This is a genomic window from Klebsiella sp. K-Nf6 (assembly GCF_002806655.1).
Classification (GTDB): domain Bacteria; phylum Pseudomonadota; class Gammaproteobacteria; order Enterobacterales; family Enterobacteriaceae; genus Klebsiella; species Klebsiella variicola.
Genome location: NZ_PIBN01000006.1, coordinates 1 through 112988 on the forward strand (window position 1 = coordinate 1; position 112988 = coordinate 112988).

The following is a 112988-nucleotide window of genomic DNA, read 5'->3' on the forward strand; positions in this document are numbered from 1 at the left end:
GCATGACCACCTTCGGTGAGTCTGCGCCGGCTGAGCAGCTGTTCGAAGAGTTCGGCTTCACCGTCGACAACGTGGTTGCTAAAGCCAAAGCACTGCTGTAATGGCTGGTACGGTGCGGGCTGATGCCCTCACCCCAACCCTCTCCCACAGGAGGGGGTGCAAAAACCAAAAACGGTAACCCCTGGGTTACCGTTTTGCTTTTACCTCGCCACCCGGCTTTTTTGTATGCACTATTCTTCGAACATGTAACCGCACTGTGAATTATTCCAAAGAAAATGTGACATAAGTCATATAGCTGGTTTATTGCTCTGGACAAACATTCCTTTTATTCCTTGTTTCGCTTATTCTAGCTGAAGCGTTTCAGTCGTTTAAATGTTCGACAATTAATCAATCAGTCGCAGTTTGCAGCTGGTAAGGTTCCCCTCAGAGCGTTGCTGGATTACTCTGTCAGCCACCTCAAAACAGGGTTAGCCTTGCAGGAGATCTATGACCATTCGCATCGCGATTAATGGCTTCGGTCGCATAGGACGCAACGTGGTTCGCGCTTTGTATGAATCCGGGCGTCGTGCGGAAATCACCGTGGTGGCAATCAATGAGCTGGCTGATGCGGCGGGTATCGCGCATTTGTTGAAATATGATACCAGCCATGGCCGCTTCGCCTGGGATGTCCGCCAGGAGCGCGAGCAGCTGTTTGTTGGCGATGATGCCATCCGCCTGTTACACGAGCCGACCATTGCGGCGTTGCCCTGGCGCGAGCTGGCGGTTGACGTGGTGCTCGACTGCACCGGCGTATACGGTAGTCGTGAACACGGCGAAGCCCATCTGCAGGCTGGCGCGAAGAAAGTGCTCTTCTCCCATCCTGGCGGCAACGATCTCGACGCGACGGTGGTATACGGCGTTAATCAGGACGAGCTCCGCGCCGAGCACCGCATTGTCTCCAACGCCTCCTGTACTACCAACTGCATTATTCCGGTCATTAAATTGTTAGATGATGCCTATGGCATTGAGTCCGGCACCGTCACCACTATCCACTCGGCGATGCATGACCAGCAGGTGATTGACGCCTACCATCCGGATCTACGGCGTACCCGCGCGGCCAGCCAGTCGATCATTCCGGTGGATACCAAACTGGCGGCAGGGATCACCCGTATTTTCCCGCAGTTTAACGACCGTTTTGAAGCGATTGCCGTGCGAGTACCGACGATAAACGTGACGGCAATTGACCTGAGCGTGACGGTGAAAAAACCGGTAAAAGCATGTGAAGTCAACCAGTTGCTGCAAAAAGCAGCACAAGGTGCATTTCATGGTATAGTTGACTATACGGAATTACCGTTGGTCTCGACAGATTTTAACCACGATCCGCACAGTGCTATTGTTGATGGCACGCAAACCCGGGTCAGTGGCGCGCATCTGATCAAAACGCTGGTCTGGTGCGATAACGAATGGGGCTTTGCTAACCGAATGCTCGACACGACGTTAGCGATGGCGGCTATTGGTTTCAGGTTCGACGCGTAAACGTCGACAAAACTTTATGAATCAACGAGAGGATTCACCATGTCTGTAATTAAGATGACCGATCTGGATCTGGCTGGTAAACGCGTTTTTATCCGTGCGGATCTGAACGTACCAGTTAAAGACGGGAAAGTAACCAGCGACGCACGTATCCGTGCATCTCTGCCGACCATTGAACTGGCGCTGAAGCAGGGCGCGAAAGTCATGGTTACTTCTCACCTGGGTCGTCCGACCGAAGGCGAGTACAACGAAGAATTCTCTCTGCTGCCGGTTGTTAATTACCTGAAAGACAAACTGTCCAACCCGGTACGTCTGGTTAAAGACTACCTGGACGGCGTGGAAGTGGCTGCCGGTGAGCTGGTGGTTCTGGAAAACGTTCGCTTCAACAAAGGCGAGAAAAAAGACGACGAAGCGCTGTCCAAAAAATACGCCGCGCTGTGCGACGTGTTCGTCATGGACGCTTTCGGTACTGCGCACCGTGCGCAGGCTTCCACCCACGGCATCGGCAAATTTGCTGACGTGGCGTGCGCAGGCCCGCTGCTGGCTGCTGAACTGGACGCGCTGGGTAAAGCGCTGAAAGAGCCGGCTCGTCCGATGGTCGCTATCGTGGGTGGTTCTAAAGTGTCCACCAAACTGACCGTGCTGGATTCCCTGTCTAAAATCGCTGACCAGCTGATCGTTGGCGGCGGTATTGCTAACACCTTCGTTGCCGCGCAAGGCCATAACGTCGGTAAATCCCTGTACGAAGCAGACCTGGTTGATGAAGCTAAGCGCCTGCTGAGCACCTGTGATATCCCGGTTCCGACGGACGTTCGCGTGGCGACTGAGTTCTCCGAAACCGCGACTGCAACCCTGAAGTCTGTTAACGACATTAAAGATGAAGAGCAGATCCTCGACCTTGGCGACGTTTCCGCACAGAAACTGGCTGATATCCTGAAAAATGCCAAAACCATCCTGTGGAATGGCCCGGTCGGTGTATTCGAATTCCCGAACTTCCGTAAAGGGACTGAGATCGTGGCTAACGCTATCGCGGACAGCGAAGGTTTCTCCATCGCCGGCGGCGGTGACACCCTGGCAGCGATCGACCTGTTCGGCATCGCTGACAAAATCTCCTACATCTCCACTGGCGGCGGCGCGTTCCTTGAATTCGTCGAAGGCAAAGTCCTGCCGGCAGTAGCGATGCTCGAAGAGCGCGCTAAGCAGTAATTCAGTTCAGGCGGGGAAACCCGCCTGTTTTTCAGCGCGCTTAAGGGCTCGCGAACCTTCTTCAACGGTCGAAGATACAGATACAGGACTAAGTAACATGTCTAAAATTTTTGATTTCGTAAAACCGGGCGTCATCACTGGCGACGACGTTCAGAAAGTGTTCCAGGTAGCTAAAGAAAACAACTTCGCTCTGCCGGCGGTAAACTGCGTGGGTACTGACTCCATCAACGCCGTTCTGGAAGCTGCTGCGAAAGTTCGTTCTCCAGTTATCGTTCAGTTCTCTAACGGCGGCGCAGCGTTCATCGCGGGCAAAGGCGTGAAAACTGACGTTCCTCAGGGTGCTGCTATCCTCGGCGCTATCTCTGGCGCGCACCACGTGCACCAGATGGCTGAGCACTACGGCGTGCCGGTTATCCTGCACACTGACCACTGCGCGAAGAAACTGCTGCCGTGGATCGACGGTCTGCTGGACGCGGGTGAAAAACACTTCGCCGCTACCGGTAAACCGCTGTTCTCTTCTCACATGATCGACCTGTCTGAAGAGTCCCTGCACGAAAATATCGAAATCTGCTCTAAGTACCTGGCGCGCATGGCCAAAATGGACATGACCCTGGAAATCGAACTGGGTTGCACCGGTGGCGAAGAAGACGGCGTGGACAACAGCCACATGGACGCTTCTGCCCTGTACACCCAGCCGGAAGACGTGGATTACGCGTACACCGAGCTGAGCAAAATCAGCCCGCGCTTCACCATCGCCGCTTCCTTCGGTAACGTACACGGCGTGTATAAACCGGGTAACGTGGTTCTGACCCCGACCATCCTGCGCGACTCTCAGGAATATGTTTCCAAGAAACACAACCTGCCGCACAACAGCCTGAACTTCGTCTTCCACGGCGGTTCCGGTTCTTCCGCTCAGGAAATCAAAGACTCCGTCAGCTACGGCGTAGTGAAAATGAACATCGATACCGACACCCAATGGGCGACCTGGGACGGTATCCTGCAGTACTACAAAACGAACGAAGCTTACCTGCAGGGCCAGCTGGGCAACCCGAAAGGCGAAGACCAGCCGAACAAGAAATACTACGATCCGCGCGTATGGCTGCGTGCTGCACAGACTTCCATGGTGACCCGTCTGGAGCAGGCATTTAAAGAGCTGAACGCGATCGACGTTCTGTAAGAAAAATCTGTTTCTTACCCTGAAGCCCGCAGCAATGCGGGCTTTTTTATTACTTTAACAACAGGATAGCGAGCAGGAAAACTGTGATCCATTTGGCAAAACGTGCACTTATTGTTTACCCTATAACCTGACTGCCCTGTTGCAGGCTGAGTTATTTACTTCCCCGTTCGGGGATTCATAAGGAATGTTAAATGGAAGATTTGAACGTTGTCGATAGCATCAACAACGCCGGGACGTGGCTGGCACGCAACCAGGAGCTGCTGCTGAGCTATGCCGTCAACATCGTTGCCGCTATCGTTATCCTGATTATCGGGATGATCGTGGCGCGCATCGTCTCTAACACCGTCAACCGCCTGATGCTGGCGCGTAAGATTGATGCCACCGTTGCTGATTTTCTCTCGGCGCTGGTGCGTTACGCGGTTATCGCCTTCACCCTGATTGCCGCCCTGGGCCGGGTCGGTGTGCAGACCGCCTCGGTCATTGCTGTGCTGGGTGCCGCCGGTTTGGCGGTGGGTTTAGCGCTACAGGGATCGCTGTCGAACCTTGCCGCAGGCGTACTGCTGGTGATGTTCCGCCCGTTCCGTGCGGGTGAATATGTCGATCTCGGCGGCATCGCCGGCACCGTGCAGAACGTGCAGATTTTCTCCACCACCCTGCGTACCGCAGACGGCAAAATCGTGGTGGTGCCGAATGGCAAAATCATCGCCGGCAACATCATTAACTTCTCCCGCGAACCGGCGCGCCGCAATGAGTTTATCATTGGCGTATCCTACGATGCCGATATCGACAAGGTGAAGCAGCTGCTGACCTCGATTATCGAATCTGACGATCGTATTCTGCGCGATCGCGAAATGACTGTACGCCTGAACGAACTTGGCGCCTCATCGGTGAACTTCGTGGTTCGCGTGTGGAGCAAAAGCAGCGATCTGCAAAACGTCTATTGGGACGTGCTGGAGCGTATTAAGCGTGATTTCGATGCCAACGGCATCAGTTTCCCGTATCCGCAGATGGATGTGCATGTGGTCCGCCTGCCGGAAAAGGCAGAGTAAATCGCCACTGACAGAGTCAGGCCGGCCATGCCGGCCTTTTTTAATGGCGTGTTATTAGCTTATCTAATTAATGATTAATACTTTCAATTTCCGCTAATAATCCATTCGCGTTATAGTCAGCGCCACTCTCGAACACAGCGGAAAAATCCTTATGTTTACCTATTACTTTCAGGGCCTTGCCCTGGGAGCGGCAATGATTTTGCCGCTTGGCCCGCAAAATGCTTTTGTGATGAATCAGGGGATCCGTCGTCAGTATCACCTGATGATTGCCCTGCTGTGCGCGGTCAGCGACTTGCTGTTGATCTGCGCCGGTATTTTTGGCGGTAGCGCGCTGCTGATGCAATCCCCGTGGCTGCTGGCGATAGTGACCTGGGGCGGCGTGGCCTTTTTGCTGTGGTATGGCTTCGGCGCACTGAAAACGGCGTTCAGTCAGAATCTTGAACTCGCCAGCGCCGAGGTGATGCAGCAGGGGCGCTGGAAAATCATTATCACCATGCTGGCGGTCACCTGGCTAAACCCGCACGTTTACCTGGATACCTTTGTGGTGCTGGGCAGCCTGGGAGGTCAACTGGCGGTGGAGCCGAAGCGCTGGTTTGCGCTGGGGACCATTAGCGCCTCTTTCCTGTGGTTTTTTGGCCTGGCGCTGTTAGCCGCCTGGCTGGCGCCTCGGCTGCGTACCGCCAAAGCCCAGCGGATCATCAATATTGTGGTCGGTGCCGTCATGTGGTTTATTGCGTTTCAGCTGGCAAAAGAGGGCGTCGACCATATCCTGGCGTTGCTCAACTAAGCGTTGTCCGATGGACTTTCCTGCTGTACGCGCTAAGCTTGCTGGCATGCGTCCCGTAAGGGCGATTTAAGTAACATGGAGAAACGACAGTGAAGTTAAAAATCTTGGCCCTGGCGGCAGCACTCGGATTTAGCACAATGGCGGCACAGGCAAACGAATTGCCAGACGGTCCGCACATTGTGACTTCAGGCACAGCAAGCGTTGCCGCGGTTCCGGATATTGCTACCCTGGCGATCGAAGTGAATGTCGCGGCGAAAGATGCCGCATCGGCGAAAAAACAGGCAGACGACCGCGTCGCGCAGTATCTCTCTTTCCTTGAAAAGAGCGGTATCGCGAAAAAAGACATCAGCTCGGCGAATTTGCGTACCCAGCCTGATTATGACTATCAGAACGGGAAAAGCATTCTCAAAGGCTATCGCGCGGTGCGCACCGTGGAAGTGACGTTGCGCCAGCTGGATAAACTTAACGGCCTGCTGGACGGCGCGCTGAAGGCGGGGCTGAATGAAATTCGCTCCGTTTCGCTGGGTGTTGCGCAACCGGATGCCTACAAAGATAAGGCGCGTAAAGCGGCCATTGATGACGCGGTGCATCAGGCGCAGGAGCTGGCGGCTGGTTTCCACAGCAAGCTGGGGCCGGTCTACAGCGTGCGTTACCACGTCTCCAACTATCAGCCGAGCCCGATGGTTCGTATGATGAAGGCCGCTGACGCAGCGCCAGTCTCTGCCCAGGAAACCTACGAGCAGGCGACTATCCAGTTTGACGACCAGGTTGACGTGGTCTTTGAGCTGCAGCCAGCTCAGGCCGCCGCGCCAGCCGCGCCGGCGAAACCGGCGGAAGAGCCGAAACCAGCGCAGTAAGCGATAGAAACAAAAAAGCCACTTCCGGGAAGTGGCTTTTTTTATGCCGGCGATTTAATCCTGACGCAGCACTTTGTGGCCGTAATCAATAAGCGCATCGGTCACCCGGCGCATCATGCGGCTTTCCGGTGCAAAGCGGTGCCAGTACAGCATACGACGCTGGAACAGACCGGGCGTGAGGTCGATAAGCTCGCCGCTTTTCAGCTCTTTTTCGATTTGCAGATGCGGGATCATACAGCAGGTAGTGCCCTGGCGCGCCAGTTGTACGAAGGCTTCCGACGAGTTGACGATGTGGCAGGGAACGCTACCCGGCGGCAGGTCGAAGTTTTGCTGCAGGAACGCCTGATGCATATCGTCCAGATGATCAAAGGCGACGACCGGCGCTTTCAGCAGCGCAGAACGCGTCACGCCATTCGGGAAATAGCGTTGCGCAAACTCTTTTGAGGCGACAAACAGGTAATCGAGCGCGCCGAGCTGATCCACCAGGCAGCTTGGCAGCGCCTGCGGCTGGATACTCACTGCGCCTACCACTTCCCCACGGCGCAGGCGCTCCTGGGTGCGGGTTTCATCTTCCACCTGCAGGTTGAGACGAATAGGGGAGTCTGACAGAACATTGGCCAGCGCCGGCAGCAGCCAGGTTGCCAGACTGTCGGCGTTCACCGCCAGCGACAGCAGCAGCGGCGTGGAGCCAGTCTGCTCGTCGCCCAGCCACTCTTCTTCCAATAGTTCAACCTGGCGCAACAGAGCCAGCAGCTTTTGCCCCTGCTCGGTAGGGCGTGGCGGCACGGTGCGCACCAGCAGCGGCTGACCGAACATATTTTCCAGCTGCTTAATACGCTGTGAGACGGCGGACTGGGTAATACATAGCTTCTGCGCGGCGCGCTCAAATCCTCGTTCCCTAATCACCGCATCCAGCGCTTGTAGTGTTCTGTAGTCCGGTCGTTTCATTATTCTGGCGTGCCCCCATAACTAATCGTTATCTCGCACTATGACATAAATTTTTATTTGATACAGACGAAATTGGTCTGCTCAGTTGTGTGATCTGCATCGCAGGGACATTTCCACTGTCGATGTTCTATAATGCGCCACAGGCATTCACATCTCGGACCATAATTATGACGCAGGATGAACTGAAAAAAGCAGTAGGTTGGGCGGCGCTGCAATACGTACAGCCAGGGACCATTGTCGGCGTGGGTACCGGCTCGACGGCGGCCCATTTTATTGACGCGCTGGGCACGATGAAGGGGCAGATTGAAGGTGCGGTCTCCAGCTCCGATGCCTCTACCGAAAAGCTCAAAAGCCTCGGGATCACCGTCTTCGATCTCAACAGCGTCGATCGCCTGGGGATCTATGTTGATGGCGCAGATGAGATCAACGGCCATATGCAAATGATCAAAGGCGGTGGCGCGGCGCTGACCCGTGAGAAGATCATTGCCTCGGTCGCCGATAAATTTATCTGCATCGCCGATGCCTCCAAGCAGGTTGATATTCTCGGCGCATTTCCGCTGCCGGTTGAAGTCATTCCGATGGCGCGCAGCGCCGTCGCGCGTCAACTGGTCAAGCTGGGCGGTCGTCCGGAGTACCGTCAGGGCGTGGTTACCGATAACGGCAACGTGATCCTGGACGTGCATGGCCTGGAAATTCTTGATGCCGTCGCGCTGGAGAATGCCATCAACGGCATTCCTGGCGTCGTGACCGTGGGGCTGTTCGCCAACCGCGGGGCCGACGTGGCGCTGATCGGAACTGCCGATGGCGTGAAAACCATCGTAAAATAGTCTGTCCGCAGGGAGCCAACCGGCTCCCTCGCAAATATTTTTTCACCTGGTGCAATTTGGTGACTTCTGTCACATTTATGCAACCATCCTGATTAACAAACTACCATTAATCTTCTTTCTGGTGTTTTGTCCTGCCATTTGCTTCTGGATGACATTTCTTCAGGACGGCGACGCAAACGTTCATATTGCCGCGATAGTTTTTTTTGATATGTTGCTGAGACGAACTTTCGTTCAGCACGACATTAGTTAAGACAAAACAGGACGGGGAAATGGCTAAGGTATCACTGGAAAAAGACAAGATTAAATTTCTGCTGGTTGAAGGTGTGCATCAAAAGGCAATCGATAACCTTCGTGCAGCAGGTTACACCAACATCGAATTTCACAAAGGCGCGCTGGACTCCGAAGAGCTGAAAGCGTCGATCCGTGATGCCCATTTCATCGGCCTGCGTTCCCGTACTCATCTGACTGAAGAGATTTTCGCCGCGGCAGAAAAACTGGTAGCAGTTGGCTGCTTCTGTATCGGTACCAACCAGGTGGATCTGGACGCGGCAGCGAAGCGGGGTATCCCGGTATTTAACGCCCCGTTCTCCAACACCCGCTCGGTGGCGGAGCTGGTCATCGGCGAACTGCTGCTGATGCTGCGCGGCGTGCCGGAAGCCAACGCCAAAGCGCATCGTGGGGTATGGAATAAGCTGGCGGTGGGCAGCTTTGAAGCGCGCGGCAAGAAACTGGGGATTATCGGTTACGGCCATATCGGTACCCAGCTCGGCATTCTGGCGGAATCACTGGGGATGCATGTCTTCTTCTATGATATTGAAAACAAACTGCCGCTCGGCAACGCCACCCAGGTTCAGCATCTCTCCGACCTGCTGAACATGAGCGATGTGGTCAGCCTGCACGTGCCGGAAAACGCCTCCACCAAAAACATGATGGGCGCGGAAGAGCTGGCGCTGATGAAGCCGGGCGCGCTGCTGATCAACGCCTCCCGTGGTACCGTGGTGGATATTCCGGCGCTGTGCGATGCGCTGGCGAGTAAGCATCTGGCCGGGGCAGCTATCGACGTCTTCCCGACCGAACCCGCGACCAACAGTGATCCCTTCACTTCACCGCTGTGCGAGTTTGATAACGTGATCCTGACCCCGCATATCGGCGGTTCAACCCAGGAAGCGCAGGAGAACATCGGTCTGGAAGTGGCCGGCAAGCTGGCGAAGTACTCTGACAACGGGTCAACCCTGTCAGCGGTCAACTTCCCGGAAGTTTCTCTGCCGCTGCACGGCGGTCGCCGTCTGCTGCATATCCATGAGAACCGGCCGGGCGTCCTGACCGCTATCAACCAGATCTTCGCCGCGCAGAGCATCAACATTGCCGCGCAGTATCTGCAAACGTCGCCGCAGATGGGTTACGTGGTTATTGATATTGAAGCGGAAGAAGATGTTGCCCAGCAGGCGCTGCAGGCAATGAAAGCGATCCCGGGGACTATCCGCGCCCGTCTGTTGTTCTAATCATTTTTGCCTCTCGGGCAGGTCGAGTACCTGCCCGTTTTTTTGTTCATACTTTCCAGGCTGAAATTCTCGTCCCCGCGTACCTACCAACTCCAGGTTTTTCCCGGGGTGATCACCGCGGGTAGCGGGATATCCCACTGTTCGCTCGGCAGGCTATCCACCTGCTGGCAGTCATGCGCGTAGCCTACAGGCTGCAGGCGATACTGCTGCCAGTTTTGCAGCGTACGGTCGTAAAAACCGCCACCCATTCCCAGTCGCTGACCACTGACATCGAAGGCTACCAGCGGGGTCACCAGCACATCGAGTTCAGCGAGCGGCAGCACGTCCCGCACATCGAGCTTCGGTTCGCGGATTTTCAGGCGATTCACTATCAGTTGGCTCTGCGGATGGTAGTGTAAAAACAACAGGTTTCCGGGGCTAAACGGATGCAGCACCGGCAGATACACCCGTTTGCCGGCGCGCCATAGCTGGTCAATTAGCGGCTGGGTGTCCAGCTCGCCATCAAAGGAGAGGAACAGCGCCACGGTATGAGCGAGTACGACCGGCGGCCAGGCCATCATCCGCTCCGCGGCCTGTTGGGCAAACAGGCGCTGTTGCTCCGGGCTGAGCGCGCGGCGACGCTCGCGGATCTGCTGGCGAATATGCTGTCTGGAGAGCGGGATATCGGGCTGTAGGGTCATGCAGGTCTCATTACGAGCAAGCGAAACAATACGAGGAAGTGTAATACAGAGCGGCAGTAGCCGAAAACTAGAGCGTTGGGATAATGCGAACTAAAGAAGGGAATCTCCGAGATGCCGCCGCAGGCTGTAACCCTTGAACCCTTGGTTCAAGGTGAATGTGTCGTCACAGTTTTAAGGCTTCTCGGACGAACCGAGCATGCTCACCAACCGTGGAGCGCCACATTCTTGTGGTATGAAATATCGGCTCAGGGGACTGGCCCGCTTGCAAACATCTCAGAGAAATTTTGTTCCTGGAATTACTCTAACACAGTTAACTGCAAAGTGTTATTCAAACTTTGACCCTGGTCTTTCGCTTATGCGACCTTGCTCAAGCAATGCTTGTTCGATGGTCTGCTGAAGCATCCGAATGCGCTGCTCCATGCTCGAAGCGTAGTCGCGGGTCTTCGCTTTTTCCTGAGTCAACTCATAGCTGATGTTCAACGCGGCGATGAAGACCAGCTGCTCAGTATTTGTGACTCTAGTGCGTTCTTTTAAATCTTGCAACCGCTGATTAAGGTCTTCAGCTGCCTGATTCAGGGCATCCCTTTGTTCAGGCGGGCAATTCACTCGCAGTGAACGGCCGAAAATTTGGAGATCTACGGGTTGTGCAGACATGCCACCTTCCTGCTGATTGACTGCGCTGCCTTCACATCCGAGCCCGGGTCTGCGAAGGGGCGACACTATAGCTACCCTGGTGCGGGGATACAAGCCCTTTTCTGGTTCACCAGGGTCCAAAGTGGTAGCATATCATGAATATTCCTCCCAACGATGACGAATGCGCATGTCTATACAGAACGAAATGCCTGGTTACAACGATGTAGACCAGTTACTGAACCAACAAGGGGTAGGCCTCACCCCGGCCGAAATGCACGGTTTAATTAGCGGATTGCTGTGCGGCGGCAACACTGACAGCAGCTGGCTGCCGCTGGTGCACGACCTGACCAACGAAGGTCTCGCCTTTGGTCATGAACTGGCCCAGGCGCTGCGTAACATGCATTCCGCCATCAGCGATTCACTGGATGACGACGGTTTCCTCTTTCAACTGTATCTGCCGGAAGGCGATGCGGTAAGCGTCTTCGACCGCGCCGACGCTCTCGCCGGTTGGGTTAACCACTTCCTGCTCGGCCTTGGCGTCAGCCAGCCGAAGCTGGATAAAGTGAAAGACGAGACCGGGGAAGCGATTGACGATCTGCGTAATATCGCCCAGCTGGGCTACGATGAAGACGAAGATCAGGAAGAGCTGGAGATGTCTCTGGAGGAGATTATCGAGTATGTCCGCGTTGCCGCACTGCTGTGCCACGACACTTTTTCTCGTCAGCAGCCAACCGCACCGGAAGTCCGCAAACCGACATTACACTAACTAAAATTCGTTCAGGGGGCGTCATGACTCAGCAGGAATTTCTCTCGCGTCGCCAGGCGCTGCTGGCGCAGATGCAGCCAGGCAGCGCGGCGCTGATTTTCGCCGCACCGGAAGCGGTGCGTAGCGCAGATTCAGAGTATCCCTACCGGCAGAACAGCGATTTCTGGTACTTCACCGGCTTTAACGAACCGGAAGCGCTGCTGGTGTTGATTAAAAGCGATGAAACGCACAATCATAGCGTGCTGTTTAACCGGGTTCGCGATCTGACCGCTGAGATCTGGTTCGGTCGCCGTCTGGGCCAGGATGCCGCGCCGGCGAAGCTCGGTGTCGATCGCGCGCTGGCATTTAGTGAAATCAACCAGCAGTTGTATCAGCTGCTCAATGGTCTGGACGCTATCTATTTCGCCCAGGGCGAATATGCCTATGCCGATGAGATTGTGTTTAACGCCCTCGAAAAACTGCGCAAAGGCTCGCGCCAGAATCTGCAGGCGCCGAACTCCGTCATCGACTGGCGGCCTGCGGTTCATGAAATGCGTCTGTTTAAATCTGCCGAAGAGCTGGCAGTGATGCGCCGCGCCGGCGAAATTTCCGCCCTTGCCCATACCCGGGCGATGGAAAAGTGCCGCCCCGGCATGTTCGAATATCAGCTGGAAGGCGAAATTCTCCATGAATTCAACCGCCACGGCGCGCGTTTCCCGTCCTATAACACCATCGTTGGCGGCGGCGAAAACGGCTGCATTCTGCACTACACCGAAAACGAATCCGAACTGCGCGATGGCGATTTAGTGCTGATTGACGCCGGCTGCGAATATCGCGGCTACGCGGGAGACATTACCCGCACTTTCCCGGTAAACGGCAAATTCAGCAAACCGCAGCGTGAAATCTACGACATCGTGCTCGAATCGCTGGAGACCGCGCTGGAGCTCTACCGCCCGGGCACTTCGATCTATCAGGTTAATCAGGAAGTGGTGCGCATTATGATTACCGGCCTGGTGCGGCTGGGGATCCTGAAAGGCGAGATTGACGAGCTGATCGCCAATAACGCCCACCGTCCGTACTTTATGCACGGCCTGAGCCACTGGTTGGGTCTGGATGTGCACGATGTCGGTAACTACGATACCGACCGTTCGCGCATACTGGAGCCGGGGATGGTGCTGACCGTCGAGCCGGGGCTGTATATCGCCACCGATGCCGATGTCCCCGCGCAGTATCGCGGCATCGGCATTCGTATTGAAGATGACATCGTCATTACCGAAGACGGCAACGAAAATCTCACCGCCAGCGTGGTGAAGAAGGCGGATGAGATCGAGGCGCTGATGGCGGCGGCGCGCCAGTCATGAGCGTGCTGATCGTCGGTGGCGGGATGACCGGGGCGACGCTCGCGCTGGCCATCTCCCGTTTGACCGGCGGCGCTCTGCCGGTCCATCTGATTGAAGCGCAGGATCCGCATTCGTCACGCCACCCAGGCTTTGACGATCGGGCGATTGCCCTGGCTGTGGGCACCTGCCAGCAGCTGGCGCGCATCGGTATCTGGCAGAACCTTGCTAAACGAGCGACGCCTATCCAGCGGGTACACGTCAGCGACCGCGGCCATGCCGGTTTTGTAAACCTGGCGGCGGCCGATTACGGCCTGTCGGCGCTGGGGCAGGTGGTTGAACTCCACGATGTCGGCCAGCGGCTGTTTAGCCTGCTGCGCGAGGCGCCGGGCGTCACCCTGCACTGTCCGGCGAAAGTGGAAGCGGTCAACCGCAGCCAGGACAGCGTCAGCCTCACCCTCGATAGCGGCGAAACGATCAACGGTAAGCTGTTGGTGGCGGCAGATGGTTCGCGTTCGTCGCTGGGCGTCCGCTGCGGCATTAGCTGGCAGCAGCAGCCGTATGAGCAACTGGCGATTATCGCCAACGTTAGCACCGCCTTGCCGCACGAAGGCCGCGCCTTCGAGCGCTTTACCGAGCATGGTCCGCTGGCGATGCTGCCGATGTCGCAAGGGCGCTGTTCGCTGGTGTGGTGCCATCCGCAGTCGCGGCGCGACGAGGTGCTGAGCAGGTCCGACGAACGTTTTTGTCAGGCGTTACAGCAGGCATTCGGCTGGCGGCTGGGGCGTATTACCCATGCCGGTAAGCGCAGCGTCTATCCGTTAGCCTTAACGACCGCCACCCGTGCGGTGTCACACCGTCTGGCGCTGGTCGGCAACGCGGCGCAGACGCTGCATCCGATCGCCGGGCAGGGCTTTAATCTTGGCCTGCGCGATGTGATGAGCCTGGCGGAGATGCTTGCCGACGCGCACGTGGCCCGCGACGATGTGGGCGATTATTCCCTGCTGTGCCGCTACCAGGCACGGCGGGCAGGTGATAAAGCCGCCACTATCGGTGTCACCGATGGGCTGGTGCATCTGTTTGCCAACCGTTGGGCGCCGCTGGTGGCGGGGCGCAACGTCGGTCTGATGGCCATGGAATTATTTACCCCAGCGCGCGATGCGCTGGCGCAGCGTACCCTCGGTTGGGTTCCCCGTTAAGGAGTAAAACGTGCAAAGTGTTGATGTTGCCATTGTTGGCGGTGGAATGGTGGGACTGGCGGTAGCCTGCGGTTTACAGGGCAGTGGCCTGCGCGTCGCGGTGCTGGAGAAAGCAGCGCCGCAGCCTCTGGCCGCCGATGCGCCGCCGGCGCTGCGCGTTTCGGCGATCAATGCTGCCAGCGAAAAGCTACTGACTAAGCTGGATGTCTGGCATGAGATCGTCGCCCAGCGCGCCAGCTGCTATCACGGTATGGAAGTGTGGGACAAAGACAGCTTCGGCCGCATTAGCTTCGATGACCAGAGCATGGGCTTCAGCCATCTGGGCCATATTATTGAAAATGCCGTGGTGCATCACGCATTGTGGCAGAGAGCGCAGCGCTGCGCTGACGTCACCCTGCTGGCGCCTGCGGAGCTGCAGCAGGTAGCGTGGGGTGAAAACGAAGCCTTTCTCAGCCTGCAGGACGGCAGCATGTTGACCGCGAGGCTGGTGGTTGGCGCTGATGGCGCGAATTCATGGCTGCGTAATAAGGCCGATATTCCGCTGACCTTCTGGGATTACCACCATCATGCGCTGGTGGCGACGATACGCACCACTGAGCCGCATCAGGCGGTGGCACGCCAGGCGTTCCATGGCGAGGGTATTCTGGCCTTCCTGCCGCTGAGCGATCCGCACCTGTGCTCGATCGTTTGGTCGCTGTCGCCAGCGGAAGCGAAGCGGATGCAGGAGGCTGATGAAGCCACCTTCAACCAGGCGCTGAATATCGCCTTCGATAATTGCCTCGGCCTCTGCCAGCTGGCAAGCGAACGTGAAGTCTTCCCGCTGACCGGCCGCTATGCCCGTCAGTTTGCCGCCCACCGCCTGGCGCTGGTCGGCGATGCCGCGCATACCATCCACCCGCTGGCCGGGCAGGGGGTGAACCTTGGCTTTATGGATGCCGCCGAGCTTATCGACGAGCTGAAGCGCCTGCACGCGCAGGGGAAAGATATCGGCCAGCATTTATATCTGCGCCGCTACGAGCGCAGCCGCAAGCACAGCGCCGCGCTGATGCTGGCGGGTATGCAGGGCTTCCGCGAAATGTTCTCCGGTAGCCATCCGGCGAAGAAATTCCTCCGCGATATGGGACTCAAACTGGCCGATACGTTGCCAGGCGTGAAACCGCAGCTGATTCGCCAGGCGGTGGGTCTCAACGATCTCCCCGCCTGGTTACGTTAACCGCGTCACACTTCTTTTACCCGGCCTGCGCGCCGGGTTTTCTCCCTCATTTGAAATATTCTAATTTCACCTCTTTTTTCGCATTAGTTTTATTAATGCTCTCTTTTTTTTGTTAAAGAAATTAGGGCCGTAAAATCGCATAAAACACCATCATTGCCTTATCGATGAAAGCTTGATGTTAATTTTATGTGGCATAAATCGCTTTTTTCCAGTCAATAACTCTGTAGGCTTTTCGGCGGATTTTAGTCATAAGCTAATGTGATGCCCTGAATGAGCTTATGGTTTAGCGCCGGGTTCGGTGGTAAGTTCAGGCAAAAGAGAACGTTTGCGTCGGCGTCCGTCAGCGGTGCCGTCGCCGAATTTCGTGGCGCAAAATCGCCGACAATCTCGTGGCTGGTTCCGTTTTATTCGATGAGGAAAAGATGGCTCAACAGACTCCGTTGTATGAACAACACACGCTGTGCGGCGCTCGCATGGTGGATTTCCATGGCTGGATGATGCCGCTGCATTACGGATCCCAGATTGATGAGCACCACGCGGTGCGCGGCGATGCAGGGATGTTCGATGTGTCGCATATGACCATCGTCGATTTCCACGGCAGCCGGATCCGCGAGTTCTTGCGCTATTTGCTGGCCAACGATGTGGCGAAGCTGACCACCCCAGGCAAAGCGCTCTACACCGGCATGCTGACCGCCTCCGCCGGTGTCATCGATGACCTGATTGTTTATTTCCTTTCTGAAGATTATTTCCGCCTCGTTGTTAACTCCGCCACCCGCGAAAAAGACCTCGCCTGGATCTCCGAACAAGCTGAACCCTACGGCCTTGAAATTACCGTTCGCGACGATCTGTCGCTGATCGCGGTCCAGGGTCCGCAGGCGAAAGCGAAGGCGGCGACGCTGTTCACCGACGCTCAGCGTCAGGCTGTGGAAGGCATGAAGCCGTTCTTTGGCGTGCAGTCCGGCGACTTGTTTATCGCCACCACCGGTTATACCGGCGAAGCGGGTTATGAAATTGCGATGCCGAACGAGCAGGCGGCTGATTTCTGGCGCGGTCTGCTGGACGCTGGCGTTAAGCCGTGTGGTCTTGGCGCGCGCGATACCCTGCGCCTGGAAGCCGGGATGAACCTGTACGGCCAGGAAATGGACGAAGGCGTCTCGCCGCTGGCGGCGAACATGGGCTGGACTATCGCCTGGGAGCCCGCCGATCGTAACTTCATCGGCCGCGAAGCGCTGGAAATGCAGCGTGAAAAAGGCACCGAGCAGCTGGTGGGCCTGGTGATGACCGAGAAAGGCGTCCTGCGCGGCGGCCTGCCGGTACGTTTTACCGATAGCGACGGTAATCAAAAAGAAGGCATTATCACCAGCGGCACCTTCTCGCCGACGCTGGGCTACAGCATCGCGCTGGCTCGCGTGCCGGCCGGGATTGGCGACACCGCGGTGGTGCAAATTCGTAACCGTGAAATGCCGGTAAAAGTGACTAAACCTGGTTTTGTACGCAATGGCAAAGCCATTGTGTGATTTCCCTTTTTTGGAGATGAATTGATGAGCAACGTACCAGCAGAACTGAAATACAGTAAAGAACACGAATGGCTGCGTAAAGAAGCGGACGGCACCTATACCGTCGGGATCACCGAGCACGCGCAGGAGCTGCTTGGCGATATGGTTTTCGTTGACCTGCCGGAAGTGGGCGCCACCGTTGAAGCGGGCGCCGATTGCGCCGTTGCTGAATCCGTGAAAGCGGCTTCTGATATCTACGCGCCGATTAGCGGTGAAATCGTTGCCGTTAACGAAGAGCTGAACGACTCTCCGGAACTGGTCAACAGCGACCCGTATACCGACGGCTGGATCTTCAAAATCAAAGCCAGCGACGAAGCGCAGGTTGCCGCGCTGCTGGATGCGACCGCTTATGAAGCTTTATTAGAAGACGAATAAATACGCTTCATCCTTCACGCTGCAGAGGCGTTGGCTTCCTGGCTCCCCCCGGTCACTTACTGTTGTAAGCCCCCGGGGAGTCGCTGTGTCGCCGCCTTCCTGCAACGTGAATGATTTTGCGTATTCTGGCCCGGTAAGCATCAGCGCTTGCCGGGCAAACCAGTCAGACAATCACGATTCACCGCACGTTTCAGGAACCATCGCTCATGACTCAGACTTTAAGTCAGCTTGAAAACCGCGACGCCTTTATTGAACGTCACATTGGCCCGGACGCTCAGCAGCAGCAAGAGATGCTGAAGACCGTCGGCGCGGATTCGCTTAACGCCCTGATTGGCCAGATTGTGCCGCAGGATATCCAGCTGGCGACCCCACCGCAGGTGGGCGACGCGACTACCGAATTCGCCGCGCTGGCGGAGCTGAAGGCGATCGCCGGTCGCAACAAGCGCTTCAAGTCTTACATCGGCATGGGCTACACCGCCGTGCAGCTGCCGCCGGTTATTCAGCGCAACATGCTGGAAAACCCGGGCTGGTATACCGCCTATACCCCTTACCAGCCGGAAGTCTCCCAGGGCCGTCTGGAATCGCTGCTCAACTTCCAGCAGGTGACGCTGGATCTGACCGGGTTGGATATCGCTTCCGCTTCGCTGCTCGATGAAGCCACCGCCGCCGCCGAAGCGATGGCGATGGCCAAACGCGTCAGTAAACTGAAGAACGCCAACCGTTTCTTCGTTGCCGCCGATGTCCATCCGCAAACCCTGGACGTGGTGCGCACCCGCGCGGAAACTTTCGGCTTCGACGTGATTGTCGATGACGCCGACAAAGTGCTCGATCACCAGGATGTCTTCGGCGTGCTGCTGCAGCAGGTGGGCACCACCGGTGAAATCCACGATTACAGCAAACTGATCGCCGAGCTGAAAGCGCGCAAAGTGATTGTCAGCGTCGCCGCTGACTTTATGGCGCTGGTGCTGCTGACGGCGCCGGGCAAGCAGGGCGCGGATATCGTCTTCGGTTCCGCCCAACGCTTCGGCGTGCCGATGGGCTACGGCGGCCCGCACGCGGCCTTCTTCGCGGCGAAAGATGAATTCAAACGCTCCATGCCGGGCCGGATTATCGGCGTATCGAAAGATGCGGCGGGGAATACCGCGCTGCGCATGGCGATGCAGACTCGCGAGCAGCATATCCGCCGCGAGAAAGCGAACTCCAACATTTGTACCTCGCAGGTTCTGCTGGCCAACATCGCCAGCCTGTACGCGGTATTCCACGGCCCGGCGGGCCTGAAACGTATCGCTGGCCGCATTCATCGCCTGACCGACATTCTGGCCGACGGCCTGCAGAAGAAAGGGCTGAAGCTGCGCCATGCGCACTACTTCGACACCCTTTGCGTCGAAGTGGCGGATAAAGCCGCGGTGCTGGCGCGTGCCGAAGCGCTGCAGATTAACCTGCGTAGCGATATTCACGGCGCGGTGGGCATTACGCTCGATGAAGCGACCACCCGCGAAGATGTGCTGAACCTGTTCCGCGCCATCGTCGGCGACGATCACGGTCTGGATATCGATACTCTGGATAAAGACGTGGCGCTGGATAGCCGTTCGATCCCGGCGGCGATGCTGCGCGACGATGCGATCCTCACCCATCCGGTGTTTAACCGCTACCATAGCGAAACCGAGATGATGCGCTACATGCACGCCCTGGAGCGTAAAGATCTGGCGCTGAACCAGGCGATGATCCCGTTGGGCTCCTGCACCATGAAACTGAACGCCGCGGCGGAGATGATCCCGATCACCTGGCCGGAATTTGCCGAGCTGCACCCGTTCTGCCCGGTCGAGCAGGCGGAAGGTTATCATCAGATGATCGCCCAGCTTTCTGACTGGCTGGTTAAACTGACCGGCTATGACGCCGTCTGTATGCAGCCGAACTCCGGCGCGCAGGGCGAGTATGCTGGCCTGCTGGCGATTCGCCACTATCACGAGAGCCGCAACGAAGGCCATCGCGATATCTGCCTGATCCCAAGCTCCGCGCACGGCACCAACCCGGCTTCCGCGCAGATGGCGGGTATGCAGGTAGTGGTGGTTGCCTGCGACAAAAACGGCAACATCGATCTTGCCGATCTGCGTGAAAAAGCAGAGCAGGCAGGGACGAATCTCTCCTGCATCATGGTCACCTATCCGTCGACCCACGGCGTGTATGAAGAGACCATCCGTGAAGTGTGCGAGATAGTGCATCAGTTCGGCGGCCAGGTTTACCTCGACGGCGCCAACATGAACGCCCAGGTCGGGATCACTTCTCCGGGCTTTATCGGCGCTGACGTTTCGCACCTCAACCTGCATAAAACCTTCTGCATTCCGCACGGCGGCGGCGGCCCGGGTATGGGCCCAATCGGTGTGAAAGCGCACCTGGCGCCGTTTGTACCGGGCCACAGCGTGGTACAGATTGAAGGCATGCTGACCCGTCAGGGGGCGGTCTCCGCCGCGCCGTTCGGCAGCGCTTCCATCCTGCCGATCAGCTGGATGTATATCCGCATGATGGGCGCGGAAGGGCTGAAACAGGCGAGCCAGAACGCGATCCTTAACGCCAACTATATCGCTACCCGCCTGAAAGATGCCTACCCGGTGCTCTATACCGGCCGCGACGGTCGCGTGGCGCACGAATGTATTCTCGATATTCGCCCGCTGAAAGAAGAGACTGGCATCAGTGAACTGGATATCGCCAAGCGTCTGATCGACTTTGGTTTCCATGCGCCGACCATGTCCTTCCCGGTTGCCGGGACGCTGATGGTTGAGCCGACGGAATCGGAAAGCAAGGTCGAGCTGGACCGCTTTATTGACGCGATGCTGGCGATCCGCGCGGAAATCGATCGCGTTAAAGCTGGTGAATGGCCGCTGGAAGATAACCCGCTGGTGAACGCGCCGCACACCCAGGGCGAGCTGGTTGGCGAGTGGAACCATCCGTACAGCCGCGAGCTGGCGGTATTCCCGGCAGGGTTGCACAACAAGTACTGGCCGACGGTAAAACGCCTGGACGATGTCTACGGCGACCGTAACCTGTTCTGCTCCTGCGTCCCGATGAGCGAATACCAGTAAGTGGCGAATTAGCTAAACTTTTAAAGGCGCTGCGGCGCCTTTATTTTTTGGAGGGAAGGTATGGCGATAGCTCTGATTAGCGGCGCGAGCCGCGGCATAGGCCGGGCGACGGCGCTGCTGCTGGCGCAGGAAGGGTATACCGTCGCGGTCAATTACCATCACAACATTAAAGCCGCCACCGAAGTGGTCAATACCATTGTTGAATCTGGCGGCAAAGCCACGGCGCTGCGGGCGGATATCAGCGATGAAGCGCAGGTGATGGCGATGTTTGAGGCGATTGACCATATTGGCGAACCGCTGACGGCGTTGGTCAACAATGCCGGGATCCTGTTTACCCAATGTACGGTGGAGAGCCTGAACGCCGAGCGTATTAACCGCGTGCTGGCCACCAACGTCACCGGTTATTTCCTTTGCTGCCGTGAGGCGGTCAAGCGTATGTCGCATCGGCATGGCGGCAAGGGTGGGGCGATAGTTAACGTGTCGTCGGCGGCGTCGCGCCTTGGCGCGCCGGGGGAGTACGTTGACTATGCCGCTTCAAAGGGAGCGGTAGATACCCTGACCACCGGGCTGGCGCTGGAGGTGGCGGCGCAGGGGATCCGGGTGAACGGCGTGCGTCCGGGGCTGATTTATACCGAAATGCACGCCTCCGGCGGCGAACCAGGACGCGTGGATCGAGTGAAGCATTCGCTGCCGATGCAGCGCGGCGGCCAGCCGGAAGAGGTCGCTCAGGCCATTGCCTGGCTGCTGAGCGACAAAGCGTCGTATGTGACGGGCAGTTTCCTTGAACTGGCGGGCGGGAAATAATCCGTAGATGTCTATTGCCCGGCGGCGCTGCGCTTGCCGGGGAAACCTTTCCGGATAGCGGCTACGCCTTATCCGGGCTACCCAACAACGCAAGCCGGGGAAACCGACGATCTACCAGGAGGCCAGCCACAGTCTCAGACGCATTCCCCAACTGCTGGTCCAGCCGGTGGTAACCGACTTCACCTCGCCTTGAGAAATGAACACCAGCGTTGGCGTCACCTGCACGTCCCACTGCCGCGCCAGCTGGCCGCTTGGATCATTCACCGTCGGCAGCGCCATTTTCTTCCTTGTCAGCCACTTCTCCAGCGCGGCGTTATCGCCGGAACGCAGGGCTACCGTTAGCACATTGCCGCCGTCGGCGGCGAGCGATGCCACCGACGGCGTGGTATAGCGACAAACCCCGCACCAGGTCGCCCAGACGTACAGCAGTAGCGGCTTTTGCTGGCTCATGGCGTTCAGATCCAGCGTCCTGCCGTCGAGGGTTTGTAGCGGCGTGGCGCTGACGTTTTGCGGCAACGCGGGCTGGCGGAAGTAATCTACCGCCAGGCTAACCGCCGCGCCAATCAGCAGCCACACCGCCAGCTCGCGCAGCCAGCGCCTGATTTTACTGGCCACGGGCTTTCGCCAGCTGTTCTTTCACCAGCCCGTCCAGCTCATCAGCAGGGATCGCGCCGGCCACCATCTGATCGCCGATGATGGTTGCCGGGGTGCCCTGAATATTCAGCACCTGCGACAAAATTAGGTTCATCTTCAGCGAGTCCATGGTCTTGTCATCGACACTGACGCTATCGGTGGCGGTTTTCTTCTGCGCCGCGGCGATACTGGCGTCATCGTGATAGCCCTTTTTCGCCATCAGCCGCTGATGCAGCGCCCAGAACTTATCGGGCTGTTGACGCCAGGTGGAGAGCGCGGCTTTAGCGGCATTCACCGAACTCTGCCCTTTAAACGGCAGCAGCTTAATGATGAGCTGAATGTCCGGATTATCGTGGACGATTTTTTCCAGCATCGGATCAAACTGTTTGCAGTAAGGGCAGTTGTAATCGGTAAATGAGACGATCGTGAGCTTTGGTTCTTTCGCGCCGGTGCGCGGGCTGTTCGGATCGTTAAACAGCAGTTGGGCTAACTGGTCATTACCGTTTGCTTGCGGTTCTTCCGCCGGGGCGGCGAAGCTGAAGGCCGATACGCACAGCAGCAATAAGGCGGTGATAGCTCTCATGTTATTTTCCTTTAGCGGCGGACAGGGTGGCGAGAAGGTGTTCGCGGTCTAACAGCGCAGGCAGGATCTGTCCCTGCGGCAATCCCGGTCCGTAAATCTGGTTAAACGGCACCGCGGCGCTGCCGCGAGCGGTTAAAAACTGACTAATCGTGGCGGAGGGGCGGCTCCAGTCGCCGCGTAAGGCGACTACGTCTGGCGCTAACAGCGCCCGCTGGACGTCATCGCGCAGCAGCACTTTGTATTTATTGGCTTTACAGGTCACGCACCAGTCGGCGGTGACATCAATAAATACCCGTTTATGCTCCGCAAGGGCGTTAGCGATAGCCTGCTCGCTGAGCGGCTGCCAGTTAACCCGGTCGCGGCGCGGGCCCTGGCCGTCCTGTTGGGCGACAAAGGCGACGGCGCCCGCCACCACGATGGCCAGGGCGCTCGCGCGCAGCGCCGTACGCCAGCGGTAGCGCCAGGCGGTGGCCAATAGCAGGCCGATGGCCAGAATCACCAGCAGGGTAAGCACCGGCGTGCGGCCGATGTGGATCGTCAGCAGGCTGACCAGCCATAGTGCTGAACCAAGCATCATTAGCCCCAACACCACGCGCAGATGATTCATCCAGCGGCCTGGACGTGGAAGTCGTTGCGCCAGCCCCGGCCAGGCGACAATAAGCAGCCACGGCAGGCTCATGCCGATCCCCATGGCGAAGAAAATCCCCCACAGCAGCGGCAACGGCGCCACCAGCGCCACCGACACGGCGGTACCGAGGAACGGCGCGGTACAGGGCGTCGCCAGCAGGGTGGCGAAGGCGCCCTGCCAAAAATGGCCCATCAAGCCGTTGCCGCCGCGGGTGGCGAGGAAGGTACTGGCGCTGGAGGAGAGACGGATTTCGAACAGCCCCAACAAACTGGCACTGAACAGCACCATCACCAGCGCCATCGCGCCGATAAACCACGGGTTCTGGAACTGGATCCCCCAGCCGAGCGCCTGATTACCTAAACGCAATAGCGTCATCATCAAAGCCAGCGCCAGGAAGGAGACGACGATCCCGCACACCGAGGCAAGGAACTGTCGCCGCACCGCGCCGCGTTCGCGACGTTCGGTTTGCACCAGCGAGCCGAGCTTCATCGCCAGCACCGGCAGCACGCAGGGCATGACGTTGAGAATGAGCCCGCCGGTCAGCGCCATCAGCAGCACCCAGCCTAAGGCCAGCCCCGGCGCCGCACTGCCGGCGGCAATGGCAATATGGCTTTCCTGCGCCTGGCCGCTATCGGCCAGCACCAGCGACAGCGTTTCACCGCTCAGGTCCGGCGCCGCCTCGCCCCAGCTGTCGGTGACCGGTAAGGTGGCGGTCAACGTATCGCCGCGGCTGGTAAAGCTCGGCTTGCCGAAATCGACATCCTCCATGCTGTCGATAAACAGCGCTGGCTGCTGCCAGCCGGCATCGCGGCGGGCGGTCACCGTCAGTTTGCCGCTGACGTAGCTGGCGCTAAGCGCCGAGGTGAGACCGTCGCGCAGCGGCAGCGTGCCCATCGCGCGGGTGAAATCGTAATTAAATTGCTCTCCCGCCGGAGCCGTCATATCCAGCGAAAAGGGGTAGTCAGTGAGAATGCAGACATTGCTGCAGGTAGAGAGCGTCAGGACGCCGCTAAGCGTCGGCGGTATTTTCCCGCGCAGGGTTATCGGGAAGCTGACGTCGCCGTGATACCCCTGAGTGGAAATACCCGCGACGTCGAAGCGTTGCGGCGTCGGCCAGCGCCAGTTCACCTCCAGCGGCGTGCGCCAGGCGATAGCCGGCGCGATGCCGCCTTCGCCCGGCGAACGCCAGTAGGTTTTCCAGCCTTTTTCCAGCGCCACGTCTAAAAGCAGGCGGGTGTCGCCATTGCTCTCGGTTTGCGCCCGCAGGCGCACGCTGGCGTGTTGATTGTCGGCGATGCGCAGCCAGCCGCTATCGGCGGCCTGGCTGACGGGCAGCCATAGCCAAAGCAGGCAGACCAGCAGTCGCCTGAATACCATAAACATAAATTTTCTCCGTAAGTAATAAATTAACCTGAGCTGTCAGGAGAATTAATCACTCACGGAAGACGCATAATCGCAGATGCACCCGCAATCGGGGTGAGGAGATAACGCGGGGAGGCCACTGGCGTTCGATACGCAGCGGGATCGCCGCCAGCACCGCCAGCAGCAGAGTGATAGCCAACAGCGCCCCTTCAAACAGCATCGGCGGAACGGCCATCAGCGACTTGGCGCTGAGCTCGCACGGCGTGACCGGCGCCTCGGCCTTATCCTGGTTTTGCTGTAGCGACGGGCTGTCGGCGGTGAGGTTCATGACCAGCGCGTGCATCCCGGCCATCCGCTGGGCGGTGCAGGTCAGCACCACCAGACAGGCCAGGAGGACAAAAAGAATGGCTTTGCGTTGTCGCTTAATCATGATCGCCTCAAATATTCACGCGGCCTATCTTATCGGGCGAACGCGTTTTGGCAATGGTAAAGCTGTAAAGAAGTGTCTGGCGGATAAGTGATTTGCCCCCTCCCGGCCGGGAGAGGGCGGTCAGTTACAGATTCTCGCCGTTGCTGGCGATGACTTCTTTGTACCAGTTAAAGCTCTTCTTGCGCGAGCGGGACATATCGCCGGTGCCGTCGTCGTGTTTATTGACGTAGATGAAGCCGTAGCGTTTGCTGTACTGTCCGGTGGTGAAGGAGACGCAGTCGATGCAGCCCCATGGGGTATAGCCCATCAGATCGACGCCGTCATAAGTCACCGCTTTAATCATCTCTTCGACGTGAGCGCGCAGATAATCGATGCGGTAGTCATCGTTGATGCTGCCGTCGGCTTCGACTTTGTCGTAGGCGCCAAAGCCGTTTTCCACGATAAACAGCGGCTTCTGGTAGCGCTCATACAGTTCGCACAGGGCGTAGCGCAGGCCAACCGGGTCAATCTGCCAGCCCCAGTCGGAGGCTTTCACGTGCGGGTTCGGCACGCTGCCTTCGAAGCCGGAAATGGCGTCGCCGGTACCGCCTTCGGCTTTCACCGCGTTGGTCATGTAGTAGCTGAAGCCGAGATAGGCGCAGGTGCCTTCGCGCAGGATCTGCGCATCGCCGTCTTCCATTTTGATGTTGAAGCCACGGCGTTCCCATTCATTCAACACATAGCTCGGGTAGTAACCGCGCAACTGGACATCGGTAAAGACGTAGCGTTCGCGCATCGACTCCTGGGCGAACATGACATCTTCCGGTTTGCAGGAATAAGGGTAGAGGGCGACCATCGCCAGCATGCAGCCGACCTGCATATCCGGGTTGATACGACGGGCCGCTTTCACCGCCAGCGCGCTGGCGACAAACTGGTGATGCAGCACCTGGTACATGGTCTCTTCCGGATTTTCATGCTCGGTATAGACCACGCCGGAACAGCAGTAGCCGAACAGCGGCGCGCGCCAGTTGCGCTGGTTATTGATCTCGTTAAAGGTCATCCAGTATTTCACTTTGTGCTTATAGCGCTCGAAGACCACTTCGGCGAAGCGCACAAAGAAATTGACCACTTTGCGGTTGGTCCAGCCGCCGTACTGCTGTACCAGATGCAGCGGCATTTCAAAGTGGGAAAGGGTGATCACCGGTTCGATGTTGTACTTCAGCAGTTCATCGAACATGTCATCGTAGAATTGCAGCCCTTCTTCATTCGGCTGAGTTTCGTCGCCCTGCGGGAAGATGCGGGTCCAGGCAATAGAGGTGCGGAAGCACTTGAAGCCCATCTCGGCGAACAGCTTGATGTCTTCTTTGTAGTGGCCGTAGAAATCGACCGCTTCATGATTAGGGTAATATTTACCCGCTTCGACCTGGTGGGTGATTTCGCGCGGTACGCCGTGCGCCCCGCCGGTTAAAACGTCGCAGATGCTCGGGCCTTTGCCGCCTTTATTCCAGCCGCCTTCAACCTGATGCGCGGCGACCGCGCCGCCCCATAAAAAGTCTTTTGGAAGAGTCAATTTTTTCATCTTTGCTAATCTCTCTGAATCACTATTGCGATTGAGTCTAGCAAAGCGAAATTGAATGTCACGATATAACAAATCCCGCCAAACGTAATATGTTACATCGAAAAAACAGGCTGTTATTTTTAGCTGATTTTGCGCGCTAATTTACGTCCCAGCGATTCAAGGATATAGATCACCGGAATTTGCGTCGTAATATCGTAGACGCCGCCAATACGCGTCTGCGGCACGTGCCACGAGAGATTGAAATCAGCCAGTTTCGCCAGCCGCGAATGCTCGTGGCTGGTAATCGACATCACCTTGCAGCGGTGCAGGCTGAACTGGCTGGCGAAGCGCAGGATCTCTTCGGTTTCGCCGGAGACGGAAAGCACGATCGCCAGCGCGTTACGGGCCATATCATTGGTTACCGGGAAATAGGGGTCGTCAATATGGTTGCTGAATTTACCGACGTTGGAAAAGAAGCGTGCGCCATATTTCGCCAGCGCGCCGGAGGTGCCGGCACCGACGAAAATAATACGTTCGGAGGCGAGAATAATATCGACCGCCTGTTCGAGTAACGCATCGAACTCGTCATTATTGACGCTTTTAAAAAAGCTCATTATTTCGCTGGCGCCGATATTTGCCTGTTGAGGCTCATTCTGCTCAAGATATAATTTAAAGCGTACGCGAAATTCAGAGTAGCCCTCGCACTGCAGTTTGCGGCAGAAGCGCAACACGGTGGTGGTGGAGACCCCGGCGGCTTCGGCCAGTTCGCGGATGGTCATGTACATCACTTTGTCACGATTCTTAATGACGTAGTGGTAGACCATCATCTCAAGATTATTGAGACTGGCGACAGCGGCGTGGGAGAACATACTCACAGTGGCGAACTCACAATTCATAATGACCAGGACGGAATTATATCATGCAGGCCAATGACATTACCTTTTTTCAGCGCTTTCAGGACGACATCCTCGCCGGGCGCAAAACGATTACCATCCGCGATGCGGCGGAATCGCATTTTAAACCGGGTGACGTCCTGCGCGTTGGGCGCTATGAAGATGACGGCTATTTTTGCACCATCGCCGTGACCGCCACCTCGACGGTGACGCTCGATACGCTAACTGAACAGCATGCCCGGCAGGAGAATATGACCCTCGAACAACTGCGGCAGGTGATTAGGGAAATCTATCCTACGGAAGAACGGTTTTATGTTATTGAATTCAAACGCCTTTAAATAAAAGCAGCACAGCTGTTAGTTGAAATAATATTGTAACATTATGATTTTAATGTATTTACAAATATACATCGTTTTATTTTAGCTAACAGGTGTTCACTGGAATCATTCTCAGTTACCCTAAGTGGGCAATGAAAGCGTTCTTGTTTTCACGGAGTCAAATATGGTGCGCAAACCATTAATCACTCAGGGATATTCTCTGGCAGAGGAAGTTGCCAACAGTATCAGTCACGGGATCGGGCTGGTGTTCGGTATTGTCGGCCTCGTGTTGCTGCTGGTGCAGGCGGTAGACACGAACGCCAGCGCAACGGCGATCACCAGCTACAGCCTGTACGGCGGCAGCATGATTATGCTGTTCCTCGCCTCCACGCTCTATCACGCTATCCCGCATCAGCGGGCGAAACAGTGGCTGAAAAAGTTCGACCACTGCGCTATCTACCTGTTGATTGCCGGGACCTACACGCCGTTCTTGCTGGTGGGGTTGAATTCACCGCTGGCGAAGGGGCTGATGATCGTCATCTGGAGCCTGGCGCTGCTGGGGATCCTGTTTAAGCTGACCATCGCGCACCGCTTTAAAATTCTGTCGCTGGTGACTTATCTGACCATGGGCTGGCTGTCGCTTATCGTGGTCTATCAGCTGGCAGTGAAGCTGGCGGTGGGCGGCGTAACGCTGCTGGCGGTCGGCGGGGTGGTGTACTCGCTTGGGGTCATCTTCTACGTCTGCAAACGCATTCCCTATAACCACGCTATCTGGCACGGCTTCGTGCTCGGCGGAAGCGTGTGTCACTTCCTGGCGATCTATCTTTACATCGGTCAACACTGACAAAAAGCCCCAACAGGGGCTTTTGGGTGACTCGTTCTGACTACTTCCACGGTGGCGCTACGCTTACCGTGGCTACGATACTCTGCGACCTGGAAATCCCACGGTGGCGCTGACATTCTGCGGCCTGGTAGCCTGGCTAAGGCGCAAGCGCCGCAAGCCGGGAATCATGACGCCTTACTACTCTTCTTCCAGCGAATAGGGCAACGGTTCGATGCGCAGGCTGCCGGCATCGTCGCGCACGCGGAACACGCTGTCCGGCTCCATATCGTTATTCATCACCACCTGCACCAGCAGACGGCCATCATCCAGCTGAACCGCCGCCAGCACCGTCCCGGTGCGGCGCCAGTTGTCGCCCATTTTCAGCTCCAGATCTTCCCCGGCTTCCGGCACCCGGCTGGCGGTCCCTGACAGCGTCCACAGCGCGCGCTTATTGGCGCCGCGGAATTTCGCCCGCGCGACCATTTCCTGGCCGGTGTAGCAGCCTTTCCTGAAGCTGATACCGCCCAGCGCCTGCAGGTTGGTCGCCTGCGGAATGAACTGCGCGCTGTTGGCGCTGTCGATAACCGGCAGACCGGCTTCAATATTCAGCGCCAGCCACTGCTGGCTGTTGTTGAGCTGTGCTTCGCCGCGCAGCGCGTCGGTAACACGGTTAGCGGTGTCGACATCAGTCACCAGCAGGAAGCGTTCGCCCGGATGGTCAAACCACAGCAGGCTGGTGGCGCCTTCGCTGACCACCGGGGTGGCCGCGTCGGGCAGGGCGGCGAACAACGGCGCCAGCGCGGCGCGCGCCTGGAAGCCGGCCACCCCCAGCAGGACCAGATCGTCGTTGGCGGCGATGGTGACTTTAGAGAAGACGGCATATTTTTTCAGTTCGGTCAGCTGCACGTCGCGCAGGCTGCGGCGCTCGATCCATGCGAAGCCGCCGTCGCGGCGGAACACGCGCAGGTTGCTCCACATCTTGCCTTTGGCGTCACAGTGGGCGGCAAGCAGATGCTGAGCATCGGTGAGACTGCTCACATCGGCGGTAATCTGGCCCTGCAGATATTTTTCGCTATCCGGCCCGCTAATCGTCGCCAGCGCCCAGTCATCCAGGGTCATCAGCGTTAACGGCAGACGAGCGGAAGAGGAAGGCTGACGCGGAGGAAAAGGTGTAAAAGCCATAGTCATATCCTGAATCGCTTAACGCAGTGTGTGTGACCAATGGTAAAAGAGCTATAGTGCATTGCAAGTGCTTTCAACAGGCCATTTGTGCGCTGGCGTGAGACAGCCGCCTGACGCAGGGAATCAATAAGCCCATCATTATTTTATGGTTTTTATGGAATGATGCTCGCATTCAGCGATATTCCTGTAAAGTTACGGCATAAAACGGGTTAAACTAACCTATATTTTGCTGCTGGAAGGTCAACATGGACATTAACAATAAAGCACGTATCCACTGGGCATGCCGCCGCGGGATGCGCGAACTCGACATCTCCATCATGCCGTTCTTTGAGTATGAGTACGATACGCTCAGCGATACTGACAAACAGCTGTTCATTCGCCTGCTGGAAAATGACGATCCGGATCTGTTCAACTGGCTGATGAACCACGGCAAACCGGCCGATGCGGAGCTGCAGCGGATGGTAACCTTAATTCAGACACGGAATCGGGAACGTGGTCCTGTGGCAATCTGATCTCCGTATCTCCTGGCGCGCGCAGTGGTTTTCCCTGCTGCTCCACGGCGTTGTGGCGGCGCTGGTGCTGCTGGTCCCCTGGCCGCTGAGCTACACCCCGATCTGGCTGCTGCTGTTGTCGCTGGTGGTGTTTGACTGCGTGCGCAGCCAGCGGCGGATCCATGCCCGTCGCGGAGAGATAAAACTGCTCACCGATTCCCGTCTTCGCTGGCAAAACGCCGAATGGGAGATCCTCGGGACCCCGTGGGTCATCAATAGCGGTATGCTGCTGCGGTTACGCCATGTCGATACCCGGCGCGGGCAGCATTTGTGGCTGGCGGCGGATAGCATGGATGCCGGAGAATGGCGAGATTTGCGCCGGCTGGTGCTGCAAAAACCGGCGCAGGAGTAAGCGGCGTCAGGAGAAGTGTTCGGCCATTTCGCCGAGGATCTGCTCGCACCAGCTCTGGATGCGCTCGTCGCTCAGGTCGTACTGATTGGTTTCATCCAGCGCCAGGCCAACGAACAGTTGGCCATCGGCGATAACCGGTTTTGGACTGGTGAACTCATAGCCTTCGGTTGGCCAGTAGCCGACAAATTTCACGCCTTTGGTCGCCAGCTTGTCGTGCAGCATGCCCAGTGCGTCAAGGAACCATTCACCATAGCCCAGCTGATCGCCCATGCCGTACAGCGCGACGATTTTGCCTTCCAGGTCCAGGGTATCCAGTTGCTCCCAGACCGCCTCCCAGTCTTCCTGAATTTCGCCGAAATCCCAGGTCGGGATGCCGAGGATCAGTACGTCGTACTGGCTCATCAGCGCGGGGGAATCGTCTTTCAGATTGTGCAGCGTCACCAGCTCGGGGCCGATGATATCGCGGATTTTCTCCGCAGCCATTTCGGTGTAGCAGGTACTGGAGCCGTAAAAAAGACCTATATTCATCGCGTAAACGTCTCAATTCTTGCCGTGAATTGCGCCCAGTGTACCAGAAAGGCGGCCTCTTAAGGCATAATGAGACCGTATAACGAACAAAGAGGCCGATGTGAAACAGGATCTGGCACAAATCGAACAGTTTCTCGATGCCCTTTGGCTGGAGCGGAATCTGGCGGAGAATACGCTCAGCGCCTACCGTCGCGATCTGACGATGTTAGTCGAGTGGCTGCACCATCGCGGCCTGTCGCTGGTAAGCGTCGGCAGCGACGATCTGCAGGCGCTGCTGGCCGAGCGGCAGTCCGGCGGCTACAAAGCCACCAGCACCGCGCGGTTGCTCAGCGCCGTGCGCCGGTTCTTCCAGCATCTGTATCGGGAGAAAATTCGCCCGGACGATCCCAGCGCGCTGCTGGCTTCGCCGAAGCTGCCGCAGCGGTTGCCGAAAGATCTCAGCGAGGCGCAGGTTGAACGCTTGCTGCAGGCGCCGCTGGTGGAGCAACCGCTGGAATTACGCGATAAGGCGATGCTGGAGGTACTGTATGCCACCGGCCTGCGCGTCTCGGAGCTGGTTGGCCTGACGATGAGCGATATCAGCCTGCGTCAGGGCGTGTTGCGGGTCATTGGTAAAGGCAACAAAGAACGGCTGGTGCCGCTGGGCGAAGAGGCGGTAATGTGGGTGGAAAATTACCTCGAATACGGTCGCCCGTGGCTGCTGAACGGCGTGGCGTCGGATGTATTATTTCCCAGCCAGCGCGCGCAGCAGATGACGCGCCAGACCTTTTGGCACCGCATTAAACACTATGCCGTCCTGGCGGGGATCGACAGCGCGAAGCTCTCCCCGCACGTATTACGCCATGCCTTCGCCACGCATTTGCTCAATCACGGCGCCGACCTGCGCGTGGTGCAGATGCTGTTAGGACACAGCGATCTCTCCACCACGCAGATCTACACCCACGTGGCGACCGAGCGTCTGCGACAACTTCATCAACAGCACCACCCGCGGGCGTGAGTGCTGAACAAAAGGACTGAGTATGAAAAAAGGTTTATTGATGTTCACTCTGCTGGCGGCCTCGCTTTCCGGCGCGGCGCATGCCGATAGCGCGGCGATCAAACAGTCGCTGGCGAAGCTGGGTGTGCAGAGTACCGATATCCAACCGTCGCCGGTTTCCGGGATGAGCACGGTGTTGACCGACAGCGGCGTCCTGTACGTCACTGACGATGGCAAACACATCATCCAGGGGCCGATGTACGATGTGAGCGGCGCGCAGCCGGTCAACGTCACCAACCAGTTGCTGGTCGGTAAGCTGAACGCGCTGAGCAACGAGATGATTGTCTATAAAGCGCCGAAGGAGCAGCACGTCATTACCGTCTTTACCGATATCACCTGCGGCTACTGCCATAAACTGCACGAGCAGATGAGCGACTACAACGCGCTGGGCATTACCGTGCGCTATCTGGCCTTCCCGCGCCAGGGGCTGCAAAGCCAGGCCGAGCAGGACATGAAAGCCATCTGGTGCGCGAAAGATCGCAACAAAGCGCTGGATGACGCTATGAACGGCAAAGGCGTACAGCCGGCAAGCTGCAGCGTGGATATCGCCAAACATTACACACTCGGCGTGCAGATGGGCGTCAACGGTACCCCGGCGATGGTCCTCAGCAACGGTATGGTGTTGCCGGGCTATCAGGGGCCGAAAGCGCTGAAAGCGTTCCTCGACGAGCATAAAAAACAGACAAGCGGTAACTGATTCGCGTGAAACAACAGATACAACTACGCCGCCGTGAGGCGGTTGACGGCGTCGATCTCCCCGCCGACCTGCCGCCGCTGCTGCAGCGGCTGTACGCCAGCCGCGGGGTGCGCAGTGCGCAGGAGCTGGAGCGCAGCGTCAAAGGCATGCTGCCGTGGACGCAGCTCACCGGTGTTGAAAAAGCGGTTGAGATGCTGCACGACGCTTTCGAGAATGGGTTGCACATTGTCGTGGTCGGCGATTTTGACGCCGACGGCGCCACCAGCACCGCGCTCAGCGTGCTCGCCTTACGTGCGCTGGGCTACGGCAACGTCTCCTATCTGGTGCCGAACCGTTTTGAAGACGGCTACGGCTTAAGCCCGGAAGTGGTCGATCAGGCGCACGCCCGTGGCGCGCAGATGATCATGACCGTCGACAACGGCATTTCGTCACATGCCGGCGTCGACCATGCCCATGCGCTGGGCATTCCGGTGCTGGTGACCGATCACCATCTTCCGGGCGAGACGCTACCGGCGGCCGAGGCCATCGTTAACCCTAACCTGCGCGAGTGTGATTTCCCCTCGAAATCACTGGCCGGGGTCGGGGTGGCGTTCTATCTGATGCTGGCGCTGCGTACCTTCCTGCGCGATAAAGGCTGGTTCGACGCCCGCGGTATCGCCGCGCCAAACCTGGCTGAGCTACTGGATCTGGTGGCGCTTGGCACCGTCGCGGACGTCGTGCCGCTGGATGCCAATAACCGCATTCTGACCTGGCAGGGATTAAGCCGTATTCGCGCCGGTAAATGTCGCCCAGGCATTAAAGCGCTGCTGGAAATTTCCAACCGCGATCCGCAAAAACTGGCCGCCAGCGACCTCGGTTTCGCCCTCGGGCCGCGCCTGAACGCGGCGGGGCGGCTGGACGATATGTCCGTCGGCGTGGCGCTGCTGCTGTGCGATAACATCGGCGAAGCGCGCGTGTTAGCCAACGAGCTCGATGCGCTTAATCAGACGCGCAAAGAGATTGAGCAGGGAATGCAGGCCGAGGCGTTGACCTTGTGTCAGCAACTGGAGCGCAGCAGCGACACCCTGCCCGGCGGGCTGGCGATGTATCATCCGCAGTGGCATCAGGGGGTAGTCGGCATTCTCGCCTCGCGGATTAAGGAGCGCTTCCATCGCCCGGTTATCGCTTTTGCGCCTACCGGCGACGGCACGCTCAAAGGCTCCGGACGCTCCATTCAGGGGCTGCACATGCGCGATGCGCTGGAGCGCCTGGATACGCTCTATCCGGGGCTGATCCTGAAGTTCGGTGGCCACGCGATGGCGGCGGGCTTATCGCTGGAAGAGGCGCGCTTTGAGGAGTTTCAGCAGCGCTTCGGCGAGCTGGTGACCGAATGGCTGGATCCGGCATTATTGCAGGGCGAGGTGGTCTCCGACGGCCCGCTGGCAGCGGCGGAGATGAGCATGGAAGTGGCGCAGATGCTGCGCGATGCCGGACCATGGGGGCAGATGTTCCCGGAACCGCTGTTTGATGGCCGTTTTCGCCTGCTGCAGCAGCGGCTGGTAGGCGAGCGTCACCTGAAAGTGATGGTCGAACCGGTTGGCGGCGGCCCGCTGCTGGACGGTATTGCTTTCAACGTTGATACTTCCATTTGGCCGGACAACGGCGTGCGCGAAGTGCAGTTAGCCTACAAGCTCGACATCAACGAGTTCCGCGGCAACCGCAGCCTGCAGCTGATCATCGATCACCTCTGGCCAAATTGACAACAGTGTATGAATAAGGGCGCGAATCCGGTAGAATTCCGCTCTTATCACCGCATTTTGACAAATCCATTAAAAGAAACCGACCATGTTTGAAATAAATCCGGTAAAAAACCGCATTCAGGACCTCACGGAGCGCTCCGACGTTCTTAGGGGGTATCTTTGACTACGATGCCAAGAAAGAGCGTCTCGAAGAAGTAAACGCCGAGCTGGAACAGCCGGACGTCTGGAACGAACCGGAACGCGCCCAGGCGCTGGGTAAAGAGCGTTCTTCCCTGGAAGCCATCGTGGATACCCTGGATCAGATGTCCCAGGGGCTGGAAGACGTGGCTGGTCTGCTGGAGCTGGCGGTTGAAGCCGAAGACGAAGAGACCTTCAACGAAGCGGTTGCTGAGCTGGACGGGCTGGAAGAGAAGCTGGCGCAGCTTGAGTTCCGCCGCATGTTCTCCGGCGAATACGACAGCGCCGATTGCTACCTCGACATTCAGGCCGGTTCTGGCGGCACCGAAGCCCAGGACTGGGCCAGCATGCTGACGCGCATGTACCTGCGCTGGGCGGAAGCACGCGGCTTTAAGACCGAAATCATCGAAGAATCCGAAGGTGAAGTCGCGGGCATTAAATCCGTGACCATCAAAATCATTGGCGATTACGCCTATGGCTGGCTGCGTACGGAAACCGGTGTTCACCGCCTGGTGCGTAAAAGCCCGTTCGATTCCGGCGGCCGTCGTCATACCTCCTTTAGCTCGGCGTTCGTTTATCCGGAAGTGGATGACGATATTGATATCGAAATCAACCCGGCGGATCTGCGCATTGACGTTTATCGCGCATCCGGCGCGGGCGGTCAGCACGTTAACCGTACGGAATCCGCGGTGCGTATCACCCACATTCCGACCGGCTTAGTGACGCAGTGCCAGAACGACCGTTCACAGCACAAGAACAAAGACCAGGCCATGAAGCAGATGAAAGCGAAGCTTTATGAGCTGGAAATGCAGAAGAAAAATGCCGAGAAGCAGGCGATGGAAGACAACAAGTCCGACATCGGCTGGGGCAGCCAGATCCGCTCTTACGTGCTGGACGACTCGCGTATTAAAGATCTGCGTACCGGGGTGGAAACCCGCAACACTCAGGCGGTGCTCGACGGCAGCCTGGACCAATTTATCGAAGCAAGTTTGAAAGCAGGGTTATGAGGAACCAACATGTCTGAACAACAAGCACAGGGCGCTGACGCGGCAATTGACCTTAATAATGAACTGAAAACCCGCCGTGAGAAGCTGGCTGCGCTGCGTGAGCAGGGCGTCGCTTTCCCGAACGATTTCCGTCGTGACCATACCTCTGACCAACTGCACGCTGACTTCGATGCGAAAGAAAACGAAGAGCTGGAAGCGCTGAACGTTGAAGTGGCCGTTGCTGGCCGCATGATGACCCGTCGTATCATGGGTAAAGCGTCTTTCGTTACCCTGCAGGACGTTGGCGGCCGCATTCAGCTGTACGTCGCGCGTGATGACCTGGCGGAAGGCGTTTATAACGACCAGTTCAAAAAATGGGATCTCGGCGACATCATCGCCGCCCGCGGTAAGCTGTTCAAGACTAAAACCGGCGAGCTGTCTATTCACTGTACCGAGCTGCGTCTGCTGACCAAAGCCCTGCGCCCGCTGCCGGACAAATTCCACGGCCTGCAGGATCAGGAAGCGCGCTATCGTCAGCGTTACCTCGATCTGATCTCCAACGATGAATCCCGCAATACTTTCAAAGTGCGTTCGCAGATCCTGGCGGGTATCCGTCAGTTCATGGTTGGCCGCGGCTTTATGGAAGTGGAAACCCCGATGATGCAGGTGATCCCGGGCGGCGCTTCCGCGCGTCCGTTCATCACCCATCACAATGCGCTGGATCTGGACATGTATCTGCGTATCGCGCCGGAACTGTACCTCAAGCGTCTGGTGGTTGGCGGCTTCGAACGCGTCTTCGAGATCAACCGTAACTTCCGTAACGAAGGGATTTCCGTTCGTCATAACCCAGAGTTCACCATGATGGAACTCTATATGGCGTACGCGGATTACAAAGATCTGATCGAGCTGACCGAATCCCTGTTCCGCACCCTGGCGCAGGATATCCTCGGTAACACCGCCGTGCCTTACGGTGACCAGGTGTTCGACTTCGGCAAGCCGTTCGAAAAACTGACCATGCGTGAAGCGATCAAGAAATACCGTCCGGAAACCGAGATGGCGGATCTGGATAACTTCGATTCCGCGAAAGCGATCGCTGAGTCCATCGGCATTAAAGTTGAGAAGAGCTGGGGTCTGGGCCGTATCGTGACCGAGATCTTCGAAGAAGTGGCGGAAGCGCATCTGATTCAGCCGACCTTCATCACCGAATATCCGGCAGAAGTTTCTCCGCTGGCGCGCCGTAACGATGAGAACCCGGAAATCACCGACCGCTTTGAATTCTTCATCGGCGGTCGTGAGATCGGTAACGGCTTTAGCGAGCTGAACGACGCCGAAGACCAGGCGCAGCGCTTCCAGGATCAGGTTGATGCGAAAGCTGCTGGCGACGACGAAGCGATGTTCTACGACGAAGACTACGTCACCGCGCTGGAACACGGCCTGCCGCCGACCGCTGGTCTGGGTATCGGTATCGACCGTATGGTCATGCTGTTCACCAACAGCCACACCATCCGCGACGTGATCCTGTTCCCGGCGATGCGTCCGCAGAAATAATCGCGTCTCGCGAAAGACAAAAAACCCGGCTTGCCGGGTTTTTTTATGTCTGATGTGAGGTCCGAAGCCTGGCGTAGCCCGGCTCAGCGCAGCGCAAGCCGGGGGATCCCGGATAGCGGCGTAAACGCCTTATCCGGGCTACGTAACGGCGCAGAACCGTAGGCCTGTGCATGCGTAGCGCCGCCAGGCAATGATGACAGGTAGGGGGGCAGCTGCGAGAATAGTCAGCTTACGCGCGCAGATGCGCAACGAAATCGATCAGCGCCTGGCGGGCGTCCTGGTTTTCGGCTTCCAGCACCATCCACGGGCTAAACGCCCACGGCGTAGCGGCCAGCGCGCTTAACATGGTTGGCAGGTCAACCCACTGATAGTCCATGACTTCATCATCGTTAGGCTGCACTTCGCTCACTACGCGCGCGGCATACACCGGGCATACTTCGTTCTCAACGATACCGTTCGGGGCGACCGCCCGGTAGCGGAAGGCCGGGTGAATCGGCGCGATATCGGCGATCTCCACGCCGAGCTCGAAACGACAGCGGCGTGTGACGGCCTGCTCGAAGGTCTCGCCCTGCTGGGGGTGTCCGCAGACTGAGTTGGTCCACACACCGGGCCAGGCTTTTTTGCCCAGCGAACGACGGGTGACCAGAAACTGACCCTGCTGATTAAACAACCAGCAGGAAAACGCGAGATGCAAAGGGGTATCAAGCGTGTGGGCGGCATACTTCTCCAGCATACCGGCAGGTTGATCCTGCTCATCCAGTAAAATGACGTGTTCCCCGGCCATGACGACTCCTGAAAATAAAAAATGACCCGGCACAAACCCGCCGGGTCATGTACTCAGGCCACTAGGGTAGCCCATAAATGGGAGAAAGGCATTACCAAAACAAGCCCTGGAGGCTGGGCTCACGACGCGTGGTACGGGCGTGAATCTTTCCGTCGCTGGCCGCATGCGATGCCTGAGGGGCATCTGTTAGCCATCAGGGATGACGCCTTGCGCCGCGGACTGGTATGATAATCGCCCTGGTTGCGAGGTAAGTGGTTGTGTTAAGTGCAGGATGCCTGATGATGAAACGCTTTTATATGACACTGATGCTGGTGGCAAGCCTGGTGCTGGTCGGTTGCTCCAGCACCTCCGATTCCGGTGCGACCTACACCGTCAAGCGTGGCGATACCCTGTATGGCATCTCCCGCACCACCGGCACCAGCGTTCGCGATCTGGCTCGCCTGAATAACATCTCTCCGCCTTACACCATTGAGGTGGGGCAGAAGCTGAAGCTTAACGGTAGCGGCGCGTCAAAGACGACGAAGAAAAAGTCTTCCTCTACGCGTACTGCGGCGGTCACCCCTTCTTCTGCGGTACCTCAATCCTCCTGGCCGCCGGTGGGACAGCGCTGCTGGCGCTGGCCGACCAGTGGCAAAGTGGTCCTGCCTTATTCCACCGCCGATGGCGGCAATAAGGGCATTGATATTGCCGGGACACGCGGGCAGCCGGTGTATGCCGCCGGGGCGGGCAAGGTGGTGTACGTCGGCAACCAGCTGCGCGGCTATGGCAACCTGATCATGATTAAGCACAGTGAGGATTACATCACCGCCTACGCCCACAACGATAAGCTGATGGTGAATAATGGCCAGAGCGTGAAGGCCGGCCAGCAAATTGCCACCATGGGCAGTACGGATGCTGATTCAGTGCGCCTGCATTTCCAGATCCGCTATCGGGCGACGGCCATCGATCCGCTGCGCTATCTGCCGCCGCAGGGCAGTAAACCTAAGTGCTAAAAGGTTATTTTATCGCCAGTCAGCATCCGGCGGGCTTGTCACAGGGTGCGTAAGGGCTATAATGCTTCTCGCACCTCTTCGCGGGCGTAGTTCAATGGTAGAACGAGAGCTTCCCAAGCTCTATACGAGGGTTCGATTCCCTTCGCCCGCTCCAAACTCAAGTCTCCTGAAGTCTACCCAACTCAATTTTCCCTAGATAAATCAGCGGTTATAGCTTTCTGTTAGTCTATTGAACTCCGACGGAGGACTCCACTTTGGTTGCGGGATCAGCGTCTTGCGCTGTTGGCGCTGGAGTAGCGTTTAGTGATATTTTCGCATTTATCCTGTTTCCGCAGGATGAGTGATTTTACGCAACCGGCTCGCGCTGACGACGACCGATACCGCAGAGGCCGCGGCGGCGATCCACAGCGCAACATGAATTAACCTTTCATCTGCTGCCAGCAGAACGCCTACGGCGGCGGCACCCAGGCACTGTCCGAAAGTGCGCATAATGGATAAAACACCGGACGCATAACTCGCGTGCTCACGAATAACGTTTGAGAGCATTTCCCGGTTATTGGGACTCTGAAAGCAGCCAAACCCTATTCCGCACACCAGACTTCGCAGGCAGATATCCCACATTGAAGGGCCGGCGGGTAACGTCGCCAGCAGGATCAAACCGACGACAAAAATCACCAGCCCCAGGGTGGATATCGCCGGGGCTGATATCGTGTCCGCCCAACGGCCTGCATGCGGCGCAATCAGCACGATCCCTAATGGCCACGGCGTAAACAGCAGGGCAGACATCACCGGACTGTAGCCGTATTCGCTCTGAAACAGGAAGGGCAGCGCAATAAAGGTGATCCCCTGGCTGACAAAAGCAATCATCGACGTGAAGGCCGCGAGGGTAAAACGTTCATTTTTAAACATGGTCGGCGGTAGTATGGGATGACCCGTGCGGCGGATTTGCCAGATAAAAGCCATGCCGCTCAGCGCAGCGAGAACCATCCAGCAAAGGCTGCCGAATTGATAAGTAGCGTCCTGGAGGCTGTTCGCCGCCATGATCGTCGAACCCAACAGCAGTGCCGACAATATGGCGCCCAGGGTGTCGAAGGGCGCCTGCATACGGATCGCATCCCGCGGCAGCGCTCTGACCGCCAGCAGTAAGGCGAGGGTGCCGGGAAGAACGTTTATCGCAAACAGCCATTGCCAGCTCAGGGTGTGAAGGATCGTACCGCCCAATACCGGGCCGATAGCGGAGCTGGAGGCAATGAGCAGGGCATGGAACCCCAGAATGCGGCCAAGTAATCGTCCGGGAAATACGGACCTGAGTATTGCGGGGGCAATACTCAGCGTCGCCGCGCCGCCGATCCCCTGAAGCACGCGCATACCGATAAGCACTTCGGGCTTATTCGCCAGCGCGCAACCCAGTGATGTCAGGGTAAAGGTCGTCAGACCCGCCAGAAATACGGGGCGATAACCCAGGCGGGCCGCAAGCGCCGCGAATATCGCCAGCGTCATCGCAGCCGCCAGCAGATATCCGTTGGCGAACCAGACGGCAATACTGGCAGGTACCTGCATCTCCTGAGCCATTGAGGGCAGGGCAATGTTGATCATGGTGCCATCAAACACGCCCATTAAGGTGGTGGTCATTATTGCGGCCATCACCCGTGCGCGCGCCGGGCCAGGCAGTCCTTCGTCGCCGGGTTGACTGGAAAAGAGCGTCATCATTTGTCCTCTGAGAAGAGTGTATGGATGACAAAACTATAAAGATGGCTTTTACTGGGCGGAAGACGCACTATTTTCACTTTATTGTTGCATCAAACGCCTTATCTTAATGTGCCGGGAGGAAGGGTGATGTCTGATCCCGATTTTAATTTGCTGGTAGCACTCGACATATTGCTGAGTGAAGCGAGTGTCGCAGGTGCGGCACGTCGTCTGAACCTCAGCACCTCGGCCATGAGCCGGACATTAAGCAGGTTACGCGATGTCACAGGAGACCCGATCCTGGTGCGCGCCGGGCGTAACATGGTACTGACTCCGTGGGCCGAAGCGACCCGGGATCGCGCCAGGCGTGCAGTGCACGAGGCCAGGGCGGTATTGCAGCCCTCAACGGAAACGTTCTGCGCGAGAAGTCTGGCGCGTCTTTTTACCATCAGGGCAAACGATGGTTTTGTGGTGGCGTTTGGGCCTGCGCTCATAGCCGCGGTTGCCGACGCCGCGCCGGACGTCTGTATACGCTTCGCGCCAAAGCCGGAAAAAACGTCGCGCTATCTTCGGGAAGGGCTGGTTGATCTGGAGATTGGCGTTCAGAGTAATATGGGGCCAGAAATACGGCTGCAACGACTGTTTGAGGATCGGTTTGTTGGCGTCGTGCGTAAAGGGCACCCGCTGGCTAGGCAGGCAGAAATAGGCGTGGGTGATTATGTCGCCTGGGGCCATGTGGTAGCGTCACCCGAGGGCGCGTTGCACGGATCCGTTGACGATGCGCTGGCCGAACTGGGGACAAAACGTAAAATTGCGAGCGTCGTACCGGGATTTCCGACGGCACTGTCCGTGGCGCTGGAATCGGATCTTATCGCCATGATACCCGCACTCTATTTACTCAATCAGCAGGTAACGGACCAGGTACATGTTTTCGAGCTGCCGTTCAAAAGCCGTCGTATTACGGTATCGCAGATGTGGCACCCAAGAATGGAACGCGACCCCGGTCACCGCTGGCTGAGAGAGCAAATTCTTGCGATATGCGGTGTGGGGAGGTCAGTCATGACTAAGGAGCCTGTATAGCGATTGCTATAACATCAACTTATGTTAAGTTAATAATACAATTCATTGATATTTAAGATAAAATGCATTGAGCGAAGTAGCGGTGTAGTAGCTAAATTGAGATGTCCATCTCTGACCAAATAGACATGTCCGCGCTACCGTCTCACCACAGCGATCGCTGCTTTCAAAGGATGAGACTCATGACGGCATACGGAACGGAAATTTTCTCAATGAGTGATGTGAACAGACTCACGATCGAAGTCTCCACGCGTCGATAGACCGTTTATGTCCTTTCCGCGAGATTTAATCGAAAGCCCTCGTTCTACCTTTAAATTAACAATTAACGATAAATAAAGGACAGCTTTCCTGTCCTTTATTCTTTTTTATTCAGCTTTGCTCTCGCGCGCTCGCAATACCTCGCCGACCACCGGGGCGGCGGTAAACGCATTTGGCCATCCCGCGTAGAACGCCGCCTGGGTGACCACTTCTCCGGCCTCTTCAGCCGAAAGCCCATTATCCATGGCTCTGTTTAGGTGGTAGCCAATCTGCGCGCTCTGTCCGGCGGCGATTAACGCGCTGACCGTCACCAGACTTCTGTCGCGGGGCGTAAGCGCGGGCCGTTGCCAGAGGTCGAGAAACAGCGGGTCGGCGGTAAATTTAACCAGGCCAGGCGAAATGGGGCCGACATTTTTCTCCACGGTCTCTGCACGCTGTTTCTCTACCTGTTCATTGAGTGGCAGCAGTGTCGGCGAGGCGGCGGGCAGGGCCTCTGTCGTGATGTCGCGGGCTGCAAAGATCGCTTTGGTCACGCTGACGGCTGACATCGCATTGGGCCAACCTGAGTAGAACGCCAGATGGGTAATGATCTCTGATACTTCCGCTGGCGTTACGCCGCTATCGAGAGCGACTTCAATATAGTGCTTAAGCTCGCCTGGCTGGTTGCGGGCAATCAGCATGGCCACAGTCACGATGCTGCGGTCGCGGGCAGACAGGGCGTCACGTTGCCAGAGGTCGTTGGTCATCGCTTCACGGCCAAAGCGTGCCAGCGCCGGGGAGACCGCGTGAATGTCAGCGTCCGAAAGAGTGGAAGGGGGTATTTTCATCATCATTTGATCTCTTTTTCGTTGGCATAAGCAAAATCAGACAGCACAAGCGACATGGCCGCCGAGGCAATCGCCCTTTTCATGTTTTATTCTCCCTGCTCAAAGAACGAAAAACGACTGCACCCATGCCTTTGCTTTGCAGAAGATTTAGCGCCATCAACGGCATCTTCATTTGCTGCTTTAGTTTATTCGGCCAGGGATTTAAGCTGCGCGATCAGTCTGGCCGCGTGTTCCTGGGCACGCGCCTTTTGCTGGGCGATTTTGTCGGCATCCCGGTCGGCGTAGCTGATGCCGCAGGTATAAACCGGTGCCAGCAGCTCAAGATTGCACAGCCTGGCCGTGGTCTCGAAAGGAAGGAGGTACTCTTCAATGGCGTGGCCAAAGAAACCGTCAGTGGTGTAGAGCGCCTGCGGTGCCCCGGTAGTGAAAGAGAGAAGGAGCTTTTTACCGCCCAGTTTCGCCGTTGAGCCGTGAGCAAAGCCGTGAACAAAGACCTCGTCCAGCCACTGTTTCATTAACCCGGGCAGCCCATACCAGGAAAAAGGAAACTGCCAGACAATCACATCGGCCCTGAGCAGGCTTTCCTGCTCTGCGGTGATGTTGATGTTGCCGTGCGGATAGAGCCAGTCCAGACGGCGGATTTCCGCGTCGGGCAGGGCGGTCGCCACTTCGTCGAGGATGGTGGCGTTAGCGATGGAAAGATTGAGATCCGGATGCCCGGAAATGACAAGGATATGAGGCGTTCCCATCGTTACTCCTGTTGTTTAAATTCGGCTGAGAAGAGATTTTCCCAGCTCATAAACGAGCCGAGTGGAATACACTCGAAGGTTAATAAACCCGCTTTTGCCAGCGGAAATTCGGCCATGACGTTATTCGCCTCTTCCACGGTGTCGCATTCGAGGAAAATAGCGACGCCGGGTCTGTCCTGACGGAAATAAATGTCACGGATAAAGCCAGACTTATACAGTCCCCAGGCATGCAGGGCTTCCGCGGTAAGATGCGGCGCATAGTGTTCCAGCGTCGCGCCGGTCGCGGGAATATCCAGACATAAAATTCGCATGATGGTCTCCAGAATTCAGTTATCAGCGGGAAGAGCCAAAAGTATACGAGCCACAGCTGGCGAAGATTAGGCGGTCATTGACTTAAGAATATTTAGCCTGTACTTAATAATCAGGCGAGGTTGGCTTAAGGAGATGCTATGAATAACGCCCTTTATAATCAGATACGCATCTTTCAGAGCATTGCGCGCGAAGGCAATATCTCGGCCGCCGCGAGGAAATTAGAAATCACGCCGCCGTCAGTCAGCAATGCGCTCAAGCTGTTGGAGGAGCACATTGGCCACCCCCTTTTTGTGCGCACCACCCGGCGAATTGAGCTGACGGAAACCGGACAGCAGCTGCTGGAGCAAACCGCTGCGGCGGTGGAGGTCCTGGAAACATCGCTGGAGAGCCTCCGCGACCAGAATCAGGAACCCTCCGGGGCGGTGAGAATTACCCTCTCGCGCTTTGCCTACCTGCTCATTCTGAAACCGGCGATGGCGGCATTCTGTCAGCAATATCCGGGGATCCAGCTGGAAATATCGGTCTATGACGGTACCGTTAATATCATTGAAGAACGTTTCGACCTTGGGATCCGCTTTGGCGATATTCTTGAAGGCGGAGTGGTTGCCCGCCCATTAATGAAACCGTTTCGAGAAGGGTTGTATGCCTCCTCAGCCTATCTTGCCGAATATGGCGTGCCCGAGGTGCCCGCCGACCTCAACCCTCACCGGCTGATTGGCTATCGCTTTATTACCAACAACCGCATCCTGCCGCTGATCCTCAATGACCACGGCGAGCAACTGACCGTCGAGATGCCCGGACAGTTAATCAGCAATGACATTGACGTCATGGCAGATGGTATCCGCCATGGACTGGGGATTGGCCGCTTATTTGAACCCATCTGGCGGCTTCAGCCCGATCGAGAACAGTTTATACCGGTGATGGAAGACTACTGGAAAACCTACCCGCCAGTTTATCTCTATTACCCGAAAAACGCGGGCAGAACGAAAAGAGTGAAAGCCCTGATTGATTTTCTGATAGCGCATACCGCGGAATAGAGGCTATTTTGCGTGCGAAATGTCTGAAGGCACCGGCCCTGTCTTTCTCTCAGTCTTAACCCTATACTCCCTGCGGATAACGCGTTTTTATCGCGGTGCATTTTGCCGTGCAACGGCTCATCCCATCGTCAACGCGATGGACGGGGAATATCAATAAGGGAGAGGCAGCAATGGGCAGACGCTTCATGGTCTGTATGTTCGCGCTGGTGGCGTTTTCGGCCAGTGCAGCGCAGGGCGTTCACGGTGGCCATAACGGGCAGTCGGTAATAGCTGGCGCCGACGGCGGCAACGGTTCGAACGGCGGCGATAGCGATAATTCCTCGGGTCGGGCAGGGTGCCCGGGTGGCACCGATCCTGATAAGCACGGCCATTTTTACCTGCCTGGCACCAGCGAACCCTGCAATCCTGGCACCCAGGATGCAGAGAAAGTCAGGTCCTCCCGCTAGCGCCGCTCAGCTCAGATCGTGCAGCGTTTTGTCTGATGGCGGGGAAAGCTGAATATCCTGAAACTCAACCGCCAGTCCGCCACGCTCCGGTGAGCAGCACATGACGCCCGCTTTCACCGGGCCTGGCGGAAAGTAGCCCAGACGCAGCAGCGGCCAGCGCTCGCCGTCAGTCGAATATTGCAGCCTTAACGCATCGCCTTTGCGGGTCAGCCGCAGCCAGAAGGTGCGTGGGTCGCCGGGAAAAAGCCCGGTGGCCCAGTCGGAGTGATTCAGCGTCAGTACGCTGCCGATGGCCGGGGCATCGTCATTGAATTCAATTCCCGCCTTCAGCCAGGTCTGCTCGTCCGCCATCATCATCAGCCCGGCCTGGTCGTAAAGCGTGGTGAAATCCGCACATATTTTTGCCTGCAGGGTAAAATCGCCTTCCACCTCAGCAGCGTAAAGATGGCCAGAGAAGCGCTCGAAGCCATACCAGGTATGGCGCCAGAAGTCGGTATGCTTATCGGTGACCACCGTCAGACCGCCGGAAGTGCAGCGCCATTCGGCAGGTTCATTGATCCAGTGAAATGACGGCTGCATTTATCCTCCGGAACCGTTCAGACGACCTATAACAGTGACTGCAGCGCGGGTGACGCCATGCTGGCCTCAAAGGGAATAATTTCTGTACGGGCGAGACCCAGCTGCTGGAAGGGGTCCTGACTCAGACGCGATTCCAGAATTTCCCGGCTGTCACATTTCGCCAGAATCACCCCGCCGGTGCGGGGAAGGCGGCGGCCAGAGGCGAGAAAGAGGCCGTCAGCATAGCCTTTTTTGAGCCATTCGACGTGCGCGGGAATGGCATCATCCACCTCTTCGAGCGGTTTTATATACGTTAAAACAACCACATAAATCGTACTCATCCTGAAAACCCTGTCAATCCGATGGGATCTCCAGCCTGACACATTTCGATGAGGGATAAAAGAAAGCGCGGCATTATTCCGTGCTATTGCGCAAGGGATGGCGTGTAGCCACTTAATAGAGGCTTATCGCAGGCGTGAAATAACACATATGTTTTTACGAATGTATATTGATCTTTATTGGTGGTTCCGTATGCTGTCCGTCACGCTTGAGGAGAAATCATGTCTTTATTGCCCCTGCAACTGTTCAAAAACCTCGCCGATGAAACCCGGCTGGGGATCGTATTGCTGCTCAAGGCGCGTGGAGAGCTGTGTGTTTGCGATCTCTGTACGGCGCTCGCCCAGTCCCAGCCCAAGATCTCTCGCCATCTGGCGATGCTGCGGGAGAGCGGATTGCTGCTGGATCGTAAACAGGGTAAATGGGTCTATTACCGCCTCTCTCCGCAGATGCCAGCCTGGGCGGCGCAGGTGATAGAGCAGGCCTGGCTCAGTCAGCAAGACGATGTGCGGCTGATGGTCAGCAGACTGGCTGGCGGGGCGGGTTGTCAGTAAAAATTTTATCTAAACATATCTGTTTTTTCGAATGTGATTGGCGGGAGGAAGAATGTTGCTGGCAGGTGCGATTTTTGTCCTGACCCTGGTGCTGGTGATCTGGCAGCCGCGGGGTTTAGGGATCGGCTGGAGCGCGGCCTTTGGTGCGGCGCTGGCGCTGGCCACCGGTGGAGTACAACTAGCCGATATCCCGGTGGTGTGGCATATCGTCTGGAATGCGACCGCCACCTTTATCGCCGTTATCATTATCAGCCTGCTGCTTGATGAGTCTGGCTTTTTTGAATGGGCCGCGCTGCACGTTTCCCGCTGGGGAAGAGGGCGGGGTCGTCTGCTGTTTACCTGGATTATCCTGCTCGGCGCCGCGGTGGCGGCGCTGTTTGCCAACGACGGCGCGGCGCTGATCCTCACCCCTATCGTGATTGCCATGCTGCGAGCGCTGGGATTCAGCAAGGGAACGATGCTGGCCTTTGTCATGGCCGCCGGATTTATTGCCGATACCGCCAGCCTGCCGCTGGTGGTGTCGAATCTGGTGAATATCGTTTCGGCAGATTTCTTCGCCATCGGCTTCAGGGAGTACGCTTCGGTGATGGTGCCGGTCGATCTCGCGGCGATCCTCACCACCCTGGCGATGCTGCACCTGTTCTTCCGCAAGGATGTCCCGCCAGCCTGGGATATGGCGTTACTGAAAGCGCCGGTCACGGCGATAAAAGATCCGGCGACCTTCCGCACCGGCTGGGGCGTGCTGCTGCTGTTGCTGGTCGGTTTTTTCGTTCTTGACCCGCTGGGGATCCCGGTCAGCGCCATCGCGGCGCCGGGAGCGGGGATCCTGTTTGCTATCGCGAAGCGCGGACGGGTGATTAACACCAGCAAGGTGCTACGCGGCGCCCCCTGGCAGATCGTGATCTTCTCGCTGGGAATGTATCTGGTGGTGTATGGCCTGCGAAACGCCGGGTTAACGGATTATCTGACCACGGTGCTGAACATGCTGGCGGAGCGCGGGCTCTGGGCCGCGACGCTGGGCACCGGTATCCTGTCGGCCTTCCTCTCTTCAATAATGAATAATATGCCCAGCGTGCTGGTCGGCGCCCTGTCGATTGATGGCAGCGCGGCCACAGGGACGATCAAAGAGGCCATGATTTATGCCAACGTCATCGGCTGCGATCTGGGGCCCAAGATCACGCCGATTGGTAGCCTGGCCACGCTGCTCTGGCTGCATGTGCTGGCGCAAAAGCACATCACCATCGGTTGGGGGTATTATTTTCGCTGCGGCATCACCATGACCCTGCCGGTGCTGCTTGTGACGCTGGCTGCGCTGGCGCTGCGTCTCTCCTTCAACCTGCCATGAGAACGTGCTATGAGCATCACCATTTACCATAACCCGGAGTGCGGGACCTCGCGTAATACGCTGGCGCTGATCCGCAACAGCGGCGCCGAGCCCACCATTATCTATTATCTGGAGACGCCGCCGTCGCGTGATGTGCTGCGCCAGCTGATTGCCGCGATGGGCATTCCGGTACGTGCGCTGCTACGGCAAAACGTTGAACCCTACGACGCGCTGGGGCTGGCGGACGATCGGTTTACTGACGATCAGTTAATCGACTTTATGCTTCTGCATCCGATCCTGATTAACCGTCCGATCGTGGTGACGCCGCGGGGCACTCGACTCTGCCGCCCGTCAGAGGTGGTGCTGGAGATCCTGGCCGCGCCGCAAAAAGGCGCGTTCGTTAAGGAAGACGGTGAGCAAGTCATTGATGCCACGGGGCAGCGTGTGAAATAGCGCCGGCTTTAGCCGCTGGCCTCCATCATCCTCTGCATGTCGTTTTTGTCCCGGCCTGGCGGAATGTTCCCCGGGCAAAGCCCGGACCTCTCCCGAGGGAGAGGTCCGCATTGCTAAGCAATATTGGCGCTTAACGCCATTTCTTCATCATTACGCTCATTTCCCTTACTCTTCCTGCCGTTATCTTCCCCGTCTTAACCGGCTGTCTGTGTCCTTTGATAATCAGTTAACATATTGTTTTTAATTAATAATTTTCGTTTTTGGCCTGAAAATATAAAGTCAACGTCGTTTGCGTTTTTGCGAGCGTTAAATCTGTAAAACTAGATGTTTGTCGAGTTTTCATCTAAAAAGAGAGGGTGTGGGGCTGGACAAAACCATTGCGTGGTTATCAAATGGTTAAAAATTCTTGTAGTTGATGTTAAGGCAAACAAATTATAAATCGTCAGCCCGCTTTGTACGGTTAACTTGCGCTGCGGTGCACCTTACCTGGAGAATTTATGCATTCCTCTGTTAATAAAAACGAAAGCCGAACCTTTTTCGGTCATCCTTACCCCCTCGGCTCCCTGTTTTTCACGGAAATGTGGGAGCGTTTCTCGTTTTACGGCATCCGTCCCTTACTGATCCTGTTTATGGCGGCGACGGTTTACGACGGCGGGATGGGACTGGCGCGGGAGAACGCCTCGGCGATCGTCGGAATTTTTGCCGGCAGTATGTATCTGGCTGCGCTACCGGGCGGCTGGCTGGCGGATAACTGGCTTGGTCAGCAGCGGGCCGTCTGGTACGGCTCTATCCTGATTGCGCTGGGGCACCTGTCGATCGCCCTGTCGGCATGGCTGGGCAACGACCTGTTCTTTATCGGCCTAATGTTTATCGTCCTCGGTTCCGGGTTGTTTAAAACCTGTATCTCGGTGATGGTCGGCACCCTGTATAAAAAAGGCGACGCGCGTCGCGACGGCGGTTTTTCTCTGTTCTACATGGGGATCAACATTGGCTCGTTTATTGCGCCGCTGATCTCCGGCTGGCTGATCAAATCGCATGGCTGGCACTGGGGCTTCGGCATCGGGGGGATCGGGATGCTGGTGGCGCTGGTCATTTTCCGCCTGTTTGCCGTGCCGTCGATGAAGCGCTATGACGCGGAGGTCGGCCTCGATTCCACCTGGAACAGCCCGGTGGCGAAAAAGAATGGCGTTGGTGCGTGGCTGCTGGCGCTGACTCTGGGAGTGGCGGTGCTGGTCACACTCATTAGCCTGGGCACGATCGTGATTAACCCGGTGGCGGTGGCCAGCGTGCTGGTCTATGTGATTGCCGCCTCCGTAGCGCTCTATTTCATCTGGCTGTTCGTCTTCGCCGGGCTGAATCGTAAAGAGCGGGCGCGCCTGCTGGTGTGCTTTATTTTGCTGGTCTCGGCGGCCTTTTTCTGGTCGGCGTTTGAACAGAAACCGACCTCCTTTAACCTGTTTGCCAACGACTACACCAACCGGATGATCGGTGATTTTGAGATCCCTGCGGTCTGGTTCCAGTCGATTAACGCCTTATTTATCATTCTGCTCGCGCCGGTATTCAGCTGGGCGTGGCCTGCGCTGGCGCGCAAAAACGTGCGTCCGGGCAGTATGACCAAATTCGTCATTGGTATCCTGTGCGCGGCGGCGGGCTTTGGCCTGATGATGCTGGCGGCGCAGAACGTCCTGAGTAACGGCGGGGCCGGTGTGTCGCCGCTGTGGCTGGTGGGCAGCATCCTGATGCTGACGCTCGGTGAGCTGTGCCTGAGTCCGATTGGTTTGGCGACCATGACCCTGCTGGCGCCGGAGAGAATGCGCGGCCAGATGATGGGGCTGTGGTTCTGCGCCAGCGCGCTGGGTAACCTGGCGGCGGGCCTGATTGGCGGTCATGTGAAGGCCGATCAGCTGTCGCTGCTGCCGGACCTCTTCGCCCGCTGCTCCATCGCATTGCTGATCTGCGCCGCCGTGCTGGCTGTGCTGATTGTCCCGGTCCGCCGGATGCTGGAGAACAGTCGGTCCAGCGCCGGGCAAAAATCCGTCAGCAACGCCTGACGCGCTCCTCAGGCCGGCCCTACGGGGCCGGCTTATTTTTTGCACGAAACCCGCCTCAGCAGTACAAAATCCGTTTTTCAGAATGCGCGATGTCCCATAACGTGAGCGTGTTCTTTGAAATTACGTCGCTTTCCGGTCCATAGTGTAGTCAGGTTTACTATGTGGTTAATATAAGGACACACCTATGCCAGCAGTCATTGATAAAGCATTGGATTTTATTGGTGGTATGAATACGTCTGAGCCAGTACCACAGTCTATGGATGAAAGTACCGCGAAGGGAATTCTCAAATATTTGAAAGAACTGGGCGTGCCCGCCACCCCGGCCGACGTCGCTGAACGCGGTCAGCAGCAGGGCTGGAGCGCCGGGTTTACCGACAAAGTGGCGGAATGGGCTGAACGGGTCGCCGCCGGCGAGCGGATGGTCATCAAGCATCCGGAATTCTTTTCCACCTATATGCAGGAGGAGCTGCGCGCGCTGGTGTAATCGCCGCGCATCCACCCCGCCTCTTCTGCTTAATGCCTTCCCCTCGGGGAAGGCATTTTTGTTACTGCCCGCGATAGCCGCCGCCCAGGGCTTTGATCAAGGTAATGTCGGTGCTCAGTCGCTGCGCTTCAATATCCAGTAGCAATAGCTGCTGGGCGAGGACCGCCCGGCGGGCTTCTTCGGCGGCGTAGCGGCTGAGCAGGCCGCGCTGATAATGGGCGCGAGCGCTGTCGGTGGTGGTCTGCGCCGCGGTGACTTTTAGCTGCTGCAGCGCACGCTGTTGGTTCAGATCGTTAAGCTGGCTGGAGCTGATGGCGACATCGCGAACTGCGTCCAGCACCGCCTGGTTGTACTGCTTGATCAGGATATTGCTGGCGGTGCGCACCGACTGCAGATTAGCGTTCAGACGACCGCCGTCGAAGATCGGCAGATACAGCCCGGGCAGCAGGTTGATCTGCTGGAAAGAGGACTTAAACAGATCCCCGACGCTCAGGGCGTTATATCCCCAGAACGCTTTGATATCAAAATGAGGATAGAAGGCCGCTTTCGCCGCATCGACCTGGCTCAGGGAGGCGGTGACGTAGCCGCGCAGCGCCTGCAGGTCCGGGCGGCGGGCCAGCAGCTCGAATGAGAGCGATGGCGGCAGCGTCTCCTGGAGCGCCGGCAGCGCCACCGGATGGATGGCCGGCATGCTCTGCGCATCGGCGCCGATCAGCGCCCGCAGGGTTTCACGATACAGGGTCAGCGTTCCCTCGGCGCTAATGATCTGCTGGCGAGCGGCGAGCTGCTCGGCCCTGGCATTGGCCACATCCACACTGTCTTCCACGCCGCGTTGGGTCCGGTGCTCGTGGGCCGCTACCGAGAATTGGGCAATACCCTCCAGCTCCTGCAGCAGCGCGATTTTCTGGAACGTCGCCTGCATGGCGAAATAGAGCTGCGCCACACTGCTGGCGATGTCGAGCTCAATGCCGGCGGTTTCCGCCAGCCGGGCATTTTTCTCGCCAATGGCGGCGGCGACCCGGGCGCGATCGGCTCCCCAGAGATCGATATTCAGCTGCGCCCCGACGCCAACGGTATTCAGCGTATACCAGGGACCGTTCTTATCCACCGGCAGGGAGTACGAGTAGGGCCAGCTAAAGGATTTGTCGGTGATCCGCAGGCGGTTTTGCGCCGCGACGGCGGTGGCCTGCAGGCCCATTGCCGACTGGGCGAGTTCCACCGTGGACTGCGACTGGGAGATGCGCAACCGGGCGGCCTGCATGGTCGGCGAGTTCTGCAGCGCCCGGTTGATCAGCAGGTTGAGCTGAGGATCATCATAGGCCTCCCACCAGCGGGCTGCCGGCCAGTCGCTGTTCGCCAGGTGGATCACCTGGGCCAACTGGGCCTGCTGCGGATTGACGATGGCGACCTGGGAAGGCTCATCCTGGATCAGCGCGCAGCCGCTGAGCAGCGTCAGCGTCAGGGTAAAGAGAGTGACCCGCAGTCGCGCGGGGAAAGGAAGCATCATCATGACGTTTTAGCCTGTTGCTCAGTCGCTATCGGTGTCGGGCCCCAGTCGGGCAGGGTGGCCAGCGCGGCAGCCAGTGCCGGGCCAAAGGGGTTGCGGAGATCGGCGGCCAGCGTCCCGTCAGGCGCTGCCGCCTCCTGTTCGATATGTTCGGCGTAGCGCCGCAGCTGTTCGGCGCAGCGGGTCAGGGTCGGGTCTCCCGGCGCGGCGTTGAGCCGATAGCCTTCGCTGAGGCGGGCGATCTCCTCGGCCTGGGCGAGGGTGGCGCGCATCGGCCAGCCTTTCGCCTGGGGCCAGGGATGGGCCCAGGTGCCCAGCGGTTCAGCGCGAACCCGATGGAGCAGCGCTTCGCTGTCGGTGAAGGCGACAAACAGGGGAGCCAGCGGCACCGCCTCCTTCGGGGCGGCGAGACAGTCCGCCAGCCGGCGATAAAGTGCCGCAAGGCGGGATTTCAGCTGTGGTGCTTCGCTGTCCGGCCAGAGATACAAATGAACAATGGAGGAGACCAGCACCCCGAGCAGGATGCCGAGCACCCGATCCCGCAGCTCTGTGAGGTTGGTCAGCGGGCCAAACCAGCTGAGGAAGGCCAGCGCAAAGGTGAAACCAATCTGGATCCCGGCGTAGGCGATACGCTCCGAGCCGGCGGCAATCCACGCCGCCAGCGCCAGCACCGGCAGGGACATCGCCAGCAGTCCCGACAGCGAATCGGTCCAGGGCTGGACAAAAACGATTAACAGCAGCGCCAGCAGGGTGGCGAGCAGCGCCCCGCCGATGCGCAACCATGTCTTTTGCATCGTGGCGCCCAGCCCGGGCTGGGCGACGATGACGCAACTCAGCATGATGGTGTGCAGCCCCTGCCAGTCGGCAGCGGTATAGAAGACATAGCAGATTAGCGTCGCCAGCAGGGTCTTGAGCGCAAAATGGAGATAAGCCGGGTTGCGCCAGGCGTCCGGCGCCAGCAGGGGCGCCTTCTCCACCTCACCCTGCGGCAGGGCGACGGGCTCACCCTGCGCCAGCTGCTGCAGGAGGGTAGCCATCTCCTGCAGAACCGCGCGATTAATGCCGCGGCCGCTGAGCGTCAGGGGAGGAATGGCGCCGTCAAACTGTTCCTCGCTGAGGGCACTCTTCAGCTTCAGTACCGCCTGCGACAGCTGCTGGCGATCTTCGCTATCTGCCTCGTCCGCTTGCAGCAGCGCCGCCAGCTGATAGCAGCGCAGGGTGGCGGCCAGCCGCGAGCGCCAGGCCTGCGGTTCGGCGGCTATCTCCGGCGTGGCCCGGCTGGCCTGGGCGAACAGCGACTGCAGCTGGTTGAACTGCGCGGCGGTCTCGCCGAAGGTCGGTGGCGCTTCATCGCCAGGAGCCGTCAGCCGCCGGGCGACCTCGTGCAGCATCCCTGCCAGGCGCGCCTTAAACTGGTTGCCGGGAAAGGCCTGCTGAAAACAGGCGTTGACCAGCAAAGTGACGAGGATCGCGGTGTTAATCGCCACCCACAGCCAGAGCAGCAGCCGCACCAGGATCTCGCTCTGACTGGTCATTGACGGGAAGGTCTGAGCGTAAATCACCGCCAGCGCCACCACGAAAAAAGCCAGTCCCAGCTTACCCAGCACCCGCATCAGGTAGATGGCGCAGAAAAAGAGCGCCACGGAGGCCGTCAGGCGGATCAGCGGGTAGTCATAGGTCCACTTGATGATCAGCAGCACGCCGCCGAGCGCCACGGTGACGGTGACAAAAAAGACCACGCTGACCAGCTTGATCATCAGCACGTTAGGCTGACTGACGTAGAACACGACGATCAGCGCAACGGCCAGGAAGGGGATCTGCAGGGTCATAAACAGGGTGATGAGCACCGCGCAGCTCAGCGTCAGGCGCAGCGTGTAGCTGGCGCGTCCCGGCGCATCGCGCAGCTCCTGGCGTAAAAAATGGGCGAGAGGAAACATCGCGTCCCCCGGCTACGGCTGCAGCACGGCGCTGGCCGAGGCGCCCATGCGGAACAGCGCCGGATCGGGATCGCTGACGGCGATTTTCACCGGGAAGCGCTGCGAGACGTGAACCCAGTTAATGCTTTTCTGGATCAGCGGCAGCCCTTCGATGACGCTCCCACCTTCGGGCAGGACCCCGGAGCCGACCGAATCCACCACGCCGTTAAAGGTCCGGTTGTGGTTGGTCATCACGGTGATCCGCGCCGCCACGCCGGGGCGCACGTTGTTTAGATCGGTCTCGCGGAAGTTAGCGATCACATACCAGCGATCGTCATCCAGCAGGGTAAAGACTGGCTTCAGCGCCGAGGCGTACTGGCCGACGGTGGTTTTCAGCGCCACCACCACGCCGTTGAACGGCGCGCGCACTTCGGTAAATTCCAGATGCAGTTCAGCGAGGGCGATTTGCGCCAGGATCCCGGCGCGTTGCGCTACCATGGCATCCACGCCGGTCACGGCAGCCGAGGCCTGTCTGGCCTGCAGCAGCGTGGCCTCCAGCTCCGCCCGTGCCGCTTTCTCAGCGGTGCGCGCCTGATCGAGATCTTCCTGGGAGGCAAACCCCTGCGGCACCAGCGGCTCAAGGCGGGTGCGCGTGGAGGTGGTCTGCTTGACCAGCGCTCTGGCGCGCTCGACGGCGGCCGCCACCGACTGGGCGTTATACTCCTGCGCTTTGATGGTGCGCTGGGTCAGCATGATCTGTGCGTCGAGGGTCGTCAGCCGCGCTTTCGCGTCATCGAGCATCGCCTGATAGGGGCGGGGGTCGATGCGGAACAGCAGATCACCTTTTTTCACCCGCTGGTTATCGCGAATGGGCATCTCCACGATGCGTCCGCTGACCTCGGGCACCACATCGATGGTATCGGCATAGACATAGGCGTCATTGGTCTCCGGCGAGGTTTGCAACTGCCAGATAACCAGGATCAGCGCCAGGATAGCGGCAAGGACCAGCGCCAGCAGAGGCCACTTTTTGCGTAACAGGGGAGTGCGGGAAGTTGTCATAAGCGATCAGTGAACAAAAAACAGAAACCACAGCAGCGTGGCGAACAGGAACATCAGCGCGACATAGCTGAAGACCAGGGGAGAAAAGCGTGGCTGCCAGCCTTTACGGGTAATCAGGATATGGCAGGGGATCAGTAAAAACGCCCCGCCCAATAAGCAGAAAAACCAGCCAGGGAACGCGGCGCCCAATACCGGGATCGCGGGCGAAAGTGAGCAGCCGGAAAGCGGTAAGACGAGCAGTAACCGCGCCGGGCGGGCGATGGTGGCAATATGATTCAATAGAGCATCCATGAGTGATCATACCAGTGTGTGATGAGTGTAATCGCCTCGTTGCGGGAATGAAAGTCAATGGATCGCCGACTGCGGGATCCTTACCCGATGGGAAAGCATGATGTGAGGCGCTAATTCCCACGCTTACGCGTAGTCAGCCTCGACGTGTAGGACTATGCTTAGCCTGAAACATAAAAAAAGAACGAGGCAATGTCATGGATAAGGAATTACTGGAAGCGGGCTACCGGGTCTACACCGGAGAGAAAATCGACGTCTACTTTAATACGGCGATCTGTCAGCATTCGGGGAACTGCGTGCGCGGCAGCGCGAAGCTTTTTAACCTGAAGCGTAAACCGTGGATTATCCCGGATGAAGTGGATGTGGCGACGGTGGTAAAAGTGATCGATACCTGCCCGAGCGGCGCCCTGCACTATCGTCATAAATAAGCGAGGAGAAGATGGAAATACTGGAAGGGCACAACAAGTTTTATGTTAACGACGCGCAGGGAAACCAGGTGGCGGAAATTGTTTTTGTTCCCACCGGCGAACACCTCAGTATTATCGAACATACCGATGTTGATCCCAGCCTGAAAGGCCAGGGCGTGGGGAAACAGCTGGTGGCGAAGGTGGTGGAAAAAATGCGCCAGGAGCAGCGGAAGATCATCCCTCTCTGCCCGTTTGCCAAACATGAATTCGATAACACCCGCGAATACGACGATATTCGCGCCTGACGTACCGGCACCGGTGCCAGCCGGTGCGCTTTTCTCGCGCCATCAACGATCCGCCGGATCGCGCTGATGGGAAAAGCGGCGGATCAGATCCGGGAGATGCTCGCGCCGCATCGGCGGTGAAAACAGATAGCCCTGGAAACGGTCAATACCCAACGATTTTAACTGCGTAAACTTCGCCAGCGAATCCACCCCTTCCGCCACACAGCGGCTGTCGCTTAACTGGCAGTAGTAGGCCAGGCTTTTTATCAGCGCAAGCGCTTTTGGATCGTGCTGGGCGTCGTTGACGATGCTCATATCCAGTTTATAAGCATTGAAGTGCAGTCGACGCGCCGGAAAGATGACGCTCCCCTGAGAAAAGCAGTCGTCCAGCATCACCCGCACGCCAGCTCGTTGCAGTTCCTCCACCTGGGCGGTGGAGCGGCTCTGACGGCGAAAATCGATGGTTTCAGCATATTCCAGCACCAGCCTTTCCACGCCCTCTGGCTGCCGGAGCTGCTGGCGAGCGGCTTCCACCATCCGCAGCAGGCTATCGCTGGCGGCGAGCGAGGAAGGAATATTGACCGAAAAATAGAAAGTACCCGGATGCTCATTAATATTCTGCACGGCCTCCTGCAGGACAAAAGCCGTGAGCAGCAGCCAGGCGTAGTCGGCGCGAAACTGCGGCAAAAAAGCCTGCGGATGGAGAACCTGGCCGCGGTGGCGCCAGCGGATCAGGATCTCCACCCCCTGTAGCTGTGAGCGACTATCGACGATAGGTTGAAAAACCGGGAAGACCTGACGATCGTGGATCGCTTGTACCCATTCCTGTTCAAACGCCGACAGTGAGCTGGCGGATGAGCGCGGTAGCAGCGTGCGCGGAAAGCGGGGGGCCAGATGCGGGTGATATTCCACCAGCTTTTTCACCCCGGCTAGCCGCTGGGTGTAGAGCGTTTTCTGGCTCAATCGGAGACGCTGGGCCTGCTCGCCTATCGTCTGCCCTTGCAGCAGGGCGAGGATCACTTTGAACTCGGCATGGCTCAACCCGGCGGCTCGTTTGTCGTGGAGCAGGGCGGCTTCACTGGCAAGCCGCTCAAGTCGCGGTGCGTTCTCCAGCCGATCGGCCAGCTCCGTGCAGGACAGATCGGCGGGGGCGGTATGGACGTTGCGCAGACGATCCGGATGACTCACCTGATAAAGCAGCGTTTGCCACAGCCAGATGGCCGGGCTGCGGCTCAGAATCAACATCGGTAACGGCTGCAAGGTCTGGTCGAGCAGCCTGGCCGCCTGGCGCAGCGTGGTGAGCATCCACAGGGGATCGTCAGGGAGAAACACCACGATCCGCTTCACGGCGGTCAGCTCCCGGAGGGACACGCCCTCGACTGGCAGCTCAACGGGCCGCTTCGCGGCGTTCAGCATCAGCTGGCTCAACCCGCGGGCGGCCAGCGAGCAGGGTGAGAGGATATAGTCGGTCATCATTGATAGACAAAGGTGATGCCGATGATCGACTGCACGTTGCCGGCGGTGACCTGGCCTGTGGTCCGGGCATAGGTTGCCGTCAGACCGAGATTAACTGGCGAGGTACTGACGGTGCCCAGCGAGACCGTGCTGTTCGCCGGCACGGCGCTGCCGTTGCGGGTCAGCTGAACGCCTATCCCCTGCGCCGGCGAGGCGGAGGCGGTATTGGTGAAGATCGCGTTGGCGCTATCCGCGGTGGTGCCGGAGAGGTAATACCCCAGCTGCTGGCTTTGCGCGCAGTGCACGGTGAGCGGCACGGCCATCGATCCCGGGTAGTCGGGGAGGGTGACGGTGACATCGCGGGCGGAGACATCGCAGCCGCCGGTGGGGACCACCACGTCGTTGTTGGCGTAAATGTTCCAGATGAACTGGAAGGAGTCGCTATTGTAGTTGTTGGTCTGATGCAGGATCAGCACCGCGATTAACGATCCTGCGGTGATCGCCACCCCACCGGCGGTGCTGACCGGCGTCAGATACAGGACGGTGGGCCAGGGCTTATCGGTCCGTGAATCGTAAACCACCCGCGCCGTTTCCGTGGTGGTCGGGAAGGGGTAAGAGGTGCCGTTATATTTCACGGTGCCGGAGAAACTCGACAGCACGCCGCCGTAGGCGGATCCGCGCTGCAGGGTGACGTAGTCAGTGATCGTTTCCGGATAGTCGTTATGGCAAAAAATCTGCGTGGAGAGGTCGACCACCAGGTTTTGCCCGACATTAACCGCCGGTGTCAGATTAACGTAGACGTTGGCTGACCCGCCGCCGATGGGGATCGTTGCCCCGGTGGCTGTTTTGCAGGCAAAGGACCAGGCGTTCATCGACCAGCCCAGCAGCAGCAGGGTGGTGAACAGGGGGATAATTTTTTTCATCATGATGCTCTCCTGGCTCAGGCATAGGTATAGGTGACGTTAATCACCGCCTGAATGGTGCCTTGCGTGGCGCCGCCGTTGACGGACAGGGCTCTAACCTGCAGCGGGAAGCGAGCGGACTGGCTGGCCTCATCCACCTGTACCGACTGGCTGCTGCCATTGTTCAGCGTGGTGCCATCCTCGCTCTGCAGTTCGAGCTGAATATTGCCCGCCGTTCCCTGGTTTTTGTAATAGCCGGTACTGTCCGCCGTCCCGCTGAAGGTGGCCTTCACCCGTGAAGTACCCACGGGGCAGTTACTGAGATCCAGCGCCACGCTGTGCCAGGCCGATGCCGAGCCCGCGCCGATCAGGCTAAAGGTATAGAGATCGCCCAGCTCGACGGTGGCATTGACGGTGGAGACCGTGCAGGGTCTGGCCACCACCTTCCCGTTGACGGTGAGGGTGACGTCGGCCGCCCGCAGGGAAGCGCTCGCGGTTAACAGGCCGGCCAGCAGCCAGCCCACGTGGGTCCATTTCATTTCAGCCTCCGCTTACTGAAATTCCAGCGTGAATGTCGCTGTCGCATTGACATGCCCGGCGGTGACGGGCACCTGAGTGGCCATCAGACGGGCGTAAAAGTTGAGAATGTTGGTCTGGCCCGGCGTCAGCGTGGTCCAGGACATGGCTGACGACGGCGCATTGACCGGCAGCCGGGACTGCTGCTGATCGAGAATTTCCACCCCCATTCCCGCCGCCGCCGAGGCGCCGGCATCGAGTTTTAACAGGCTGGTGTTGACGCTGTCCGCCACGCCGGTGAAACCGACCTTCACCGCGGTGACGGAAGTGCCGCAGGGCGACAGCACGATGCGGAACGGCACCGGCGGCGTCGTCGCCCCGACGGCATAAAACTGCTTCGCGGCGTTGTCCTGAAAATCGACGGTGAAGTCCTTCGACTCGCCGGCCACTGCGCAGGCGTTGTCGCGCACATAGCCGCTGATGGTGATCGTGCTATCGGCAGCGAAGGCAAACGGCGTCACCAGGGTGAGCAGGGCGCCCAGCAGATACTGCAGTGTTTTCATCATGATCTCCTTAGCGGCACGCGGCCGACAGCTGGCTGAGCGCCTGCTGCTGACTCTCCGGCGGCAGACGATAATCGGCCACGCACTGAGCGTCCGGGCCATCGCCCCATTTCACCCGCACCTTGCCCGCCAGCGGCATCCCGCTCAGGTAGACCTGGCCGTTATCCGCGACGATGCTGCCGCTCTGGTTGCTGTCGCCGGTGGCGAGGGCGCCAAACGGCACCGGTTTGCCGCGATGGGTCAGCGTCATCAGGATCTTCATCCCCACCTGCGCGTTAAAGTTGGCGCGGACGATCGCCCCATGGGTGGGCACCACGCTGACCACTGCATCATCAAGGTCGACATTGTCCGCCAGGGTGTTGGTGTCCAGCGCGATCCGGTTTTCGCGATACTCGGTGGCATAGGGCAGGACGGCATACCCACGCCAGTCGGTGCGTACCCCGGTCTGGTTTTCCACTTTCACGCCGCCAGCGCCGGGGGCTTTCACCAGCACCACGGTATCGTTCAACGGCTGGCTCAGGGTAATGCCGTTGGCGTGCGCCAGCACGCCGCCGCTGACCCCGTAGTAGAGCTGTTTAAAGCCGTCGCTGCGGCTGTAGCCGACGTTGGCGTTGCCGTAGCCGCCGCGGTAGTTGAGCGCGGTATAGCCTGTGCTCCCGCTGTCGCCGTTGCCGCCGCCGGCATAGCCGGTCTGTACGCTATAGCTGAGGTTGTTGTCTTCCAGCAGGGTGCCGTACAGGCCCGCCAGATTGGTCATGCGGCCATTAAGATCGTGCGACAGGCTGTAGCTGGCGCTGGCGTGCCGCCAGACCGAGCGGCTATCGGAACGCAGCCAGTGGCTGAAGGGGATATTGACGTTGACCGCCAGCATCTGATCGCGCCCTTGCTGCCAGGCGTTTTTGGTCAGACTGTAGCTTAGCGACCAGTTGATATCGTTTACGGCGGCGTTGAGGCCGGCCTGCAGTTGCTCATCGGCATCGTCGGTACCCCAGTAGGTCTGGTGGCTGCCGCTGAGATAGAGGGTGGCGGTGCGCCCCAGCTGCTGGGTCACGCTCAGCTGCACCTTGCCGCGCTTGCTGTAAGCCAGATTGTAGTAGTCGGTAAATTTGGGTTTCACCTGGATAACGCCGTCCTGGGTTTCCACACTGTAGCCGCTCATCCGGCGGTAGGTGGTATCGGCAAAGTTATAGTAGCCGCGGGTGGAGTAGCGGTAGCCCACCAGCTGCAGGTTAGTCCCGGTTTCATCCAGGGATTTGTTATAGAGAAAACGCACCGACTGCCCCTGATGCTCGCTGTCGTCCGCCAGCGTGGCGTTGGCCTGGGTGATATCCAGCGACAGGGCGCCGAAATAGCCCATGTTTTTCCCCACCCCAAGGTTAAAGGCGCGATAGCGGTCCGCCAGCTGAGTGCCGCCGTACAGGGTCCAGCCCGCCGGCAGGCCATGCATGGCCGTGCTCTGGAAAAAATCGGGCGTTTCCTGCTGGCTGTTGCCGCTGCGGTACTCCCCGGCGGTGAGGGCGAAGCGGGTATGGCCTTCACGCTGCAGCACCGGCACCGTTGACCAGGGCACGCTGAAGACCTGGCGGGAGCCATCCGCTTCTTTAATCGTGACCTGCAGATCGCCGCCATTGCCCGCGGCGTAGAGATCGTCGATGGTAAACGGCCCCGGCGGCACCGTGCTCTGATAGATTTCATAGCCGTTTTGCCTGATTGACACCTGCGCCGTGCCGCGGGCGATCCCGTGGATCACCGGCGCGAAGCCTTTCTGGCTGTCCGGTAGCATATTGTCGTCCGAGGCCAGCTGGGCGCCGCGGAAGTTGATCCCGTCGAAGACATCGCCGTTGGTATAGCTGTCTCCGAGGGTGAGTCGCGAACGCAGAGGCGTGATGTCCCGCTCAAGCCAGCTGTTAACGTGCTGCCAGCGGTTTTCACTGGAGGAAGCGCTGCCGCTGCCGCTACTGTAGCTCCACGTGCTGTTATCGCGCAGACGCCAGGCGCCAACGTTCAGGCCGCTCTGCAGATTCAGATAGGCGTAACGGCTGCTGCCACCCGTGGTGTTATGGACGTTATTGCCCGTGAAGTTATAGTTAATCAGCCCGGCGGTGATACCGTCATCCCACAGCTCCGGCGGAATATAGCCGCGCGCGCGGGTGCCCATAAATGCCTGGGGCACGGTGAGATACAGACGCTGTTGGCCAACGTCAAAGCGCGTAGTGGCTTCGCTGATAAGCGTCGTTAGCGGCACGCAGGCTGCGCTGTCCAGCGTCGCCATGCCCGGCACCCGCCCGGTATCCACACCCATGCTCGCCAGCTGGCCGCGCGTCAGACAGGGTGACAAGCCATGGCCCTGCGCGTCGGCCTGGAAAGTGACGTCCCGGGTAGTCATAAAACCATTGTTGAGATAAATATCGACGCGATAGGTGCCTGGAGGCACCTCCTGGCCTTTTTCAAATCCCGACAGGTCAGCCACCGCCGCCGGATCGTCAGCTAAAAAGCGGGGGTTAAAATAGAGGTCCGCCCGCGCGGCAAACGGTAGTGAGCTGAGCCACAGCGTCAGCGCCGGCGTAATCAGGCGCCGGGCGCTTCGGCAACCCCAATGGTCCAGTCCATATTTTCGATGTGACATAATCCCTCCGGTCCGACGTTGCCCGGCTGTCAGTGCTTCTGGTCATGCGCAGCGTGGCCCGCGCGGCGGGGTACTCTGGGTTAACGCAGTACGCCATTCATTTTCGGCGTCAGCGCGCCGTAATCGTTAATCGTGCGATAGGTGATGGTGTTCCCGGCATCTGCGGGCAGCTTGACGCTGGTCTTGCCCATCGGCGGCACGAGGGCGTTTTCCAGAATGCGCGTCCCGGCGTTCAGTTCGGTCACCGTCAGGTAATAAGGGGTTGGGTTTGTCAGCGTCAGCGACGATCCGCTGCGGCTAAAGGTCAGCTTTTCCGCTGCCTGATCCGGGGGCAGGGCCAGTTTTCCCGGACGGTAGTAGAGCTTGATGCGGCTGATAATCGCCAGCTGCAGGGTATTGTCGCTGAGCTTGGATTTATCCATCGAGGGGATCGCCTTCACGTTCATCCAGAACAGGCTTTCCCGATCCTGCGGCAGCTGGTTATTGGTGGCGTCGATAATGCGCAGGGTGTTCTCTTTTTTGCCCTGCATGGCAAACAGCGGGGGAGTGATGACAAACCGGCCGTCTCGCTGACCATCGGCATTTTCCACCCATGACTGAATAAGCCAGGTGCTGTTGTCATCATTATTGGTCACCGCGAGCTGGACTTGTTTCTGTCCCGCCGGGTAGATAACCCGGGTCGCGCCCAGCGCGACGCCCGCCTGCGCGCTGGCGCTCAACGCACCGGCGACGAAAAGTAAACATCCCGCCAGTATGCCGCGTGTCGTCGTTGCCATTTTTCTCACGTTATCTCCTTGTCTGCTCACCGTGTTGTCCTGTTTGTCTGCGGATTAATTACTGATAGGTCAATGAGAACCAGGCCTGGGCGTTGGCCGCGCCGCCGGTGACCTGGCGTCCGGTCGCCCGATATTTGGCGACAAAATTGAGCGTCGTTGGTCCGCGGTAGAGCGGTACCCAGCGGTCAGGCGGACGATTGAGCGGCAATTGCTGGCCCTGACTGTCGAACAGCGCAATGCCAATCCCGCTGGCGATCCCCGGGCCTTCGCCCACCGAGAGCACATCGGGATTTTTACCATCAGCCACACCGTGAAATGCCACGCCCACATGCTGGCTGACTGCGGTACTGCAATCCTGTAAATGAATCGCGAAAGGGATCGGGTTACTGTCTTCCCCGACATCATGAAATCGGTTACTGCTGATCTGCCCCAGATTGACTGTCATCTGCCGATCGCCCGCTTCGACGCGGCAGGAACTCGCCATAATCAGGCCCTGAAAACGCATGCTGCCCCCAGGCAGCGTGACGTTCCACTGATTACCGGCCAGGGCCAGCGGGGGTAGTAGCAGCAGACCTGATTTCATTCCCTGCATCGTTTCACTCCAGTTGGAAATAGAGAGCGGGCCCTCCTGGCCCTGATTGCCTCCCTGCGTGGATCGGGCCTTACTCGTACTGCACTTTGAACGTGGCATCCGCGTTCGCCGTACCGGCGGTCGCTGCGCCGGTCGCGTAGTAACGCGCCTGGAACGGGATAATGTTGGTGCCGTCATTCAGCGTGGTCGCGGCACTGAAGGTGGCGCCGTCCAGCGCCAGTGGCGTGCCGGTGTTGTCGAGGATCTGCACGCCAACGTTGGTTGCGCCGCCAGCGGCTGAGTTTTGCAGTGCCAGAACGGTGGTGTTGCTGCTGTCAATGGCGGTACCGGAGAAAGCGACGGAAGCTTTGGTCGCCACTGTGGTGTCGCAGTCATCCAGCTGGATGTTGAAACCGACGGAGGAGCTGGTGCTACCCGCGGTGGCAAGTTTCGCGGAACGCACCTGACCTAACTGGACGGTTTGATCGATAGAGCCGGCATCTACCGCACAGGCCGCATTGACGACTTCCCCTTTAAAATGCACTGTCCCGCCGTTGACCGTGGTGGTATCGGCCAGCGCCGCCGCGGAGCTCAGAGACAGGGCTGACACAACAACCATTGCCAGTGTTTTGATTTTCATACTGTTTTCCTTTGAACGATGTCGAAATAACGAACCGGATTGGCAGCCGATGTGCCTTCCAGGCATTTCAGATTTCAGCCGAGTAGTCAGGCTGCCGGCTCTGCACAGTTTTCACCCAACTGATGAGACAATTGGGGCCATTTTGACTCGTCGGGATAAGTGACCTGTTTTTGGTTTTACTCTGGCGTTTTTGTGGTTTTAAATTCTGCGTGATTGGCTTTTTATGGGTATATTATCTGGATGAGTAGGAGGGAGTGCGAAAGGTATAGCGATGGTGCTGGCGAAGGATCGCCGGTGCAGCTGGAATCTGATGAGAGAAAAGTGAGTGATTTCGGGATTAAAAACACATAATAATCAATACAATATGATTTTTTCTGCAGAAATATGGCGCAGTGAGTTGCAAAACATTACAAAACATTTTTATGATATAAACAGTTTGGCCCCAATTGACCTGTTCGCAATTAATTATATTGCATTAAATCAATCAGTTAAATCGTTTTTCTGTTGCAAGCCTTTTTCCTCTAAAAGATTATTTCTTTCCCAAATTCCGGCAAAACGTGCCGCATTACTGGCGGTGTAGCGTACCGTGTGACGAATATTACGATGTCCCAGATAATCCTGTATCAAACGGGTATCTGTACCTCTTTCCGCCAGTTCATAGCCGCAGGCGTGACGCAGCATATGGGGGTGCGTGTGCGTGACGGTGCCCGCATTTTCGCCGGCGGAGCGAATAATACGATACGCTTGCTGGCGTGAGAGTGGCGTTCCGCGACGAGAGATAAACAGCGCGTCGGTTTTTGCCGCCGCTTTCCAGCCGGCGCGGACCAGACTCCAGCGTTCGATCGCCTCGCGCTCATCAAAGCGCAGCGGATGAATAGTCGAAAAACCATTCTTTAGCCGCCGTACATTGACCCGTCCTTCATGCAGATCCAGATCGTGATAGTGCAGATCCAGCAGTTCGCTGATGCGCATGCCGTGACGAAAGGCAAGCAGGATGAGACAGTAGTCCCGTTCGCCGGTAGGTCCCTGACGAGCGGCCTGCATCATTGCCTGAACTTCTTTGGCGGTAAGAAAACGACGTCGGTTCACAATATTGGCTCCTGAAAAAGGGGATGAATGACCGTCACGGCGAAACCTTACGCCATGACGAAAAGAATACGTAATGCTAAAACGTTGTAGGGTGAAGTTGATTAACCACGAATAGATAGCACATTATATTGACTGATACTAAAAATATCGCCGGGCGATAATTCTTAATTTTAAAGATTTTAATCGTTGTCTCAATAGCATCTATAGATGTTATCGCCAGGTGCATAAATTAAAAGGACTTTTTTCTGATACGTGCTGCAATCGAAAAAAAACGGTGCAGAAATTTTGTTCGAGTAATAAATAATTTGGTCAAATCCAGAATGAACGCAGGGTTAAATTGGCGTGGAGCTGGAGGGAATAAATAAGAACTTGCGGGAACAGTAAGCATAATTAACACAGGGTTAATGATAATACATATTTTAATTTTCGGGCAGGTTGCGGGACAACGCCATCCGTGGCGTCAAGGTTATTAGATCAAAGACGATCGCTGTTTGTCGCGCGTATTGTCCCAAATGCCATAGAAGCGTCCCGCGTTGCTGGCGGTATACCAGACGGTATGGCGGATATTGCGATGTCCGAGGTAATCCTGGATCAAACGGGTATCGATTCCCATATTGGCCAGCGCAAAGCCACAGGAGTGGCGTAGCATGTGCGGGTGGATCTCCAGCGGTAATCCCGCGAGATCCCCTGATGAGGCGATAATCTGATAAAACTGCTGGCGAGAAAGGGGATTACCTTTGCGGGAGAGAAACAGCCATTCGCTGGCTGCCTGCGGCCAGCTGCTGCGAATGGCCAGCCATCGCTTTAGGGCGTGGATCTCTTTCTCCAGCAATGGATGGGTGGTCGAAAACCCCTTTTTGAGCCGATGGATATAAACACATCGGGCAGCAAGGTCGATATCCGATATTCGTAGACGGCAGATCTCGCTGGCTCGCAGACCATGGATGAAGCACAGTAATGTCAGGCAATAATTCCGTGCGGCATAGAGGCCGGTATCGGCGGCTTTAAGTAAAGACTCGATTTCATTCTGAGTCAGGAAGTTCCTTTTTTTTATATCGGCGTTATTCGTCATGGTTTTCCCTTTTATTGCAGACATATTTCTCTCTGTCCAGGCCTGCGTCAGGTCATTGTTAAATTCGACAGCCTTTTTATTTTGAAGCAGCGTGCTGATAACGTTTTAATCTCATGCGAAAGCGTTTCACCGGGTGAAGGCAAAATCTGAACGTTATCGCTGAGTGAGCGTGCGGTATCATAGGTTATCTCCATCACCAACGATAAGACGCCGCAAGCAGAAGGGTAAAGAAAGGGCTAGCGGGTTGAAGTGGCGTCGCTTTCCTGGTGGTTTCCACGTCCTGTACATCCCTGATCCTCTTGATGATGCCCGCATGATGATGAAGGCACGGGCTTCCGGCCACGGCAAGACGGCCATCAATGCCGTCATGATTTATTGCCTGCATGCTGGGCAACATCGCGCCAGCAAAACACTCTCCCGCGCCGACAACGCCCGGGAATAGCGTGAGAAACTTCTCAGACAGAATACAACTCTGAATCGTCTGGATAGCATTCACTGCAAAACTACAACAGCGATTAAACCATACTGCAAAAAGCCTGGGGATAATAGCCATTGTCTGTACGAGGGCACTTTACGCTGTATTTCAGAAAATAAGCTTAATCTAAAGGGGAGTAAAGTTGATAGGAATCAGGCACGGTAAGCGCCGGTAGCGGCGATATCAGTGGGCTGGAAGAAAGGGGACATCATGAGTATCGGGATATTGTCTGACGATTAGGTGGGAATATTCTGCTCTATGCTAAGAATAAGGTGCAGGCAAAAAACGTCAGCCAGACAACTGAAGTATGAGGGGGGCGTTAAAGGCTCCGGCGGCGGGAGGGCTTACGTCCTTAAGACGCCGAAGCCTGCAGGTTCACCATTTTTCGTCACGTGCTTCCTGACGACCTTCACGGCGGTTTTCCCGTTTATCGTGACGGCAGCTGGCGTTGCTTTGATTGTTATTGCGGACGCATTCCTGCTTGGTATCACGACCTTGCTCGCGACTATCCTGACGGATATCGCGGGCGTCCTGACGCTTTTCGCCGCGCCAGGTCGCCTGCGCCGAAAGAGAGGGTACCAGCAGCGCGATGCAAAGCAGGGTAAATAAGCCTCTTTTCATTAGGATTGATCCTGTCGTAGAGTACAATAAAAAAATAGCAGTTAAAGAATATTCTTGCCGGAAGCGCAGCATAATAAATGACAAAAAAATGCCCGAACAGAAATAAGTTATTTATTTTTGTCTGTAATTTTTCGAGTCACTATTCCTTTTAAAGGGTATTCGTAAACGATAAGCAATAACTCATAAAAAGATATGTCTATGGTATGCTGAAGATATTGAGGCATTTTGCGCTAATATGGTGTAGAGAAGGCAGCGATCGGTAGATAATGCTGAGCTCTGTGACTACGAACATTCACGTGAACAGCGACGACAAATTCCTCGCCCTTCAGGGCTGACACTCTCGCTCGTCTGTCGTGAAGTTGCTGTCAGGCGGTTTACGTTTACTACAATGGCATAATGATGAATACTCCGATTGCGCAGCGCGACTGGCGCCTGCTGGCGGCCGGGAGCGGCGGGCTCCTTTTGCTGGTGGCCGGCACCATGTTGCATAGCCACTGGGGCGATTTTCTCCAGTGGTGCCTCGCCACCCAAATAACCTTACATCGCTATCTGGTGATGTATCTTTTGCTGCTGAATAACCACCAGTACAGCGGCGGCGTCTGGCTGTTAGTGGGCGCCTTTCTCTACGGCGTGCTGCACGCCATCGGGCCGGGTCACGGCAAGTTTATCGTCACGACTTACCTGAGCACCAACCCGGAGAGCCTGACGGCGGCGCGGGTGGTGCCCTTTCTCGGCAGCCTGTTGCAGGGCGTCAGCGCCATCCTCTTTGTCTTTATTCTCGCGGTAGGACTGAATCTGGCCGCCGGCGATCTCAGCGCCAGCCGCTGGTACGTTGAGAAGATCAGCGCCCTGACCATCGGCGCCTTTGGAATTTACATTATCTTTCGCGCGCTGCAGAGCCTGGGGCCAGGCAAGAGCGTGATTCGCGCCATAACACCGGCGCATCAGCATGATGCCTCGTGCGGCTGCGGCCACCACGGCGTGGGGCACGATCTGCACGGCGCCGACTGGAAGACACGCCTTGGCGTGGTGCTGGCCATCGGCGCCCGCCCCTGCAGCGGGGCAATCATGATCTTGCTGTTCGCCAACGCGCTGGGGATTGTCAGCTGGGGCATCGCCGCGGTGATGACCATGGCGTTGGGCACCGGACTTTCGATCCTCGCGCTGTCACTGACGGTGCACTATGCCCGTCACCGGGCGGTCAACAGGCTGACGGAGGGGAGTCGTCCGCGGCCCTGGCTGGTGCCGCTGGTGAAGATCCTCGGCGGGCTGGCGCTGATCCTCTTTGCCGCCGGGTTGTTTTTCACCGTGGTGCCGATCAGCGCCAACGGCGACTTTATCGCCGCCGGCTGTTAACGACTTTCCAGCAGTCGCATCAATACCCGCAGCGCCTGATCCAGTTGCAGGCGTTCGCTGTCACTGAGTCCTGCCAGCAGCTGACGTTCATTATCGACATGGGTCTCCACCGCCTGATCGATCCGCTCACGCCCGACAGGCGTCAGGGCGACCAGCATACTGCGGGCATCCTCCGGGTTCGGCAGGCGGGTAATAAATCCGCGTTTCTCCAGCGCCTTCAGGCGATGAGTCATGGTGCCGGAGGTGATCATCAGCGTGGAGAAGAGCTGGGTCGGCGAAAGAGTGAAAGGGGGGCCGGCGCGGCGCAGCGTCGCCAGCATATCAAACTCCCAGCGCACCAGATCGTGGCGCGCAAAGGCCACTTCCACCTGCGGCTCCAACAGCATGGCGCATCGTTTCAGGCGGCCTATCGGCCCCATTGGGCTGCAGTCCAGATCCGGTCGCTCCCGCTGCCACTGGGCGAGAATGCGATCCACGGCGTCGATCGCGGGTGATTTGTCCATCAGTGCTCACTTGTCTTGATGTCAAGATACTTGTCGGTACATACTTCAGTCACCAATTTAGCTTGAAGTGAAGATAAAATCATGGCTTTTCTCTCACGTAGTCTGATGATCGACTTACTGCTCACCGCGCTGGCGCCCGCTATCTGGGGGACGAGCTATATCGTCACCTCCCAGTTCCTTCCTCCCGATCGGCCATTTATCGCTGCGCTGCTGAGGGTGTTACCGGCAGGCATCGCCCTGCTGATCTGGAGCCGTCGCTTCCCGCAGCGCGGCGAGTGGGCGAAGCTTATCGTTACCGGCATTTTAAATATCGGCGCTTTCCAGGCGCTGCTGTTTATCGCGGCCTATCGCTTACCCGGCGGTTTAGCGGCGGTGATTGGCGCAATCCAGCCGCTGCTGGTGATGCTCCTCGCCTGGTGCGTTGACCGGCAGCGCTCGCCCTGGCTGGCGGTGTTCTCCGCCATCGCCGGCATACTCGGTATGGCCATGCTGCTGCTGTCGCCGCACACCGTCCTCGACCCACTGGGGATCGGCGCGGCGTTTCTCGGCGCGATCAGTATGGCGCTGGGCACCTGGCTCTCCCGCCGTTGGGCGCTCTCCTTGCCGATTGTCGCGTTGACCGGCTGGCAGCTGGCGATTGGGGGAGTGGTGCTGGCCCCGGTGGCGCTGATCGTTGACCCCCCTCTGCATCAGGTGACAGCGCTGCAGGTCGCAGGCTATCTGTGGCTGTGCGTCGCGGGCGCCATGCTGGCCTATGGCCTGTGGTTCCGGGGGATTGGCCGCCTCTCGCCGGTGGCGGTGTCGGCGATGAGTCTGCTGAGCCCGGTGACCGCTGTGGTGCTGGGATGGATTTTCCTTGGACAAAAGATCCAGGGGATGGCGCTGGTGGGGTTGATCGTGGTGCTGGCGAGCGTGCTGTCTATCCAGCGTGCGCTGGCGCGCCAGGCGGCGGGAGCAAAAACGAAAAAAGCCCCATAACGGGGCTCGACATTGCTGCGTGCGGGGTGGGTGGCGGGAGCCAGACCAGCCACCCGCAGGCGGCCTGTCCGGCAGCTCCCTCTGCAACCATTCGCTTATTTAGACAGCTCGGCGGTCATATGGACCTGGTTGCCGGTGTACGCTTCGGTGATGTGGTAGGAAGCGCCTTGTTCTTTCGCAATGGTCGCGATTTTCGCTTCTGCGCTGTCCAGGGTATCTGCTGTCACGCTCACCGGATGAGCGAAGCTAGCGAAAGAAACCAGGGAGAGCATACCGGCAGCGGCGAGTAATTTTACGTTTTTCATGGTGTTTGTCCTTTTAACTTTTATGGTGGAAAGCGTGTTTGCTTTCGATGGACTTATAATAAGTCTGCTAACTATAACGCGCGTTGCAAAAAGTGCGATTTAGATCACATTTTTATGGCGGTGAGATGATGAAAAGATGACAAAGAGATGAATGAGTTTATTTTTTTTACTTTAAAAACAATGGATTAAATATTTCCCTCTGGAAGGGGATATCGGACGAACTGCTCACGTTCAGGGGAAGGAATGCGCCTCATTCACGCTGAGGTCATTCAGTGCGTGAATGGATTGGTGCTATTTTCACCACTTTCAGGACGGATTCAGACTTATCGCGATGGCTTCCCGACGGCTTTTTCGGCATGCTATTACGGTCATTTCTCTTATGGTCTTGCGTTAGACTTCCTGCGCTGTAAACAACCACCGCTTCGTTTTCACCTATCAATAACCATTTATTAATAGCTGATTGATATCTGTTATATAACTTAATGAAACGTGAACAAATGTATATTTGTCGGCGAATAAATAGCATTCTTTGACGCCGATAGCACCAGCGAACTTATATTTTTAAGTTCGTCACCTGACGCCTTAAATATTGCGGCTCCCGGTCAGTCGAAGATTCTATTAGCAGTGGCATAAATCAGCATCGCCTGATGTTTCTGGTTCTATGCGAATTCACAGTGTGCTCATTGATTCGTAATTCACTCTGACAAGGAAATGGCAATGAAAAAGGTTCTTCTCTCTGCAGCAATGGCAACCGCGTTTTTTGGCATGACTGCTGCCCATGCAGCTGATACCAATGTTGGCGGCGGCCAGGTTAATTTCTTCGGTAAAGTTACCGATGTATCCTGTACTGTTTCTGTTAACGGCCAGGGCAGCGATGCGAACGTTTACCTGTCTCCGGTAACCCTGACTGAAGTTAAAGCGGCAGCAGCGGATACTTACCTGAAACCGAAATCTTTCACCATTGACGTCTCTAACTGCCAGGCTGCTGACGGCACCAAACAGGATGACGTAACCAAACTGGGCGTGAACTGGACCGGCGGTAACCTGCTGGCTGGCGCAACCAGCAAACAGCAGGGTTACCTGGCGAACACCGAAGCTTCCGGTGCCCAGAACATCCAGCTGGTGCTGTCTACCGACAACGCCACCGCGCTGACCAACAAAATCATCCCGGGTGACAGCACTCAGCCGAAAGCGAAAGGCGATGCTGCTGCTGTAGCCGATGGCGCGCGTTTCACCTACTACGTTGGTTATGCGACCAGCGCACCGACCACGGTAACCACCGGTGTGGTCAACAGCTACGCGACTTACGAAATTACCTATCAGTAATTCCGCCAGAAAATAAAACTGCCCCGGTATGGGGCAGTTAATAACAATAATAAAGCGGCGATGTCCGCCGCTTGTATTTTTATTCTGAGGTCAGCATGAAGCGTATTGCCCTTTTTTTCTGTTTCATTTTTAGTTTTGCGGCCCATGCCAACAACATTATTGTTAACGGTACCCGCTTTATTTATCCAGGAAATGAAAAAGAAATAACGGTACAGCTTTCAAATAACGCCGACCGTCCGGCACTGGCGCAGGCCTGGCTGGATAATGGCGATGCCGATGCCACACCGGATACCATTACCACCCCGTTTATTATCACCCCGCCGATCTCGCGCGTTGACGCCAAAAGCGGCCAGACGCTGCGTATTAAGCTCGGCAGCAGCGCCGGTCTGGCAAAAGATAAAGAGACATTGTGGTGGCTGAATTTGCTGGAAATTCCGCCAGTGGTGGCCGATCAGAAAAATGAAGGCCAGAACGTGCTGCAGCTGGCGATCCGTTCCCGCTTTAAATTTATTTACCGTCCTGCCGGACTGGGCAACCGCGATGCGGCGGCCGAGAAGCTGGTGCTCACCGCCAGCGGCAGCAGTCTCGCCATCAACAACCCGACGCCGTTCTACATTACCGTCAGCCGTATTTCCCGCGACGGCGGTAAAGCCCTGAACAGCAAAACCGTGATGCTGGCGCCGCAGTCCAGCCAGACGGTAGCACTCTCCTCCGCCGTCAACCGCGGCGAAACCCTGACCGTTAACAACATTAATGACTATGGCGCCGATGTCGCAGTGAAAGTGGCCGTTAAATAAGGGAAAAGCTAATGAAGCAGAGGTCATTCTGCCCGGGAAGATTAAGCACCGCGATCGCCCTCGCGCTGTGCTGCTTTCCGCCATTTTCCAGCGGACAGGAAAACCCGGGAACGGTATATCAATTTAACGACGGCTTTATTGTCGGCAGTCGCGAAAAGGTCGACCTGTCACGCTTCTCGACCAGCGCGATCACCGAAGGCACTTATTCCCTTGATGTCTACACCAACGACGAGTGGAAAGGGCGCTACGATCTGCGCATCGCGCGCGACAAAGACGGTAACCTTGGCGTTTGCTACACCAAAGCGATGCTGACGCAGTACGGTATCGCTGCGGAAAAGCTGAACCCACAGCTCAGCGAAAAGGAAGGCTATTGCGGTAGCCTCAAATCCTGGCGTAACGAAGAAAACGTCAAAGACAACCTGGTCCAGTCCTCCCTGCGGTTGAACATTTCGGTGCCGCAGATCTATGAAGATCAACGTCTGAAAAACTATGTCAGCCCGGAGTTCTGGGACAAAGGCATTACTGCGCTCAATCTTGGCTGGATGGCCAACGCCTGGAACAGTCACACCTCTTCGGTCGGCGGTTCGGATAACAGCAGCGCCTATCTTGGCGTCAACGCCGGTCTGTCGTGGGACGGCTGGCTGCTGAAGCACATCGGTAACCTGAACTGGCAGCAGCAGCAGGGCAAAGCGCACTGGAACAGCAACCAGACCTATCTCCAGCGTCCCATCCCGCAGCTCAACTCCATCGTCAGCGGCGGGCAGATTTTTACCAATGGTGAATTTTTCGACACCATCGGTCTGCGTGGGGTCAACCTTTCTACTGATGACAATATGTTCCCGGACGGCATGCGCTCGTATGCCCCGGAAATTCGCGGCGTGGCGCAGAGCAACGCCCTCGTCACCGTGCGCCAGGGCAGCAACATTATCTATCAGACCACCGTTCCGCCCGGGCCGTTTACCCTGCAGGATGTCTATCCTTCCGGCTATGGCAGTGACCTTGAGGTCTCGGTGAAAGAGGCGGATGGTTCGGTGGAAGTGTTTAGCGTGCCTTACGCTTCCGTCGCCCAGCTGTTGCGCCCGGGAATGACCCGCTACGCCCTTTCCGCCGGTAAAGTGGATGACAGTTCTCTGCGTAACAAGCCGATGCTCTATCAGGCCACCTGGCAGCACGGTATCAACAACCTGCTGACCGGCTACACCGGGGTTACCGGTTTCGACGACTATCAGGCCTTCCTGGTGGGGACCGGGATGAACACCGGCATCGGCGCGCTCTCCTTTGACGTGACCCATTCGCGGCTGAAGAGTGATACCCATGATGATTCGGGGCAGAGCTATCGCGCCACCTTTAACCGCATGTTTACCGATACCCAGACCAGCATCGTGCTGGCGGCGTACCGCTATTCGACAAAAGGCTATTACAACCTCAACGACGCGCTGTATGCCGTCGATCAGGAAAAAAACAGCCGCAGCAACTACACCCTGTGGCGGCAGAAAAACGGCATGACCTTCACCGTGAACCAGAACCTGCCGGACGGCTGGGGCGGGTTTTATCTGAGCGGTCGCGTCTCCGACTACTGGAACCGCTCCGGGACCGAGAAGCAGTATCAGGTCAGCTACAACAACTCATTTGGTCGTCTCTCCTGGTCGGCGAGCGCGCAGCGCGTTTACACGCCAGACAGCTCCGGTCATCGCCGCGACGATCGTATTTCACTTAACTTCAGCTACCCGCTGTGGTTTGGCGATAACCGCACCGCCAACCTGACGTCGAACACCTCGTTCAACAACTCGCGCTTTGCCAGCTCGCAGATTGGTATCAACGGTTCGCTGGACAGTGAAAACAACCTTAACTACGGCGTGTCGACCACCACGGCCACCGGTGGCCAGCACGATGTGGCGCTCAACGGCAGCTACCGTACGCCATGGACCACGCTCAACGGCAGCTACAGCCAGGGCGAAGGCTATCGCCAGAGCGGCCTGGGCGCCAGCGGGACGATGATCGCCCACAGCGGCGGCGTGGTGCTCTCGCCGGAAAGCGGCTCGACGATGGCGCTGATTGAAGCCAAAGACGCTGCCGGCGCCATGCTCCCGGGGTCGCCGGGCACCCGTGTGGACAGCAATGGTTACGCCATCCTGCCGTATCTGCGCCCGTACCGGATTAACGCCGTCGAGATCGACCCGAAAGGTAGCCTTGACGATGTCGCCTTCGATCGCACCGTGGCGCAGGTTGTGCCGTGGGAAGGCAGCGTGGTTAAGGTGGCGTTCGGCACCACGGTGCAGAACAACCTCACGCTGCAGGTGCGCCAGGCGAACCATGAGCCGCTGCCGTTTGCGGCGAGTATTTTCTCTCCTGATGGTAAGGAGATCGGCGTTGTCGGCCAGGGCAGCATGATGTTTATCAGCGATGCGAATGCCAAACGCGCGATTGTGAAGTGGAGCGGCGGGCAGTGTTCGGTGGATCTGGGACCGCAAACAACAAAGGATAGCGTATGTCGCTGAGGAAATTACTAACGCTTTTTATCGTCTTAATGGCGCTGGGAACCACCTCGTCCTGGGCCGTCTGTACGCGCCTTTCTTCGCCAACGGTAATGCTGGACATGGTGGTGGGCAGGGTGGTGGTGCCTCCGGATCTGCCGGTGGGGTCGGTGATCCTCACCCGCGACTGGACGATGAGCGCCCCCGGCGGCGCGAGCTATCGCTGTACCTCCGGCACCAACCGCTTCGCGGCGAAGATTGTTGCGCCAGGGGCCACTGACCTCGGGAATAAAATCTATTCCACCAACGTGCCGGGTATCGGCATGCGTTTCAGCCGCGGCGGCGCGACGGTCAATATCGTCTATCCCGACGTCTTTTCGTCGCGGGTATCAGGTACCACCAACTATTCGCTGGAGGGGTCGCGCTTTACGCTGGAGATTATTAAAACCGCAGCGACCACCGGCAGCGGCACCCTGGCAACAGGGAAATACACCTCCTATGACTGGGAGAGCGGCGGCAACCCGATCCTCGAAACGTATCTGAGCGCCAACGCCATCACCGTGGTCTCGCCCTCCTGTACGGTGATGAGCGGGAAGAATATGAATGTCGATGTCGGTTCCATCAGACGCAGTGACCTGAAAGGGGTGGGGACTACCGCGGGCGGGAAAGATTTTAATATCGACCTGCAGTGCAGCGGCGGCCTGAGTGAAACCGGGTATGCCAATATCAGCACCTCGTTCTCCGGAACGCTGGCTACCAGCACGACGGCGACCATGGGCGCGTTGCTCAATGAAAAGGCCGGCAGCGGCATGGCGAAAGGCGTCGGTATTCAGGTGCTGAAGGATGGATCGCCGCTGCAGTTTAATAAGAAATACACCGTTGGTCGCTTGAACAATCAGGAGACTCGCTACATCACCATACCGCTGCACGCGCGCTTTTATCAGTATGGGCCGACGACCAGCACCGGCGAGGTGGAGTCGCATATGATCTTTAACCTGACGTACGATTAATACGGGAGGGGGAATGAAGGGATTGCCGAAACACACTATCGCGTGGCTGCTATTCTGCGGCAGCCTCGCCGCCCCCTCGGCGTGGGGTTTCGAGACTAATTATGACCGCGGACGGGTCGAATTTGCCGGGCGGGTGACGGATATCTCCTGTAGCGTCGCGCTGAATGGCGGTCAGCATGCCGGCAATGGCAACGTCTGGCTGGCGCCGGTCAGTCTGGCGGAAGTACACGATCGCGGGGCCGGGGCGTTTATGAAGCCGCAATCTTTTACCCTGGCGCTGTCAAACTGCCAGTTGCGCCATGATGGCGGGGCCGCCTCGCAGGACGAAGTGCGACGGGTCAGCGTTCGCTGGATCGACGGGTTTTTACTGACGGCGGTTGGGAATGAGAATGCGGGCTATCTGGCCAATACCTTGCCAGATGGGGCGCAGAATATTTATCTGGCACTGTCGACCAATGATAATAATACGCTGGATAAAAGTAATAAAATTGTCCCGACGGACCCGCAGCAAAATCAGGTGCATTTGCAGGAAAGCGCGGTCAGCGGTGGCTTGTTTACCTATTACGTAGGCTACGTTTCCCCAACGCCAAAAAGCGCCACTAGCGGACCGATTACCAGCTGGGCAACGTGGGAATTAGTTTATAATTAAGCAATGTTAAAAAGCCGGGAAATCCCCGGCTTTTTTATCTGCGAATATCGTCAGCGACCAGTTGTTCAATACTGACTTCCTGCCAGTAATGCCCCTGAATGGCAAACCACTCCATTCCCTGCAGCCATTTTTTATGGGCTTCGCTTTCCACACCTTCAATTATCACATTGTGATGATTGCGGGATAAAAAGGTCACCAGTGCATCCATCAACTGGCGGCCGGACTCTTTGCGCATCAGATGCCAGAAAAAATCTTTATCAATTTTGACATAGTCAAAATGATAACCTCTGATGGCGTTAATCCCCGCATAGCCTGAGCCGAAGTCGTCGAGCCACAGCGAGGTATCTTGCGGGCTTTGCCAGGCGGCCAGGGAATTATTGAGAAGATTCTCGGCGTTTTCGGTCACTTCAAAATGGACGCAGGTGAGTGCGGTAATTTTATCTTTTATTTCCTTCTGGCGCAGCAGATTCAGGATATGGTCATCGACGTTAATCGTGGCGGAAATGTTGTTGCGTAAAAACCATTCTTTATGTTTTTCAATCAATGCCAGTTGCTCGAGAAAAATACGCTCACGAACCGCCGCGGTAGCATGACGAAAAAAGTATTCAGGAGAGACGGGAAGATTATCGAAGCGGCTCAGGCATTCGACCGCGACTAAGGTACCTTGTGGGGAAAACATTTTCTGAAAGACGTAGCGTACAGCGATATCATTACGAGATAAAATGTTGTCTTCGGTTATTTTAGTGTTCATTATCCCTCATCACGAGGTTAGTCAGACAATAGGCAGAGGATACACTAATTATAGGCTACCTGATGATTAATGGGAATGGCAGGAAATGTAAATCAACAGCGAATAAGTACGCTTTATCCGCTATTGATTTACTGGAGCATAATTTAACATTGATGGAGTGCGGCAATACGCTGGTTCATGGCGCGGGAATTATCAATGCCCAGCTTTTGCATGATATGGATACGATGGCTGTGAACCGTTTTATGGGCAATGCCGAGCAGGGCGGCAATACGCTTGTTATTATTGTTGGCAATCAGCAGTTCGAGGATCTGGCACTCCCGCGGCGACAGCTGTTTGCGCAACCTTCGTGGTGGCAGCTCGCTGGCGCCCTCTGCGCGCTTGACGATAGAAGAAAAAAAAGATAACGGACATTTTTCGCTAATAATCATAGCATTATCAACAGTTATCAACTCTCTGCACAGCCCGGCAATGTCGCTTTTTACTACCAGCACCGGCTGCTGGCAGCGCTGCAGGGAAAGGCGGAGCGCGTTCAGCAGGTCGACGATTCTGATGGCAGAAATATCCTTATTAATTAAATTGAAAATAACCGTCTGGGCCAGAGGTAGATGTTTCCCATGGATAACATCGCCATAACCCAGACGCGTGGTATTTTCATGGCTATCAATAAGGTAGTGATAGATTGAGTGACCAATGAGATTATCATTGGAGTACAGCAATATACTGTCCAAGGGTATCAGATTCTCTTTTTGCGCTTGGCTTCTAAGATCAGGTCCAGCAGTATCTTCTCTATTCTGCGCTGGTCGTCGAGATGGCGGAACTTAAACTGACAGGATATCTGGTAGTAGCTTTCACTCTCTTCATTGGCGTCATCAAGGGTGATAACAATGACATTCTTTACCACCAGGTCGATGGTGATCTCACCATATTCCGCAAGCATCAGCACAGCATTTTTCAGCAAGGCGTTATGGTTGAGAAATTTCAGATTCGGCGTCCTGGTGATCAATGCGCAACCGCCATCTGAAATGTCTTTGATGTCGAAAAGATAGTTTTCGCCATTTTTATGGCGACCGCGGCAATAAAAGTCATGTTCGTGGCGTAAACGAAAGCGGGGATCGCGGCGGCGCTGTACGACCTGCAGACATTCAGGCAAAGAAAAGGCGTAGCGGATACCTTTATCCACACCGCTATTGTCATGTTTTGTCAGGGGGGCATTAAACTCAATTTTCCCTGAATCGCTATGCAGGAGAAAGCGAATTTTATGCCCCGGCGGGATTTTGCGATGGGTCTGAATATGGAACTCGGCAAAATCCACACGTGTCAGTTGGGTTACGATACTCGTGTTGTTAAAAAATATTTCAATTTCAGTACGTTTGCGCAACTCCTCTCTGAAAATAGCAATAATTTCATACTTACTGGTCTTTATCGTTCCCTCTGTCATGTGCTTCCCTTGTAAATAGTTGTCGTGAGGCGTTTGATTTTTCTTATAGCAATAGCAACATTCTGATTGGGTTAATCAGATGTTTTTATGAGCGTTTGATGTTATTGACTATCTTTGCAGCCAGATTGATATGTATAAACTTGGAATTCGATATTGTGTTTCCTGTAATCAAGAGTTTCAAATTTTGGTCATGACAAAAACGACAACGGCCTCCATGCTGGAGACCGGTCGAAGGATAAAAACATAAGTTTGATTAACGGGGATAATGAGAAAACGATCGTCGATCACACCCCATTTGTAAGATCTATAGTGCCAGCAGTGTTGAGGTTTTTCCAGGCAAATATTAAGGATAGATGTCGTTCCCCCCTTTCTCCCCACGGGTCAGGGGCGTGCGCGGGTGGCGATATTATCGAGGATGCGCAGGGCGTCTGCCGGCAGGACCAGCTGCGCGGCGGCAATATTTTCCGCCAGATGCGTGCGGGATGACGTGCCGGGGATCAGCAGAATATTCGGTGAACGCTGAAGCAGCCAGGCCAGGGCGACCTGCATCGGCGTCGCCTCAAGCGAGGCAGCGACCTCGTTCAGCTCCTGCGCCTGCAGCGGCGTAAAACCGCCCAGCGGGAAGAAGGGCACCCACGCGATGTGCTGCGCGGCCAGCGCATCGACCAGCGCGTCGTCGGCGCGATGGGCAATGTTATAGAGGTTTTGCACGCAGACGATGGGCGTCATTTTCTGCGCATCCGCGACCTGTTTTGCCGTCACGTTGCTGAGGCCGATATGGCGGATCAATCCCCGCGCTTTGAGCTCCAGCAGGGTAGTGAGCGGCGCCTCCAGCGAGCCTTCTACCGGGCCGTGGGGGCTGAACATACTGCGCAGGTTCACCACCTCCAGCACGTCGAGCCCCAGGTTACGCAAATTATCCTCGACGGCCTGGGTCAGCTCGGCAGGCGACATGGCCGGCAGCCAGTTGCCCTTCTCGTCGCGGCGGGCGCTAACCTTGGTGACAATACACAGGTCGTCAGGATAGGGATGGAGCGCTTTGCGGATCAGTTGATTGGTCACATGCGGACCGTAAAAATCAGAGGTATCGATATGGTTTACCCCGGCCTCGACGGCAGCCTGCAGGACGCGCACCGCCTCCTCGGGATCTTTCGGCGGGCCGAAGACGCCGGGGCCGGCCAGCTGCATCGCGCCATAACCCAACCGATAAACCTGGCGATCGCCGAGCGTGCCGCGACCGGATAAGGTGACACTGGACATACGAACACTCCTTACGGTGGCTAAGCCGTAAGTGTAATCCGCTCAGGGGAAAGGGAAGGGCGAGAATGTTGTCAGAATGTGCGGCAGCGGCTCAGGAAAGCCGCTGCCGCCAGAGGCGATTAGCCGAAGAACATCACTGAAACGCAGAGCAGGCCGACCACCAGCGTAATGGCGTTACCCACCGAGCGGTACGGTTTAAGCGCCGGAATAAGCCAGGTGGACAGCGTGGGCATGATAAACAGGATCATGGCGATAAGCGGCCCGCTGATGGCGTAGATCATCGAAATGGCATTCGGGTTGATAAAGCACACCGCAAAGGTGAAGGCGGAGACCAGCAGGATCGACATCGCCCGATTGAAGGCGCGGCTCTTGCGCACGCCGACCAGCGCCAGCGAACTCTTGACGATTTCGCTGGCGCCTTCAATCACCCCGAAGTAGGTGCCAAGGAAGGATTTCGACATGGCAACCACGGCGACGATGATGCCGGTCACCGCCAGCCAGCCGGGCGCGCCTGGCACCATCGACAGGGCGGAGAGGATGGTCACCCCCTGATCGCGGGCGCTTTCAATATAGGTCGCCGGGATCGCCAGCAGACAGCTGAAGACGAAAAACAGCACGCTGGCGCAGATGATTGTGTAGGCCACTTTCATGATTTTTTTGCATTTACCCATGGCCAGGTCGCCATGTTTCTCCTGCTGGTCGATAGCAAAAGTAGAAATGATCGGCGTATGGCTAAAAGCGAAAACCATCACGGGAATGGAGATCCAGATCTGGTGGAGCGTGTGGGTGCTGAACTGCATCTGGCTGGTGAGGTGCTCGGGATGCCAGTCGCGGATTAAATAGAGGGAGAGAAACAGGAAGCAGGCGATAAGCGGGAAGACCAGAAAGCCCATTACCCTGATGGTGACCTGCCGTCCCATGAGAAAGATCAGGTTGAGGACCAGCACGACGCCCAGGCTTAGCAGCGCGCGCAGCGCGGGGGTCACCGGCGTACGGTGTGCCACCTGCTCGGCCAGCGAGTTGGTGATGGCCACGGCATAGATGAGCACCACGACGAAGAAGGCGAGGAAATAGAGGCCGGTGATCAGGTTGCCAATTTTCTTACCATAGTAGTGATTGACTGCGCCGGTGATCCCGGTTCCCGGCGCGATATTGGCCGAGAGAATAAACTGGCTCAGCGCTTTGTGAGGCCAGTAGGTGAGCGGCCAGGCGACCAGCGCGGTGATGAAAAGGACAATGGCGCCAGCCGAACCCAGCTGGATCGGTAGAAATAGCGTCCCAGCGCCTACTGCAGTGCCATATAAGGCAAAACTCCATAGAGTTTCTTCTTTAGACCAAATTTTAGACATTATGCGACTTTATCAACCGGTAAACCAAAAAAAAGGAGTGCAATTTACCATATTTATGGTTCGTCTGTTGCGATAGTTTTTGGTGATAAAGTCGCGGCGGATCGTGGAGGATCCGCCCGGGGCGCTACCCGCGCGCCGGCTGGCGTGGGCGGCGGCGGCGGATAACGCGCTCGCGTAGGGTGTCCCATACCCAGTTAAACGCCATGGTGTAGGGCAGGAAGAAGAGCATGAAGCCGATCTCCAGCATAAACGCCTGCAGCAGCGATACGCCCAGCACGATGGCCACCATGGTGACGCCAATGATGACGAAGCCGGTCTCAAAGCCCAGCGCGTGCAGCGCACGTACTTTTAGCTGGCGGGGAAAGCGGGAGACCGGCCACAGGCGATCGAACGCCGCGTTATAGATGATATTCCATACCATCGCCAGGGTGGCGAGCAGAATGCTCAGCCCGCCCATCTCGACGACCGAGCGCTGCATCAGCCAGGCGGCGGTAGGGGCGAGGATCAGCGTCGCCAGTCCTTCGAAGGTGATGGCGTGGATAACGCGTTCCGTGAGCGTCTTGCGCTGATGAGGGATCTGTTGCATGGCGAGCGACCTCCAGTTATAGCCTGAACAGGAAATTACCCGGCATTTTATGGAAAAATATGATAAACAAAAGATAGAACCCATCGATAAAGTAGATAGATTATGCGTTATTCCCCGGAAGCGTTAACCGCCTTTGTGGAGGCGGTCGACAGCGGATCGTTTTCCGCCGCCGCCCGTCGCCTGCGTAAAAGCCAGTCGACGATCAGTACCGCTATCGCCAACCTGGAGGCCGATCTCGGCGTGACCCTCTTTGACAGGGCAACGCGGCAGCCGACGCTGACGCCGCAGGGGGAGCAGGTGCTGAGCTATGTCAAAGCGATCCTCGCCGCCAGCGAGCGGTTGGATGAGCTGGCGGTGTCGCTCTCCGGTGAGACGGAACCGCGGCTGACCTTCGTGCTCTCGGACACCCTGCACCCGGACGTGCTGGAAGATCTGCTGGTGCAGTTTGACCGCCGCTTCCCCCACACCGAGTTTGAGTGTTTGATTGGCGAAGACGAGGATGTGATCGATCTCCTGCAAAAAGCCCGCGCCCAGGTGGGGCTGATTGAGGCCAGAGATCGCTACCCGACCGACATCGGCAGCACCCGCCTGCCGCTGCAGACGGCGATGGGCATTTACGTGGCGCCTGACCATCCGCTGGCGACGCAGGGCAAGGTCGTCTGGGATGAGCTGCGCAGCTGGCGTGAGCTGCGGTTGAGCACCTTTCTGGCCAGCACCATCGAACCTGCCGCAGGTCAGGTCTGGTCGGCGCCAAACTACCTGCTGCTGCTCAGCATGGCAGTGCAGGGATTCGGCTGGTGCATTCTGCCCTGTGCGCTGGTGGCGGAGTTTGCCCCACAGGGCGGGCTGGTGGCGCTTGATATTCCCGGCTGGCCGCGGGCGATTTCGGTCGATCTGCTGTGGAATAAGAAAACGCCGCCGGGGGCGGCTGGCAGCTGGCTGCGTGAGCATCTGCAGCGGCGTGAACGTTAATAAAAAGCGGTTTCTTTGTGATTGGCTTCACTTTTTTTAAACAATTACAAAGTTTTTTGATAACAATTATCTAGTATATCGCTGTTTCTTTGCGCAAAAGCACGGGCAGGGGTAGAGGATGAAGGATGTCGTGATCGTCGGGGCGCTGCGAACGCCGATTGGCTGCTTTCAGGGCGCCTTATCGCGCCATTCAGCCGTCGAGCTGGGGAGCGTGGTGTTGAAAGCGCTGGTTGAGAAGACAGGGATCGATCCGCAGAGTGTGGATGAGGTGATCCTCGGCCAGGTGCTGACCGCCGGTACCGGGCAAAACCCCGCGCGGCAGTCCGCAATTCGCGGCGGGCTGCCTAACACCGTATCGGCCATTACCATCAACGACGTCTGCGGTTCCGGCCTGAAGGCTTTGCACCTCGCCACCCAGGCGATCCAGTGTGGGGAAGCGGATGTGGTGATCGCCGGCGGCCAGGAGAATATGAGCCGCGCCCCGCATGTACTCACCGACAGCCGCACCGGCGCCCAGTTGGGCAATAGTCAGCTGATTGACAGCCTGGTGCATGACGGCCTGTGGGATGCCTTCAACGATTATCATATGGGCGTCACGGCGGAAAACCTCGCCCGGGAATACGGCATCAGCCGCGAACTGCAGGACGCCTGGGCGCTCAGCTCGCAGCACAAGGCACGCAAGGCGATTGATTCCGGCCGCTTTCGCGACGAGATTGTCCCGGTTATCACCGAGCATAACGGCGCCGCGCGCACTGTGGATACCGATGAACAACCGCGGGTGGATGCCAGCGCGGAAGGGCTGGCCAGCCTGCAGCCTACCTTCGACCGCCTCGGGTCGGTGACCGCCGGCAACGCCTCCAGCATCAACGACGGCGCGGCGGCGGTCATGATGATGAGTGAAGCCAAAGCCCTTGAACTGGGGCTGCCGATCCTCGCGCGGATCCGCGCCTTCGCCAGCGTCGGGGTCGATCCGGCGCTGATGGGCATTGCCCCGGTGCACGCCACCCGTCGCTGTCTGGAGCGGGCCGGCTGGCGGCTGGACGACGTCGATCTGATCGAAGCCAATGAGGCCTTTGCCGCTCAGGCGATCTCGGTTGGCCGGGTACTGGAGTGGGATGAACGGCGGGTCAACGTCAACGGCGGCGCTATCGCCCTCGGCCACCCCATCGGCGCCTCCGGCTGCCGGATTCTGGTGTCGCTGGTGCATGAAATGATCAAGCGTGATGCCCGTAAAGGGCTGGCGACGCTGTGCATCGGCGGCGGTCAGGGCGTGGCGCTGGCGGTAGAGCGCGCCTGACGCGCCGACAGTAACACCTCACTGACCATGGCCTCCTGCGGGAGGCTTTTTTATGCGCCGCGCTTTGCCGAACCCTGCTTTTTTCTCCTGTATTTCACTTTCCCCCCAACGAATTTATTGAGCTCCGTCACGTCTTGTTGTGCCACATTTTTTGAAACAAATAACTACGATCCTGGTCACTAAAACTAAGTTGCTTAAAAAATAAAATAACGTTTCATAAAAACGAAATGACATTTTATTTATTATAAGGGGTACCCTATGTTAAAACGATCTCTGGTTCTGGCCGCCCTCTGTGGTATGTCTTTTGCGGCGACTGCGGTAACGATAGATTTACGTCATGAATTTATTGATGGCGGCAAGAGCGATAAAAGTAATGCCGACCGCGTCTCCGTTTCCCACCGTTTTGCCAACGGGCTAGGCTTTACCGTCGAGGCCAAATGGCGTTCGGGTGGCGACAACGGTTCGCAGCCCTATTCAGACGTGGTGGGTAATGGTCATGAAGACACCATCAGCTGGCGCTGGAAAGCAACGTCGAACTTTTTCCTCACCCCCGGGTTTACCATTGAGAGCAACGACAGCCGCTCCATCTACAAGCCGCACCTCCACGTGCAATACAGCTTCGACAACGGCTTCTATGTCGCCGCTCGCTATCGCTATGAATACACCCGCTATCCGAACAACGCCGGCAAAGATGATGACAAAGTTAACCGCGGCGACGCGTGGGCCGGGTTTGCGCTCGGCGACTGGCGTACAGAGCTGAACTATGTCTATGCCCGCAGTTCCGAAGGGGTCAGCCGCAACGACAACAAACCCTACTCGCAGGAATATAACGTGAAGGTGGCTTATAAGCTGGATAACAACTGGTCACCGTATGGTGAAATTGGCAACGTCGGGGTGAACGACCGCAGCGATCGTCAGACCCGCTTCCGCGTTGGGGTGGCCTACTCGTTCTGACAGACCATTCAGCCCTCATCGTTTGTTTTCCCCGGCGCCGTCAGCCGGGGTTTTTTATGGGTGAAAGAGAAGGACCAAAAAAAGCCCTCCGCGAAGGAGGGCAAGGCCAGTGACAGAAAGAAGTGTGGCGTGGATCAGGCGCTCAGCATTGGCGGATGCTCGGGTAATTTCGCGATATAGATGGCCGGTTTACCGTCTTTATCGGAGCTGAACAGAATGGCGCTGTCGTCCGGGGTAAACGAGGGGTGTGGGTGAGTCACCTGACGGCTGTTGGCCACCGTCGCCCACGAGGTATCATGACGCGCGACGCGGAAGTAGCGTTTTTGCGCCACGTTAAAGACATACAGATAAGGATCGTTATCAATGGAGTAGCCGCCGGTATCTTTGACATCCACCGGGGTCCCTGAGCCATCGCCCACCAGCAGCGTGCCGTCGAAATTGCTCATCAGATGCGAGCAGGCCGGCATCGTCATCAGGGCCTCGTTGACGCCGCTTTCGGGATCAAAGCGATAGATAGTCCGCCCCTGCTGACCTTTCAGATAGGAGACGTAGATCAGCGCCGAACCGTCCGGTACCCAGAATTCATGGGTGCAGCTTTCGCCCGGGGCATGCGTTTTCACTTTGCGGACGTGGCTGCCATCTTCATTGACCAGCCACATGCGGGCATCCACCAGATCGTGCGGCCCTTCATGGCAGAAGGCGACGGTGTGGTCGTCGAAGGGACGATAGATCGGGTGTCCCAGCCAGATTTTTTCCTCATGGATCACCTGGCTCTCTCCGCTGTGCAGGTCGACGCGCAGCAGGCGGCAGTGCGGTCCTTTGTGGAAGAAGTCATGGAAAATCTGCCAGTCGTTGAGCGGCGTCCAGTCGCTTTTCGCAATCTCAATGCCCACCAGTTTGCTGCAATCGCTGTTTGCCACCCAGGTGCCGTAGCCGACCCAGTCATCACTGACGCGATAAACTTCGCGCTCGGCGAGGGTGGTCAGGTTCACCTCCAGCAGGGTGCGGTCATTTTTCACATAGTAAAGCGACTTATCGTCCGGGGAGAGGAAGCCGCCGAAGGTGTTATCCCCGGCGCCTTCCGTCAGCTGGATGGCCTCGGCGCTGGCGATATTCAGCAGATAGTAGTTCCAGTGGCCGTCAAACTCGCCGGCGAACAGTAAATGGCTGCCATCGTTAAAAAAACACTTCTGATAGAAGTAGTTGCGATGACAGGTGACCTCCGGAGGGGTTAAGCGGGTAACTTCCGCTCCGGTATCCGGATCGTGGCTGACCTGATAATTCAGTTTGACCCGCATGCCTTTAGCCATGTAGTGCTCCTTTCTTTCCTGCGATGCCGCTGGACCAGAGGCGTGTCGCTGAGTGATGTGTTTTAAAAGATGAGTGTTAATTTATCAAAACATCGTTTCATTATTTGTGATGCCTCACGCAGTTCAGCGTAATTCCCGCATTTTCAGCGACCTGTTGGCCTGTCTTCTGCCGTCTTTCCAGACAACCGATTGAATCATCATCCTTTTAAAATCGCTTCCGGCCCGGCGCATGCCGCCAGGTGCCTTCGCTTTTTCTTTTTTTGCAATCGACATCATAAAAAATGAAACATCGTTTTAATTATCATTGAAAATGACAAGGGGCGGGGCTAAGATGGCTCCCATCAGCAAAACGGAACTCTGTTTTATTTTCATTATGGTGGGCTATGCCCGAGAGTTCGCCCCACGCTCAGCTCCGCCATCGGCGTTGGCCGGGCCGAGAGAACCTTGCCTGCATGCAGCAGGCTCTGAACGATTAAGGAACACATTATGATTCTTGATGCATTCTCCCTGCAGGGAAAAGTGGCCGTCGTGAGCGGATGCGATACCGGTTTAGGTCAGGGAATGGCCCTCGGGCTGGCGGAAGCGGGTTGCGATATTGTTGGTATCAATATCGTCGAGCCAGTGGAAACCATCGAGCGGGTGACGGCGCTGGGACGCCGCTTTCTCAGCCTGACCGCCGACCTGCGCCAGATCGACGGTATCCCCCAGCTGCTGGAGCGTGCGGTGGCCGAGTTCGGCCATATTGATATTCTCGTCAATAACGCCGGGCTGATCCGCCGTGAGGACGCGCTGGCGTTCAGCGAAAAGGACTGGGACGACGTCATGAACCTGAACATCAAGAGCGTATTTTTTATGTCCCAGGCGGCGGCGAAGCACTTTATCGCCCAGGGCAACGGCGGGAAAATCATTAACATCGCCTCCATGCTGTCTTTCCAGGGCGGGATCCGCGTGCCCTCGTATACGGCGTCCAAAAGCGCGGTGATGGGCGTGACCCGCCTGCTGGCGAACGAATGGGCCAAACACAATATCAACGTCAACGCCATCGCCCCGGGGTATATGGCGACCAATAACACCCAGCAGCTGCGCGCCGACGAGCAGCGTAGCAGCGAAATTCTCGACCGCATTCCCGCCGGGCGCTGGGGCCTGCCGGCCGATCTGATGGGGCCGGTGGTATTCCTTGCCTCCCCAGCTTCCGATTACATCAATGGCTACACGGTGGCGGTGGACGGCGGCTGGCTGGCGCGCTAAACCCCTCCGCGACGGCCGGGGCGGTGAGTATCGCACCGGCCGAGTGAGCAATTATTGTCCATATCAAGAAGTGATAATCGTCCATATTCCATATCGCCTGATTAATGTTACTGCCCTGTATGAACAGGGTTATTCACTATGACAAAGGCATTTTTTGTTACTTCGAAAGTTTAATGTCCATCACAAAACCTCTCCTGCCAGCAAAATAGTCCATATTTTTGGCTTATCCAGCCTGACAAACTCCTCCGCCAGTCACGTACTTTCGTCCTATGTCTTTCTCTGTGTGGCAGGAATAAAAATGACTTCAATCAGTAACGACTCTGCATTAACGCCGCGGACGCAACGTGACACCCGGCGGATGAACTGGTTTGTTTCTATCGCTGCGGCGGTGGCGGGGTTGCTCTTTGGCCTGGATATCGGCGTGATATCCGGGGCGCTACCCTTTATTACCGACCACTTCACCTTATCCAGCCAGCTTCAGGAGTGGGTGGTCAGCAGTATGATGTTGGGGGCGGCGATCGGTGCGCTGTTTAATGGCTGGCTGTCGTTCCGCCTTGGCCGTAAATACAGCCTGATGGCGGGGGCTGTGCTCTTTGTTGCCGGCTCTATCGGCTCCGCTTTTGCCGCCAGCGTGGAGGTGCTGCTGATGGCCCGCGTGGTATTGGGGGTGGCCGTCGGGATCGCTTCTTATACCGCGCCGTTGTATCTCTCCGAGATGGCCAGTGAGAACGTGCGCGGGAAAATGATCAGTATGTATCAGCTGATGGTGACCCTCGGCATTGTGCTGGCGTTTCTTTCCGATACCGCCTTTAGCTACAGCGGTAACTGGCGCGCCATGTTAGGCGTGCTGGCGCTGCCGGCGGTGATCCTGATTATTCTGGTGGTCTTTTTGCCGAACAGCCCGCGCTGGCTGGCGGAGAAGGGGCGTCATATCGAAGCGGAAGAGGTGCTGCGGATGCTGCGCGATACCTCGGAAAAGGCGCGCGATGAACTTAACGAGATCCGCGAGAGCCTGAAGCTGAAGCAGGGCGGCTGGGCATTGTTTAAGATCAATCGTAACGTGCGCCGGGCGGTGTTCCTTGGCATGCTGCTACAGGCGATGCAGCAGTTTACCGGCATGAACATCATCATGTACTACGCGCCGCGTATCTTTAAAATGGCGGGCTTTACCACTACCGAACAGCAGATGATCGCCACCCTGGTGGTGGGCCTGACCTTTATGTTTGCCACCTTTATTGCGGTGTTCACGGTGGATAAAGCGGGTCGTAAGCCGGCGCTGAAAATCGGCTTTAGCGTGATGGCGCTGGGCACCCTGGTGCTGGGCTACTGCCTGATGCAGTTCGACAATGGCACAGCCTCCAGCGGCCTCTCCTGGCTTTCCGTCGGCATGACCATGATGTGTATTGCCGGGTATGCGATGAGCGCGGCGCCGGTGGTGTGGATCCTCTGCTCCGAGATCCAGCCGCTGAAATGCCGCGATTTCGGTATCACCTGCTCGACCACCACCAACTGGGTGTCGAACATGATCATCGGCGCCACCTTCCTGACGCTGCTTGACGCGATTGGCGCCGCCGGCACCTTCTGGCTCTACACGGTGCTCAACGTGGCCTTTATCGGCGTCACCTTCTGGCTGATCCCGGAAACCAAGAATGTCACCCTCGAGCACATTGAGCGCAACCTGATGGCGGGCGAGAAGCTGCGCAACATCGGTAACCGTTAATGTGAGGCGCGCGGCAACCACGGGCTGGCGACTTTGCGCGTCTCCCGATGGTTGTCGCCATGAATGATATGCAGGGCGCTCAGGCGCCCGATGTCGTAGTGCGGCAGCTGCACCGTGGAGAGCGGCGGCAGAAATAGATCGCCAATGCCCACCATATTGTCGTATCCCACCACCGCCACGTCCTGTGGAATGCGTAACCCCTGACCCAGCAGCGTCTGATAGACCATAAACGCGATGCGATCGTTGCCGCAGATCACCGAGTCAAAGCCAGGTTTACCCTCGCGGATATGCGCCAGCACCACCGTCGGGATATCGTGGTAATGCTCATCGCCCTGGCCCATATACGAATGGATCAGATGGTCCGGTTCGATACCCGCCTCCCGGCAGGCGCGCTCCAGCCCCTGGCGGCGGCGGATCGTCGCCAGCTGGCTGGCGGGTAAGTGCAGGCACAGCGGACGACGATAGCCAGCGGCAAGCAGGGCTTTTACCGCGTCGTACTGGCCCTGTTCATCGTCCGGGATATAGCTGGCCACCGGCTGGCTGAGGCTTTCGCAGTTGGCCAGCACGCAGGGCAGGGTCAGCAGTTTGTCCGGCAGCGGCACCTGGCGCAGGCCCATGGTGGTGAAGATGATGCCGTCCGGACGGTGGGAGAGGAGCAGGTCGACCACCGCTTCCGGGCTATCGTCCGAAAACATGTTGACCACAAAGCTGTTCCAGCCATGGGCGCGGGCGGTCTCTTCGATCGAGAGGGTGATCTCCACCGAAAAGGGTGTGGTGACGGTATCCAGCGCCAGCACGCCGATGGTGCTGGGGGTGGCGCGCGCCCCGCGGATCTTCTTCGCCGACAGGTCGGGGACGTAGTTGGTCTCGGCGATGGCGGCCTGCACGCGGGCCAGGGTCTCCGGCTTGAGCCGCTCCGGGGTGTTCAGCGCCCGCGAGACGGTCATCAGAGATACATTCGCCAGTTTTGCTACATCTTTCAGAGACGCCATTTTTTCCTCCGCCGTGGCTGCAGAGTACAGGCTATACAACTAAGTCGCTGATGTAAAAGAGTGAAACGATTTTCTGCTATCGCCGTCGTGAGCGCTGTTGCGGTTAATATTTGATCGCGATCGCATCTCCATTATGTTAACGTTAACTTTTGTGATTAACATCATGTATCGCAGCAAATCCCCCTGCGTTTTGTTTTTTGTTAACGTTACCATAATCGCATTCCTCTAACACGAGAATGTCATGATGAAAGCGCATCACTCACATAGCTACCCGTTGCTCAGTGCCTTACTGTTTTTCTTTTTCGTGACCTGGTCGTCATCCGGCTCCTTGCTCTCCATCTGGCTTCACCAGGAGGTTGGGCTGAAGGCTGGCGATACCGGCTTCATCTACGCCGTACTGTCGGTTTCCGCGCTGTTTGCGCAAGTTTGCTATGGTTTCATCCAGGATAAGCTGGGGCTGCGCAAACATCTGCTCTGGTATATCACCGCGCTGCTGATCCTCTCCGGTCCGGCGTATCTGCTGTTCGGCCACCTGCTGAAGATTAACGTCCTGTTAGGCAGCATCTTCGGCGGGATCTACATCGGCCTGACTTTTAACGGCGGTATTGGCGTGCTGGAATCCTATACCGAGCGCGTGGCGCGTCAGAGCCAGTTTGAATTCGGCAGGGCACGGATGTGGGGCTCGCTTGGCTGGGCGGTGGCCACCTTCTTCGCCGGCCTGCTGTTTAACATCAATCCGCAGCTTAACTTCCTCGTCGCCAGTTGCTCCGGGCTGGTGTTCTTTATCCTGCTGGCGCGGCTGCGGGTCTCCTCGGCGCCGCATGCGATGCAGGAAGCGGTATCGGGCGGCAAGGTGACGCTGGAAGATGCGCTGCGTCTGCTGACGCTGCCGCGGTTCTGGGCGCTGGTCTTTTTCGTCATCGGCACCTGCATCTACGGCGTCTATGACCAGCAGTTCCCGGTCTATTTCTCATCGCAGTTCGCGACCCTGCAGGAAGGCAATGAGATGTATGGTTATCTCAACTCCTTCCAGGTGTTCCTCGAGGCGGCCGGCATGTTCTGCGCGCCGTGGCTGGTGAACCGCATCGGTGCCAAGAACGGCCTGATTTTTGCCGGCATGGTGATGGCGATGCGCATGGTGGCTTCCGGCCTGGTGGAGGGGCCGCTGCTGATCTCCATTACCAAACTGCTGCACGCGGTGGAGCTGCCGATACTGCTGGTGGCTATCTTTAAGTACAACAGCATCAACTTCGATAAACGCCTCTCCTCCACCCTCTATCTGGTGGGTTTCGCCTGCACCAGCTCGATCATTGCCAGCATCTTGTCGCCGCTGGCGGGCTACAGCTATGAAAAATATGGCTTCGCCCAGTCCTATCTGATCATGGGCCTGCTGGTGTTCTGCACCACCTTTATCTCCATCTTCTTGTTGCGCTCCGGTAAATCCTCGGCCGATCCGCTGGTGTCGCAACCTACCGCTATCTGAATCAAAAAGAGTGAAAATGATGACTTACACAATCTCCCGGGCTGAACAGGTACTGCAGAAACAACGCCAGGCGCTTAATCTGCGCTGGTATCCACACTATCACCTGGCGGCCCGCGCCGGGTGGATCAACGACCCTAACGGTCTGGTGTGGTTCGACGGCTGGTACCATGCCTTTTATCAGCATCACCCGTATTCCACCCAGTGGGGGCCGATGCACTGGGGGCACGCGCGCAGTAAGGATCTGGTGCACTGGGAGCACCTGCCGGTGGCGCTGGCGCCGGAAGGGCCGGAAGATAAAGACGGCTGCTTCTCCGGTTCGGCGGTGGTCGATGGCGATACCCTGGCGCTGATTTACACCGGGCATAAGTTCCATGGCGATCCTGGCGACGAAGCCAATCTGTATCAGGTGCAGTGTCTGGCCACCAGCCGCGACGGGATCCACTTTGAGCGCCAGGGGATGGTGGTCGACACCCCTCCAGGCATGCACCACTTCCGCGACCCGAAGGTCTGGCGGGAAGGGGATAGCTGGTACATGATCGTCGGTGCGCGTGAAGGCGATACCGGCCAGGTGCGGCTGTACCGCTCAACCGATCTGCGCCAGTGGCAGGATGCGGGCGTGCTGGATGAAGCGGAAAGCACCATGGGCTACATGTGGGAGTGCCCGGACTTCTTCACCCTCAACGGCAAGCGTGTTCTGATGTTTTCTCCACAGGGGATGCAGGCCGAAGGATTCCGCAACCGCAATCTGTTCCAGAGCGGCTATCTGATCGGCGAGTGGCAGCCGGGGCAGCGTTTTATTCGCCACGGCGAATTCAGGGAGATGGACCACGGCCACGATTTCTATGCCCCGCAAAGCTTCGCCACCCCCGATGGCCGGCGGATCGTGATTGGCTGGCTGGATATGTGGGAATCGCCGCTGCCGGAGCAGCAGGACGGCTGGGCGGGCATGCTCTCCCTGCCGCGCGAGCTGAGCCTGAGCGCGGATAACCGCCTGCAGATGCGCCCGGCGAAAGAAGTAGAGAGCCTGCGCGGCGCCTGGTTCCCGTGGCCGGTCAGTACCCTGAACAACCAGCAGACGACGATGGTCGACAACTGCGAGGCGATGGAGGTGCACCTGCACTGGGACTGCGCCCGCAGCAGCGCTGAGCAGTATGGTCTGCGCTTTGGCGATGGCCTGCGTATCTACGTGGATGCCCAACAGCAGCGTCTGGTGCTGGAGCGGCATTATCCGCAGTTTGGCCTGTGCGGGACGCGCAGCGTGCCGTTGACCGCCGGGGCGGATCTCAACCTGCGGATATTTTTCGATAGCTCTTCGGTTGAGGTTTTCGTCAATGATGGCGAAGCCTGCCTGAGCAGCCGTATCTATCCGCAGGTCCCTTGCCGTGAATTAGCGTTATTTGCCTGGAGCGGCTCAGCTGCATTAACTGAAGCCGGCGCCTGGCAGCTCGAATAATAATAAGGCTGTTGTCGTTAATAACCCGTCTTTGACGATGGGCGGGTTATTATTGCCTGCATCGTCGTGCGTTACCCATTAATAACAAATTCAGTTCATTCCATAATAAAAGGGTTTACCGATGAATAAAATCTGGGTCGGGTGTTTTCTCACGTCTCTGTATCTGCCATCCGTTATGGCGCAGGCGCCATTATCGCTGGAGGAGCGACTGGCGCAAATGGAGCAGCGGCTAAAGGCAACGGAGGCGCGCGCCGCCAGCGCAGAGGCGGAAATTAAGACGCTAAAAGGCCAGCAGCAGGCCACGGCGGTCGCCCGCACGGCGCCGGCTACGCCGCGCCTGCAGCTAAACGACAATGGTGAATTAAAATTTTATGGCGACGTCGAATTTAACCTCGATGGCGCCAGCCGCACCGGCAGTCTGACGTCGGTCAAAACCAGCGCGAATAAAAGCTGGGCGCCGGGCGATAAAGAACGCTGGGATATTAATGGTCGTATTCTGCTGGGGATTGACGGCAGGCGTAATGGCGCTGATGGGCAATATGCCGGATTCAGCGTACAGCCCCTGGCGGATATTAACGGAAAAATGAATCTTGATGATGCGGTATTTTTCTTTGGCCAGCAGGATGACTGGAAAATTAAAATAGGTCGCTTTGAAGCCTGGGATATGTTCCCGCTGAATCAGGACACCTTTATTCAATATTCAGGCAATACCGCTAACGATCTCTATTCCGACGGCTATGGCTATATTTACATGATGAAAGAGGGGCGCGGGCGCAGCAGCAGCGGCGGCAACCTTCTGTTCAGCAAAACGGTGGATAACTGGTATTTCGAGGTTAATACCCTGGTGGAGGACGGCAGTTCGCTGTTTGTCGATCAGAACTATCACGGTAACGCGCTGGAAAACCGCAAAAATGTGGTGTACGTGCGGCCGGTGGCGGTGTGGCAGTCCGGCGCCTGGTCGGCGGCCGCGGCGATAGAGAGCAATCTCGTCAACAATGCTTACGGCTATCAGAACCAGAGCGGACGCTGGGTCGACCAGTCAAACCGCACCGGCTACGGGCTGACCATGAGCTGGAACACCCTGAAAAGCGATCCGCAGGATGGGGCGGTGGTCAACCTGAGTACCGCCCTGCTGGACGCGGCGGACGAAACCGACTTCAGCGCCGGAATTAACGCCCTGTGGCATCGCGTGGAGCTGGGCTATATCTATGCGCACAATAAAATCGACCAGTTCAATATGGCCGGGGTGACCAGCGAATGTGATGGCGACTGCGCAATTCTCGCGCCGGGGCGCTATGACATCCATACCCTGCACACCTCCTGGCAGTTGCCGAATATTATGGCGATGCCGAACTTCAATATTTACCTTGGCGCCTATGCTTCGTGGCTCGATTCCACGGCAGCGAAGAGCGGGAATCCCGATGAACGCTACGGCGCTCGGGTGCGTTTTAAATATTTTTTCTGACAGGATACTCAGGCAGGCTCTCCCGCGGCGGATGCCGCGGGAGCGTTCAGACGGGCAGGTTAGCGCATCGCGCGGCGCAGAATGCGGTCGGTCTGGCGCTGGAAGTCCTCGGCCGCTTCTTCCACCGACTTTTTACCGTAGTCGATGTACTGCAGGGTAGTGCCGAACTGGGCGACAATCTGCGGGTCGTCGAAGTACGGGGAGACCGGCAGGGTCGTGGGCAGGGATTGTGCCAGTTTCAGGCCAGACACCGCCGGATCGTCGGCTTTGATGATCCCGTCCTCGGTCAGGTAGTTGACCGCCGCTTTACTCAGTGGTACCCCACGCTCCAGTCCGAGAATATCCACCCCTTCTTTACTGTTCAGCAGGAAGTTAATCACTTTCGCCGCCGCCTGCGGGTTTTTCGTCGATTTGCCAATCGACAACATTTGCGCAGGCTTGAAGAACAGTCCGGCATCAGTGGCGCCCGACAGCATCGGGTATTCCCCCAGCACCAGCTTCGCCGGCGGCTTCAGGTTATCGGAATATTTGTTGATGGTGGAGTTCCACATGTAGGTGCCGCCCCATTCACCCTGGATCCACGGCTTCATCTCGTACATGTTGCTCTTGCCAAATGAGGCATAGTAGCGGGTGTCCGGCATCACATGGCTGTCGATAAGCTTCTTATACATGCCGAAGAAATCTGCCCACTGCGCTTTGCTGTAGGAGAATTTGCGGCCCTTCTCATCGATGGCCGGCTGATTGTATTTTTGCACCATATAAGAGTTGAGCAGCGCCAGCACGTCCTGGTGTTCGAGCACGACCGGGTAGTACTGTTTCCCGAGCTTGCTTTCGAAGGTTTTGCCCGCCGCCATAAGCTCATCCCAGGTTTTCGGGAAGGCGATGCCCGCCTTTTTCCACGCTTCGTCGTTAAAGTAGAAGACGCGGGCGGTGACGGAAATGGGAATACCGTTAAGCTTGCCGTTGACCGTGGTGGACTGCAGCTCTTTGGCATCGAACTGGCTGAGGTCGATCTCGTCTTTCAGGGTATTGAGATCGTAAAAGCCATCGCCATTTTTCGAAAAGATCGGCAACCAGTTCCAGTTGGTCTGCATCACGTCAGGCTCAGTGCCGCCGGCAATCTGGGTGGTCAGGCGCGAAAGATGGCCGTCCCAGCCGGTGTATTCTGCTTTGACGTTGATATCTGGATGTTGTTTGTGGAATTCCTCCAGCGCCTTGAGGGTGACCTGATGGCGGCCGTTGCCCCCCCACCAGGACATACGAAGGTCGACATCCTTCGCCATTGAAGGTAATGCGGTAAGGCCCAGAGTGGCGGAGATGACGGCGCTTAAAAGCACGTTTTTCATTTTAATACTCCAGTGTTCACAGAGAGAGGTTCTGTTCGGTTTTCGCGTCAAAGATGTGACACTTATTGAGATCAAATTTGAAATACACCTTGCGATGAAGGCCCTTCTCGAGCATGGGTTTCGCTTCATCGGACGGCACGCGGGCGGTCAGCTCATAATCAGCAACCTTCAGATAAACAAAGAATTCATGTCCCATGTTTTCCACACGTACCATTTCACCCGTGCAGGAGCCCTCGGCAAAGGGTTCATTGGAGAGAGAGACAAACTCCGGGCGCACGCCAAAGAAAACCTGCTGATTCTTATGGGGCTCAACTTTGCTTTGCAGCAGGTCGTTGAGCGGCAGTCGCTGATCGCCCAGCGTCAGATGCAGGCGACCGTCGTGCTCAACCAGCTGGCTGGGGCGAATATTCATCTCCGGCGCGCCGATGAACCCGGCGACAAACATATTTTTCGGCTGGTGGTAGAGATTGTCTGGCGTATCAACCTGCATAATGTGGCCGAGCTTCATCACGCAGATGCGGTCGCCCATGGTCATCGCTTCCGTCTGATCGTGGGTGACGTAGACGGTGGTCGCCGGTTTGCCGGATTTTTTCAACTGCTTATGCAGATCGGAAATGCGGATCCGCATCGAGGCGCGCAGTTTGGCGTCAAGGTTGGAGAGCGGTTCGTCGAACAGGAAAACGTCCGGTTTTTTGACGATCGCCCGACCCACCGCCACGCGCTGCGCCTGGCCGCCGGAGAGCTGGCGCGGCAGGCGATCGAGCAGTTCTTCCAGTTCGAGAATTTTCGCCGCTTCTTCCACCTGTCTGTCGATTTGCGCCTTCGGCAGCTTGCTCAGCTTCAGGCCGAAGGCGAGGTTTTCGCGCACCGTCATATGCGGATAGAGGGCGTAGTTCTGGAACACCATCGCGATGCCACGTGATTTTGGCGCCAGGTTGTTGACGATTTTGTCCCCAATCCGCACCTCGCCGCCGCTGATGGTTTCCAGACCCGCCAGCATGCGCAGGGTGGTCGATTTGGCGCAGCCGGAGGGGCCGACGATCACCATAAATTCGCCATCGGCAATCTTCAGGTCGATACCATGCACCGCTTTAAACCCGTTGGAGTAAACTTTTTCCAGTTTGTTGAAAATGACTTCAGCCATGATATTTCCCTCTTAACCTTTGATTCCGCTGCTGGTCACGCCCTGCACGAAGTAGCGTTGAGCCAGGAAGAAGACAATGATGGACGGCAGAATGGAGATACTCGCCATTGCCAGAATTTCGTTCCACGGCGCGCCTTCCGTGACGTCGATAGACATTTTTAGCGCCAGCGCGATGGGATACTTATCGACGCTGTAGACGTAGATCAGCGGACCGATAAAGTCGTTCATCGACCACATGAACTGGAACAGCGCCACCGAGATAATGGCCGGCTTGAGGATCGGCACGACCACGTACCACAGCACCTGAATGGAGTTGCAGCCGTCGATCTGCGCTGCTTCTTCCATATCGCGTGGGACGCCACGCAGAAACTGGATCAGCATGAAGACAAAGAATCCCTGGGTGGCGAAGGCCAGCGGCAGGTACAGCGGCAGATAGCTGTTCAGCATCCCCATTTCACGGAACATCAGGTACTGCGGGATCAGCAGGACGGTGCTCGGCAGCAGCATGGTGGTGATGAGCGTCGCGAACCAGAACTTCTTCCACGGGATCTCAAAGCGTGCAAAGCCGTACGCCACAATGGTGGAGGAGATGATCGTTAACACCACCTTCGGGATCACATACTTAAAGGTGTTAAGCATATAGTGGCCGAAATGGTATTCGGTGCCGGTCTTCCAGCCGTTGATAAACCCGTCCCAGGTTGCGTGGGCAGGCCACAGTCCGAGGGTGGTGAAGATCTCATGGTTCGGCTTGAACGAGGCGGAGAACATCCATGCCAGCGGGTAGAGCATCAGCAGGCCGACGAATATCAACACGACGTAGCGCACCACCCGACTCACTTTTTCCCGACGCAGCGTACGAGCGACCTCACGATCGGCGTTGCTCATTACCGGCGTCATCTGTTGAATATCAGCCATTTTTGCCTCCCTTATCGGCGGAGTAGAAGACCCAGTATTTCGATGACTTAAAGGCTATCGATGCAAAGACCGCGACGACGAGGAACAGCACCCACGCCAGCGCGGCGCCATAGCCCATGTCGAAGTACTTAAAGGCGGTATCGTAGATATAGAGTGAGAACAGGTAGGTGTAATAGGTCGGGCCGCCGCCGGTTATCACGTACGGGCCGGTAAACTCCTGGAACGCCTGAGTGGTCTGCATAATAAAGTTGAAGAAAATGACCGGGGTGATCAGCGGTACGGTGACCTTCATGAACATCTGCCACTTTGAGGCGCCGTCGATCATCGCCGCCTCATACTGCGACTGCGGAACGTTCTGCAGCGCGGCGAGGAAGATGACCATCGCGGAGCCAAACTGCCAGACGCGCAGCAGGGTGACCGACATCAGCGCCAGCGAAGGCTCCCCCAGCCAGTTGACGGCATCGATGCCAAAGACGGCGAGGAAGCTATTCAGCAGGCCGTCAATGGCGAACAGGGCGCGCCACAGCACGGCAATAGCCACCGAGCTGCCGAGAATCGACGGAATGTAGTAGGCGGTACGGAAAAAGCCGATGCCGCGCAGTTTGAAATTGAGCACAAAAGCAATGCCGAGGGCGAAAGCCAGTTTTAAGGGAATAGTTAAAAAAACGTAGGCAAAGGTCACGCCCATCGATTTCCAGAACAGGCTGTCCTCGGTCAACATATAGCGATAGTTTTCGATGCCGTTAAATACCGGCGGGCTCATCAAGTCGTACTCAGTAAAACTGAGAAAGAAAGATGAAACAAAGGGAAAAGCGGTAAAGACGATCAGCCCGATGATATAGGGCGATATCCATGCCAATCCCAGCAGCTTGTTTTCATTCATACATACCTACCTGGCTTACGCGTTGTAATACGGATTCGGTGATGCGCCGCTGTCGGCCTTTTACTGCCGACAACGCAAAAGTGTCTGAACGTTTTCTCCGATTAACATTTCCTTGTTAATAAATGGGTTAGCCTCTAACCGGGCCGGCAAATAGCGTGCTTTCAGGCTCGCTTTTATACGGCTATATTTTTTATAAAACACCGTTTTAATTTCATTTTATTGCAATTTGTTTCTGCGTCATGCAGATCTGGGCGGAAATGTGATCAAAGTCGAAACGATGTTTCAAAAAGGTGAGGTGGTAAGCATTTTAGGGGCCTGCGGGAGCCTGAAAAGAATGAAGGTTCAGCGTTAACTGAGCGAAAAATATTATTACCAGGATAATGATTGTGACGGCATCTTTTTTAATGCCTGCGGTAAGACGTAAACCGGGGACGGTGAACGCCCCCGTCATGGATCAGCGTGAGAGAAAATCTTCGCGGACCGGCGTGAAGGTATCGAGCAGCGTGCCGGGCTGCAGGCAGACGCAGCCGTGCATGATCCCTGGCTGCTTATACAACGTATCGCCGGCACTGACGACGCGCGTCTCCTCGCCGATGGTGAATTCAAACTCACCGGAGAGCACATAGGTGAGCTGTTCGTGGGGATGGTTATGCATCGGGCCGACGGCGCCGGCGGCAAAATTCACCTCCACGGCCATCATTTTTCCGTCGTGGGCCAGAATGCGGCGGGTTACGCCATTGCCGAGGTCTTCAAGGGTGGTGTCTTTATGGAAAATAAACATCGGGCGGTCCTGTTGTTAAAGTGAAACATTGTTTCATTTAACTTATCCCACTCTTCATAAAAAAGAAATACACGGCCAGAGAAGTGGAAAGTTGATCACAAGTTTGCTTCACTGGCAGAAACGACATAAGGAGCAGAAGATGAAAACCATTGGCCTGTTAGGCGGCATGAGCTGGGAGTCAACGATCCCCTATTATCGGTTGATCAATGAGGGCGTTAAGGCGCGACTGGGCGGCCTGCACTCTGCCAGCCTGGTGCTGCACAGCGTCGATTTTCACGACATCGAAGCCTGCCAGTCCGCTGGCGACTGGGAGCGCGCCGGGGCGATCCTTGCCGACGCCGCGGTCGGGCTGCAGCAGGCGGGGGCCGAAGGCATTGTCCTGTGTACCAACACCATGCATAAAGTCGCGGATGCCATCGCCGCCCGCTGCCAGGTTCCCTTCCTGCATATCGCCGATGCCACCGGGCGGGCGATAGCTGCCAAAGGCCAGCGCCGGGTCGCGCTGCTGGGCACCCGCTATACCATGGAGCAGACCTTTTACCGCGGCCGTCTGCAGGAGCAGTTTGCCATCGAGACGCTGATCCCCGAGGCCGACGATCGGGCGCGGATCAATCAGATCATCTTCGACGAGCTCTGTCTCGGCACCTTCAGCGAGGCGTCGCGGGATTATTATCTGCAGGTGATCGCCGCCCTGGCGGAGCAGGGGGCGGAAGGGGTTATTTTCGGCTGTACGGAAATTGGCCTGCTGGTGCCTGCCGAGCTCAGCCCGCTGCCGGTCTTTGACACTGCGGCGATCCACGCAGAAGACGCGGTCAACTTTATGCTCTCTGCAGGACCGACGCCAGCGGCGTGAGGATCTGCGGCAGACTCTCCTGCAGGTGTGCAACAAAGGCGTCGACCAGTGCCGATCGCGGGCGGTGGAGCGGGCGGATCAGGCTGACGGTAAACGGCACCTCGACGCTAAAGCGGCGCACCACCACGCCGCTATCGGCATAATCCAGGGCGGTCAAGGGATTCACCACCGAGATCCCGGCGCCGGCGCGCACCATGGCGCAGATCGAGGCCGCGCTGTGGGTTTCGACCACCATCCGCCGTTTAACCTGATGCTCGAGGAACAGGGCGTCGAGCAGCTGGCGATAGCTGTCGGTGCGCGACAGGCTGATGTAGTTTTCGCCCTGAAAATCGGCGGGGGTCAGCGTCGTCTGCACCGCCAGCGGATGGCCGGCAGGCAGCACGCAGACTTCATTCAGCGTCAGCAGCGGGGTGCGTTCGGTGCCCGCCGGGGTATGCAGGGTCTCCGTCAGGCCGAGGTCATGGCGCTGGGCGGAGAGCCACTCCTCCAGCAGCGGCGACTCCTGGGGGACGATCTGCAGGCTGACCTCCGGGTAGCGAGCGAGAAAGGGCGGCAACAGCAGCGGCAGAAAGGACTGGGAAAAGACCGGCAGGCAGGCGATCGACAGCTCGCCCTGGCGGAACTCGCGCAGGCTCTCGGCGGCGCTGACGATGCGGTCCAGGCCGTACCAGGAACGCTGAACCTCCTCAAACAAACGCAGGCCCTGCACCGTCGGTTGCAGGCGACCGCGGGTCCGCTCAAACAGCTGCAGGCCGAGCACTTTCTCAAAGCGCGCCAGCTCGCGGCTGACCGTGGGTTGTGAGGTGTGCAGCATCCGCGCCGCTTCGGTCAGATTGCCGGTGGTCATCACCGCGTGAAAGATTTCGATATGACGCAAATTAACGGCTGGCATGCGGTCTCCATGAGGCTCGGCTGTAACCATATCATTTTTGCATAGAGTCGCGATAAAACGATATTTTTTATTCGTCCGCCACTGTGGCGTAATCGAAAAAAAACAGCGACCAACACACGCACTGCACCGGAGTTCTTATGCCACACTCGCTTTACGCCACCGATACTGACCTGACCGCGGATAACCTGCTGCGCCTGCCCGCGGAATTTGGCTGTCCAGTCTGGGTCTATGATGCGCAGATTATTCGCCGCCAGATTGCCCAGCTCAGCCAGTTTGACGTGGTACGTTTTGCGCAAAAAGCCTGCTCTAACATTCATATTCTGCGTCTGATGCGTGAGCAGGGGGTGAAGGTGGACTCGGTGTCGCTGGGGGAGATCGAGCGGGCGCTGGCGGCGGGCTACGATCCGCAGCAGAATCCAGAGGATATCGTCTTTACCGCCGATCTGATCGACGACGCCACCCTCGATCGCGTCAAGGCGTTACAGATCCCGGTGAACGCCGGCTCGATCGACATGCTGAGCCAGCTGGGCGAGGTGTCGCCGGGCCATCGCGTCTGGCTGCGCGTCAACCCGGGCTTTGGTCACGGCCACAGCCAGAAAACCAATACCGGCGGGGAGAACAGCAAGCATGGCATCTGGTACAGCCACCTGCCGGCGGCGCTGGAAGTGATGCGTCGCTATCAGCTGCAGCTGGTCGGGATCCATATGCATATTGGCTCTGGCGTTGACTACGGTCACCTGGAGCAGGTGTGCGGCGCGATGGTGCGTCAGGTCGTCGACTTTGGCCAGGATCTGCAGGCCATCTCCGCCGGCGGCGGTCTGTCGATTCCTTACCGCGAAGGCGAAGAGGCCATCGACACCGCCCACTATTATGGCCTGTGGAACCGCGCCAGGGAGCAGATCGCGGCCCATCTGGGGCACCCGGTGAAACTGGAGATTGAACCCGGACGCTTCCTGGTGGCCGAGTCCGGCGTGCTGGTGTCGCAGGTGCGCAGCGTGAAAGAGATGGGCAGCCGTCACTTTGTGCTGATTGACGCCGGCTTTAACGACCTGATGCGCCCGGCGATGTACGGCAGCTATCACCATATCACCGCTCTGGCGGCGGATGGTCGCGATCTTAGCGCCGCGTCGCAGGTGGAAACCGTGGTGGCCGGGCCGCTGTGCGAATCCGGGGACGTCTTTACCCAGCAGGAAGGGGGCAAAGTCGAGACCCGCCTGCTGCCGGCGGTGGTGCCTGGGGACTATCTGGTGCTCCATGACACCGGCGCCTACGGGGCTTCGATGTCATCCAACTATAACAGCCGTCCGCTGCTGCCGGAGGTGCTGTTTGATGGCGGCAAGGCGCGGCTGATCCGCCGTCGCCAGACCATTCAGGAGCTGCTGGCCTTAGAGCTTATTTAAAAAAGGTCCCGTCGTTACCGACTCGCGCAACACCAGCGTGCCGGTAAACGGCGGGATCGTTTCTATCGGCTGCTGGTTAGCAAGCTTGATCGCCTGATCGATAGCCGTGGTGATCATGTTGTCGATCGGCAGATAGACCGTCGACAGCCCCGGCTCCAGCCATTTCGCGCTTGGCGCATCGTCGAAGCCAAACAGTGACACATCCTGTGGAATACGCAGCCCCGCCTGATGCAGCGCCTTTGACGCCCCCAGCGCCATATCATCGTTACAGGAAAACAGCGCGCTAAAGCGGGCTTTCTCGTCCAGCAGTTCCCGGCACAGTTCGTAGCCGCGGGTCATCGTCGAGTCCCCGTACTTCACCCGGCTCGGATCCCACTCAATACCATGTTTTATCAGCGCGTTGCGGTAGCCCTGCAGGCGAGCCTGGCCGGTAGGGGTGTGCATCGGGACGGTCATGCAGGCGATATCGCGGTGGCCCTGGGTAATCAGATACTCCACGGCCTGAAAGGCGGCTTCCTGCTGCTCGAAGAACACGCAGCGTTCGCGGGCCTGCGCCACATCGCGGTTAATCACCACCAGCGGCATGGCGATCGAATTAATCAGCGACATGATCGCCTTTTCGCTCATGTGCCGGGTATAGAGGATGATCGCATCGCATTGCCGGTCGGCGAGCATCTGCACCGCTTCCTCTTCGCGCTCCGGCGTATCATGGCCGTCAGTGACGATAAGCTGCTTTCCCCAGGCTTCCGTCTGGCGTGAAGCCTGCTGCAGCAGACGGCCAAAGTAGAACCCGTCAAAGGTGGAGACGACCAGCCCGATACTATTGCTGGTCTGATTGGCCAGCGAGCGCGCGAGAAAATTCGGCCGGTAGCCCAGCTCTTCCATCGCTTTAAAGACCTGTTGGCGGGTGCTCTCTTTCACCTGACCTGTGCCGTTCAACACGCGGGAAACCGTCGCTTTCGAGACGCCTGCGCGAATTGAGACATCCAGCATTGTAGCCATTCATCGATTCCTGATTTCACGTGGTAAGGCGCAGTTTATCACAGACCGAAAAGGGACATATCGACGGGGCGGGGCGGAAAAACCATCGCGATCACGCTTTTGGCAGGAACTGACGAGCCGGCATAGTCTGGTATGCCAATGTCGATTTTATCAGTTATTTGGGATACCACACTGCGCGTTGCGAGCGCTGTCACAGAACTTTTTTTGCCTGGCGACTATGTTTTGGTATGCCAAAAGTCTCTGGCTGTTCACCTGGCCGCAATAAGCCCTTTACTCTGAGGTACTCTTTTATGGCATTACAGGACAAACTGATCGACGCGCTGGGGCGTTTCGCGACGACATTCAACAGCTATCGCTACATTATGGCGATCAAATCGGCGTTTATTACCTTGATGCCGGTGATCATCGTCGGGGCCTTTTCGGTACTGATCTCCAATATGGTGCTGGATCCGAAGAATGGGCTCGCCAGCTTTTCCTCGCTCTCCTTTCTCGCGGCGCTGAAGCCGATCACCAGCGCGCTTAACTACGCCACGCTCAATTTCCTCAATATCGGCGCCGTGTTTCTGATCGGTATTGAGCTGGGGCGGATCAACGGCATCAAAAGCCTGTTTCCCGGCCTGCTGGCGGTGATCTGCTTTATCTGCGTGACGCCGACGACGGTGGAGATGATGGTCGATGGCCAGATGCACGTGGTGAAAGATGTCCTGCTGCGCCAGTTCTCCGATACCCGCAGTCTGTTCCTTGGGATGTTCATCGCCATTCTGTCAGTGGAGATTTACTGCTGGCTGGAGGGGCGCAAGGGACTGAAAATTAAAATGCCGGATACCGTGCCGCCGAACGTTTCCGCCTCTTTTTCGGCGCTGATCCCGGCGATCATCACCACCACCGCGATCGCCACCCTGGGTTTTCTCTTTCACCAACTGACGGGAATGTATCTCTACGATGCGGTCTACCAGGTGGTGCAGCAGCCGCTGGAGCGGGTGGTGCAGAGCCTGCCGGGGATCCTGCTGCTGATGTTCGTCGCCCAGCTGTTCTGGGTGATCGGCATTCACGGCAACCAGATGATCAAGCCGATCCGCGAGCCGCTGCTTCTGGGGGCGATCACCGTCAATATGAGCGCTTTTGAGCAGGGAAAAGAGGTACCGAACATTATCACGATGCCCTTCTGGGACGTCTACATGAGCATCGGCGGCTCGGGGCTGACCATCGGCCTGCTGATTGCGGTGATGATCGCCACGAAGCGTAAAGAGATGAAAGAGATCGCCAAGCTGTCGATAGGTCCGGGGCTGTTCAATATTAACGAGCCGGTGATCTTCGGGATGCCGATCATGCTCAACCCGATCCTCGCTATCCCGTTTATCATCACCCCGCTGGTGACCGGCAGCATCGGCTATTTCGCCACCCTGACCGGCTTCGCCGGCAAGGCGGTAGTGATGGTGCCCTGGACCACGCCGCCGCTGATCAACGCCTGGCTCTCCACCGCCGGCTCGATGGGGGCGGTGGTGACCCAGCTTATCTGCATCGTGACCGCGGTGCTTATCTATCTGCCTTTCGTCAAAATCGCCTCCCGCCGTGCCGATGCCGCACAGCGTCAGGCCGACAATCAACAGACCGCCAACCCTGTCTGAGGAGCCTATGACTACCGTACGGATGACCATTCCCGATGATTTTATCCTTGGCGCGGCGGCTTCCGCCTGGCAGACCGAGGGCTGGAGCGGGAAAAAACCGGGGCAGGACTCCTGGCCCGATCTCTGGTACAAAAACGACCGCCACGTCTGGCATAACGGCTATGGCCCGGCGGTGGCCACCGATTTTATCAACCGCTTTCAGGAAGATGTGCAGTTGATGAAGCTGGCCGGGCTGACCCACTACCGCACCTCAATCAACTGGTCGCGCTTTCTGACCGACTATGAAAACGTCACGGTGGATGAGGAGTATGCGGCCTATTACGACCAGCTGTTCGATGCGCTGCTGGCCAACGGCATCACGCCGATGATCTGCCTTGAGCATTATGAATTGCCCGGCTATCTGCTGGAAAAGTATGGCGGCTGGGGGGCGAAAACGGTGGTCGAGCTGTTTGTGCGCTACGCGGAGCAGGTCTTTGCCCGCTACCACCCGAAGGTGACCCGCTGGTTTACCTTTAATGAGCCAATTGTGGTACAGACCCGGGTCTATCTGGATGCCCTGCGCTGGCCCTATGAGCAGAACACCAGCACCTGGATGCAGTGGAACTATCATAAGGTGCTGGCGACCGCCAGCGTCGTGAAGCGGTTTCGCGAGCTCGGCTATCCCGGGACCGTCGGCTGCATCCTCAATCCGGAGGTGACCTATCCGCGCTCCCGCGCTCCCCATGACCTGCGCGCGGCGGAGATCTACGATCTGTTCTACAACCGCATGTTCCTCGACCCGCTGGTGCACGGGGTCTGGCCGCCGGAGCTTCTTGCACTGCTCGAGCAGCATCAGGTGATGTGGGAGACCAGCGAGGAGGATCTGGCGATTATCCGCGAGCACACCGTCGATGAGCTGGGGATTAATCTTTATTACCCGCACCGGGTCAAAGCCCCGTCGCGGGCCTGGCATCCGCATACCCCGTTTCATCCGGCCTGGTATTATGAGCCGTTTGAGCTGCCCGGCCGGCGAATGAACGCCTCCCGCGGCTGGGAAATCTACCCGCAAATCATCTTTGATATGGCAATGCGGATAAAAAATGACTATCGCAACATCCCCTGGTTCGTGGCGGAGAGCGGGATGGGCGTGGAAAACGAAGACCAGTTCCGTAACCGCGAAGGCACCATCGATGACAGTTACCGCATCCGTTTCATCAGCGAACATCTGTGGCACACCCTGCGCGCCCGTGAGGCAGGGGCCAACTGCCAGGGCTATATGTTGTGGGCGTTTACCGACAACGTATCGCCGATGAACGCTTTTAAAAACCGCTACGGGCTTATCGAAATCGACCTGCAAAACCATCGCGCCCGGCGACCCAAAGCCTCGGCGCACTGGTTTCGTCAGCTGGGCGAACGGCGTGAACTGGTGCTGGATATCGATGATGAATACCGCTAGCCGGGGGCAATTTTTGCTAAGATAGCGGCGTATTTGACTCGCAGGCATGTAACGCACAGGTGATTTTGTGGAAAAAGCGATAATTCCGCCGGAAAAGAAGCCCTATCAGGAGATTGGTGATGACTTACGCGCCCAGATCGCGCAGGGGCGCTACCCGGTCGGGTCGCGTTTGCCGCCGGAACGTCATATTGCCGAAACCTACGGCGTCAGCCGGACCATCGTGCGCGAAGCGCTGTTGATGCTGGAGCTGCAGGGGACGGTGGATATTCGTCAGGGATCCGGGGTGTACGTCATGCGTATTCCCCACGAGAACGACAGCGAAGAGGAGCAATTGCTCAGCAGCGACGTCGGTCCGTTTGAAATTCTGCAGGCGCGCCAGCTGCTGGAGAGCAATATCGCCGCCTTTGCCGCGAAAATGGCCACCCGCGCCGATATCGACAATCTGAAGCGGATTATCGAGCAGGAGCAGCGGGCTATCGCTCTCAACGACACCGCGCAGGATAACGCTCGTCTGTTCCATCTGGTGCTGGCCGGGGCGACGCAGAACCAGATGCTGCTGGCGACGGTAGAGCGGATCTGGCTGCAGATGGACAGCAGCCCGCTGTGGCAGCAGTTCAATGTGCATATTGCCAGCCGCGCCTGGCGGCTGAAGTGGCTCGGTGACCGACAGACGCTGCTCGCCGCGCTGCGGCGTCGCGATGTGATGGGCGCCTGGCAGGCGATGTGGCAGCATCTGGAAAACGTCAAAAACAGTCTGCTGGAGCTGTCCGATGAAGACGCCCCCGACTTTGACGGCTATCTGTTCGACTCGGTGCCGATTTTTCAGGGGAAGCTGGTATGACGATCCTGCCGCTGTACGCTGCGCCGCAGTACGCCCCGCAGGTGACCGACTGGCTGTGGCGCGCCTTTGGCGGCGAGACGCTGCCGCGGGAGTTTTTCGCCAGCATTGTGCAGCATAGCCAGACGGCGGAGGCGCTGCCGTTGACCTTTATTGCCGTGGAAGGCGAGCAGTTGCTCGGCACGATTGGCCTCTGGCGCTGCGACTTGATCAGCCGCCAGGATCTGTTTCCCTGGCTGGCGGCGCTGTACGTCGCGCCCGCCGCCCGCGGTCAGGGGCTGGCCGGAAAACTGCAGCGGCATGTGATCGATTATGCCCGCCGCGCGGGCTTTCGGGAGCTCTATCTCTACTCCGCCTGCCGGGATTTCTATGAACGCTTCGGCTGGCGCTACCTCGGCGAGGGGCTGGATTACCCGGCCACCGCCGTGCATCTCTATCGCTACGATTTATCGCCTTCCAGCGGGGCCACCACCGAGTGACGGCGCACCAGCGTCGGGCTGAACAGGTGGGTGATCTCCGGCGCCGGGCGGTGCTCCGCCAGCGCTAATGCCAGCTCGGCCGCCTGGGTCGCCATGGTGACGATCGGGTAGCGCACAGTGGTCAGCCGCGGGCGGACATAGCGGGAGATCAGGACATCGTCGAAGCCAATCAGCGAAATCTCCCGCGGCACGTCGATGCCGTTGTCGTTGAGTACGCCCATCGCGCCGGCGGCCATCGAGTCGTTATAGCAGGCGACGGCGCTAAAGTGGCGGCCGCGGCCAAGCAGTTCGGTCATGGCCTGTTCGCCGCCGCTTTCATCCGGTTCAGCAAAGGCGACCAGCCGGTCGTTGCACGGCAGGCCGCTCTCTTCCAGCGCCGCGTAGTACCCCTGCAGCCGATCTTCCGCATCGGAGATATGGTGGTTTGAGCACAGATAGCCGATACGCGTGTGCCCCTGCTGGATCAAATGGCGGGTCGCCAGCCAGGCGCCATAGCGGTCGTCCAGCGCGACGCAGCGGGTTTCGTACCCGGGCAGGATGCGGTTGATCAGCACCATGCCGGGGATCTGCTTCATTAACCCCGCCAGTTCCTCATCGGGGATCATTTTGGCGTGCACCACCAGCGCCGCGCAGCGGTGGCGGATCAACTGCTCTATCGCCTGGCGTTCCTTCTGCACGTTGTGGTAGCCATTGCCAATCAGCAAAAAGTTGCCGGTGCGGTAAGCCACCTGTTCGACGGCTTTGACCATCGCGCCGAAGAAGGGGTCGGAGACATCACCCACCACCAGGCCGACGGTTTCCGTTGACTGCTGGGCCAGGGCCCGGGCGTTCGCGTTGGGGTGATAGTTCAGGGTTTCCATCGCCGCGCCCACGGACTGACGCGAGGCTTCGCTGGCTTTGGGAGAGTTATTGATGACGCGGGAGACGGTAGCGACGGAGACTCCTGCGAGTCGGGCTACATCCTTAATTGTCGCCATACCATGCCTTTTATAGGGTAAGCGTTTACATACTGCTATGTTACGGGAAAGAGCGGCAGATTCAAGGCGCGGCGGCGAAGGAATGGCGCAAATGTGATTCAGACCGGGCTTATGGGTAACCTGTTTACATTGACGCCATCGCTAATTGAAACCGGCGCAGGGAAATACAAACCTTTGCTTACACTTTGCGATGCGCTGTTGCGAATGTTCGCTGGTTTGTTCGCGGATCAGGTTGATATTCTGGCTATCCCAGAGGTATTGATAGGTGGAGTCAACGCCAAGTTGACCACTTTACTTACACCAGCCTGCGCAGATGCGCAGGTTTTTTTTTGCCCGCCGTCGACGTTGTTACAGATACCGAAAATCGTAATACCTGGTTGCACTTAGGCTCACTCCCTTGCGTTTTCCCGCTGGCCCGTTACGGTCGAAAAACGCGACAATCGAGATCCCAGAGGTATTGATAGGTGAGTTTCTTAGGTACGCTCTTCGTACTGAACGTCTTACACCGACCTGCGCAGATGCGCAGGTTTTTTTTATTCCGAAAATCTCCCCGCTGCACTGCTTTCCCACGCCTTCTCGTGTAACCTGCTTTGACTCATCAACCGGTCACATGGAGTTGTTATGCTTTTGGGATTTTTCAGACTGCTGTTCAAGGGGTTATACCGGGTCAGACTGACCGGCGACACGCAGGCTTTATACCAGCAAAAGGTCTTAATTACCCCGAACCACGTCTCTTTCCTCGACGGCATTCTGCTGGCACTGTTTTTGCCGGTCCGACCGGTTTTTGCGGTCTATAGCTCAATCAGCCAGCGCTGGTTTATGCGCGCGCTGACGCCGATTATCGACTTTGTGCCGCTGGACCCGACCAAACCGATGTCGATCAAACATCTGGTGCGCCTCATTGAGCAGGGGCGGCCGGTGGTTATCTTCCCGGAGGGGCGAATTTCGGTCAGCGGCTCGCTGATGAAAATTTATGACGGCGCCGCCTTTGTCGCCGCCAAATCGCAGGCGACCATCGTGCCGTTACGCATTGAAGGCGCCGAACTGACGCCGTTCAGCCGGCTGAAGGGGCTGGTGAAACGTCGCCTGTTCCCGCGTATTCAGCTGCATTTGCTGCCGCCCACCCATCTGCCGATGCCCGAGGCGCCGCGCGCCCGCGACCGGCGGAAAATCGCCGGAGAAATGCTGCATCAAATCATGATGGAAGCCCGGATGGCAGTGCGTCCGCGGGAAACCCTGTATGAGTCGCTGCTGGCGGCGCAGGACCGCTTCGGCGCGCGCAAACCCTGTGTGGAGGATATTAACTTCCAGCCGGATACCTATCGCAAGCTGCTGACCAAAACCCTGTTTGTCGCCCGCATTCTGGAAAAATACAGCCAGCAGGGCGAGAAGATCGGCCTGATGCTACCCAACGCCGGCATCAGCGCGGCGGTGATTTTCGGCGCTATCGCCCGTGGGCGCATTCCGGCGATGATGAACTATACCGCTGGGGTGAAAGGGCTCAGCAGCGCGATAGCCGCTGCGGAAATCAACACTATTTTTACCTCACGCACCTTCCTCGATAAAGGCAAACTCTGGCATCTGCCGGAGCAGCTGACCCAGGTGCGCTGGGTATTCCTCGAAGATCTTAAAGGCGATATCACCCCCGCTGACAAACTATGGATTTTCGGTCATCTGCTGGCGCCGCGTCTGGCGCAGGTTAAGCAGCAGCCGGAAGACGCGGCGATGATCCTCTTTACCTCCGGCTCAGAGGGCAATCCGAAAGGGGTGGTGCACAGCCATAAGAGTCTGCTGGCCAACGTCGAGCAGATCAAAACCATCGCCGACTTTACCGCCAACGACCGCTTTATGTCGGCGCTGCCGCTGTTCCACTCCTTTGGCCTCACCGTCGGTCTGTTGACGCCGCTGTTTACCGGGGCAGAAGTGTTTCTCTATCCCAGCCCGCTGCACTATCGCGTGGTGCCGGAGCTGGTCTACGATCGCAACTGCACGGTGCTGTTCGGTACCTCGACCTTCCTCGCCAACTATGCCCGCTTCGCTAATCCGTATGATTTCTACCGCCTGCGCTATGTGGTCGCCGGCGCGGAGAAGCTGCAGGAGAGCACCAAACAGCTGTGGCAGGATAAATTCGGCCTGCGCATTCTTGAAGGCTATGGCGTGACCGAGTGCGCGCCGGTGGTATCGATTAACGTGCCGATGGCGGCGAAGGTCGGCACCGTGGGCCGTATCCTGCCGGGGATGGACGCCCGCCTGCTGGCGATGCCAGGCATCGAGCAAGGGGGACGACTGCAGCTGAAAGGGCCAAACATCATGAAAGGCTACCTGCGGGTGGAAAACCCCGGGGTACTGGAAGCGCCAGCGGCGGAAAACCAGCACGGTGAGAAGGAAGTGGGCTGGTATGACACCGGCGATATCGTGACCTTCGACGAGCAGGGCTATGTTCGCATTCAGGGCCGCGCTAAGCGTTTCGCCAAAATCGCCGGCGAGATGATCTCCCTGGAGATGGTGGAGCAGGTGGCCCTCGGCGCGTCGCCGGACAAGATGCACGCCACAGC

Annotated in this window: 112 protein-coding genes, 1 tRNA gene, 1 other RNA gene and 1 pseudogene (1 of these 115 running past the window's edge); 62 read left to right on the top strand and 53 right to left on the bottom strand. The window is 57.4% G+C overall.

Annotated features, from left to right (window positions below):
• The 7 genes from CWM61_RS30145 to CWM61_RS11730 form a co-directional block, all read left to right on the top strand.
• A partial coding sequence (locus tag CWM61_RS30145) for a hypothetical protein (RefSeq protein WP_371339710.1) occupies window positions 1-101 on the top strand: 101 nt, incomplete at its 5' end.
• A 385-nt stretch (window positions 102-486) separates the two neighbouring features.
• On the top strand, window positions 487-1515 hold the full coding sequence (gene epd, locus CWM61_RS11705) for an erythrose-4-phosphate dehydrogenase (RefSeq protein ID WP_061153339.1): 1029 nt from the start codon (window positions 487-489) through the stop codon (window positions 1513-1515).
• A gap of 39 nt (window positions 1516-1554) precedes the next feature.
• Window positions 1555-2718 (top strand): phosphoglycerate kinase, encoded by a 1164-nt coding sequence (pgk, locus tag CWM61_RS11710; protein WP_039102545.1) that lies wholly within the window; start codon window positions 1555-1557, stop codon window positions 2716-2718.
• A gap of 97 nt (window positions 2719-2815) precedes the next feature.
• Window positions 2816-3895 carry a class II fructose-bisphosphate aldolase gene (gene fbaA / locus CWM61_RS11715; protein ID WP_008806452.1) on the top strand — a complete coding sequence of 360 codons (1080 nt, stop codon included), beginning with the start codon at window positions 2816-2818 and terminating at the stop codon, window positions 3893-3895.
• A 191-nt stretch (window positions 3896-4086) separates the two neighbouring features.
• On the top strand, window positions 4087-4944 hold the full coding sequence (locus CWM61_RS11720; protein WP_061153340.1) for a small-conductance mechanosensitive channel MscS: 858 nt from the start codon (window positions 4087-4089) through the stop codon (window positions 4942-4944).
• Window positions 4945-5095: 151 nt separating this feature from the next.
• Window positions 5096-5731: an arginine exporter ArgO gene (gene argO / locus CWM61_RS11725; RefSeq protein ID WP_100631270.1), complete on the top strand. Its 636-nt coding sequence runs from the start codon at window positions 5096-5098 to the stop codon at window positions 5729-5731.
• 89 nt (window positions 5732-5820) lie between these two features.
• Entirely contained in the window at window positions 5821-6588 is a 768-nt protein-coding gene (locus CWM61_RS11730; protein WP_074387599.1) for an oxidative stress defense protein, read from the top strand.
• A gap of 54 nt (window positions 6589-6642) precedes the next feature.
• On the opposite strand, the gene argP is transcribed toward CWM61_RS11730, so the two are convergent.
• The gene (argP, locus tag CWM61_RS11735; protein ID WP_008806448.1) at window positions 6643-7536 is read right to left on the bottom strand and encodes a DNA-binding transcriptional regulator ArgP; all 894 of its coding nucleotides are present in this window, start codon (window positions 7534-7536) and stop codon (window positions 6643-6645) included.
• 167 nt (window positions 7537-7703) lie between these two features.
• Between argP and rpiA the strand changes: the two genes are divergently transcribed.
• Window positions 7704-8363 (top strand): ribose-5-phosphate isomerase RpiA, encoded by a 660-nt coding sequence (rpiA, locus tag CWM61_RS11740; RefSeq protein WP_074387600.1) that lies wholly within the window; start codon window positions 7704-7706, stop codon window positions 8361-8363.
• A 269-nt stretch (window positions 8364-8632) separates the two neighbouring features.
• Window positions 8633-9865 (top strand): phosphoglycerate dehydrogenase, encoded by a 1233-nt coding sequence (gene serA / locus CWM61_RS11745; protein ID WP_074387601.1) that lies wholly within the window; start codon window positions 8633-8635, stop codon window positions 9863-9865.
• 83 nt (window positions 9866-9948) lie between these two features.
• Here serA and CWM61_RS11750 read toward each other — a convergent pair whose 3' ends face one another.
• The 3 genes from CWM61_RS11750 to zapA all read right to left on the bottom strand — a co-directional run bounded on the left by CWM61_RS11750 (window position 9949) and on the right by zapA (window position 11199).
• Window positions 9949-10545, bottom strand: a complete 597-nt coding sequence (locus CWM61_RS11750) for a 5-formyltetrahydrofolate cyclo-ligase (RefSeq protein WP_012540577.1) — start codon at window positions 10543-10545, stop codon at window positions 9949-9951.
• A gap of 99 nt (window positions 10546-10644) precedes the next feature.
• Window positions 10645-10828, bottom strand: a non-coding RNA gene (gene ssrS, locus CWM61_RS11755) — 6S RNA.
• Window positions 10829-10869: 41 nt separating this feature from the next.
• Window positions 10870-11199 carry a cell division protein ZapA gene (gene zapA, locus CWM61_RS11760; RefSeq protein WP_004205298.1) on the bottom strand — a complete coding sequence of 110 codons (330 nt, stop codon included), beginning with the start codon at window positions 11197-11199 and terminating at the stop codon, window positions 10870-10872.
• A gap of 166 nt (window positions 11200-11365) precedes the next feature.
• Between zapA and CWM61_RS11765 the strand changes: the two genes are divergently transcribed.
• From CWM61_RS11765 to CWM61_RS11800, 8 genes are all read left to right on the top strand, one after another.
• Entirely contained in the window at window positions 11366-11944 is a 579-nt protein-coding gene (locus CWM61_RS11765) for a YecA family protein (protein ID WP_008806444.1), read from the top strand.
• Window positions 11945-11967: 23 nt separating this feature from the next.
• On the top strand, window positions 11968-13284 hold the full coding sequence (pepP, locus tag CWM61_RS11770) for a Xaa-Pro aminopeptidase (RefSeq protein WP_074387603.1): 1317 nt from the start codon (window positions 11968-11970) through the stop codon (window positions 13282-13284).
• Window positions 13281-14459 carry a 2-octaprenyl-6-methoxyphenyl hydroxylase gene (gene ubiH / locus CWM61_RS11775; protein WP_100631271.1) on the top strand — a complete coding sequence of 393 codons (1179 nt, stop codon included), beginning with the start codon at window positions 13281-13283 and terminating at the stop codon, window positions 14457-14459. The genes pepP and ubiH overlap by 4 nt, the downstream gene beginning before the upstream one ends.
• A gap of 10 nt (window positions 14460-14469) precedes the next feature.
• Complete coding sequence (gene ubiI, locus CWM61_RS11780) at window positions 14470-15672, top strand: FAD-dependent 2-octaprenylphenol hydroxylase (RefSeq protein WP_100631272.1); 1203 nt, start codon at window positions 14470-14472, stop codon at window positions 15670-15672.
• 422 nt (window positions 15673-16094) lie between these two features.
• Window positions 16095-17189 carry a glycine cleavage system aminomethyltransferase GcvT gene (gene gcvT, locus CWM61_RS11785; RefSeq protein WP_008806440.1) on the top strand — a complete coding sequence of 365 codons (1095 nt, stop codon included), beginning with the start codon at window positions 16095-16097 and terminating at the stop codon, window positions 17187-17189.
• Between the two features lie 24 nt (window positions 17190-17213).
• Window positions 17214-17603: a glycine cleavage system protein GcvH gene (gene gcvH, locus CWM61_RS11790; protein ID WP_023290979.1), complete on the top strand. Its 390-nt coding sequence runs from the start codon at window positions 17214-17216 to the stop codon at window positions 17601-17603.
• Between the two features lie 206 nt (window positions 17604-17809).
• The gene (gene gcvP / locus CWM61_RS11795) at window positions 17810-20683 is read left to right on the top strand and encodes an aminomethyl-transferring glycine dehydrogenase (RefSeq protein WP_100631273.1); all 2874 of its coding nucleotides are present in this window, start codon (window positions 17810-17812) and stop codon (window positions 20681-20683) included.
• Window positions 20684-20743: 60 nt separating this feature from the next.
• The gene (locus tag CWM61_RS11800) at window positions 20744-21487 is read left to right on the top strand and encodes an SDR family oxidoreductase (protein ID WP_100631274.1); all 744 of its coding nucleotides are present in this window, start codon (window positions 20744-20746) and stop codon (window positions 21485-21487) included.
• 111 nt (window positions 21488-21598) lie between these two features.
• On the opposite strand, the gene CWM61_RS11805 is transcribed toward CWM61_RS11800, so the two are convergent.
• From CWM61_RS11805 to CWM61_RS11830, 6 genes are all read right to left on the bottom strand, one after another.
• Window positions 21599-22102 (bottom strand): protein disulfide oxidoreductase, encoded by a 504-nt coding sequence (locus CWM61_RS11805; RefSeq protein WP_100631275.1) that lies wholly within the window; start codon window positions 22100-22102, stop codon window positions 21599-21601.
• A complete protein-coding gene (locus CWM61_RS11810; protein ID WP_100631276.1) occupies window positions 22092-22703 on the bottom strand; it encodes a DsbA family protein in 612 nt (203 codons plus the stop codon). The genes CWM61_RS11805 and CWM61_RS11810 overlap by 11 nt, the downstream gene beginning before the upstream one ends.
• 1 nt (window position 22704) lies before the next feature.
• Entirely contained in the window at window positions 22705-24714 is a 2010-nt protein-coding gene (locus tag CWM61_RS11815) for a protein-disulfide reductase DsbD family protein (RefSeq protein ID WP_100631277.1), read from the bottom strand.
• A gap of 49 nt (window positions 24715-24763) precedes the next feature.
• Window positions 24764-25123 carry a copper resistance protein gene (locus tag CWM61_RS11820; protein WP_074387611.1) on the bottom strand — a complete coding sequence of 120 codons (360 nt, stop codon included), beginning with the start codon at window positions 25121-25123 and terminating at the stop codon, window positions 24764-24766.
• Window positions 25124-25247: 124 nt separating this feature from the next.
• The gene (bglA, locus tag CWM61_RS11825; protein WP_074387612.1) at window positions 25248-26681 is read right to left on the bottom strand and encodes a 6-phospho-beta-glucosidase BglA; all 1434 of its coding nucleotides are present in this window, start codon (window positions 26679-26681) and stop codon (window positions 25248-25250) included.
• Between the two features lie 119 nt (window positions 26682-26800).
• Window positions 26801-27529, bottom strand: coding sequence for a MurR/RpiR family transcriptional regulator (locus tag CWM61_RS11830; RefSeq protein WP_061156320.1), 729 nt, complete (start codon window positions 27527-27529; stop codon window positions 26801-26803).
• Window positions 27530-27579: 50 nt separating this feature from the next.
• On the opposite strand from CWM61_RS11830, the gene yqfB reads away from it, so the two are divergent.
• Together yqfB and trhA are read left to right on the top strand one after the other, a co-directional pair.
• Window positions 27580-27891 carry a N(4)-acetylcytidine aminohydrolase gene (gene yqfB / locus CWM61_RS11835; RefSeq protein WP_074387613.1) on the top strand — a complete coding sequence of 104 codons (312 nt, stop codon included), beginning with the start codon at window positions 27580-27582 and terminating at the stop codon, window positions 27889-27891.
• A gap of 163 nt (window positions 27892-28054) precedes the next feature.
• Window positions 28055-28714, top strand: a complete 660-nt coding sequence (trhA, locus tag CWM61_RS11840) for a PAQR family membrane homeostasis protein TrhA (RefSeq protein ID WP_061153356.1) — start codon at window positions 28055-28057, stop codon at window positions 28712-28714.
• Window positions 28715-28891: 177 nt separating this feature from the next.
• Here trhA and ygfZ read toward each other — a convergent pair whose 3' ends face one another.
• Complete coding sequence (ygfZ, locus tag CWM61_RS11845; protein WP_100631278.1) at window positions 28892-29875, bottom strand: tRNA-modifying protein YgfZ; 984 nt, start codon at window positions 29873-29875, stop codon at window positions 28892-28894.
• Between the two features lie 245 nt (window positions 29876-30120).
• On the opposite strand from ygfZ, the gene sdhE reads away from it, so the two are divergent.
• On the top strand, window positions 30121-30387 hold the full coding sequence (sdhE, locus tag CWM61_RS11850) for an FAD assembly factor SdhE (protein ID WP_043520925.1): 267 nt from the start codon (window positions 30121-30123) through the stop codon (window positions 30385-30387).
• Window positions 30368-30778 carry a protein YgfX gene (locus tag CWM61_RS11855; protein WP_002916310.1) on the top strand — a complete coding sequence of 137 codons (411 nt, stop codon included), beginning with the start codon at window positions 30368-30370 and terminating at the stop codon, window positions 30776-30778. Before sdhE ends, CWM61_RS11855 begins: the two co-directional genes overlap by 20 nt.
• A 6-nt stretch (window positions 30779-30784) precedes the next feature.
• Here the strand turns inward: CWM61_RS11855 and fldB are convergent, their stop codons facing one another.
• A complete protein-coding gene (gene fldB / locus CWM61_RS11860; protein WP_008806427.1) occupies window positions 30785-31306 on the bottom strand; it encodes a flavodoxin FldB in 522 nt (173 codons plus the stop codon).
• Window positions 31307-31406: 100 nt separating this feature from the next.
• On the opposite strand from fldB, the gene xerD reads away from it, so the two are divergent.
• From xerD to lysS, 5 genes are all read left to right on the top strand, one after another.
• Window positions 31407-32303, top strand: a complete 897-nt coding sequence (gene xerD / locus CWM61_RS11865) for a site-specific tyrosine recombinase XerD (protein ID WP_043876074.1) — start codon at window positions 31407-31409, stop codon at window positions 32301-32303.
• 22 nt (window positions 32304-32325) lie between these two features.
• Entirely contained in the window at window positions 32326-33039 is a 714-nt protein-coding gene (gene dsbC / locus CWM61_RS11870) for a bifunctional protein-disulfide isomerase/oxidoreductase DsbC (RefSeq protein ID WP_074387615.1), read from the top strand.
• Between the two features lie 5 nt (window positions 33040-33044).
• Window positions 33045-34778, top strand: a complete 1734-nt coding sequence (gene recJ / locus CWM61_RS11875; RefSeq protein ID WP_074387616.1) for a single-stranded-DNA-specific exonuclease RecJ — start codon at window positions 33045-33047, stop codon at window positions 34776-34778.
• Between the two features lie 85 nt (window positions 34779-34863).
• Window positions 34864-35962, top strand: a protein-coding gene (prfB, locus tag CWM61_RS11880) for a peptide chain release factor 2 (RefSeq protein WP_100631279.1) whose coding sequence is annotated in 2 segments (ribosomal slippage) — window positions 34864-34938 and window positions 34940-35962 — 1098 coding nt in all. Because the reading frame shifts where the segments join, the coding sequence is not laid out codon by codon here.
• Window positions 35963-35971: 9 nt separating this feature from the next.
• Window positions 35972-37489 (top strand): lysine--tRNA ligase, encoded by a 1518-nt coding sequence (gene lysS / locus CWM61_RS11885; RefSeq protein ID WP_061153360.1) that lies wholly within the window; start codon window positions 35972-35974, stop codon window positions 37487-37489.
• 229 nt (window positions 37490-37718) lie between these two features.
• On the opposite strand, the gene idi is transcribed toward lysS, so the two are convergent.
• Complete coding sequence (idi, locus tag CWM61_RS11890) at window positions 37719-38273, bottom strand: isopentenyl-diphosphate Delta-isomerase (protein WP_061153361.1); 555 nt, start codon at window positions 38271-38273, stop codon at window positions 37719-37721.
• A gap of 278 nt (window positions 38274-38551) precedes the next feature.
• Here idi and actS point away from each other — a divergent pair, with 278 nt between their 5' ends.
• Window positions 38552-39265: an amidase activator ActS gene (actS, locus tag CWM61_RS11895; RefSeq protein WP_061153362.1), complete on the top strand. Its 714-nt coding sequence runs from the start codon at window positions 38552-38554 to the stop codon at window positions 39263-39265.
• An 80-nt stretch (window positions 39266-39345) separates the two neighbouring features.
• Window positions 39346-39419: transfer RNA gene (locus tag CWM61_RS11900), tRNA-Gly, on the top strand.
• A gap of 164 nt (window positions 39420-39583) precedes the next feature.
• On the opposite strand, the gene CWM61_RS11905 is transcribed toward CWM61_RS11900, so the two are convergent.
• Window positions 39584-40972 (bottom strand): MFS transporter, encoded by a 1389-nt coding sequence (locus tag CWM61_RS11905; RefSeq protein ID WP_100631280.1) that lies wholly within the window; start codon window positions 40970-40972, stop codon window positions 39584-39586.
• Window positions 40973-41101: 129 nt separating this feature from the next.
• Between CWM61_RS11905 and CWM61_RS11910 the strand changes: the two genes are divergently transcribed.
• Complete coding sequence (locus CWM61_RS11910) at window positions 41102-42031, top strand: LysR family transcriptional regulator (protein ID WP_100631281.1); 930 nt, start codon at window positions 41102-41104, stop codon at window positions 42029-42031.
• 362 nt (window positions 42032-42393) lie between these two features.
• Here CWM61_RS11910 and CWM61_RS11915 read toward each other — a convergent pair.
• From CWM61_RS11915 to CWM61_RS11925, 3 genes and pseudogenes are all read right to left on the bottom strand, one after another.
• Window positions 42394-43196 (bottom strand): annotated as a pseudogene (locus tag CWM61_RS11915) (carboxymuconolactone decarboxylase family protein).
• A 102-nt stretch (window positions 43197-43298) separates the two neighbouring features.
• A complete protein-coding gene (locus CWM61_RS11920; RefSeq protein ID WP_100631282.1) occupies window positions 43299-43862 on the bottom strand; it encodes an NAD(P)H-dependent oxidoreductase in 564 nt (187 codons plus the stop codon).
• A gap of 2 nt (window positions 43863-43864) precedes the next feature.
• Complete coding sequence (locus tag CWM61_RS11925; protein ID WP_100631283.1) at window positions 43865-44173, bottom strand: superoxide dismutase; 309 nt, start codon at window positions 44171-44173, stop codon at window positions 43865-43867.
• Window positions 44174-44311: 138 nt separating this feature from the next.
• On the opposite strand from CWM61_RS11925, the gene CWM61_RS11930 reads away from it, so the two are divergent.
• Both CWM61_RS11930 and CWM61_RS11935 read left to right on the top strand, forming a co-directional pair.
• On the top strand, window positions 44312-45211 hold the full coding sequence (locus CWM61_RS11930; RefSeq protein ID WP_100631284.1) for a LysR substrate-binding domain-containing protein: 900 nt from the start codon (window positions 44312-44314) through the stop codon (window positions 45209-45211).
• 170 nt (window positions 45212-45381) lie between these two features.
• Window positions 45382-45657, top strand: coding sequence for a hypothetical protein (locus tag CWM61_RS11935; RefSeq protein WP_100631285.1), 276 nt, complete (start codon window positions 45382-45384; stop codon window positions 45655-45657).
• A gap of 6 nt (window positions 45658-45663) precedes the next feature.
• Here the strand turns inward: CWM61_RS11935 and CWM61_RS11940 are convergent, their stop codons facing one another.
• Window positions 45664-46236 (bottom strand): DUF1349 domain-containing protein, encoded by a 573-nt coding sequence (locus CWM61_RS11940; RefSeq protein ID WP_100631286.1) that lies wholly within the window; start codon window positions 46234-46236, stop codon window positions 45664-45666.
• Window positions 46237-46262: 26 nt separating this feature from the next.
• On the bottom strand, window positions 46263-46556 hold the full coding sequence (locus CWM61_RS11945) for a YciI family protein (RefSeq protein WP_061153370.1): 294 nt from the start codon (window positions 46554-46556) through the stop codon (window positions 46263-46265).
• Between the two features lie 219 nt (window positions 46557-46775).
• Here CWM61_RS11945 and CWM61_RS11950 point away from each other — a divergent pair, with 219 nt between their 5' ends.
• From CWM61_RS11950 to CWM61_RS11970, 5 genes are all read left to right on the top strand, one after another.
• Window positions 46776-47105 carry a metalloregulator ArsR/SmtB family transcription factor gene (locus CWM61_RS11950; RefSeq protein WP_074387625.1) on the top strand — a complete coding sequence of 110 codons (330 nt, stop codon included), beginning with the start codon at window positions 46776-46778 and terminating at the stop codon, window positions 47103-47105.
• A 52-nt stretch (window positions 47106-47157) separates the two neighbouring features.
• Window positions 47158-48450 carry an arsenic transporter gene (locus CWM61_RS11955; RefSeq protein WP_100631287.1) on the top strand — a complete coding sequence of 431 codons (1293 nt, stop codon included), beginning with the start codon at window positions 47158-47160 and terminating at the stop codon, window positions 48448-48450.
• Window positions 48451-48459: 9 nt separating this feature from the next.
• Window positions 48460-48882 carry a glutaredoxin-dependent arsenate reductase gene (gene arsC / locus CWM61_RS11960; RefSeq protein ID WP_074387627.1) on the top strand — a complete coding sequence of 141 codons (423 nt, stop codon included), beginning with the start codon at window positions 48460-48462 and terminating at the stop codon, window positions 48880-48882.
• 497 nt (window positions 48883-49379) lie between these two features.
• Complete coding sequence (locus CWM61_RS11965) at window positions 49380-50933, top strand: peptide MFS transporter (protein WP_074387628.1); 1554 nt, start codon at window positions 49380-49382, stop codon at window positions 50931-50933.
• Window positions 50934-51117: 184 nt separating this feature from the next.
• Window positions 51118-51417 (top strand): DUF1889 family protein, encoded by a 300-nt coding sequence (locus CWM61_RS11970; RefSeq protein WP_061153372.1) that lies wholly within the window; start codon window positions 51118-51120, stop codon window positions 51415-51417.
• A 61-nt stretch (window positions 51418-51478) separates the two neighbouring features.
• Here the strand turns inward: CWM61_RS11970 and CWM61_RS11975 are convergent, their stop codons facing one another.
• Genes CWM61_RS11975 through CWM61_RS11990 form a run of 4 tightly spaced genes read right to left on the bottom strand, consistent with a single transcriptional unit; the run spans window position 51479 to window position 56178 of the window.
• On the bottom strand, window positions 51479-52927 hold the full coding sequence (locus tag CWM61_RS11975; protein WP_074387629.1) for an MdtP family multidrug efflux transporter outer membrane subunit: 1449 nt from the start codon (window positions 52925-52927) through the stop codon (window positions 51479-51481).
• Window positions 52924-54861, bottom strand: a complete 1938-nt coding sequence (gene mdtO, locus CWM61_RS11980; protein ID WP_100631288.1) for a multidrug efflux transporter permease subunit MdtO — start codon at window positions 54859-54861, stop codon at window positions 52924-52926. Before mdtO ends, CWM61_RS11975 begins: the two co-directional genes overlap by 4 nt.
• Before the next feature lie 12 nt (window positions 54862-54873).
• A complete protein-coding gene (gene mdtN / locus CWM61_RS11985; RefSeq protein ID WP_008806390.1) occupies window positions 54874-55899 on the bottom strand; it encodes a multidrug transporter subunit MdtN in 1026 nt (341 codons plus the stop codon).
• Window positions 55900-55905: 6 nt separating this feature from the next.
• On the bottom strand, window positions 55906-56178 hold the full coding sequence (locus CWM61_RS11990) for a YtcA family lipoprotein (RefSeq protein WP_008806389.1): 273 nt from the start codon (window positions 56176-56178) through the stop codon (window positions 55906-55908).
• A gap of 206 nt (window positions 56179-56384) precedes the next feature.
• Between CWM61_RS11990 and yjdI the strand changes: the two genes are divergently transcribed.
• Both yjdI and CWM61_RS12000 read left to right on the top strand, forming a co-directional pair.
• On the top strand, window positions 56385-56615 hold the full coding sequence (yjdI, locus tag CWM61_RS11995) for a 4Fe-4S mono-cluster protein YjdI (protein WP_074387633.1): 231 nt from the start codon (window positions 56385-56387) through the stop codon (window positions 56613-56615).
• Between the two features lie 11 nt (window positions 56616-56626).
• Window positions 56627-56899: a GNAT family N-acetyltransferase gene (locus tag CWM61_RS12000; RefSeq protein WP_002916201.1), complete on the top strand. Its 273-nt coding sequence runs from the start codon at window positions 56627-56629 to the stop codon at window positions 56897-56899.
• A gap of 42 nt (window positions 56900-56941) precedes the next feature.
• On the opposite strand, the gene CWM61_RS12005 is transcribed toward CWM61_RS12000, so the two are convergent.
• The 10 genes from CWM61_RS12005 to fimB form a co-directional block, all read right to left on the bottom strand.
• Window positions 56942-58354, bottom strand: a complete 1413-nt coding sequence (locus tag CWM61_RS12005; protein ID WP_100631289.1) for a cyclic diguanylate phosphodiesterase — start codon at window positions 58352-58354, stop codon at window positions 56942-56944.
• Window positions 58351-59256 (bottom strand): fimbrial protein, encoded by a 906-nt coding sequence (locus CWM61_RS12010; RefSeq protein WP_012540615.1) that lies wholly within the window; start codon window positions 59254-59256, stop codon window positions 58351-58353. The genes CWM61_RS12005 and CWM61_RS12010 overlap by 4 nt, the downstream gene beginning before the upstream one ends.
• A 17-nt stretch (window positions 59257-59273) precedes the next feature.
• On the bottom strand, window positions 59274-59759 hold the full coding sequence (locus CWM61_RS12015; RefSeq protein ID WP_074194464.1) for a fimbrial protein: 486 nt from the start codon (window positions 59757-59759) through the stop codon (window positions 59274-59276).
• A gap of 27 nt (window positions 59760-59786) precedes the next feature.
• Entirely contained in the window at window positions 59787-60314 is a 528-nt protein-coding gene (locus tag CWM61_RS12020; RefSeq protein WP_012540617.1) for a fimbrial protein, read from the bottom strand.
• A 10-nt stretch (window positions 60315-60324) separates the two neighbouring features.
• Window positions 60325-62940, bottom strand: coding sequence for a fimbrial biogenesis usher protein (locus CWM61_RS12025; protein WP_100631290.1), 2616 nt, complete (start codon window positions 62938-62940; stop codon window positions 60325-60327).
• Between the two features lie 80 nt (window positions 62941-63020).
• Window positions 63021-63725, bottom strand: a complete 705-nt coding sequence (locus CWM61_RS12030) for a fimbria/pilus periplasmic chaperone (RefSeq protein ID WP_162676943.1) — start codon at window positions 63723-63725, stop codon at window positions 63021-63023.
• Window positions 63726-63774: 49 nt separating this feature from the next.
• On the bottom strand, window positions 63775-64308 hold the full coding sequence (locus CWM61_RS12035) for a fimbrial protein (RefSeq protein WP_133122460.1): 534 nt from the start codon (window positions 64306-64308) through the stop codon (window positions 63775-63777).
• Between the two features lie 70 nt (window positions 64309-64378).
• On the bottom strand, window positions 64379-64927 hold the full coding sequence (gene fimA / locus CWM61_RS12040) for a type 1 fimbrial major subunit FimA (RefSeq protein WP_061153378.1): 549 nt from the start codon (window positions 64925-64927) through the stop codon (window positions 64379-64381).
• A 480-nt stretch (window positions 64928-65407) separates the two neighbouring features.
• Entirely contained in the window at window positions 65408-66016 is a 609-nt protein-coding gene (gene fimE / locus CWM61_RS12050) for a type 1 fimbria switch DNA invertase FimE (protein WP_074387636.1), read from the bottom strand.
• Window positions 66017-66485: 469 nt separating this feature from the next.
• Window positions 66486-67088 (bottom strand): type 1 fimbria switch DNA invertase FimB, encoded by a 603-nt coding sequence (gene fimB, locus CWM61_RS12055; RefSeq protein ID WP_074387637.1) that lies wholly within the window; start codon window positions 67086-67088, stop codon window positions 66486-66488.
• A 313-nt stretch (window positions 67089-67401) separates the two neighbouring features.
• On the opposite strand from fimB, the gene CWM61_RS30030 reads away from it, so the two are divergent.
• Complete coding sequence (locus tag CWM61_RS30030; RefSeq protein ID WP_264755188.1) at window positions 67402-67530, top strand: hypothetical protein; 129 nt, start codon at window positions 67402-67404, stop codon at window positions 67528-67530.
• A 408-nt stretch (window positions 67531-67938) separates the two neighbouring features.
• On the opposite strand, the gene CWM61_RS12065 is transcribed toward CWM61_RS30030, so the two are convergent.
• Window positions 67939-68184: a hypothetical protein gene (locus tag CWM61_RS12065; RefSeq protein ID WP_074387638.1), complete on the bottom strand. Its 246-nt coding sequence runs from the start codon at window positions 68182-68184 to the stop codon at window positions 67939-67941.
• A 399-nt stretch (window positions 68185-68583) separates the two neighbouring features.
• Here CWM61_RS12065 and CWM61_RS12070 point away from each other — a divergent pair, with 399 nt between their 5' ends.
• Entirely contained in the window at window positions 68584-69540 is a 957-nt protein-coding gene (locus CWM61_RS12070; protein ID WP_100631382.1) for a nickel/cobalt transporter, read from the top strand.
• Here CWM61_RS12070 and CWM61_RS12075 read toward each other — a convergent pair.
• Window positions 69537-70043 (bottom strand): MarR family winged helix-turn-helix transcriptional regulator, encoded by a 507-nt coding sequence (locus CWM61_RS12075; RefSeq protein ID WP_074387639.1) that lies wholly within the window; start codon window positions 70041-70043, stop codon window positions 69537-69539. The two genes, CWM61_RS12070 and CWM61_RS12075, sit on opposite strands and share 4 nt — an antisense overlap.
• An 81-nt stretch (window positions 70044-70124) precedes the next feature.
• On the opposite strand from CWM61_RS12075, the gene CWM61_RS12080 reads away from it, so the two are divergent.
• On the top strand, window positions 70125-71021 hold the full coding sequence (locus tag CWM61_RS12080) for an EamA family transporter (protein ID WP_100631291.1): 897 nt from the start codon (window positions 70125-70127) through the stop codon (window positions 71019-71021).
• Between the two features lie 95 nt (window positions 71022-71116).
• On the opposite strand, the gene CWM61_RS12085 is transcribed toward CWM61_RS12080, so the two are convergent.
• A complete protein-coding gene (locus tag CWM61_RS12085) occupies window positions 71117-71326 on the bottom strand; it encodes a DUF1471 domain-containing protein (RefSeq protein ID WP_002916131.1) in 210 nt (69 codons plus the stop codon).
• Between the two features lie 717 nt (window positions 71327-72043).
• Here CWM61_RS12085 and mrkA point away from each other — a divergent pair.
• The 5 genes from mrkA to mrkF all read left to right on the top strand — a co-directional run bounded on the left by mrkA (window position 72044) and on the right by mrkF (window position 77582).
• A complete protein-coding gene (gene mrkA, locus CWM61_RS12090; RefSeq protein ID WP_008806369.1) occupies window positions 72044-72652 on the top strand; it encodes a type 3 fimbria major subunit MrkA in 609 nt (202 codons plus the stop codon).
• A gap of 95 nt (window positions 72653-72747) precedes the next feature.
• Window positions 72748-73449, top strand: a complete 702-nt coding sequence (mrkB, locus tag CWM61_RS12095) for a type 3 fimbria chaperone MrkB (protein ID WP_061153388.1) — start codon at window positions 72748-72750, stop codon at window positions 73447-73449.
• 11 nt (window positions 73450-73460) lie between these two features.
• Window positions 73461-75947 carry a type 3 fimbria usher protein MrkC gene (gene mrkC, locus CWM61_RS12100; RefSeq protein WP_074387640.1) on the top strand — a complete coding sequence of 829 codons (2487 nt, stop codon included), beginning with the start codon at window positions 73461-73463 and terminating at the stop codon, window positions 75945-75947.
• Window positions 75938-76933 (top strand): type 3 fimbria adhesin subunit MrkD, encoded by a 996-nt coding sequence (gene mrkD, locus CWM61_RS12105; protein WP_012967267.1) that lies wholly within the window; start codon window positions 75938-75940, stop codon window positions 76931-76933. The genes mrkC and mrkD overlap by 10 nt, the downstream gene beginning before the upstream one ends.
• Before the next feature lie 13 nt (window positions 76934-76946).
• Window positions 76947-77582 carry a type 3 fimbria minor subunit MrkF gene (gene mrkF / locus CWM61_RS12110; RefSeq protein WP_049008697.1) on the top strand — a complete coding sequence of 212 codons (636 nt, stop codon included), beginning with the start codon at window positions 76947-76949 and terminating at the stop codon, window positions 77580-77582.
• Between the two features lie 34 nt (window positions 77583-77616).
• Here the strand turns inward: mrkF and mkrJ are convergent, their stop codons facing one another.
• The 6 genes from mkrJ to CWM61_RS12140 all read right to left on the bottom strand — a co-directional run bounded on the left by mkrJ (window position 77617) and on the right by CWM61_RS12140 (window position 82966).
• Window positions 77617-78333: a phosphodiesterase MrkJ gene (mkrJ, locus tag CWM61_RS12115; RefSeq protein WP_074387641.1), complete on the bottom strand. Its 717-nt coding sequence runs from the start codon at window positions 78331-78333 to the stop codon at window positions 77617-77619.
• 143 nt (window positions 78334-78476) lie between these two features.
• The gene (locus tag CWM61_RS12120) at window positions 78477-79049 is read right to left on the bottom strand and encodes a LuxR C-terminal-related transcriptional regulator (protein ID WP_100631292.1); all 573 of its coding nucleotides are present in this window, start codon (window positions 79047-79049) and stop codon (window positions 78477-78479) included.
• A gap of 17 nt (window positions 79050-79066) precedes the next feature.
• Window positions 79067-79771 (bottom strand): transcriptional activator MrkH, encoded by a 705-nt coding sequence (gene mrkH / locus CWM61_RS12125; RefSeq protein ID WP_061153394.1) that lies wholly within the window; start codon window positions 79769-79771, stop codon window positions 79067-79069.
• A 381-nt stretch (window positions 79772-80152) separates the two neighbouring features.
• Complete coding sequence (locus tag CWM61_RS12130) at window positions 80153-81031, bottom strand: aldo/keto reductase family oxidoreductase (protein ID WP_100631293.1); 879 nt, start codon at window positions 81029-81031, stop codon at window positions 80153-80155.
• 119 nt (window positions 81032-81150) lie between these two features.
• Window positions 81151-82380 (bottom strand): amino acid permease, encoded by a 1230-nt coding sequence (locus CWM61_RS12135; protein ID WP_061153396.1) that lies wholly within the window; start codon window positions 82378-82380, stop codon window positions 81151-81153.
• Between the two features lie 124 nt (window positions 82381-82504).
• Entirely contained in the window at window positions 82505-82966 is a 462-nt protein-coding gene (locus tag CWM61_RS12140; protein ID WP_061153397.1) for a multidrug/biocide efflux PACE transporter, read from the bottom strand.
• Between the two features lie 102 nt (window positions 82967-83068).
• Between CWM61_RS12140 and CWM61_RS12145 the strand changes: the two genes are divergently transcribed.
• The 3 genes from CWM61_RS12145 (at window position 83069) to ompK26 (ending at window position 86189) form a co-directional block, all read left to right on the top strand.
• Complete coding sequence (locus CWM61_RS12145) at window positions 83069-83938, top strand: LysR family transcriptional regulator (RefSeq protein WP_100631294.1); 870 nt, start codon at window positions 83069-83071, stop codon at window positions 83936-83938.
• A 118-nt stretch (window positions 83939-84056) separates the two neighbouring features.
• Window positions 84057-85235 carry an acetyl-CoA C-acetyltransferase gene (locus CWM61_RS12150; RefSeq protein WP_074387646.1) on the top strand — a complete coding sequence of 393 codons (1179 nt, stop codon included), beginning with the start codon at window positions 84057-84059 and terminating at the stop codon, window positions 85233-85235.
• A 258-nt stretch (window positions 85236-85493) separates the two neighbouring features.
• Window positions 85494-86189, top strand: a complete 696-nt coding sequence (gene ompK26, locus CWM61_RS12155) for a KdgM family porin OmpK26 (protein ID WP_012967271.1) — start codon at window positions 85494-85496, stop codon at window positions 86187-86189.
• Between the two features lie 134 nt (window positions 86190-86323).
• Here ompK26 and CWM61_RS12160 read toward each other — a convergent pair whose 3' ends face one another.
• Window positions 86324-87499: an oligogalacturonate lyase family protein gene (locus CWM61_RS12160; RefSeq protein ID WP_012967272.1), complete on the bottom strand. Its 1176-nt coding sequence runs from the start codon at window positions 87497-87499 to the stop codon at window positions 86324-86326.
• A 123-nt stretch (window positions 87500-87622) separates the two neighbouring features.
• The gene (locus CWM61_RS29200; RefSeq protein ID WP_165784155.1) at window positions 87623-87775 is read right to left on the bottom strand and encodes a hypothetical protein; all 153 of its coding nucleotides are present in this window, start codon (window positions 87773-87775) and stop codon (window positions 87623-87625) included.
• 210 nt (window positions 87776-87985) lie between these two features.
• Here CWM61_RS29200 and kduD point away from each other — a divergent pair, with 210 nt between their 5' ends.
• Together kduD and araE are read left to right on the top strand one after the other, a co-directional pair.
• On the top strand, window positions 87986-88747 hold the full coding sequence (gene kduD, locus CWM61_RS12165; protein WP_057213035.1) for a 2-dehydro-3-deoxy-D-gluconate 5-dehydrogenase KduD: 762 nt from the start codon (window positions 87986-87988) through the stop codon (window positions 88745-88747).
• A gap of 298 nt (window positions 88748-89045) precedes the next feature.
• On the top strand, window positions 89046-90467 hold the full coding sequence (gene araE, locus CWM61_RS12170) for an arabinose-proton symporter AraE (protein ID WP_061153401.1): 1422 nt from the start codon (window positions 89046-89048) through the stop codon (window positions 90465-90467).
• On the opposite strand, the gene CWM61_RS12175 is transcribed toward araE, so the two are convergent.
• A complete protein-coding gene (locus tag CWM61_RS12175; protein WP_100631295.1) occupies window positions 90464-91459 on the bottom strand; it encodes a LacI family DNA-binding transcriptional regulator in 996 nt (331 codons plus the stop codon). The two genes, araE and CWM61_RS12175, sit on opposite strands and share 4 nt — an antisense overlap.
• 94 nt (window positions 91460-91553) lie before the next feature.
• Here CWM61_RS12175 and CWM61_RS29205 point away from each other — a divergent pair, with 94 nt between their 5' ends.
• The 4 genes from CWM61_RS29205 (at window position 91554) to CWM61_RS12190 (ending at window position 95860) form a co-directional block, all read left to right on the top strand.
• The gene (locus tag CWM61_RS29205; protein ID WP_165784157.1) at window positions 91554-91688 is read left to right on the top strand and encodes a hypothetical protein; all 135 of its coding nucleotides are present in this window, start codon (window positions 91554-91556) and stop codon (window positions 91686-91688) included.
• A 12-nt stretch (window positions 91689-91700) separates the two neighbouring features.
• Window positions 91701-92942: an MFS transporter gene (locus tag CWM61_RS12180; protein WP_074387650.1), complete on the top strand. Its 1242-nt coding sequence runs from the start codon at window positions 91701-91703 to the stop codon at window positions 92940-92942.
• 19 nt (window positions 92943-92961) lie between these two features.
• Window positions 92962-94395 (top strand): glycoside hydrolase family 32 protein, encoded by a 1434-nt coding sequence (locus tag CWM61_RS12185; protein ID WP_100631383.1) that lies wholly within the window; start codon window positions 92962-92964, stop codon window positions 94393-94395.
• A 121-nt stretch (window positions 94396-94516) separates the two neighbouring features.
• Complete coding sequence (locus tag CWM61_RS12190) at window positions 94517-95860, top strand: carbohydrate porin (RefSeq protein ID WP_074387651.1); 1344 nt, start codon at window positions 94517-94519, stop codon at window positions 95858-95860.
• 59 nt (window positions 95861-95919) lie between these two features.
• Here the strand turns inward: CWM61_RS12190 and CWM61_RS12195 are convergent, their stop codons facing one another.
• The 5 genes from CWM61_RS12195 to CWM61_RS12215 all read right to left on the bottom strand — a co-directional run bounded on the left by CWM61_RS12195 (window position 95920) and on the right by CWM61_RS12215 (window position 100929).
• On the bottom strand, window positions 95920-97206 hold the full coding sequence (locus CWM61_RS12195) for an ABC transporter substrate-binding protein (RefSeq protein WP_100631296.1): 1287 nt from the start codon (window positions 97204-97206) through the stop codon (window positions 95920-95922).
• A 16-nt stretch (window positions 97207-97222) separates the two neighbouring features.
• Window positions 97223-98350 carry an ABC transporter ATP-binding protein gene (locus tag CWM61_RS12200; protein WP_100631297.1) on the bottom strand — a complete coding sequence of 376 codons (1128 nt, stop codon included), beginning with the start codon at window positions 98348-98350 and terminating at the stop codon, window positions 97223-97225.
• Window positions 98351-98362: 12 nt separating this feature from the next.
• Window positions 98363-99265: a carbohydrate ABC transporter permease gene (locus CWM61_RS12205; protein ID WP_023323240.1), complete on the bottom strand. Its 903-nt coding sequence runs from the start codon at window positions 99263-99265 to the stop codon at window positions 98363-98365.
• Window positions 99258-100148 carry a carbohydrate ABC transporter permease gene (locus CWM61_RS12210; protein ID WP_004205419.1) on the bottom strand — a complete coding sequence of 297 codons (891 nt, stop codon included), beginning with the start codon at window positions 100146-100148 and terminating at the stop codon, window positions 99258-99260. Before CWM61_RS12210 ends, CWM61_RS12205 begins: the two co-directional genes overlap by 8 nt.
• Before the next feature lie 454 nt (window positions 100149-100602).
• A complete protein-coding gene (locus CWM61_RS12215; RefSeq protein WP_012540645.1) occupies window positions 100603-100929 on the bottom strand; it encodes a cupin domain-containing protein in 327 nt (108 codons plus the stop codon).
• 139 nt (window positions 100930-101068) lie between these two features.
• On the opposite strand from CWM61_RS12215, the gene CWM61_RS12220 reads away from it, so the two are divergent.
• Window positions 101069-101782 carry an aspartate/glutamate racemase gene (locus CWM61_RS12220; protein WP_074387652.1) on the top strand — a complete coding sequence of 238 codons (714 nt, stop codon included), beginning with the start codon at window positions 101069-101071 and terminating at the stop codon, window positions 101780-101782.
• Here CWM61_RS12220 and CWM61_RS12225 read toward each other — a convergent pair.
• On the bottom strand, window positions 101748-102674 hold the full coding sequence (locus CWM61_RS12225; protein WP_012967277.1) for a LysR family transcriptional regulator: 927 nt from the start codon (window positions 102672-102674) through the stop codon (window positions 101748-101750). The two genes, CWM61_RS12220 and CWM61_RS12225, sit on opposite strands and share 35 nt — an antisense overlap.
• A gap of 137 nt (window positions 102675-102811) precedes the next feature.
• On the opposite strand from CWM61_RS12225, the gene lysA reads away from it, so the two are divergent.
• A complete protein-coding gene (gene lysA / locus CWM61_RS12230; protein ID WP_023340698.1) occupies window positions 102812-104074 on the top strand; it encodes a diaminopimelate decarboxylase in 1263 nt (420 codons plus the stop codon).
• On the opposite strand, the gene CWM61_RS12235 is transcribed toward lysA, so the two are convergent.
• Entirely contained in the window at window positions 104060-105067 is a 1008-nt protein-coding gene (locus CWM61_RS12235) for a LacI family DNA-binding transcriptional regulator (protein WP_162708846.1), read from the bottom strand. The genes lysA and CWM61_RS12235 overlap by 15 nt on opposite strands.
• Before the next feature lie 299 nt (window positions 105068-105366).
• Here CWM61_RS12235 and CWM61_RS12240 point away from each other — a divergent pair, with 299 nt between their 5' ends.
• The 4 genes from CWM61_RS12240 (at window position 105367) to CWM61_RS12255 (ending at window position 109456) form a co-directional block, all read left to right on the top strand.
• Entirely contained in the window at window positions 105367-106704 is a 1338-nt protein-coding gene (locus CWM61_RS12240; protein ID WP_008806339.1) for a PTS sugar transporter subunit IIC, read from the top strand.
• A gap of 7 nt (window positions 106705-106711) precedes the next feature.
• Window positions 106712-108139 (top strand): glycoside hydrolase family 1 protein, encoded by a 1428-nt coding sequence (locus CWM61_RS12245; RefSeq protein ID WP_100631298.1) that lies wholly within the window; start codon window positions 106712-106714, stop codon window positions 108137-108139.
• 67 nt (window positions 108140-108206) lie between these two features.
• The gene (locus CWM61_RS12250) at window positions 108207-108980 is read left to right on the top strand and encodes a GntR family transcriptional regulator (protein ID WP_004205433.1); all 774 of its coding nucleotides are present in this window, start codon (window positions 108207-108209) and stop codon (window positions 108978-108980) included.
• Complete coding sequence (locus tag CWM61_RS12255) at window positions 108977-109456, top strand: GNAT family N-acetyltransferase (RefSeq protein WP_074387654.1); 480 nt, start codon at window positions 108977-108979, stop codon at window positions 109454-109456. The genes CWM61_RS12250 and CWM61_RS12255 overlap by 4 nt, the downstream gene beginning before the upstream one ends.
• On the opposite strand, the gene galR is transcribed toward CWM61_RS12255, so the two are convergent.
• Window positions 109417-110433: an HTH-type transcriptional regulator GalR gene (gene galR / locus CWM61_RS12260; protein WP_061153410.1), complete on the bottom strand. Its 1017-nt coding sequence runs from the start codon at window positions 110431-110433 to the stop codon at window positions 109417-109419. The genes CWM61_RS12255 and galR overlap by 40 nt on opposite strands.
• Before the next feature lie 621 nt (window positions 110434-111054).
• Here galR and aas point away from each other — a divergent pair.
• On the top strand, window positions 111055-112988 hold the 5' portion of the coding sequence (gene aas / locus CWM61_RS12275) for a bifunctional acyl-ACP--phospholipid O-acyltransferase/long-chain-fatty-acid--ACP ligase (protein WP_074387657.1). 226 nt of this gene lie beyond the right edge of the window; the window shows 1934 of its 2160 coding nt (coding positions 1-1934); the start codon lies at window positions 111055-111057; the stop codon falls past the right edge of the window.

Bases quoted from the DNA above. Each gene is read 5' to 3' on its own strand.
- epd (WP_061153339.1), top strand. From the start codon at position 487: ATGACCATTCGCATCGCGATTAATGGCTTCGGTCGCATAGGACGCAAC.
- pgk (WP_039102545.1), top strand. From the start codon at position 1,555: ATGTCTGTAATTAAGATGACCGATCTGGATCTGGCTGGTAAACGCGTT.
- fbaA (WP_008806452.1), top strand. From the start codon at position 2,816: ATGTCTAAAATTTTTGATTTCGTAAAACCGGGCGTCATCACTGGCGAC.
- CWM61_RS11720 (WP_061153340.1), top strand. From the start codon at position 4,087: ATGGAAGATTTGAACGTTGTCGATAGCATCAACAACGCCGGGACGTGG.
- argO (WP_100631270.1), top strand. From the start codon at position 5,096: ATGTTTACCTATTACTTTCAGGGCCTTGCCCTGGGAGCGGCAATGATT.
- argP (WP_008806448.1), bottom strand. From the start codon at position 7,536: ATGAAACGACCGGACTACAGAACACTACAAGCGCTGGATGCGGTGATT.
- rpiA (WP_074387600.1), top strand. From the start codon at position 7,704: ATGACGCAGGATGAACTGAAAAAAGCAGTAGGTTGGGCGGCGCTGCAA.
- serA (WP_074387601.1), top strand. From the start codon at position 8,633: ATGGCTAAGGTATCACTGGAAAAAGACAAGATTAAATTTCTGCTGGTT.
- CWM61_RS11750 (WP_012540577.1), bottom strand. From the start codon at position 10,545: ATGACCCTACAGCCCGATATCCCGCTCTCCAGACAGCATATTCGCCAG.
- zapA (WP_004205298.1), bottom strand. From the start codon at position 11,199: ATGTCTGCACAACCCGTAGATCTCCAAATTTTCGGCCGTTCACTGCGA.
- CWM61_RS11765 (WP_008806444.1), top strand. From the start codon at position 11,366: ATGTCTATACAGAACGAAATGCCTGGTTACAACGATGTAGACCAGTTA.
- pepP (WP_074387603.1), top strand. From the start codon at position 11,968: ATGACTCAGCAGGAATTTCTCTCGCGTCGCCAGGCGCTGCTGGCGCAG.
- ubiH (WP_100631271.1), top strand. From the start codon at position 13,281: ATGAGCGTGCTGATCGTCGGTGGCGGGATGACCGGGGCGACGCTCGCG.
- gcvT (WP_008806440.1), top strand. From the start codon at position 16,095: ATGGCTCAACAGACTCCGTTGTATGAACAACACACGCTGTGCGGCGCT.
- gcvH (WP_023290979.1), top strand. From the start codon at position 17,214: ATGAGCAACGTACCAGCAGAACTGAAATACAGTAAAGAACACGAATGG.
- gcvP (WP_100631273.1), top strand. From the start codon at position 17,810: ATGACTCAGACTTTAAGTCAGCTTGAAAACCGCGACGCCTTTATTGAA.
- CWM61_RS11800 (WP_100631274.1), top strand. From the start codon at position 20,744: ATGGCGATAGCTCTGATTAGCGGCGCGAGCCGCGGCATAGGCCGGGCG.
- CWM61_RS11810 (WP_100631276.1), bottom strand. From the start codon at position 22,703: ATGAGAGCTATCACCGCCTTATTGCTGCTGTGCGTATCGGCCTTCAGC.
- CWM61_RS11815 (WP_100631277.1), bottom strand. From the start codon at position 24,714: ATGTTTATGGTATTCAGGCGACTGCTGGTCTGCCTGCTTTGGCTATGG.
- CWM61_RS11820 (WP_074387611.1), bottom strand. From the start codon at position 25,123: ATGATTAAGCGACAACGCAAAGCCATTCTTTTTGTCCTCCTGGCCTGT.
- bglA (WP_074387612.1), bottom strand. From the start codon at position 26,681: ATGAAAAAATTGACTCTTCCAAAAGACTTTTTATGGGGCGGCGCGGTC.
- CWM61_RS11830 (WP_061156320.1), bottom strand. From the start codon at position 27,529: ATGTTCTCCCACGCCGCTGTCGCCAGTCTCAATAATCTTGAGATGATG.
- yqfB (WP_074387613.1), top strand. From the start codon at position 27,580: ATGCAGGCCAATGACATTACCTTTTTTCAGCGCTTTCAGGACGACATC.
- trhA (WP_061153356.1), top strand. From the start codon at position 28,055: ATGGTGCGCAAACCATTAATCACTCAGGGATATTCTCTGGCAGAGGAA.
- ygfZ (WP_100631278.1), bottom strand. From the start codon at position 29,875: ATGGCTTTTACACCTTTTCCTCCGCGTCAGCCTTCCTCTTCCGCTCGT.
- sdhE (WP_043520925.1), top strand. From the start codon at position 30,121: ATGGACATTAACAATAAAGCACGTATCCACTGGGCATGCCGCCGCGGG.
- fldB (WP_008806427.1), bottom strand. From the start codon at position 31,306: ATGAATATAGGTCTTTTTTACGGCTCCAGTACCTGCTACACCGAAATG.
- dsbC (WP_074387615.1), top strand. From the start codon at position 32,326: ATGAAAAAAGGTTTATTGATGTTCACTCTGCTGGCGGCCTCGCTTTCC.
- lysS (WP_061153360.1), top strand. From the start codon at position 35,972: ATGTCTGAACAACAAGCACAGGGCGCTGACGCGGCAATTGACCTTAAT.
- idi (WP_061153361.1), bottom strand. From the start codon at position 38,273: ATGGCCGGGGAACACGTCATTTTACTGGATGAGCAGGATCAACCTGCC.
- actS (WP_061153362.1), top strand. From the start codon at position 38,552: ATGATGAAACGCTTTTATATGACACTGATGCTGGTGGCAAGCCTGGTG.
- CWM61_RS11905 (WP_100631280.1), bottom strand. From the start codon at position 40,972: ATGACGCTCTTTTCCAGTCAACCCGGCGACGAAGGACTGCCTGGCCCG.
- CWM61_RS11910 (WP_100631281.1), top strand. From the start codon at position 41,102: ATGTCTGATCCCGATTTTAATTTGCTGGTAGCACTCGACATATTGCTG.
- CWM61_RS11920 (WP_100631282.1), bottom strand. From the start codon at position 43,862: ATGGGAACGCCTCATATCCTTGTCATTTCCGGGCATCCGGATCTCAAT.
- CWM61_RS11925 (WP_100631283.1), bottom strand. From the start codon at position 44,173: ATGCGAATTTTATGTCTGGATATTCCCGCGACCGGCGCGACGCTGGAA.
- CWM61_RS11930 (WP_100631284.1), top strand. From the start codon at position 44,312: ATGAATAACGCCCTTTATAATCAGATACGCATCTTTCAGAGCATTGCG.
- CWM61_RS11935 (WP_100631285.1), top strand. From the start codon at position 45,382: ATGGGCAGACGCTTCATGGTCTGTATGTTCGCGCTGGTGGCGTTTTCG.
- CWM61_RS11940 (WP_100631286.1), bottom strand. From the start codon at position 46,236: ATGCAGCCGTCATTTCACTGGATCAATGAACCTGCCGAATGGCGCTGC.
- CWM61_RS11945 (WP_061153370.1), bottom strand. From the start codon at position 46,556: ATGAGTACGATTTATGTGGTTGTTTTAACGTATATAAAACCGCTCGAA.
- CWM61_RS11950 (WP_074387625.1), top strand. From the start codon at position 46,776: ATGTCTTTATTGCCCCTGCAACTGTTCAAAAACCTCGCCGATGAAACC.
- CWM61_RS11955 (WP_100631287.1), top strand. From the start codon at position 47,158: ATGTTGCTGGCAGGTGCGATTTTTGTCCTGACCCTGGTGCTGGTGATC.
- arsC (WP_074387627.1), top strand. From the start codon at position 48,460: ATGAGCATCACCATTTACCATAACCCGGAGTGCGGGACCTCGCGTAAT.
- CWM61_RS11965 (WP_074387628.1), top strand. From the start codon at position 49,380: ATGCATTCCTCTGTTAATAAAAACGAAAGCCGAACCTTTTTCGGTCAT.
- CWM61_RS11970 (WP_061153372.1), top strand. From the start codon at position 51,118: ATGCCAGCAGTCATTGATAAAGCATTGGATTTTATTGGTGGTATGAAT.
- CWM61_RS11975 (WP_074387629.1), bottom strand. From the start codon at position 52,927: ATGATGATGCTTCCTTTCCCCGCGCGACTGCGGGTCACTCTCTTTACC.
- mdtO (WP_100631288.1), bottom strand. From the start codon at position 54,861: ATGTTTCCTCTCGCCCATTTTTTACGCCAGGAGCTGCGCGATGCGCCG.
- mdtN (WP_008806390.1), bottom strand. From the start codon at position 55,899: ATGACAACTTCCCGCACTCCCCTGTTACGCAAAAAGTGGCCTCTGCTG.
- yjdI (WP_074387633.1), top strand. From the start codon at position 56,385: ATGGATAAGGAATTACTGGAAGCGGGCTACCGGGTCTACACCGGAGAG.
- CWM61_RS12000 (WP_002916201.1), top strand. From the start codon at position 56,627: ATGGAAATACTGGAAGGGCACAACAAGTTTTATGTTAACGACGCGCAG.
- CWM61_RS12005 (WP_100631289.1), bottom strand. From the start codon at position 58,354: ATGATGACCGACTATATCCTCTCACCCTGCTCGCTGGCCGCCCGCGGG.
- CWM61_RS12010 (WP_012540615.1), bottom strand. From the start codon at position 59,256: ATGAAAAAAATTATCCCCCTGTTCACCACCCTGCTGCTGCTGGGCTGG.
- CWM61_RS12020 (WP_012540617.1), bottom strand. From the start codon at position 60,314: ATGAAAACACTGCAGTATCTGCTGGGCGCCCTGCTCACCCTGGTGACG.
- CWM61_RS12025 (WP_100631290.1), bottom strand. From the start codon at position 62,940: ATGTCACATCGAAAATATGGACTGGACCATTGGGGTTGCCGAAGCGCC.
- CWM61_RS12035 (WP_133122460.1), bottom strand. From the start codon at position 64,308: ATGCAGGGAATGAAATCAGGTCTGCTGCTACTACCCCCGCTGGCCCTG.
- fimA (WP_061153378.1), bottom strand. From the start codon at position 64,927: ATGAAAATCAAAACACTGGCAATGGTTGTTGTGTCAGCCCTGTCTCTG.
- fimB (WP_074387637.1), bottom strand. From the start codon at position 67,088: ATGACGAATAACGCCGATATAAAAAAAAGGAACTTCCTGACTCAGAAT.
- CWM61_RS30030 (WP_264755188.1), top strand. From the start codon at position 67,402: ATGATGATGAAGGCACGGGCTTCCGGCCACGGCAAGACGGCCATCAAT.
- CWM61_RS12065 (WP_074387638.1), bottom strand. From the start codon at position 68,184: ATGAAAAGAGGCTTATTTACCCTGCTTTGCATCGCGCTGCTGGTACCC.
- CWM61_RS12070 (WP_100631382.1), top strand. From the start codon at position 68,584: ATGAATACTCCGATTGCGCAGCGCGACTGGCGCCTGCTGGCGGCCGGG.
- CWM61_RS12075 (WP_074387639.1), bottom strand. From the start codon at position 70,043: ATGGACAAATCACCCGCGATCGACGCCGTGGATCGCATTCTCGCCCAG.
- CWM61_RS12080 (WP_100631291.1), top strand. From the start codon at position 70,125: ATGGCTTTTCTCTCACGTAGTCTGATGATCGACTTACTGCTCACCGCG.
- CWM61_RS12085 (WP_002916131.1), bottom strand. From the start codon at position 71,326: ATGAAAAACGTAAAATTACTCGCCGCTGCCGGTATGCTCTCCCTGGTT.
- mrkA (WP_008806369.1), top strand. From the start codon at position 72,044: ATGAAAAAGGTTCTTCTCTCTGCAGCAATGGCAACCGCGTTTTTTGGC.
- mrkB (WP_061153388.1), top strand. From the start codon at position 72,748: ATGAAGCGTATTGCCCTTTTTTTCTGTTTCATTTTTAGTTTTGCGGCC.
- mrkC (WP_074387640.1), top strand. From the start codon at position 73,461: ATGAAGCAGAGGTCATTCTGCCCGGGAAGATTAAGCACCGCGATCGCC.
- mrkD (WP_012967267.1), top strand. From the start codon at position 75,938: ATGTCGCTGAGGAAATTACTAACGCTTTTTATCGTCTTAATGGCGCTG.
- mrkF (WP_049008697.1), top strand. From the start codon at position 76,947: ATGAAGGGATTGCCGAAACACACTATCGCGTGGCTGCTATTCTGCGGC.
- mkrJ (WP_074387641.1), bottom strand. From the start codon at position 78,333: ATGAACACTAAAATAACCGAAGACAACATTTTATCTCGTAATGATATC.
- mrkH (WP_061153394.1), bottom strand. From the start codon at position 79,771: ATGACAGAGGGAACGATAAAGACCAGTAAGTATGAAATTATTGCTATT.
- CWM61_RS12130 (WP_100631293.1), bottom strand. From the start codon at position 81,031: ATGTCCAGTGTCACCTTATCCGGTCGCGGCACGCTCGGCGATCGCCAG.
- CWM61_RS12135 (WP_061153396.1), bottom strand. From the start codon at position 82,380: ATGTCTAAAATTTGGTCTAAAGAAGAAACTCTATGGAGTTTTGCCTTA.
- CWM61_RS12140 (WP_061153397.1), bottom strand. From the start codon at position 82,966: ATGCAACAGATCCCTCATCAGCGCAAGACGCTCACGGAACGCGTTATC.
- CWM61_RS12145 (WP_100631294.1), top strand. From the start codon at position 83,069: ATGCGTTATTCCCCGGAAGCGTTAACCGCCTTTGTGGAGGCGGTCGAC.
- CWM61_RS12150 (WP_074387646.1), top strand. From the start codon at position 84,057: ATGAAGGATGTCGTGATCGTCGGGGCGCTGCGAACGCCGATTGGCTGC.
- ompK26 (WP_012967271.1), top strand. From the start codon at position 85,494: ATGTTAAAACGATCTCTGGTTCTGGCCGCCCTCTGTGGTATGTCTTTT.
- CWM61_RS12160 (WP_012967272.1), bottom strand. From the start codon at position 87,499: ATGGCTAAAGGCATGCGGGTCAAACTGAATTATCAGGTCAGCCACGAT.
- CWM61_RS29200 (WP_165784155.1), bottom strand. From the start codon at position 87,775: ATGATGTCGATTGCAAAAAAAGAAAAAGCGAAGGCACCTGGCGGCATG.
- kduD (WP_057213035.1), top strand. From the start codon at position 87,986: ATGATTCTTGATGCATTCTCCCTGCAGGGAAAAGTGGCCGTCGTGAGC.
- araE (WP_061153401.1), top strand. From the start codon at position 89,046: ATGACTTCAATCAGTAACGACTCTGCATTAACGCCGCGGACGCAACGT.
- CWM61_RS12175 (WP_100631295.1), bottom strand. From the start codon at position 91,459: ATGGCGTCTCTGAAAGATGTAGCAAAACTGGCGAATGTATCTCTGATG.
- CWM61_RS12180 (WP_074387650.1), top strand. From the start codon at position 91,701: ATGATGAAAGCGCATCACTCACATAGCTACCCGTTGCTCAGTGCCTTA.
- CWM61_RS12185 (WP_100631383.1), top strand. From the start codon at position 92,962: ATGACTTACACAATCTCCCGGGCTGAACAGGTACTGCAGAAACAACGC.
- CWM61_RS12190 (WP_074387651.1), top strand. From the start codon at position 94,517: ATGAATAAAATCTGGGTCGGGTGTTTTCTCACGTCTCTGTATCTGCCA.
- CWM61_RS12195 (WP_100631296.1), bottom strand. From the start codon at position 97,206: ATGAAAAACGTGCTTTTAAGCGCCGTCATCTCCGCCACTCTGGGCCTT.
- CWM61_RS12200 (WP_100631297.1), bottom strand. From the start codon at position 98,350: ATGGCTGAAGTCATTTTCAACAAACTGGAAAAAGTTTACTCCAACGGG.
- CWM61_RS12205 (WP_023323240.1), bottom strand. From the start codon at position 99,265: ATGGCTGATATTCAACAGATGACGCCGGTAATGAGCAACGCCGATCGT.
- CWM61_RS12210 (WP_004205419.1), bottom strand. From the start codon at position 100,148: ATGAATGAAAACAAGCTGCTGGGATTGGCATGGATATCGCCCTATATC.
- CWM61_RS12215 (WP_012540645.1), bottom strand. From the start codon at position 100,929: ATGTTTATTTTCCATAAAGACACCACCCTTGAAGACCTCGGCAATGGC.
- CWM61_RS12220 (WP_074387652.1), top strand. From the start codon at position 101,069: ATGAAAACCATTGGCCTGTTAGGCGGCATGAGCTGGGAGTCAACGATC.
- CWM61_RS12225 (WP_012967277.1), bottom strand. From the start codon at position 102,674: ATGCCAGCCGTTAATTTGCGTCATATCGAAATCTTTCACGCGGTGATG.
- lysA (WP_023340698.1), top strand. From the start codon at position 102,812: ATGCCACACTCGCTTTACGCCACCGATACTGACCTGACCGCGGATAAC.
- CWM61_RS12235 (WP_162708846.1), bottom strand. From the start codon at position 105,067: ATGCTGGATGTCTCAATTCGCGCAGGCGTCTCGAAAGCGACGGTTTCC.
- CWM61_RS12240 (WP_008806339.1), top strand. From the start codon at position 105,367: ATGGCATTACAGGACAAACTGATCGACGCGCTGGGGCGTTTCGCGACG.
- CWM61_RS12245 (WP_100631298.1), top strand. From the start codon at position 106,712: ATGACTACCGTACGGATGACCATTCCCGATGATTTTATCCTTGGCGCG.
- CWM61_RS12255 (WP_074387654.1), top strand. From the start codon at position 108,977: ATGACGATCCTGCCGCTGTACGCTGCGCCGCAGTACGCCCCGCAGGTG.
- galR (WP_061153410.1), bottom strand. From the start codon at position 110,433: ATGGCGACAATTAAGGATGTAGCCCGACTCGCAGGAGTCTCCGTCGCT.